We start from the raw sequence: 115343 nt of genomic DNA, 5'->3' as shown, positions 1-115343 counted from the left end.
AAGCTCTGTTAGACAGACGGAAATTGTTGATAATACCGGCATTCCATGTAGCAGAGTTGTTCTTGATAGATTTCCAATCTTCGTCAAATCCATGAACAAATCCTATACCAACATAAGGTATAAAGCTGTAGAAGCGATTTTCGTTATAATGTCCCAAATAGTTAGAAACATTGAACAATAGGTCAACGTTAGCACCTAAATAATGAGGGTGATTCATAACTGTTGCTCCTTGATTAAATGTGTGGTAACCACCACCATTAAATTTCAAACGTGCTCCGAAATAAGGATTATACCATTTACCTACGAAAACAGTTGGAGCTAGGTTAAGGCGGTTAGTGAATTTAGCATCACTTGCGTTATCATTAAGATACATTGTTGCTCCACCACCAATTCCTACGAACCAGTTATCCCAAAAACCGTTACGCGCAAAAGTTGCATTGCGACCAGCTTTAGTACTAAATCCGCTATCTTGAGCAGAAATAGCCATAGCCGCAAAAACTAAAACTAAAAGTAAACTTACTTTTTTCATAATCAATCTTTTAAATTATAATTAAACACTCTTTTTTTTAATTTAATATATTATACTCAGTATACCAAGCATACATCAACCTCAAGCCATCTTCTATTTCAACTTGATGTTGCCAGCCCAAAGAATTAAGTTTTGATACATCTGATAATTTTCTCATCGTTCCATCTGGCTTATCTGTATTAAACCACAAACTTCCGGAGAATTCGACTATTTCTTTTACAAGGTTTGCAACATCTTTTATAGATATTTCAATACCGGTTCCAATATTAATGTGTGTGTTCTTTATCTCCCTTCCATGTATAACATCAACTAAGTCAAAAAAGTTTACAGACTCCATCACAAAAACAGTGGCATCACCCATTTCCTGACTCCACAGGAATTCTCTCATCGGTTTTCCTGAGCCCCAAAGTTCGACCTGAACAACATCTCCAACTTTTTTTATACCATACTTAGCTAGTATTTCTAGTATTTCTGTTTTAGATGAGGTTCCAGATACTCCCTCTATCGGCCTAACATTCAAGTCCTGCTCTATAATATCCCAAGCATTATTTTCTAAGCATTTCCCCAAATGTACTTTTCTTAGAACTGCTGGCAATACATGAGATGTTTCAAGATTAAAATTATCATTCAAACCATATAGGTTTGTTGGCATTACCGCTATAAAATTCGTTCCATACTGTATATTATAGCTCTCACACATTTTCAAACCAGCTATTTTAGCTATTGCATACGGTTCATTTGTGTATTCCAAAGGACCTGTCAACAGTGTATCTTCCGTCATTGGCTGAGGTGCTTCTTTGGGATAAATACAAGAACTACCTAAAAAGACTAATTTTTTAACATTATTCAGATATGATTGATGAATTACATTGTTCTGGATCATCAAATTTTCATAAATGAATTGCCCCCGATATGTATTATTGGCAATAATACCTCCTACTTTAGCCGCCGCTAAAAAAACATATTCAGGCTTTTCCTTTGTAAAAAATTCGGATACAGCTTTTTGATCTGTAAGATCTAATTCTTGATGCGTTCTTAAGACAAAATTTGTGTATCCTTTGCTTACAAGACTTTTAAGAATTGCAGAACCAACCAAGCCTCTATGGCCGGCTACATATATTTTAGCATTCTTTTCTATCATCTATATTTTCTTACTTTTATTCAAAGTAATTCAAAATTCTATATCCTCCATTTTTGAGGTATTCTTCTTTCTTCATCAGCTCAACATCATGAACAACCATATCCTGACATAAAGCTTTAAGATCGTATGTAGGCTCCCAGCCTAATTTAGTCCTGGCCTTTGTATTGTCACCAATAAGAATATCAACTTCTGTCGGACGAAAATAAGCAGGATCGACACCTACAACAGATTGTCCTATTCTCTTAATGAAGCCTTCCAAATATTCGGCTCCAACTATTTTAGAGAATTTATTCTCATCAACACCTATAATATAGCCTTCTTCCTTTTCATCTTCACCTCTAAACTCAACATCTACTCCGACCTCTAAAAATGACATTTTGATAAAGTCACGAATAGTAGTTGTGACGCCTGTAGAGATAACATAATCGTCAGCAGTATCTTGTTGAAGAATAAGATACATAGCCTTTATATAATCTTTGGCATGTCCCCAATCTCGTTTACTGGAAAGATTTCCCATATAAACCTTATCTTGAAGCCCTAAGACTATACGTGCAACTGCACGTGTCACCTTTCTTGTAACAAACGTTTCACCCCTCAATGGAGATTCATGATTAAACAAGATACCATTGCTGGCATGCATACCGTATGCCTCTCTATAATTAACGGTAATCCAATATGCATACATTTTAGCGACGGCATATGGACTTCTCGGATAAAATGGAGTTGTTTCTTTTTGGGGTATCTCTTGCACCAAACCATAAAGCTCGGATGTTGAAGCCTGATATATCCTTGTTTTATTTACCAAATTAAGAAGACGAACAGCCTCTAATATACGAAGAGTACCTATTCCGTCTGCATTTGCTGTATATTCAGGGATATCAAAACTAACCTTAACATGGCTCATTGCCGCAAGATTATATATTTCATCGGGCTTTACGTCGCCGATTAGCCGTGTCAGATTCATACTATCTGTCATATCACCATAATGAAGAATCATATTTCTATCTTCAAGATGAGGATCTTGATATAAATGGTCTATACGATCTGTGTTAAACATGGAAGATCTTCTTTTAAGTCCATGTACTGTATAGCCCTTTTTTATCAAGTATTCTGACAAATAAGCTCCATCTTGTCCTGTAACGCCTGTGATGAGTGCTACTTTACCCATATAGTTTACTTAATAAAAAAATCTTTATTAAGATTTATGTTAATGATCAATTTTATACTTAACCTTTCCCAATTATTGTATCTTTTAACCAATACGAATAATCAGTTCAAGCAACAAAGATATATTTTTTTTAACTAAAACAAATAAAAAAGTCCTTAAATTAGAGATTTCACATTGATTTTCTCTCATTTTTTGACGTATAAGTCTCTAATCCTGAAATTTGCAAAAAGCATTTTTTTAACTATTTTATTTATCATACACTCCAATCCTTCCGATCGGCAGGTATTTCAACAATACTCTTGAGTATAATATAGTTATATAAATTGTATCTTGTATCAACTTTACTATTATAATAATGGAGAGAACAAGCGCATGACAGACTCTTTAAATTTTTCAATCCGTGACCTTTGATCCCATTCTTCCACAAGCAACTGTGTTGAACTCTCCATATCTTTCAAGAATATCTCTTGGGCTTTGCGGCAAGTCTCTTCGCTATATATAAAAGCATCAATTTCGAAATTATGTTCGAAACTACGCATATCCATATTGGCCGAACCTGTTATAGTAAGAGAGTTGTCTACCGTCATTAGCTTGGAGTGAAGAAATCCTGCTTCGAAAAAATAGACACTTACTTTGGCATCCAAAACTTCTTTCAGGAAAGACATGGATGCAATATGCACAAATGTAGTATCGGAATGGCGGGGCAACATCAAGCGCACATCCACACCACGCATCGCCGCCATTTGTATAACCTGCATTAATGAGTCGGTAGGAATAAAATAAGGGGTTTGTATGTAAACACTTTCTTTGGCATTAGAAATGGCTTGCAGAACACCTAAGTGTATATCTTTAAATTGCCCTACGGGTCCACTTGTAACCAGCTGAATCATATTATCTCCCTGACTATCAAGTATAGGATAATAAGTATCTGATGCTAGAAATTCTTTACGAGACGAATACCAGTCGATAAGAAAAGATGTCTGTAATCCTGCCACAGCTTTGCCTTCTATCTTGACATGACTGTCTCGCCAAATTCCACTTCCCACACCTTTGATATATCTATCTGCAACATTCATTCCACCAACAAAACCAACTTTACCATCAATAACTACAATTTTTCTGTGATTCCGATAATTCACTCTACTTGTCAAAAACTTGAATGCCACCTTCAAGAAAGGTTGCACTTCAACGCCTCCAGCTTGCATATCGTTGAAGAAGCTACGCTTTGCTTTCCAAGAGCCAACATCATCATAAATAAGACGCACTTCAACACCATCCGCTGCTTTACGCAGCAATATATCTCGGGTTTTACACCCTATCTCATCATCTAAGAAGATATAGTATTGGATATGTATATGCTTTTCCGCTTTCTCAAGCTCCTCAAACAAAGCCTCAAACTTATCGGGTCCTGAAGAATAAAAAGTAACGCTACTACCGCCATATAAGGGTGTACCTTTCAATCGGTTCAATAAGTTTACTAACCCTTTATATTCTACAGGTGGATTCAGCGTTTCCAATAACTCTCGCCTACCAATAGACCGACGATTGAGCTTCTTGTACATCTTATGGGATATCAGACGCTGCTTACGATTATCTTCGCCGAAGAAATAGTATATGATAAGACCTACCAAAGGAAGCAACAATAGAATAAGCACCCAAGAAATCGTTTTCAAGGGGTTCCTATTCTCCGAGATAATCACAACCATCGTACCCAAAGCCGTAACCACATAAAGTATCTGGAAAAGAAGGATAAGATGATCTGTTGCTTGCGCTGCTACATCCATACGCAAATAATATACATTTTTTTCAAAGTTATAACAAATTTAAACTCAAGCTCTTTTTTTATCAAATAATTCGAAGGACTTATCTCCACTATCTGATATTTTCTTGAAAAAGCTCTTGTATGAATGATTGTAAAGATGTCATTTGTGTTATTATCGAATATCTATTTTTCTTTTCTGTCGATAAGATAACAGATAATAGCTCCAACAGTATAGCATAAAATATCGCCCCAAGAAAATGATGTACCTAAAACAATCCTCATTACTTTATAATCTTGAAGTCCGAGTACTTCTACCATCTTGAAGTATTGCCCGACCTCTACCATATAGGCGAAAAAGAGCACACCCAAAGCTAAATACAAGGGCTTTATCCGGACAAATGACTTTACAAAATAATAGATCAATATAACAACTAAGATATCACCTCCATAAGGACGAATAAAAGCATCATCTAAAAATTTAGCGATAAGGACTTCTACAAAAAAGAGAACAATAGATATCAAGAATGACGATCGATCAAACCTCCACCTCATATCTATTTCCTATATTTTTCTTCAATATCCTCTTGCATCATGCTCATGTATGACTTGTAGCGGCTCTCGCTTATATAGTGATTTTCTACAGCATCACGCACTGCACATCCGGGTTCATTTATATGAATGCAGTTATTGTAACGACAATCTTTAGACGCCTTAAATATCTCTGGAAAGAAGTGAAATATTTCATTCTTCTCCATATCTACAGTACCAAAGCCTTTGATACCAGGAGTATCTATAATAAATCCCCCCTGTGGCAATTCTATCATTTCCGAAAAAGTGGTTGTATGCATTCCTTTGCCATGATAACCGGATATTGCACCCGTCTTTAGGTGAACATCAGGTACAAGCGCGTTGATAAGTGTAGACTTTCCGACGCCCGAGTGACCCGAAAACAAGGTAGTTTTGTCCTTTATTCTCTCTTGTAAAATTTCTAATCCTGTATTATGTAAAGCTGATATCTTGATGCTTGGGTAACCAATATAATCATAAAGACTAATAAGAGCATCCATGTATTCTATCTCCTCTTCTGCGTATAGGTCTGTCTTGTTGAAAATAAGATTTACCGGCACACGATACGCTTCGGCTGCAGCCAAGAAGCGGTCAATAAAAACAGTAGAGGTTACCGGATGATTTACGGTTACAATCAAAAAACACAGATCGATATTAGCGGCCAAAATGTGCGATTGCTTCGATAAATTAGACGAACGGCGTATAATATAATTCTTACGGTCTTCGATCTCCGTTATCAGAGCAGTGCCTTCATTGTTTGGTACAATGGTTACTCTGTCTCCTACAGCAATGGGATTGGTGCTACGTATATCTTTAAGACGAAAGTTTCCTTTTACCTTACATTCAACGTCGCTGCCGTCATCGGTACGAACCAAATACCAACTACCCGTATTTTTTATTACAAGACCATTCATCAATCAATCCTTTAAAATACAAATGTGCCAATGTGCCGATACTGTAAAGCGATCAGCATATTGGCATATTCTATTTTCGGTATATTTCGTTATACAGTTAAAATCTCTTTTTCTTTAAGAGCAAACAGGTCGTCTATCTTTTTGATATACTTATCATGAAGCTTTTGCATTTCGTTTTCGCCATCTTTGGCTACGTCTTCCGCCAAGCCTTCTTTCACTGATTTTTTGATCGTATCAATTGCATCACGACGAGCGTTACGCACACTCACTTTAGCATCCTCGGCTTCCTGCTTCGCTTGTTTTACCAAGAGTTTACGACGCTCTTCTGTCAACGGAGGGATAGAAAGACGTATCACCTCACCGTTATTATCGGGTGTGATACCTACATCAGAGTTCAGGATGGCTTTTTCTACCTCTTTCAACATTTGTTTTTCCCAAGGTTGAACGATGATAGTTCTAGCATCAGGTGTATTGATAGCCGCCACACCACTTAGCGGGGTTATTGATCCGTAATACTCAAGTTTTATACCATCAAGAATATGCGGATTGGCTTTTCCGGCACGAATACGAGATAACGTTTCGTCCAGAAACTCTACAGAGGCCGACATCTTAGCTTCCGCCTTTTGTTCGATTTGTTTTAGGTCTGCTGCCATAAATATATATTTTTTGTTTTCAATATTTTAAGATTAAATAAATCTACTTACACTCTACTCGGCAACTGGGTAAGACCAATAATAAGTTGCCCTATCCCTGCCAAAATAAGTAAAGAAGTAAGCAAGGTATGTGCAGTAATGGTAATAAACGCACCTACAGCACAAACCAAACAGCCCATAAAGATATTTCTTCGTGCTGTTTTCATATGTTCTTTATCTACCTGATGTATAATCTGGTCGAGTAAGATATAAGCGTCTTCTTCGTTAAGCCCTCGTTCGATTAGAAAGATCTTCACCTTTTCGGGATTTTCCCTTTTTCTAATCAAATATACAACCTGATTATACAACTGATCTTCAACTACTACTTTCTCTCTGTTATGCATGTACATATGTACCTATTTTTTCACCTTTAATTAGCTTCTCTAAATTGCCCGGAGTATCCATATCGAAGACAACGATAGGCAAATTATTCTCCTTACACATCACCGTCGCAGTCATATCCATAACCTTCAGTCCGCGTTTGTAAACCTCATCGTAAGAGATGGAATCAAACTTAACGGCTGTAGGGTCTTTTTCGGGATCGGCAGTATAAACTCCGTCTACACGTGTACCTTTGAGCATCACATCGGCTTCTATTTCTATTCCCCTCAGCGAAGAACCGGTATCTGTTGTAAAAAATGGATTGCCTGTTCCGCAAGAAAGGATAACAACTTCACTATTTTCCATAGCCTCTATTGCTTTCCATTTGCTGTAGATTTCTCCTATAGGTTCCATCCTGATGGCTGTAAGTACTCTCGACTTCTGACCTATTGCAGTAAGAGCTGAACTAAGAGCCAGACTGTTTATCACAGTGGCCAACATACCCATCTGGTCTCCTTTTACCCTGTCGAATCCTTCGGAAGCTCCGCTCAGACCTCGAAAAATATTTCCTCCTCCAATAACAATACTTATCTGTACACCCATATCGGCTACAGCCTTTATTTGCGTGGCATATTCATTCAGTCGGTTTACATCTATGCCATATTGCTGTTCTCCCATGAGGGATTCACCGCTCAGTTTTAGGAGGATTCTGTTATATTTTACCATTTCTGCGTTTATATTAGTGCAAATCTAGTATAATTTGTGAAATTATAAAAGTCAAACTTTACGAATTGATTTTTATTATAATTTAAAAGTACTGATATAACAGCATTTAGTTATTTTTACACATCTAAACAAATTTATTATGATCACTCAAAGCTGGCTCTTATTTGTCCTTGCACTATTACTTGGATTCATTACGTTCGTAATCGTATTATGGACTATTATCAAATGGAAACATAGCAAGGATCGGAACATAGGCTGCGGACTAACATTTTTATTCTCTATGTTAACTATAATCTGTACTGTTATAGTAATAGTAAAAGTTGTGGAAACGATTAGGGTAATTGTTCCTAATAAAATTGAAGAAGGGGTTGATATATTCGCCAACAGTTTATCTTCAAGAAATACAGAAACTCCTTTTATGGACAGCCTGAAATCTATGCAACCGACCGACAGTATAATACCGAATAGTTATTTCTCTTACGCGGGACTTCGCGATTATTTCCGTATGCCCGTGATATATCCGTATTCGATAACTGCTATTGATGTTCTCGAAAAAGGGACTTTACAAGACGAAAAAGGGATAAAGTACATAGCTGCAGATCACAATGAAAACGAGCCTATTCTTCATGATATTACTTACTTCACCTTTGACAGAAATATTCTGTTAGCAAAAACGGAATCCTCTTCTTCGCTGAACTCTATCAGATTCTATATTTTTAATCTAAGCACAAGACAATTAGAGGAATTCAATACCGAAAAAGAGATGAAAATACAAGCTGCGAAATTTGGCTTTGATACAATAAAACCAATGATAACCATACAAGAATATTTTGATAATTTCTGAATGTAAGAAACTCTGTGATACTCTTTTTATTCTGTGGTAAAAATAAATACATAAGAGCGAATGTGGCAGTAGTTATTCATTATTTAGAGCCTTATTGTAAAAAGATTCTGAAATATGAATTCGAAGCTTCTATTATTTCAAAATAAGTGCTCAAAAAACATTATCTTTGTCTGACTTCATACAGAAAAATGATATGAGAAATATATGTATCGCCTGTCTAATCTTTTTATTCACCATGTGTAATAATAAACCAAAAGAACCCATAGTCGTTATACAAACAAGCTATGGCAATATAAAAGTTAAGCTCTATAATGAGACTCCGGGGCACAGAGATAATTTTCTGAAATTAGCAGAAGAAGAATTCTATAAGAACCTCACGTTTCACCGTGTTATCAATGATTTTATGATACAGGGTGGAGATCCTCAAACAAGGAATATTGCAGATTCTGCAGCTTTGAAAGAAGAGAAAACGCTCGGTGATACAATCCCTGCCGAAATAAAGTTTCCCCAGCTATACCACAAACGGGGAGTATTGGCGGCTGCACGATGGGGTGATGCCGAAAATCCAACAAAAGCCTCTGATGCATCTCAGTTCTATATAGTGACAGGTGAATTATGCTTCGACGATAAATTATCAGAGATAGAAAAACAACGTTTCGAACGTTTTAAGCAAAAGATATATAAGGAAATACAATCGGCACACCTTGATGATCTGAAAGCATTACTAAAGAGCGGCGATAGTATATCTGCATCTGCAATGCGTGCTGATTGGCTGAAACAAGCGGATGAGCAAGCCAAAGCCCGAAAGTCTGAGGTTTCGTATACAGACGAGCAGCGGGAATACTACAAAACAAGGGGTGGCACTCCTTTTCTGGACAATGAATACACCGTTTTCGGCGAGGTAATAGAAGGAATGGACGTTGTGGATAAAATACAAAGAGTAAGAACCAACGAAAAAGACAAGCCTCTTAAAAATATCTTGATGAACGTAGTGGTTCTGGAGAAATAAAAATTCCAACAACGTATTAACAGCAAAAAAATGAGTGATACAGATAATAAAAAGTGGAAGGTATTAAATAGTGAATATCTTTCGCAAGAGCCTTGGTTTACCGTACGCAAAGATCATGTAGAATTACCGAACGGAAACCAAATTCAAAATTATTATGTATACGAATATCCCGACTGGGTATGCACCATAGCAATAACCAAAGACAAACAGTTTGTGATGGTACGCCAATACAGGCACGGACTGCAATGCACCTCACCGGAGCTATGTGCAGGTGTATGCGAAGAGGAAGACCCTAGCGCAGAAATTTCCGCAAGAAGGGAACTCCTCGAAGAAACGGGCTACGGAAACGGAAAATGGGAGTTATTTATGACTACTTCAGCAAATCCCGGTACACACACCAACACTACTTACTGTTTTCTGGCTATCGATGTAGAAAAAATATCGGAACAGCATTTAGAAGATACCGAAGACATTTCGGTTCATCTGCTATCTATCGACGAATTAGTAGAGCTATTGAAAAAAGATGAGATCAGGCAATCTATGCACGCCGCCGCATTGTGGAAATATCTGGCAACGAATCATCTTATCTAAAATTCGAGCTGATCTTTGTAATTTCGTGAATTTGGATGAGGAACACCAAATACTTTTGATGAAATAGAATCGATCTCTACTTTCCAAATTTTTACGTTATTTACAGCAGGCTTAGAATAAGTGAATGCCCTTGTTGTGTATTTCTTCATCATTATATCCAGAGCTTTCACTTTATTATCGTAATCTTCTTCAAATACGACCTTGCCCCTGCAAATAACACTACTTCCTTTCATACGATAACTACATGCTACCTCTTCATTCTGATAAGTTAATGACGACTCACCACAGAAAGTAATACATACATTCGGGTTTATGTGAAGCGATTCGATACTCTTGCCCTCCTGTGCCGAATGTAGGTAAATAACATCATCTTGATAACCGAAATTCATAGGGATGACGTAAGGAAAACCGCCCTTATCTATCATGCCGACATAGCATATGGTGTTTTTCGAAATTATCTCTTCTATCAAATGACGTTCTTCAATATTAATCGTTATCATAAGGCTGTATATATTCTTTTATTCCTATTAATCAAAAGAGCTGCATTTTGAATACAGCTCTTTTTTATTTTATTTCTTATTTACCTTTGAGCAATCCGTTATACATTTTCTCATTCCGTATAATCTCGTATGCTTTCTTAAAGGTTTCGCTATCTTCGTTGAATACCCTCACCATCGTCTCCGTATCATATACATCACGTGCTATATATGCTTTTATCTGACGCTTGAGTGTTTCTTTCGACTTCTCGTATCCATCCTCATCAAAGTCCACTTTTTCATCTTTTCCTGCTGCTATAAGCTTATTCATAATCTCGTCCGAAACTTGATATTGCTTGTAGAAATCAGTAGCTGTAGGATATTTTTGTAAAATCTCAGTCCTGTGATTATCCACTTCATTATAAGCTATGCGCAGCGTTATGCCTTTGTTCCAAATTTTTCGGTAATATTCAGATGCAAAAGTCGTATCGGCAGGCACGAAATAGTCGGGCATGATACCTCCTCCGCCATATACCGTACGATGATTCAGCAAAGTTGTATATTTCAATGAGTCTGGGAAATGTATACTATCAGCATGCATCATCTCGCCTTTATTATAGCGTTCTATTACATCCAGATTGTATGACATAATATCTCCTTTTGTATACGGTTTTTGTATAGAGCGTCCAGTAGGAGTATAATAACGGGCAACAGTGAGCCTTATCATCGATTCGTCAGGAAGCGGTATTTGTCGTTGAACAAGTCCTTTCCCGAAACTGCGACGACCTACAATCACACCTCTATCCCAATCTTGTACGGCTCCTGACAAGATTTCACTAGCCGAAGCAGAACCTTCATTGATAAGTACTACAAGACGTCCTTTCTCGAATGCGCCTTTAGCTGTGGAAACTTCATCCCTTCTCGGCTGGCGTAAGCCTTCGGTATATACAACCAACTTGCCTGCATCCAGAAAATCATCAGCTATTTCAGTAGCCGGAGCCATGTATCCGCCGCCATTATATTCCAGGTCGAGAATAAGATTCTCCATTCCCTTTTCTTTAAGCTTCTGAAGGGCTTTTCTGAATTCTTCGGTAGTGGTTGCTCCAAATCTTATAATACGTATATATCCGGTCGTTTTATCTACCATGTAAGTGGCATCGATACTATAGATCGGAATTTTGTCGCGAATAATCTTAAAGCTTAGTAAATCAGCTATTCCCTTGCGTTGTACTTTCAGGTTTACAGATGTTCCTTTCGGTCCTTTAAGACGTGACATAACGTCCTTGGTAGACATTTTAACTCCGGCGATAAGCGTATCGTCTACATATAATATCTTATCTCCTGCCCTAAGACCTACCTTCTCGGATGGTCCTCCGGGAAGCGCTTCGATAACATACAGTGTATCTGTAAGCATATTGAAAGAGATGCCTATACCATCGAAATTACCTTCCAGCGGCTCGTTCATATCTTTTACCTCATCGGCACTGATATATGTAGAGTGAGGATCTAGTTTTTCTAACAAAGCTTTCACTGCATCTTCGGCCAATTTGCCGTCGTCTACCTTATCTACATACATATTCTCGATAACGGCGATTGTTGTAGCTACTTTCTTAGATCCTTCGCTCATCTTAAACTGAGCAGAGGCCGCCAAAACAATGACAAAAAAACCGAGAACCGACATTAGAACTCTTTTCATACTAGAATTACATTTTGGATAATCGCGGTTAACGCTGATTAAATCTGATTTTTAACTAATCACTATTCAGTCCAGACTCATACCTTTGGGTATAAACTGACTGACATCGTGTCCGAATCGCAACAGTTCGCGTACAATAGTAGAACTGATATGTGTTAGTTCCGGTTCTGTAAAGAGTACGATTGTTTCTATTCCCGATATATTCCTGTTCATATCGGCAATCGTTTTTTCGTATTCAAAATCATTTACAGAACGGATTCCACGTATTATGAAATTTGATCCTGTTTCTTTGGCATAGTCTACAGTAAGGCTATCATAAGTACCTACCACTATGCGATTGTCGTCTGTATACAAAGAACGGATCATATCGATGCGCTTGTCGAGCGGAAAGTAAGTTTTCTTGGTATCATTCACTCCAATAGCAATAACGATCTCATCTACCAATTCGAGAGATCGTTTCACTAATGAATAATGTCCTATTGTAAAGGGATCGAATGTCCCCGGAAAAATTGCTTTTCTCTTCATTCTTTAGTTAGCCATATCGGAGATAAACTTGATCCTGACAAGGCGTATTTCATCTTCAGAATACTCGCCAAGTTCATTGATCGCAGCTTCCAGATCTTCCGATTCTGCTTCTTGAAAATATTCAAATATATCGTCGAGATGGTCTTCATCTATAACCTCTCTGAGGAAATAATCTATATTTATTTTTGTTCCTGAGAATACGATAGCTTCTACTTCGCTGAGCAATTCAGCAAAATCAATCCCTTTCGATTCGGCCAAGTCGTCTAATGCTACTTTGCGGTCGATAGCCTGTACGATGGCTACTTTTAGTTTCGATTTGTTTGCTACTGTTTTTACACGTAAATCTTCAGGTCGTTCTATTTCATTTTCTTCAACGTGCTTCTTTATTATTTCAAGAAACTCTGTCCCATATCTCTTTGCTTTACCTGCTCCTACCCCCGGAATATTTTGCAATTCCTCCATTGTTATCGGGTAGATTGTAGCCATAGCCTCCAGAGAGGGGTCTTGAAATATCACGTATGGGGGAACATTGTTGTGTTTTGCCATCTTCTTGCGAAGATCTTTCATGATAGAAAACAAAACCGGATCTACTGCCGATCCGCCACCGCCGCCTTTCACCACTACATCATCTATGTTCTCATCATCAGACAAGTCTTCTTCGTCTGCTGTGGTAATCTTGAACGATGCCGGTTTTTTCAAGAAATCTTTTCCTTTTTTGGTTACTCTCAGTAAGCCGTAATTTTCGATATCCTTATCGAAATACCCGGCTATTAATGCCTGACGTATAACGGCGTTCCATGTTTCATCATCGGTATCATCACCTGATCCAAATACATCTAAATCCTGATGCCCGTACGTTTCTATCTCTGAGGTTTCTTTACCTCTCAAGATATTGATAACGTAATCAGTTTTAAACTTTTCTTTTAATGCAATTACAGCTTCAATAGCCGTCAATAATAAATCTTTAGCTTCCACTTGTTTTTTAGGATTTACACAATTGTCACAGTTCCCACAATTTTTCTCTTTATATTCTTCTCCAAAGTAATGAAGAAGTACTTTCTTCCGGCATAATGCAGTTTCGGCGTATGCTGCGGTCTCAAGGAGTAGCTGTTTTCCTATTTCCTGTTCAGCAACGGGCTTACCCTGCATAAATTTCTCCAGTTTCTGTAAGTCTTTGAATGAATAAAACGCTATACATTTTCCTTCACCGCCATCGCGTCCCGCCCTACCGGTTTCCTGGTAGTATCCTTCAAGGCTCTTTGGCATATCGTAGTGAATCACATATCTCACATCGGGCTTATCGATCCCCATACCAAATGCAATGGTAGCAACAATTACATTCACTTTTTCCATCAGAAATGCATCCTGATTGGCAGAGCGTGTACTTGGGTCTAGTCCGGCATGGTACGGCAGTGCATTGATATTATTTGTTTGTAATATTTCGGCAAACTCTTCCACCTTCTTTCTACTCAAACAATATATAATTCCAGACTTTGTGCCTTGCGATTTAATGTATTTTATTATATCCTTATCTACTTTATCCGTTTTTGAACGAACTTCGTAATATAGATTTTCCCTGTTGAATGATGATTTAAACACATCTGCTTCCACCATTCCAAGGTTCTTCTGTATATCCATTTGCACTTTTGGTGTTGCCGTAGCAGTAAGTGCAATGATAGGATGCTTGCCTATTTCGTTTACAATGGGACGTATACGTCTGTATTCAGGACGGAAGTCGTGCCCCCACTCCGAAATACAATGTGCCTCATCGATAGCATAAAACGATATTTTTATCTGACGCAGAAAGTCTATATTCTCTTCTTTTGTAAGAGATTCGGGTGCTACATATAATAGTTTTGTCTTTCCCGAAAGTATATCACCTTTTACTTGTTCTATCGCAGCTTTGTTTAGTGACGAATTCATGAAGTGCGCTACGCCGTCCTCTTCACTAAAATTTCGCATGGCATCCACCTGATTTTTCATCAGGGCTATCAGGGGAGAAATAATTACTGCTGTTCCCTCCATCAAGAGTGCCGGTAGCTGATAGCAGAGGGACTTTCCGCCGCCCGTAGGCATCAACACAAAGGTATCTCTTCCATCCAGCAAGTTTTGTATTATTGCCTTCTGGTTACCTTTAAAATTGTCAAAGCCAAAATGCTTTTTCAATGAACACGTCAATATATCCTCTATATCCGGCATATAAATAGGCTATTAATTATTACGAAGATAAACCCCTAAATTTAATTCTCCAATATAAAATAGGCTATTTTTTGTCAAAAAAACAAACTTTATAATGAATTTCTTAGTTTTACGACTTGTGAGTTCTCCAATTGCTCTACGGCGTACTCTTTAGTAACATGCAGTTGAGCCTGCTTTGTGGAAGGGATATTGAACATAGCATCCATCATAATGGTTTCGACTATGGATCTCAATCCTCTTGCTCCCAATTTATATTCCACTGCCTTATCTACAATGTACTCATATACATCATCTTCGAAGGTAAGATCAACGCCATCCATTTTGAACAATTTGACATACTGCTTAATGATAGAGTTTTTCGGCTCGGTAAGTATCCGGCGAAGAGCACTCCTATCCAGAGCGTCAAGATATGTCAAAATAGGCAGACGTCCTATAATCTCAGGGATCAATCCGAAAGACTTCAAATCCTGAGGTGCTACATATTGCAACAGATTGTTACGGTCTACCTGCGCGTTGCTTTTAGACGAAGCATAACCCACAACCATTGTATTCAACCGTTGCGCTATCTTCCTTTCGATACCGTCGAAAGCTCCGCCACAAACAAACAATATGTTTTTGGTATCTACGGCAATCATCTTTTGGTCAGGATGCTTACGTCCTCCTTGAGGCGGAACGTTTACAATCGAACCTTCCAGCAATTTAAGTAAGCCCTGTTGTACACCCTCACCGCTAACATCACGGGTGATTGATGGATTGTCGCTCTTACGGGCTATTTTGTCTATTTCATCGATAAAAACAATTCCTCTTTCTGCTGCTGCCACATCATAGTCTGAGGCTTGCAACAGTCGGGTAAGAATGCTTTCTATATCTTCGCCTACGTATCCGGCTTCGGTAAGCACGGTTGCGTCTACGATTGCGAAAGGGACATGCAGTAGTTTGGCGATGGTACGTGCCAACAATGTTTTTCCTGTACCTGTAGGGCCAACCATAATGATATTCGACTTTTCTATTTCTATATCATCTTCTTTCCCTTGTAGTATACGTTTGTAGTGGTTATACACAGCCACAGACAGATAGCGCTTGGCATTCTCCTGACCGATAATATATCCGTCAAGGTATTCTTTTATCGTCTTTGGGTCGGGCAATTGTGTTTTATCAATACCCAAAGATGTTTTCTTTGCCTCTACGCTTTCTTTTACAATCTGATATGCTTGTTCAGCACAGCTATCGCAGATGTCAGCCGACATACCGGAGATAAGCATATTTACATCCTTATCGCTTCTGCCACAGAAACTGCAATAGCCGTTAGTATCTTTTTTTGCCATTTATCCTTTTGTGAGTAAATGAATCTGATTTTTGAATTATTGTTTATTTTTCATCAAAACATCATCTACCATTCCATAGTCTTTAGCCTCAGCCGAAGTCATCCAGTAGTCACGGTCCGAATCTAGTGCCACTTTGTCAAATGGTTGTCCCGAGTGGTCTGAAATAATAGTATAAAGTTCTTTTTTCACCTTACCAATCTCACGAGCGGTGATCTCGATATCTGAAGCTTGTCCTTGAGCACCACCCAACGGCTGGTGAATCATAACACGTGAATGCTTCAACGCAAATCGTTTTCCTTTCTCTCCGGCAACAAGCAATACGGCTGCCATAGATGCTGCAATACCTGTACAGATTGTAGACACATCGCTGTTGATAAACTGCATAGTGTCATAAACTCCATATCCTGCATACACCGATCCTCCGGGAGAATTTATATAAATAGATATATCTTTGCCCGAATCGGCAGAATCAAGATATAGCAATTGAGCCTGTATTACATTGGCTGTATAGTCGTCGATCTGAGTTCCCAAAAAGATAATACGATCCATCATCAAACGAGAGAATACATCCATCTGAGCAACATTCAACTGACGTTCTTCGATAATAGTAGGTGATATATAACTGCTTGTTATATCGATATATTTATCAAGAGCTAGCCCATTCAAGCCTAGATGCTTCGTTGCATACTTTCTAAATTCATTGTTCATAACATTTTCTTTTTTTATTAAATAATGTTTTACCATTATTACTATAAACAATTATCATGCCACTCGTACAGGCATAAAAAAGAGGCTAATAGCACAGCCTCATTTCTTATAAACAAAGTTATAAATAAAAAATTGAAAAGCTGGAATAATAATGTATGTATTTTCCTTATTTATAATGTTAAAGACAAACGGACAGAAAGAAAACACTATCCTTCCTGTCCGTTATTTTTATCTTTTTTTCATTTACGCTTCTGTTTCTGCTTCAGCTGCTTCTTCTTTCTCAAAGAACTTGCGAAACTCGTCAAGCGAGATTACAGTTTCTTCGAGCCCTAGTTTTGATTTCAATACGTCGATGATCTTATTTTCCATTGCGCGATCGAGCAGGTTACGTGCATTGTCTTTGTTTTTCAACATATCATTTGCATAGTTCTCAACCATTTCGTCAGGAAGATTCATCATTCCATATTGGGCAAACTGAGCTCTTGCCGCTTGCATAGCAATGATTTTCATATCTTCGTTTTCGATCTTGATATCGTTATCTTTTGCTATTTGCTCTTTTATCAGGTGGAATTTAAGATCTGCTATGATTTTCGGATAATCTGCGTCTACAGATTCAGCAGTTCTTTCTTCGCCCGAAGCAATAAGCCATCTTTTAAGGAATGCATCAGGGAATTGCAAGTCTCCTGTTTTCTTTTCAAGAAGTTCTTTCGCATCCAACAGGAATTTGTAGTCACTATCCGGTGCAAACTGCTCTGCGATAGTTTCTTTTACTTTTGCTTTGAAGTCAGCTTCGGTAGTTACATTGCCTGCACCAAAAACTTTATCGAATAAGTCTTGGTCAAGTTCAGCTTCCTGATAACGAGTGATCTCGGTGATAGCAAACTGAAACTCAGCAGCTATTGTTTCTACCGCATCCTTTTCGATATGAAGCATAGATGCGATTTCTGTTTCGTTACCATTGTAAGCTTTACCCGGATTGAATACAATCACATCTCCGGCTTTTGCACCTACAAATTTAGCTTGCTCTGCTTCGTCTTTCATATACGAAGGCATTACAATGCCTGCTTCTACAAAGATGCCACCTTCTTTTACCTTACCATCTTCCAATTCAGAGATTGTGCCTCTGATAAGGTCTGTTTCTTTTGCACCCTCTTCTATTTTTTCATATTTGCCATAGTTAGCTTTATACGAAGCGATTTGTTTATCAACAAGCTCTTCGTCTACCTCAATAGCATAATATTTTACTTTATCTTTTTTTGTCAGTGATAATTTTATTTCCGGAGCAAGAGCCACGTCGAAATAAAATTCATAGTCACCTTCGAGTGAGAAATCTATTGGTTGTTGCTTTTCTTCGTTCGGAAGAGGCTCACCCAATACATTCAGTTTGTTGTCTTGTATATATTTATATAGATTTTCGCCAACAAGCTTGTTTACTTCTTCTGCCAAAATCGATTTACCATACATTTTTTTCACCATACCCATAGGTACAGTTCCCGGACGGAATCCCGGTATGTTAGCTTTTTTTCGGAATGTCTTAAGTGCGTTATCAAGCTTTTCTTGATAATCTTCTTTCGTTACATTTATTTGTAATATAGCGTTTACACTATCTACATTTGTTAGAGATACATTCATCTTAACGAGTTTATTTAGTTATTGTTACAAATTTCAATCGAAATGCAAATGGAGTAAAAACACCACTCTATTTTTTGGTGGTGCAAAAATAGTCTTATTATTGTAATATTCAAAGTGAAATATAAAAACTTTATTTGTTTAACATACTAAAACATTAGATAGTTTATTAACAAACTAACTTTTACACAATTCATACTTTCTGAATTATTTAGGTATATCAGTGCTAAAAACTTAACAAAACAAGAGAGAGCTTAGCTGTAAATTATAAAATCAGAAGCGTCATTTTTCAAATAACAAATTATCTAATCTTAAAAATATTTACCATCATCAACCGACAGAGAAAAGTAACACTTAAAAAGATTAGAAACCTGTTACTTTTGTTACTTTTTACAGACGAAACATTTTCGCAAGTATAAATCCAAGCAAAAGAAAAACATCAAGCCACCTACTCTACACATTACGTGATATTTGAGTATACAAAAGACCTTTCAAGCACAAAAAAATTATATAAAAAAGAGGGGCATGCGTTAAAAAGATGTTTTGCAACATGTTTTATAATATTTTTTGATTAACTTTGCTTATAACATATTTTACATTATCAGTTTTGAATGATGACAGATAGTAATGCTGTTAGCTTGTCGGAAAGTATTCCTGAAATATGGAATCTGTTGAATGACAAAGAACAAACTATAATTGCCGCTAATGCGAGAATTATGGACTTCAAGAAAAATGAAGTGATATACAGGGAAGAAGAAATTCCAATGGAATTGATGTGCCTGTGTAGAGGGAAAGTGAAAATATACAAAGACGGTGTTGGCGGACGTAGCCAGATTATCAGAATGATAAGACCTACTCAGTATTTTGGATACCGCGCCTTTTTTGCCAACCAACCTTATGTCACGGCTGCTTCGGCTTTCGAACCCTCGACCATCTGTTTCATACCAATGAAACTTATCAACGAGATAGTCGCTTCAAATTCTAAATTAGGCAGTTTCTTTATAAAAGAATTGGCTATAGACCTTGGAATAGCAGACGAGCGGGTTGTAAACCTTACTCAGAAGCATATCCGTGGACGTTTGGCCGAATCGTTGATATTCCTTATCGAGAATTACGGACTTGAAGAAGACGGTGCGACAATAAGCATCTACCTTTCAAGGGAAGACTTGGCTAACTTATCAAATATGACTACATCAAATGCCATCCGCACCCTGTCAACGTTTGTTGACGAACATATCATTACGCTGGATGGTCGCAAAATAAAAATTATAGACGAAGAAAAGCTGCGAAAAATAAGTAAAATCGGATGATTACCCGAATCGCTCACAAGTATCTGGATTACCGATACAAAGAGATTGATAGCTTTATCTACAAACCTATCGAAACGCAAGAGAAGATATTGGAATATCTGCTCCGCAACGGTGAGCAAACATTCTTTGGGCAGCAGTTCAATTTTTCGGCTATAAAAAACAAAGACGATTTCAGAAAACAGGTTCCAATCTTCCACTACGAAGATTTGCGCCCCTATCTGGATCGGATCATTGTAAATAAAGAACAGAATGTACTTTGGAACAAGCCCGTACGTTGGTTTGCCATGTCATCGGGCACTACAGAGGATAAGAGTAAATACATACCCGTAACTCACGAATCACTCACCAAAGGACATTACAAGTGCGGAGAGCAAATGCTTGCTATCTATGCACAAGCCAATAAGGAAGCTAAATTCTTTTTTGGCAAAACACTAGTACTAGGCGGCAGCAAGCAAATAAACAACATAGGTGACGGCATATTCACAGGAGACATCTCTGCTATCCTTATAAAGAATTTATATTTCTGGGCAAAGTTTAGCCGTACACCTGAAAGCATCTCCTTATTACCCGATTGGGAAACGAAGTTACAGGCACTGACCGACTATGCTATAAAAAACGATGTGAGGGCTTTTATGGGCGTACCTTCATGGCTACTCGTCTTATTGAAAAAGATAAAGACAGACACCGGACGCGACCTCACTGATATATGGCCTAATCTGGAAGTTTTCTTTCATGGTGGCGTGAGCTTTACTCCATTCGAAGAGCAATACAAGAAACTGATACAAAAGCCCGATATGTACTATTGGGAAACATATAATGCATCGGAAGGTTTCTTTGGGGTACAGTTCTCCAATAATTCTAAAGAAATGCTGTTAATGTTGAATAGCGGCATCTACTACGAATTTGTTCCGATGAGTGAATGGGACAAGGAAAACCCGAAAACATTAACACTGGATGAAGTAGAAACCGGACAGAATTACGCTATAATTATTTCAACAAACGGAGGGCTTTGGAGATATATGATAGGCGATACAATAGAGTTTTCGTCTACTACTCCATATCTGTTCCACATAACAGGACGCACCAAGAACTTCATCAATGCTTTCGGCGAAGAACTGATAATAGACAATGCCGAAAAAGCTCTGGCAGAAGCATGCAAGATCACAGGCGCACAAATAAGCGAATATACAGCCGCCCCCGTTTACTTCGGGGATAACAACAACGGAGCACATGAATGGCTGATAGAGTTTACCGTAGAACCCAACAGCCTCGAAGATTTCACCCATTTATTAGACAGCGAACTAAAAAAGGTAAACTCCGACTACGAAGCCAAGCGCTCTTATAACCTATCGCTGAATATGCCAATTGTAAGAAGCCTACCGAAAGGAACTTTTAACGAATGGTTAAAGCATCTTGGCAAACTTGGAGGACAGAACAAAATTCCACGATTGTCGAACAACAGAGATTATCTGGAAAAAGTAATCACATTTTGCGACACAATGAATTCATAGCCGGATATAAATCAAAAGAAGAAATATAAGACTATTCAATACGCCATCTCACCCATCTTTAACATATAAAAAAAAGAAGCTACCTCTATGCGAGATAACTTCTTACTATCTATATTTTGATGCTTCGTTTATAACAAACTTGCTGCTTCCTCATCTAAGAACCAATAAAGATATCCTTTCTTCGGATTTACTTTAGCAGCGGGATATTTATCCAGAAACTGCTCTCTGTTTTTGATGATATCCCTTACCTTCTCGGCTTTGTTCTTTCCTGTAGCAAGAAAAACTACATATTGTGCATTATTCACTACCTGACCGCTAAGGCTTACACGTTTCATTTTGCTTTCAGGATGCTCACCTATCACACAGAAGTCTTTACTATCCCACAATGATATCTGATCGGGAAAAATAGAGACAGTATGCCCATCGTCACCCAGACCCAGCATTACGATTTCGAAGCAAGGAGCATTACGGCGCTGCATAACTTTTGTTTCCAAAATTTTGCTATACCATTCAGCCTCTTCTTCAGGTTCATTCTCGCCATGAATACGGAAAATGTTATTATTCGGAATTTTGGGAACTTTGTCAAACAAATGATCCTTTGTCATTCCATAATTATTCATAACATTTTCGGGCGGAACACAGCGTTCGTCACCCCAAAAGAAAAACAGTCGCTGCCAGTCGATCGAATCTTTACAGTTTTCTGCCCAATAGTCAAAAATTACTTTTGGGGTAGTTCCACCTGACAATGCAAGGTTTACACGCGGATATACATCCATTAACTTTTGCAAAAATGCCGTAAAACCCTCACTCAGGGCTTTCGCATCCGAATAAATGTTAATCTCTTCTTTTATCATAATTCACAATATATTCCATCATCAGACAGGTTCTTACAAGGATATCTCCATGTGAGGTTTTTACCCTCAATCAGCTCGTCGGCACAATTTGGCCCCCACGAACCGGAAGGATAGCCATGCAAGGGTGCATCGGGGTTCTTCTCCCAGAAGTCGAGCAACGGTTGTACAAATTTCCATGTAGCCTCTAAAGCATCGCCACGGATATACAGTGTAGAATCACCAACCATACAATCGAGCAAAAGACGTTCGTAAGCCTCAGGCAGATAAGTATCCTGTAGTTGTGAATAATGAAAGTCCATATTCACATTCTTAACCTGATAGCCACTTCCGGGTACTTTCATCTTTGTTTTCAACAAAAGACCTTCATCCGGCTGAATACGTATTACCAATTGATTTTCGTCGTTACTCATATCTGCACTTTCGGGAAATAATTTCTGAGGTGCAGGTTTGAAGTGAATAACAACTTCAGAGACACGAGTCGGCAAACGTTTACCTGTACGTATATAGAAAGGAACTCCACCCCAGCGCCAGTTGTCTATAAAGAGCTTCATAGCCACATAGGTTTCGGTACGGGAGTCGGCATCCACATCCTTTTCCTCACGGTATCCCTTGGCATATTTTCCTTTAACGTTAGCTGCTGTGTATTGCCCACGAATAACATTCTTAAACAAGTCGTCGTTCGACATAGGCCGTAGAGCCTGAAAAACTTTCAATTTCTCGTTGCGAATCGAAACAGAGTCTATAGACATTGGGGGCTCCATAGCCACCAAAGCCAGCAACTGCAATAAGTGGTTTTGCACCATATCACGGAGTGCTCCCGAATGATCGTAATAGCCACCTCTGTTTTCTACGCCGATGCTCTCGGCAGCAGTTATTTCCACATGGCTGATATAGTTTCGGTTCCAAAGAGGCTCGTAAATACCATTCGCAAAACGTGTTACCAACATATTTTGCACAGTCTCTTTCCCTAGATAATGGTCTATACGATATATCTGATCTTCATCATAACTTTCCTGAAGCGAAACATTCAGCTCCACAGCAGATTTAAGATCAATACCAAAAGGCTTTTCGATAATAATCCGTCTAAAATTACCATTCTCCTGATTCAACCCTTGCTCTGCCAAAAACTTAGGTATAAGCGGATAGAGCGAAGGTGGCGTTGACAAGTAAAATATATAATTCCCTGCTGTACCCTCTTCCTTATCGAGAGCTTCGAGCCGTGCCTTCAATTTAGAATATTCTGTCCCGTCATCTGTATTGATTGACAGATAATGCAACTTCTGGCAAAACTGCTCTATTTCTTCATCCAAAGCATCTTTTGCCAATGCAAACTGCTTGATACCATCCTTCATCTTATCGCGGAAGGTATCGTCTGTAAACTGACTACGAGCTACACCAAGCACAGCAAAATTCTTGGGTAGTGAATTTTGTTTATGCAAGTCAAATATAGCCGGTATCAGCTTTCGGTATGTTAAATCACCAGAAGCTCCGAAAATAATCAGAGCTTGGTCTTGTATTGATTTTGATTTCATTAGCCCCTCCATTCTCCCCCAAAAGGGAAGTTTTTAAGTTAGCATTTCGTTATATTCTTTTCAATATTTCCTCGGAGATAGTGCGGGGCTTAGTCTTTTTTGATTTCGTGACCACCAAACTGATTACGCATGGCAGCAAGAAGTTTCATTGCATACGAAGTTTCTTGTCGTGACTCGAAACGAGTGAAAAGCGAAGCTGTAATAACATGAGCAGGAACATCAAAGTCCATTGCTGTTTGTACTGTCCAGCGACCTTCACCACTATCGGCTACATAATCCTTGATTCCTTCAAGGTTTTCGTTACCTTCCAATGCATTACCGATCAGTTCGAGCAACCATGAACGAACGACTGAACCTTCCATCCACACACGCGATACTTTTTCCAAGTCTACCCCGTATGGTGAGTTCTTCATTATCTCAAAGCCTTCGGCATAAGCCTGCATCATACCATATTCGATGCCATTATGCACCATTTTCACCATATGGCCTGCACCACTTTCTCCACAACGCATATATCCGTTTTCGGGAGCTAAACTTTTAAATATAGGCTCTGCAAAATCACAAGCCTCTTTGTCTCCGCCATACATTAGACAGTAGCCATTCTGTAATCCCCATACACCGCCACTGGTACCACAGTCGAGGTAATGAACTCCTTTTTCTTTTATTTTCTTTCCTCTCTCTACAGTTTCTCTCCAGTAGCTGTTTCCTCCGTCTACGATTATATCATTCGGGCTAAGTAGCGTCAATAGTTCTGCAATGTTTTCATCCACAGGTTTTCCTGCCGGAACCATCAGCCACACAAGCTTGCGTCCTTCCAGTTTATTTACTAAATCCTTTATGCTTGTAGCCGGAATAGCACCCTTAGAGGCTGCCTCATCAACTTCTTTCTGAGTAAGGTTATAAACTACGACTTCATGTCCATGATTCAAAAGGCGCTCTACCATTTTGCCGCCCATCTTACCTAATCCAACGAATCCAATTTTCATCTTATTCTTATATTATCGTTTGTTATTTTATATAATTAAACAAGCAAATGCCTGAAAAGTTAATTTTCAAATCCTTGCTAAGTTACAATTTTTATAAATAACATCATAAACAACATGCTATTATAATATTCATAGATATGTATTAATACTATAAATCAATACTTTAAACTCAAATTATACAATATAGAATTCTTCTATATCACAGAAACCATAATATAGTACACCTATTAATATAATATTCTTAAATACAGTAATAATTTGATGTTATAAGAAATAGTGTAGAAATGCAGGTCTAAAATAGTGATAGAAACTATAAAATCTACCGTGAGAAGGCTATACCATAAAACGAAAGAGGCGATTATTTTTAATAACCGCCTCTCTGCTATATATAATTTCGATAATTATTCAGAAACTACTTCGAAAGGTATTTCTACAGAAACTTCTTTGTGAAGTTTAGCGATAGCTTTGTAGCTACCTACTTCTTTCACAGCCTCTTTGATTAGAATAATTTTTCTATCTACATTGTAGCCTAATTTTTCAAGAGCTTCTGCTATTTGAATATTAGTTACAGAACCGAAGATAGTACCTGTAGAACTTGTTTTTGCACCAATAGTAAGTGAAATTCCTTCCAACTTAGCAGCCAAATCCTGAGCATCTTGTTTGATTTTCTCAAGTTTGTGAGCGCGTTGTCTTAGGTTTTCAGCTAATACTTTCTTTGCAGACTCTGATGCTATCACAGCTTTACCTTGGGGAATAAGGTAGTTACGTCCATAACCGTCTTTTACAGTTACGACTTCATCTTTATATCCTAAGTTAAGGATGTCTTCTTTTAATATAACTTGCATTTCTTACTCCTCCTTATTTATTTCATTAAGTCTGTTACGTAAGGAAGCAAAGCCAAATGGCGAGCTCTCTTTACAGCTTGTGCAACACGACGTTGGAATTTCAATGATGTACCTGTAATACGACGAGGAAGAATTTTTCCTTGTTCGTTAAGGAATTTCTTTAAAAACTCAGGGTCTTTGTAGTCGATGTATTTAATACCATTCTTTTTGAAACGGCAATATTTCTTTTTCTTCACATCAACTGAAGGCGGAGTCAAATATCTGATTTCTGATTGTTGTGCCATAGCTTAATTCTCCTTTACTTCTTCTTTTTTAGATGATTTTAAACTTCTTCTCTTCAATGCGTACTCGTGAGAGAACTTGTCTTGACGGAAAGTCAAGAAACGGATCACACGCTCGTCGCGACGGAAGTTAATTTCAAGTTTAGCGATAACAGACGGATCAGCTTCGAACTCTAACATCGCATAAAAACCGGTTGATTTCTTCTGAATTGGATAAGCCAATTTGCGAAGTCCCCAGTTTTCTTCACTTACTATTTTGGCCCCTTCATTGACCAAAAGAGTCTTGAATTTTTCTACCGCTTCCTTCATCTGAACATCAGACAAAACGGGAGTTAAAATGAAAACGGTTTCGTAATTGTTCATAAATTAATTAATTATAAATTAAACATACATTTTTACAAATGAGGTGCAAAGATAGGCTTTTTTATCAAAACAACAAATGCTAAACTGTCAAAAATTGTTGTACTTACCAACTTCTTATCTTATTTTTGTGATGAAAATCAGAAAACGAACATGCATGAAGACCGAGGAAACATTGAACTTAGATCAGGATTTGGACCTGATATTTCCCATTATTAACGGTAAAGTATCGATGGCCATAAACAGGATGATGTACAGGAACTTCAAAAAAGAAGGACTGGATATCACTCCCGAACAATGGACTGTCCTTGCTTTTCTGTGGCGCGAAGACGGGGTTACACAACAGACGTTATGTAATTCAACATTCAAGGATAAGCCTAGTATGACACGCCTGCTAGATAATCTTACAAAACAAAATCTGGTGTATCGCAATGCTTCGGTTAGCGATCGTCGATCCAACCTTATCTATCTCACCGATTTAGGTAAGTCGATCAAGGAAAAAGCCGGAAAAGCTGTTTACACGACCATGGAAGCCGCACTCGACGGAATAGACGAAGAGGGACTAAAACAGGTAAGAGTACTGCTTGCCGCGGTGTTCGGCAACGTAAGTCAAGCCTTGGACGACAAATAGATCAGGGACTGATAAGCAGATCCATATAAATAGGTAAATGATCACTGTATCCACCAAGATATTTGAAGCCTGAGTAGGTCCTGAACGGTTTTTGTCCACCATACTTTTTATTGTCTGCCTCTAACAAGAATTCAGCCGAAAAAACGTGTACGGTTTTATCTTTTACAAATACCTTTCCTCCTTTTTCTAACAGGTTTCCATTGACAACTATTTGATCAATAAAACCCCATTTACCCTTATACTTGTAAGAGCCTGCTCCCTTTTTGTCAATCCTGTCGTAAAGAAGGTTATACAAACCTTTAGCTGAGATATCGGATTCGATTCTTTTTCCTCCGAGCACTTCGGACATACTTACATCATTCGGGTAGTCGTTAAAGTCTCCCATAATGATGATGTTAGCGCCTTTACGAAGGTGCAAGACACTGTCTACTTTATGTTTCAACAGTTGGGCGCACTTTATACGGTGCGGTCTGGTCTTGCGGATACCTTCACGCCGTGATGGAAAGTGACAAATAAAAACATCTAACAACGTGCCATTGATTACCTTACCCGTAACATGCAATATATCTCTGGTAGAGCGTACCGAGTCCCCCAAATCGGGCGTATATGATTTCCGGCTCAGTATCTTTATCTGATCACGTTGATAAAGAAGGGCAACATTTGAACCTCTCAGGTCTTTCGACCGAGTGATCACGTATTCATATTTATGTTTCTGTAATGCGGTTCGCTTTGTAAGATGATAAAGAACAGAGTCGTTCTCTACTTCGCACAACCCCACTATGGCCGGAGGATATCCCTCACCTACCGAAGATATGACTTTGCTTATGTTATGCAACTTCTGCCAATAGCGATAATTAGTCCAATGCAACTGTCCGCCAGGAGTGAATTCATCATCATTTGTAGCCGGATTATCTTTTGTGTCGTACAGGTTTTCAACGTTATAGAACATAACCCGAAACTTTTCCTGCGCCGTCAAAAACAAGACGAAGGCACACAAAAGAACCAAGAACAACAGCCTTTTACTCACCCCGTTCATAGCAACCAATATCAGGATCGGTATCCGCAAGTCTCGAACGTCCTTTTAGATCATAAGGCAGTAGCAACGAGTAAGATCTGTCTGCCTTACCGATAGCAGGTGATGTGGCTTGCAGTTCGAAATTATAAGAGTAATCCTTATTATTGTTTATATTTACAAACAATGGATCTGCGTTCCACACAGTATTTACAAAGTGCTCATTCTTTTGTTCACTGGCTTTAATCAGGCAGTTCTGAAATCTATAGTTGTATCCAACTGTACTAACATCACTTAGCAGCAGTTCACCCGAAGCTGAGCCGGATACAATAGAGTTGATAAAATCGCATTTATCCAAATCATAAGCCTTTCCCTCATACACATTCCCGATAGCCAGACACTCCTTTTGACGCATCGACCATCTATAATAATTAGCCAGCGTGCAATGTAAGAAACTATATTTCCCGCCGATCAACGAAACAGCCGCACCTTTTGAATTGGCAAACAAGCAATTCTGAAAGTTTATATAACAGTTTATCGCCAACAAGCCATACTCTGATGTATTCTGTACAATTGTGTTTGCAAATTCAGCTTTCTTGTATTGGATATCTGCCGCCGAAAATGTTACTCCCCGCACTGCATTTTTTACAATTACATTATTGAGGACATTGCCATAACTCTCGGCATGGAAAGTTATCCCGCTCCATTGTCCGGGAGTATTATCGTATGGTATATTTCCGTCTATATTATCAAAGCGGCTTCCCCTGAAAACAATCGGTTCTTGTACCGTTCCTTGCGCTATGACACTACCATATATATCTACAGAAGCATTGTTCCGCAAGAAGAAAGTTGTTCCTTTTTGTACATCGAGAGTCACACCTTTATTTATTGTAAGCGAATTATATATAAGCAGTGGTTTATCATCTGTTATCACCGAGTCGGTTGTCACCACTTTGTCTTTCCAGATATATACATCTTGCCCCACGGCCTCCAACTGCACATACTGTATGTTGCCATTCACAACCAGACGAATCGAATCCCTTATCAGCAGCGGGTTCTTTGTATTGGTGGGATCTACCGTTACCTCAATAAATCCGTACAGACTGTCTTTTTTCAGTATATCCACATTGGTGAGCTTGGTTCCTTTTTCGCCGTCGATGTTCATACGGAAACCGCTTTTTGAAGCGTTCACCAATTCGATGGATTGTATGGTTAGTGAGTTATTGTTTCTGTTATATATCTTAAACTGTTTTGTAGCCGAGCCCAAGGTTGTAAAAACGGTATCGAAACGAATTGTATCATTAGAGAATGAGAGTGTGAGTTCTTCGCTATCCGAAAAGTCATTACCCTCCTGACAACTATTAAATAACATAAGAAACAAGACTAGCACAACAGAAGCTCCGATGGACTTCATAAATGAAGAAAAGATATTAATCTTGGCTAGCTCTACTACTCTATATTTCATTTGTTACAGTTATTAAGTTTGGTGTTACTTTTTGATTATTTCGTATTCGACTGTTATACAACAACTTTAATTTCACTGATTGTTAAAAAGTAACAAAAGTAACACTTTTTCTATTATTTTTATCTGTCACCTTTTACATTCGGTAACTAAGCCTCTTCTACTAGATAATTATAAATATAAAAAATTGTGCGTTAAACAATTAGCATTATCCGACGACAATATTATACAAAAAGTCTTAGTATCACAAGAAAAGAGGCTGTCTTATAGTTTTTCTCATCAGTGCTTCTTTGTCATTATCTTCACTTTCCTCTCCCGATATCCAATTCAAGATGTTCAAGACATCCAATATGACAAAAAACAGTAAAAACTACCAGACAGCCTCTTTTATATATCAGATCTCTACAAGCTGCATACTCCGTCTATCGAGCACGATTGCCCGCTTATGACTTCTCCTTTTTCGGACGAAACTCCGCTGCCTTCCCACTCGGCATAAGCCTCATTCAGCACTTTGAGATAGTCTTCCACAGGGATAGAGCCTTGCACCACTTGCTTATTATTAAACAAATAGAAAGGAATATATTCCAATCCAAGCTCATTCTCGCTGTATTCTATATCCTTCTTTATCTCCGAAAGATATTTATCACTATCGAGCATAGCCAAGATTTCAGATTCTTGCAGACCGATGCTTGTACCTAACTGTACCAACACAGCAGGGTCGCTTATATTCTGACCTTTGACAAAATAAGCATCAAACAAAACTTCTTCGGCCTCAGTTCCCAAACCAGACTCCTTTGCCAGTTTCACCAATCTCAAAGCATCGGATGTACTAACCACAACGAGATTATCGAAGTCATAGTCCAACCCAACTCCCTTAGCCATCTGCGCCACTTTGGCCTGCGTACGGCGAGCCTCATCTTCGGACATAGCAAACTTCTTGGCAAAATAACTGTAAATGGATTGTGTTCCGGCCTTTTTGGGTAAGCTAGGATCTAATTCATAGCTGTGCCACACAAGTTCTACATTCTTACGATGCGGGAATTGCTCCAAAGCTTTTTCGAGTCTACGCTTTCCAATATAGCAATGCGGACAAGCTATATCCGACCATATATCTATTTTCATTTTATCCATAATTCAATTGATTTAATTAATACGTAAGTAATAAAAACAATATACAACTGGATTTGTTACTTGGCTACTTAAAAAAAGAGAAAAAAAGATATGAGCGTGTGTCAAAAGTAAATCTTTACGATCAAAGTCACTTTTTACACACACCCATACTCGTATTCTTAAAACCGGCTTTCCGCTATTATTTAGCCGGAATATTCTTCAACACTTCCAATAAGAAAGGCCACCATTTGGCAACAGAAGGGATTTCTATCTGTTCTTCGGGAGAGTGCGCGTTACGAATTGTCGGACCACATGAAATCATATCCAAATGCGGATATTTCTCCAAGAACAGACCGCATTCCAATCCGGCATGTATAGCCATTATTTCAGGCTCTTTACCATACAGGCTTTCGTATGCCTTCTTAGCTACTGCCAATACTTTAGAGTCCGGATTTGGCTTCCATCCGGGATATCCTGCCGAATGCACAACCTCAGCTTTAGCCAATGTAAATACTGCATTTACAATATTACCAGCATCATCTTTCAACGAATTGGTAGAGCTTCTTTGGCTTGTTGTTATCACAATTGTATTACCCTCCTTCATTTTTATAGAAGCCAGATTTGTAGAAGTTTCTACCAAATCGGGTATTTCATGACTCATCGCCAATACGCCATGGGGACAAGCATAAATTGCATTCAGCAAATTGCCGGTTGTTTCCTTATCGATCACAAAAGCAGGTGTATCAGTCGAAGACACCGTCATTTTTACATTCGGGTCTACAACCTTCAGTTCGCCCTCAATTTGCGGAACCAATGTATTCAATTCTACGATTACATCTTCCTTCTTGCTGTATGGTACTCCGGCAATAGCGTAAGCCTCGCGGGCAATAGCATTGTGAAGATTTCCTCCGTCGATCTCGGCAAGCACCAAATCTTGTTTTTTATTGAGCTCCCACAAGTAGCGGTTCAATATCTTATTGGCATTACCCAATCCTTTATGGATTTCTGCTCCGGAGTGTCCTCCGTTCAATCCATTTACTTGTACTTTGAACCAGAAATAATTGGCGGGTACTTCTTCTTTCTTATATGTAAATGTAACAGTGGTAATCTTACCTCCGGCACATCCTATATATATTTCACCTTCTTCTTCTGTATCCAGATTGATAAGCACATCTCCGGTAAGGAAATCTTTTCCTAAAGCATACGCCCCTGTCAAACCTGTTTCTTCATCTACAGTAAACAAACATTCGAGCTTGCCATGCTCTATTGTATCCGAAGCCAAGATAGTCAAAGCAGCAGCAACACCCATGCCATTATCAGCACCCAGAGTTGTTCCTTTGGCTTTGAGCCAATCTCCATCTATATAGGTTTCTATCGGATCATTGTCGAAATCGTGCTTGGTTCCGCTATTTTTCTCGCACACCATATCCACATGCCCTTGAAGTATTACGGTCGGAAGATTTTCTTTACCCTTGGTTGCTGGTTTTGTTATCAAAACGTTGCCTGCATCGTCTTTTTTGGCTTGCAGGTTATGTTTTTTTGCGAATTCTAATAGGTAGGCGATTATTTTTTCTTCTTTTTTAGAAGGTCTCGGAATTTGAGTTATTTCGTGGAAATAATTCCATATACCACTCGGTTTTAAATCTTTAATTGTCATATTAATATTTTAATTATTACTTACACTTTCATAATAACATATAAAATTAAAGAGATATACCTTAAAATGCAATTTTTTTACAACTTTTAAAGGTTTAAAATTGATGTTGTTTTAACATAAAGATATATCTTTGCCAAGTCGTTAAAAAACACAGGCATAATTGCGCCTTGTTTTTTGCTACAGGATAAGATTAACTAAATGTTTTTATAAATGAAAAATATCTCTTACATTATTAATGGCGTTTTTGCTGTTGCAATAATCGTCCTTTTCATTTTATTTTTCACATCTAATAAGGGAAACACAGGAACTGAAGACTCATCTCTCACATTCACAAAAGGAGACTCTACCGGCATGCTTCCTATAGCTTATGTAAATGTAGATTCACTTTTGATAAACTACAATTATGCTAAAGATGCGAATGATGCGTTGATGAAAAAGTACAATAGTTCAAATGCTACTCTTACCCAAAAGCAAAGACAACTAGAAGCCGAAGGCGCAGAATTTCAGAGAAAAGTTCAAAACAATGCATTCTTAAGCCAAGAAAGAGCACAACAAGAAGCTGCACGTATCCAAAAATTGGAAAGCGACTTGCATGCAATGGCTCAAAAATTGCAAGAAGATTATCTGAGAGAACAGCAAAAAGTAAATACACAGATGGCCGATTCTGTTCGCCTGATATTGAAGGAGATGAACAAAACAGCCAACTACCAAATGATATTTAGCAATACAGGTTTGGATAATGTTCTGTTAGCCAAAGATGGTTATGATATTACACAGAAGGTGATAACCCTGTTGAATAGCCGCTACAAACCTGAAGCTTCTAAGTAATAGGTAAATGATTTAAAAATAGGGTAACACCAAATTGGAGTTATCCTATTTTTTTGCAGTATAGAGAAAAAATTAGCATTATGGACACGTATGGACTAATCGGATACCCTCTGAAACACTCATTTTCCAAGAAATTCTTTACCGAGAAATTCGAAAAGGAGGGCATTGATGCAGAGTATCTCAATTTTGAGATTGAAGATATCTCTCAATTTACTGATATTATCCGCAACTATCCAAACCTTAAAGGTCTGAATGTAACAATCCCATACAAAGAAAAAATAATACCATACCTCGATGGGCTCGACAAAGGGGCTGAAAGTATCGGGGCTGTAAATGTAGTAAAAGTAATCCGAGACAAAAACAATGCAACAAGATTGATCGGATACAACTCCGACATTATCGGATTTCAGGAGTCTATCAGGCCACTTATCAATATGGCTATCCATAAAAAAGCATTGATATTAGGAACAGGCGGTGCATCCAAGGCGGTAAAAGGAGCGTTAGATGCACTAGGCATAGAGTGGATATATGTATCGAGAACTCCGAGTGAAGGACAATTGTCATACAGCGATATCGACTCACAGGTAATGGAGAAATATACCGTCATCGTCAACACATCGCCACTGGGTACTTTTCCGGACGTAGACAATGCCCCCGATATCCCATATACCCTACTCACAGACAGACACCTACTGTTCGATCTGGTGTATAATCCGGCTGAAACAAAGTTTCTGAGTCTGGGCAAAGAGAATAAGGCTAGCATAAAAAACGGAGCCCAAATGCTCGAGCTGCAAGCCATTGCAGCATGGAAAATATGGAATGAATAAATTCCTTCGTAAGACAAATAGAAATGTGAAAGAAAACTTATACCTTTAAAGTCAAAAATCAAGATGAGAATTATAAATCTTTCAGAGCAAAACACTATCCTCAATCGTTTTGTCAGCGAGTTGCGCGATGTAGACATCCAGAAGGATAGCATGCGTTTCAGACGAAATGTTGAACGCATAGGAGAAACAATGGCTTATGAGATCAGTAAAACACTGAATTACGCGCCGCTCGAAACTCAAACACCTCTGGGTACATCGATCACAAATGTGCCTACCGACCCTATCGTTATCGCTACAATACTTCGTGCAGGACTTGTTTTTCATCATGGATTTCTAGAATGCTTCGACAAAGCGGAGAATGCTTTTGTTTCTGCCTACAGGAAATACAGAGAAAACCATCAAAGTTTTCATATCCACATCGAATACATCGCTTCTCCACAAATAGAGAATAAGGTTTTGATTCTCACCGACCCGATGTTAGCTACAGGCGGCAGTATGGATTTATCGTATCAGGCGCTATTGACCAAAGGTGAGCCAAGCCATGTACATATAGCTACTATAATAGCAAGTAAGCAAGCTATTGATTATTGTGCAAAAAACTTCCCTCAGGAAAAGACTACAATATGGGCTGCGGCTATCGATCCCGAACTGAACGAGTCGGCATATATCGTTCCCGGATTAGGTGATGCCGGAGATTTGGCATACGGAGAAAAAGAATAAATACGATATTTATAAAATCAAAAAAGAGGAAAGACTTATCTTTCCTCTTTTTTTGCTATATATCGCTCTACTAATTAGTTCCTTTTGGAATACAACCAAGCTGTTTCGTATTTTGGATTCTCTTTACGGAATGTGTCCAAAAAGCCTTCGGCTTCAGGCTTATCAGAGAATGAAGCTACATAGATACGGAAACGACCTCCTGCCTCTAAGATATTTACACTTTGAAGACCACCCTTCTTAATCTTATCCAACAAACGTTCTGCTCTGGATTGCGTATCCTCTCCCCCTACAATGATATAGTATGTACGTAAAGATTGAGGCTGAGCTTCAGGCTCTTTGCTATCCACCCTGGTTTCTAGGACTTTAACAGAATCAGCTTCCAACAATGGTTTTACTTGTTCTGCAAGGGAATAGATAAAGCCTGAATGCTGAGGTATGGCACCTTGTAAACCTGTATTATTACTTACATTTGCTGATGGTACAGTGAATAAAAACATTGCAACCAAGGCAGCGGCAACACTTCCGAGCGTATATTTAACCGGAAAGTTTTTTCTCGAAGCAGACTCCCGTCTATTTATATCCGACAGATTACTTAACCCTACAGCGGTAAGACCATAAAGAGATGGAAACACAAAAGATGGATTAGCCTCGAACAAAAGTTTACCTTCCTTATTCATATATAAGCTACCCAATCTTCCACAAGTTAAAGGCTTTTGAGTAGAAAGTTCTTGTTTTAAGCCTTTAACAAAATCTTTTATTTTTTGCAATGCAGCATTATATGTCATTTTCCCGTATCTTATATAATAAGAGACGATTACACCATCATCATGCTTCAGATCAGGGTTGAAAGTTATCATATATCCGGGTACGCACACATTAACATCAACATGATGCAATGGTTCCTCCTGATTGACAATAAACCCACCCAACTCCGGTATAATCACACAGTTATGGATTGGCAAGGCAAATTCTAAATATGTAAAGACTTTGTTTTCCATAGAGGCAAAGATAATTATAAGTTGTAGAAATGAAAAAGATGATGTTCTCTTTTATTTAAAAAGTTACTAACAATTAACCGTGAAAATTGTTAAAAAAAAGTTACTTTTGGGACTAATTAGCTAAAACAGAATATGGAACTTGAACAAATTATTACAGAGCACATCCGAAAGTCTATCTCTGTAAAGGAATCTATACTATCCAATCCTGCTATCATAGCAAGTATCAAAGATGCTGCTACAGCAACAGTGGATGCTTATAAAAGAGGTAAAAAAACACTGATTGCAGGAAATGGAGGAAGTGCTGCAGACGCACAACATATAGCCGGGGAGTTTGTTAGCCGATTTTATTTCGATAGACCCGGAATCCCTTCCATAGCATTATCAACTGATACATCTATTATAACAGCAATAGGAAACGACTACGGATTCGACAGGCTTTTTGAGAGACAAGTGCATGCTCAAGGTGCAGAAGGCGATATTTTTATCGGTCTTACAACATCCGGTAACTCCGAAAACATTGTCAGGGCACTACATGCATGTAAAGAAAAAGGTATAAAATCTATAGTTTTGACGGGTAAATCAGGAGGCAAAGCTTCTGAACTATGTGATATTTGTATAAAAGTTCCGTCGGAGGAAACTCCAAGGATACAGGAATCACATATACTAATAGCTCATATTATTTGCTGTATCGTTGAAGAAGAGTTATTTGGAAATCAAAAGTAGCCTCAATCTTGATTGTATTAAAACCGACTCCGGATACCAATATATAATTATCTAAAATTGTTTTAACTTAAAAATTAGCTACATTTGTAACGTTAAAAATAACAAATATTGTATGATCAAGACACAATATCAAAATGGATCACCCCAGAACCATCTGACAGGCACCTAAATACACGCTGATGGTTATTGCAAAAGGATATTTATAGATTATTGAATTGTGTACTAAAATATAAACCTTCAAGACAAATTAACATAGAAAATCTAGAGTCATTGCTTTAAGCCTTTAATATTTTAAATATATGAAAAGAGTTATTCTTTATTTTTTTATTTCATTAATTTCAGGAAACCTGTTGTTTGCCCAGATGTCCGACTCACAGGTCATAGAATATGTTAAAACAGAGGCAGCCAAAGGAACTTCCCAACAAATGATTGCTACCGAACTTTTGAAGCGGGGAGCAACTCAAGACCAGCTATTAAGGATAAAAAGTCAGGTAAATCAGCAAAATCAGAATACCAGCAATATAAACACCCCTACAAGCAGACCAACACTCAGAAAAGACGTAACGAGTGAAACGTATGCTCTTAGGAATGACTCCATAGCCAGACTGTTGGAATACCAACGAGAATATGGCCTTTTAGAAGATAACAAACCTGTAATTTTCGGTAAAAATATATTCAACCAAAAGAATCTTTCATTTCTACCTAATATGAATATCCCGACGCCCGAAGATTATAAATTAGGACCCGGTGATGAAATAGTCATTGATATCTGGGGGGCATCTCAAGCATCACTGCAACAAATAATTTCTCCGGAGGGGAGTATTGTGGTAGACAGGCTTGGCCCTGTTTACTTAAACGGAATGACAATAAGAGAAGCAAACTCTTATATACAACAAAAGTTTTCGAGTGTTTATTCAGGCATCGGTAATGAAGGAGGGTCTTCCCAAATAAAACTTACTTTAGGCCAAATACGTACTATTCAGATAAACATATTAGGAGAGGTCGCTGTACCGGGTACATATGCTTTATCTTCTCTCTCATCGGTATTTCATGCTTTATACAATGCAGGAGGGATAAATGACATCGGTTCTTTACGTTCTATTCAACTGTATCGTAAAGGTAAGCTCATAAAAACAATAGACATCTATCAGTACCTATTGAATGGGAATGCAAGTGGCGAAACCCGTTTGATGGACGGAGATATTATTATGGTTCCTCCATATATATCTCTTGTAGAGATAGTAGGGAAAATAAAACGCCCTATGTTTTATGAGATGACAGTAACCGAAACCCTTTCAGACCTAATCAAATATTCGGGAGGTTTTACGGGTGATGCATACAAAGAAAAAATAGATATTACCAGAAAGACAGGGAAATACGATAAAGCCTATACTGTTAGTTCAAAAGATTTTGAGAACTTCATATTGGACGATAAAGATAGTATCTTTGTCAGTGCGGGATTAAATCAGTTTGACAATAGAGTTGAAATAAAAGGTGCTGTATTCAGACCCGGTTACTATGAAGTGGGCGAACAGATAAAAACAATAAAGAATCTAATCGAAAAAGCCGGAGGCATTAAAGAAAATGCATTCCTCAACAGAGCGATACTCACAAGGGAAAAGGCTGACTTAACTCGTGAAACAGTTCCCATCAACCTGAAAAATCTTCTAGAAGGCCGTACCGCTGATATCAATCTGAAGAAGAATGATATGCTTCTCGTAGCTTCAGATAGCGTATTAGTTGAATTAGGCAGCTTCACCATTTATGGAGATGTACAGGTTCCCGGTGAATACGACTATGCAGAAGGAACAAGTATCGAAGATTTAATCATCAAAGCAGGAGGACTTCTAAAGTCAGCCTCTTTAGCAAAAGTAGATGTTTCGAGAAGGATTGTTGACCCGTTAAGTATTGAGAGCCCAAATGTGATAGCTGATATTTATACATTTAATATAAAGAATGGATTAGTAGTAGATGGTCCACCCGATTTTGTATTGAATCCATACGATCAAGTTTATGTAAGACGTAGTCCGGGATATATCGAACAAAGAAATATAGAAATTGCGGGCGAAGTTCTATTTCCGGGCAAATATGCTTTGAAGGAAAAAACTGAAAGGCTTTCGGATATTGTAAAAAGAGCTGGTAATTTAACCCCCCACGCATTTTCTGCCGGAGCACGATTGTTAAGAGAAAAAACAATAATGGAAATGACTGAAGAAAGAAAAGCTATGCAAGCCCTATCTAAGGGACTGAAAGACTCTATTTCTACAGATTTATTAAACATTAATCCTTATTACTCAGTAGGTATAGAATTGGACAAAGCCATTGCAAATCCAAAATCAGAATATGACCTTGTTCTTCGTGAGGGAGATCAACTGATTGTACCGGAATATGATAATACAGTAAGAATAAATGGCTCCGTTATGTACCCAAATACTGTTCTATACAAGAAAGGACAGAAAGTATCTTATTACATTAATCAGGCTGGAGGATACAGTGATTTGGCAGAAAAGAAAAGAGCATACATCGTATATATGAATGGAACTGTTGCAAAGGTAAAGGGTTCAAATAGAGATGCAATCCAACCCGGATGTAATATTGTTGTCCCATCGAAAGATCAAAAGGATAAAATGTCATTAGGTCAGATATTAAGCATTGGGACTAGTGTTACATCTATGGCTTCTGTCATTGCTTTATTAATAAATAATTTGAGCAAGTAAAATGAAAGAACAAAGACAAGATAATATATCAGAGGAAAAGGAAATTGACCTGCTAGCATTAGGGAAGAAAATTTGGCTAAAGAAAAAGTTTATACTAAAAGTTGTTGGTATAGGTTTTATTTTCGGATTGGTGGTTGCTTTTAGTATACCGAAAGAATATACGACAACTGTCCTGTTAACTCCAGACTCACAGTCAAGCAATACAGGGACAATGGGATCTTTAGCAGCACTAGCTGGAATAAACATTAATAATACTCCCGAAAAAGACGCATTAGCTTCACCGAACCTATATCCGACTATTCTTAGTTCCACTTCATTTTTAAGAGGATTATTAGATGTAGAAGTAAAAGAGGAGGGAACATCTATGCCTCTCAAGACATATATGCGCGAATACCAAAAACATCCATGGTGGAGTAATGTAACAACTATACCAGCGAAACTATTAAATACCTTATCCTCTATTTCAAATAATGCCGGGGCTCTAAATAGTGATCCTAATACAACCCAGAATAGATATCTCTCTCCAATAGAAATGGCTGTGATAGAATCGCTAAGAGGTAGATTCAATGTCAACTCTGATAAAAAAACAGGAATAACAACAGTAGAGGTTACAATGCAGAATCCTGAGATTTCTGCATTTTTAGCAGACACTCTAACATCCTATTTGCAAACTTATATTATCAAGTACAGAACAGAAAAAGCCAGAAGAGATTTACAATATGCAGAAAAACTATATCAAGAATCAAAAGAGAATTATTATAAAGCTCAAGCTAGCCTTGCTGCTTTTGTAGATGGTAATATAAATGTTGTATCAGCAAGTTATAGAACAACACAGGAAAGATTACAAAATGAGGTTAGCCTAACGTACTCCATTTATAATCAAACAGCTCAACAATTACAAATGGCGAAAATAAAAGTTCAAAACACCACACCTGTATTTACTATTGTACAATCTGCTGTACAACCACTTTTTCCGGTTAAACCTCAAAAGAAGATTATAGTTATAGGATTTGTATTTCTTTCTTTCATAGGATCCTGCATATGGATACTAAAAAAGGATATAAAAACTATAATATTTAATAAGAATTAATGACAACGGTTTCTAATAATAATAAACGCATAGCTAAAAATACATTATTCCTATATTTTCGAATGATGCTAACAATGTTCGTATCATTGTTTACATCCCGAGTTATATTAAATACACTAGGTATAGTAGATTATGGATTAAATAATGTTATTGCAGGAGTTATTACTTTATTTGCATTTCTGAATGGAGCCTTAGGTGCAGCCTCTTCTCGCTTCTTAACATTCGAGTTAGCTGGAGAAAACAAAGAACAAGTGAAAAAAATTTTCAGCACCTCATTTAATATTCACTTTTGCATGGGTATTATTATTGTTTTATTTTGTGAAACAATTGGCCTATGGTTAGTAAATAACATTTTAAATATTCCACCGGAGAGACTATTTGCCTGTAATGTGATTTATCAGTTTGTTATAATTTCAGCTTTCCTAACTACAACACAAGTACCTCTATATGCAATAATTATTTCATATGAACGGATGAATATATATGCTTACTTAGGAATATCTGATGTTATATTGAAGTTATGTATAGCTTATTTTATTACGATCTCAACTTTTGATAAACTTATTACACTAGGAGTTCTTAATCTTATTGTTGTTATTGGAGTTTACATCTTTATCCATATCTATTGCAAACGCAATTTTTCGGAATATACAATAGCTGTTAGTCGAGAAAAACAACTTTATAAGGAGATGATTGGTTATTCAGCATGGAGCCTATTAGGTTCATCGGCAGGAATGCTAAAAAACCAAGGAGTAAACATTCTTATGAATATCTTCTTTGGCCCTGTAGTTAATGCTGCTAATGCCATTGCCTATCAGGTAAATAATGCGCTGATCAACTTCTCCAATAATTTTACAACAGCACTAAATCCGCAGATAATAAAATCGTATGCGAACAAAGATTATGATAGAATGAAAAGTTTAGTATTTCGAGGAGGAAAGTTTTCTTTTTTCCTGTTGATGATACTGTCGATCCCTATTCTGTTAGAAACAAAGATGATACTGCATTTATGGTTAAAGAGTGTCCCTGAATATACTGTTATTCTAACAAGGTTAGTTGTTTTACTAACATTAGTTGAATCATTTACATACACATTGGGAGTTGTTATTCAAGCCACCGGGAAGATAAGAAATTATCAAATCCTTGTTTCAGGCCTTATCTTGTTAAATTTTCCGTTATCCTATCTTTTTTATAAATTAGGAGGAGAACCGAGTTCAGCTCTCATAACATCTATAACTTTATCCGTTATTGCTGTTTTTATAAGGATTTTTATTGTAAAAAGAATCATTAAAATGACTGTCAAGGAATATATCAAGGAGGTACTATTCACTTCCATCATTACTTTGATAACAAGCATCCTAATTCCATTAGTATGCCATTTAAAAATGCATGAAAGTATCGAAAGACTCATATTAATTCTAATTTCTTCAACAATAAGCTCTCTCGTTTTTATTTATCTATTGGGTATGAATAAAGAGGAAAGAATATATATTATTTCCTTGATAAAAAAGATAATATAATTTTGTAATGAAAAGATTTTTTGAATGCCTAGTTCCTACAACTGCATGCAATATAAAATGTAGCTATTGCTACATCATTCAGGAAAATCGCAGAAAGAATGAAAAGGCTCATTTTTTATATACCCCTCAACATATTGGGAAGGCTTTATCTCTTGAAAGACTAGGTGGTGTTAGTCTCATAAGTATGACTGCTGCTGGCGAAACCCTACTTCCAGTAGAAATTCCAGATATTACTCATGAAATATTAAAACAAGGTCACTTTGTAAATATTACTACAAATGGAACTATATCCAAACGTTTTGACGAAATATTGAATTTTGATAAGGATTCCCTATCAAAACTGCATTTTTCTTTTAGTTTCCATTATTTGGAGTTATTGAGGACAAACAAAATAACAGCTTTTTTTGAGAATATAAGAAAAGTTAGAAGAGCTGGATGTTCTTTTATCTTACAAATAAATTTATGTGATGAATATATACCCTATTGGGAAGATATAAAGCAAATATCTTTAAACGAAACGGGAGCATTGCCTCAAGTCGCTTTAACAAGAGATGAAAGCTATGTTGGCTCTGGAGGAGAATTTAGGATACTGACTGAAAATATAGAGAATTATAAGAAAATTGGCAATGAAATGAATTCTCCATTATTTGATTTTACATGTAAGAATTTTATGGTAAAACGAAAAGAATTCTGTTATGCTGGAGAATGGTCAGCAAAACTAAATTTAGGTACCGGTGAAATGACTGGTTGTTATGGCAATGGCATACATCAAAATATTTTTGAGGACCTAACCAAACCTATAATATTCAGAGCTATAGGGAATAACTGTTGTTTCCAGTATTGTTTTAACTCTTCGCACTTTATGGCATTGGGGGTCATTCCAGAATTACATATTCCCTCATATTGTGATTTGAGAAACAGGAGAGAAGCTAGCTGGTATTCTAAAGAGATGGCACAGTTCCTATCAGAAAAACTTTATGAAGATAATATTGAATACACATTCTGGAAAAAAGAAAAGATTAATTTAGAGACGAAATTTCGACACCTAGCAATAAGAATAAAAAAGAGACTAATAAAATGAACTCTCAGCAAAAAATATTAGAATTAAGAAATATCATACAGGGGCAACTGACCCCATTAATAACAAACGACTATATTTTCTTAGACTTACCTTATTTCCCCAACATTGGTGACACATTAATTTGGCAAGGCACCATTGATTTCCTTAAAACATTACCATATAAATGTTTATATTCATCTTCTATTGAGAATTACAAGAAACCCAAGATAAATAAAGAAACTATAATTTTATTAATGGGTGGCGGTAACTTCACTGATTTATGGTATAGGCATCAAATATTCAGAAAAGAAATATTACAGTCTTTTCCTCTCAATAAAATTGTCCAGTTACCCCAGAGTATATATTTTAAAGATGAAAATATTCTAAAAGAAGATGCTAAAATATTTGCACAACACACCAATGTAACATTGTGCTTGCGAGACAACAAATCATTAGATATTGCTAATCAATACTTTCCAAATTCTAAAAACATACTTATTCCTGATATGGCATTTTATATAGATTTGTCAAAATGGTTAAAATATATCAAACCTATCAAAAATAAGATATTATTCTTAGACAGAAAAGACTCTGAAAAGAATTATAATCAATCTTATAAGATTATACCAAAAGAAGCTGAAGTTCGAGATTGGCCTACTATGGAAAAAATTTCGCAAGTATTAACTGTATTTTCACAGTTTCAACAAAAACTAACTAGAGTTGACAATATATGCTCAAGTAATCTAAATAATTTTTTTACGAATATTATGTATCAAAAATATTTCCGTAAACATTTTATTAGAAGTGGAATTTCTTTTTTATCTAGTTATTCGTATATTTATACCACCCGTCTACATGTTGGAATTTTATCTGTTTTATTAAATAAAGAATTTTCTTTTTTTGATAACTCATATGGAAAAAATAAAAGCTTCTATGATGCTTGGCTTCATGATGTTAATATTATAAAGTTTATTAAGTGATGATAAAGGTTTCTATCATTGTTCCTATATATAATGTATCAAAATATGTTATTCGTTGCATTGATTCAATCATCAATCAAACATACACTAATATAGAATGTATCTTGGTTGACGATTGTTCTCCAGATAATAGCATGATTTTATTAGAACAAAGACTAAAACTATACCAAGGCAACATTGATTTCAAAATTATTCACCATAAGCAAAATAAAGGACTTTCTGAAGCAAGAAATACTGGAACTTATGAATCAACTGGGGATTACTTGTTTTATCTGGACAGTGATGATGAGATACAACCTAATTGCATTAAAACTTTGACTACATTAGCTGAAAAATATACTGAAGTTGAAATAGTTCAGGGAAACACACAATCACTTCCATGCCCTATTCAAAAATCTGATTGGAGAAATTTACATTATAAAAAATTTCAAGAATATGTAAATGATAATAAATGGGTTTTGAAACATTTCTATAATGTAAAAGAGGAGCATATCCCTGTAAATGCCTGGAATAAATTAATCAAGCGAAACTTTATTTTTGATTATAATCTATTTTTTAAAAAAGGAATAATTCATGAAGACGAATTGTGGATGTTTTTACTTGTAAAAAAATTAAATTCCATAGCATTCACAGGCGAGTACACATATGTGCATTATACTACGGACGGTTCAATAATGCAATCTGGGAGTAATTATAAAAGTATTGAATGCTGGCTTATTATATTAAAGGAAATTTTAACAAATCCTAACGATTCTTTTTTTGAGTATTTTAAGGAGAAATATGCTAGAATATTGTATTTTAAGATGTGTTTAATAAATTTAAACACAAATGAATTGCAATTATATTATTTATATAAGACCTTAGTAAAAGATATTATCAAGAATCTCTTAAAAGAGAAAAAAATAGTTTTTACATTACCATTATTTATATTATTGATGCCTCAGTCTTTTTATAAATCATTTGCTGGAGTTAAAATATTCAATTTATTCATAAAATTAAATCGAAAATGAATAAAGGTCCTTTATTTTCAATATTAATTGCCCAATATAACAATGGCAGGTATCTTCAAGAAGCTATAGATAGTGTAAAGGCTCAAACATATACGAATTGGGAAATCATTCTTGTAGATGATGGGTCTACTGACAACTCTAAAGAGTTATACAAACAGTATAGTGATGATAACCGTATAAAAATCTTTTTCAACGGAGAAAACAAAGGGTGCGGATATACCAAAAGACGTTGTATGGAATTGGCTACGGGTCAGATCTGTGCTTTTTTGGATCCCGATGACCTACTTATATCTAACGCTTTAGAAATAATGGTAAGCCTACATGGACAAAATGAACAAGCATCTCTAATATATTCCAATTATATCCAAGCTGACGAAAATCTCAGAAAAAAAAAGAAATTAAAACCCCATCCTCTTGAATCGGATTTTTTGACATCTCGTTCAGGATACATATCTCATTTTGCAACTTTTAAACGAAATTTATATCTCAAGACTGAAGGAATAAACGCAAAATTCAAACGTTCTATTGACCTGGACTTATATTATAAGCTGGAAGAAGTAGGTTCCGTAATATATGATAATAGTTATTTATACATATATAGAGTACATGCTGGTGGTATTTCTGTTTATAAAAATGAACTTGCAGCTTTATCATGGCGTCTAATCGCTATAGTAAATGCCTGTGAAAGGCGCAACATCGATTTCGAAAATATTATCTCCAACCTTCTATATTATTCATTCATATATAATAGTAGAAATGAAATAAAAATTGGTAAAATTATATTATCGCCCATTCGTAAATTAAAGAAATTATTAAATCTAACTTGACTTATCTATGAGAAGCTTATCAATTATTCTATTAATGCTAATATTTTTTACAGCATGTTCGAAAGAAGAGAATATCTATGCATTACCAACATGGGATCCAATAGATAAAGGATACGAATTAATTTGGGAAGAAAACTTTGATGGAAAAATTATTGATAAAACCAAATGGGATTATAGGATGGTCGGAAGAACTCGTTGGAAAGCTATTGTGGATACAAGTACAGTTTATTTAGATGGAGAAGGACACTTAATAATCGAACTTTCTGAAAAAAATGGAACTTTTTATGTCGGTCAATTAACAACTCAGCATAAACATTTATTTAAATATGGCTATTTTGAATGTAATGTATATCTTAATCAACAACGTGGTATGCATTCAGCTTTTTGGTTGCAAAGTCCCCAAATCGGCATGGGGGAAGATCCTGCTATTTATGGTACAGAGGTTGATATATTTGAATACTTAGCAATAGAACCCTATAATGTTTATACGACCGTATGGTGGGATTATAAAAATATGAAATCAACACAGAAAATAACATCCGTACCTCATATCGGTAATGGATTTCATAAGTTTGGACTTGAATGGACTCCTAAAGAATATGTCTTTTATATAGATAATAGAGAAGTGTGGAGAACTTCAAAAGCTGTATCTCAGATAGAGCAGTATATAATACTTTCTACAGAATATAGCGGATGGGGAGGAACTCCTGACCCTAGATTACTTCCAGATAAAGTTATTTTTGATTATATAAAAGTTTACTCAAAAAAAGAATATAATGAATGAACCTCCTTTGGTTTCTCTGATTATACCAATATATAATGTTGAATTGTATATTGAGAAATGTTTGTTGTCTGTACTAAATCAGACTTATCAAAATATTGAAATAATTTTGGTTGATGATTGTGGGCAAGACAATAGCTTGGCTATAGCTAAACAAACAGCAAAAAACCATCCAAATGGATATAAAGTTACAATATTAGAGCAGGAGTATAACCAAGGCCCTTCTGTAGCTAGAAATAGGGGAACAGAATATGCGAGTGGAAAATATATTTATTTTTTAGATAGCGATGATGAAATTACAATAGATTGTATAGAAATATTAATATCATCTTGTGATAGTGATGAAATAGTTATAGGTAGTTTCTCTTCAGAAGGGAAAGAAAATCAACCGAATGAAAAAAAGCGATATCTAGGAAAAGACATATTGGATGCCTTTTTCCAGGAAAAAATAAACCTATATGCTTGTAATAAATTATTATTAAAGAATTTTATTATTTCAAATAATTTATATTTTCCTAAAATGTTACATGAGGATTTTATCTGGACTTATCGGATAATAGCACATGCTTCAAGCATCAATCTTATACCTGATATAACCTATAAATATACTCTAAGAAATGATAGTCGAACTGGTGCAATGTCTTCAAAAAATATATATGCGTTAATAGAAAGCATAGATTATATAGAAAAAGATATTAGTAAGAAAGGCATTAATAATCATGCTATAATGTACATAATAAATACTTGGTGGAGCATAAAATCTCAAGCATCAAAAGTGTTAGCATATACAGATTTTAAAGAATTACAGTTTAAGAATGAAAAACTCTCAGGAAAAAAGATAAGCCGTAATAGTCGAATTAAGTATTATATATTAAAGAGTTCTGCTAAGATTCAATATATTCTACTTCGGCTTTATTATGAATTAAAAAAGGGTTAATTAAAACAGCCTCGAATCATCTCCATTTATTTTGTGAAACATAATCAATGAGTAAAATTAAAGTATCAATAGTAACTGTAGTATATAATACTGTATCAAATATAGAAAAAACAATTCTATCAGTTATTAACCAAACATATCCTCAAATTGAGTATATAATCATTGATGGAGGAAGCACTGACGGAACCGTTGATATCATCAAAAAATATGAGGATAGAATAACATATTGGATAAGCGAGCGTGACAATGGCATTTATGATGCGATGAATAAAGGTATAAAAAAGGCCACGGGAGAATGGATAAACTTCATGAACGCAGGAGACACATTTTATACAACCAATATAATTGAAGAATTAATAAATAAAGATATTTTTGACAATAGTGAGGGTGGAATTATATATGGAAACCGCGAGGTTGATAATAATGGAATCATCAAAAAGCAACTTAGTAAACTTGATACAATAAAATATTCGATGGAGATATTTCATCAGTCTTCTTTTATATATACGTCCTTACATAAAAAATATTTATTCGACACTTCCTATAAAATAGCTGGAGACTACGATTTCTTTTATAAAATGATTAATAAAAAAGTACAATTTGTAAAAATAGATACAAATATTTGCATGTTTTTGGACGGTGGAATTTCATGCAATAACATAATACAATTAAAAGAAGTACTTCGAGTAATAAGTAATAATAATTCTAACAAAATATATGCTACTTATTTTTCGATACTATGTATATTTAGAAAATATTCTATATCCATCCTTCTACAACAATATTTTCCATATTTACATAAAACCATTAGAAATATTTACTTAAAATTAAAATGAAGGCTCCTCTTATATCTATTATTACAGTCGTTTACAATTGTGTATCGAGCATAGAAGAAACGATCTTATCTGTTATAAATCAGACATATTCCAACCTTGAATATATTATCATTGATGGAGGAAGTACTGATGGAACTATTGATATAATAAAAAAATATAAACATGCAATTACTCTTTGGGTAAGTGAACCGGACAAAGGTGTTTATGACGCGATGAATAAAGGAATTGATAGAGCAAATGGAGAATGGATTAATTTTATGAATGCAGGAGATAACTTTTTTAATAATAATGTACTCTTCGATATTTTCTCCCAAGATATTTCCTACAAAACTTCTATTATTTATGGAGATACCCTACAATGCTTTTCATGCGGTAGATTTATGACTAAACCAGAAGAATTAGTACATCTAAATAAACATATGATATTTTGCCATCAATCAGCTTTTGTTCGCCGATCTTTATTGCAACAATACTATTTTGACACTACATACAGAATTTGTGCTGATTACAATTTATTTTATAATTTGTATAAAGATGGGCTTAAATTCCAGTATATCCCCTTGTGTATTGCAATTTATGACGCAAGTGATGGTATATCATCAATTAACAGGCTAGAAGTACTTAAAGAAGAGAGTAAGATTAATAGCATATCCTCTATCGAATATTTTAATTCCTATATAAAAAACAGGACTCGAGCTTGTCTCTCGAAAATACTCCCCAGAAAAATATTTAATATAATATTAGGCAAATGGTCTGTTAGTAAAAAACATCTCTATATTGAATAAATTATATATTCATAAATTTTATGCAGAGAATACAGAAATTAATATTGTTACTATTTATTCTTACTCCGATTTTCAGTATTACAGAAATATTCGAATATCTTGGAATAGGTGTAGTTCTCCCAATTGATATGTTTTATATAAAGCTACCTAAAGATATTCTGATGATAGTCGTACTATTCTTAAGCTTGACTTATTCTTTAAGGTATAAGCATCCTATAAATTATCATATATGTTTATTTTTACTATCCGCTTTCACTTTTATCTGCTTTTTTTTCTCTTACTCGGTAAATGGAATACAAATAGCACTAGCTGGTATCCGTTGGGCTATCCCACTTTTTCTCATAATTCTTTTATACGATATATCAAATCATGATTTATTAGAAAAAACAACAAAAATATTATTCGCATTATTATTATTACACATTACTGCACAAATATTGGAAATGATATTTATGCCTCCGATATGGGGTTTAAATGCTTTGGGCTTATCGGGAAGACTTCCCGGAATTTTTGTACATCCTAGTGCTAGTGGTACATTTGCTGCTTTTTGTTTTTTTTGTTTTAAATATTTCTTATCACAGAAAAAGAAAATGATAGGCTCTATTTTAGCTATTATTTCTGTATTTTTATCAATGTCCTCTACAGGAGTAATATTACTATCTATCCTATTGTTTATGCCGATATACTTAAAAAGTAAATATAAATTAATTTTATCTTCAGTTGTCATTTTATTCCTATTTCTGATTATAAGCAATCTGGACCTATTAACTGGACGAGCAGTAGGAGATTCTGAACTTTCTGGAACAACAAGAATAGAAATATTACAGGGGATAGTTGATTCTATGGAATTTATATCTACGAATTTCGGAATTGCAACAAATACTGCTATGAATTTATTAATAACATTAGGTATGCAATCCAACGCTTTTATCGCGGACTCATTATACACATCATTTTTAACCAACTACGGAGCCATATTCTTTATATTATTCATCGGAGCCATATTGTATTTACTAATATATCTATTCATAAAGAAGAAGAAAGATATTCCTTTTATCATATTCATATTAATAACTTTACTATCAGGGATATCTATAATTATAATAGAACTTTTCCCTGTAAATCTTATTATTTCACTATATTTTTCTTATTTTCTCAAAAAACACTTATTTTTATCTGATACATTGTTTATAAAAAAGGGAAAGGATAATAATCAGAATTAATATCAATGAAAATACAGTTTATTTGCCATAATAGTCAACTATACGGAGCAAATCGGATATTACTTCCTTTGCTCGATAATCTTCAACAGAAGGGACATAGCATCTTTGTATTACTATCATCTAAAGGCGGAATGGCAGAGGAATTAGAAAAAAGGAATATCCATTACAGGGTTATTCCATATTATTCTCCGTTCCTATATATAAAAAAAACTATAAAATTTATTGCATACCCTTTGCTTCTGTTACTTAATTTAGTAACTTTTCCTATAATACTTTTGCAAATCAATAAATTTAATCCAGATATTATTTATTCTAATACTTCTGCTGAAAACTTAGGTTATTTTGTAGCTAAATTCTTAAAGAAAAAGCACATCACTCATGTCCATGAGTTTATGTCAAAGAATCATGGAGCTATTTTCATTGGAGGTAACAAAAATAAAAGAAAATTTTTAGATAAGAGCACAGCTACTATCTTTGTTACAAAATCAGTTGCAGAGGATATTATGGGAAATAATTTTAATCCAAATAAACATATAATCATCTATAATGGGCTGCCACAACCTATTGTAAAACCATCTAGAGAAAGAACCCCAATCCCTCTCAATTATGGAATAGTAGGTATTCTTTCTCCTGGTAAAAGACAGGATGTTGCTATTAAATACTTCAAGAAAATTATCGAAACATATCCATCATCAAAACTTCATATATTTGGAGACAAGAAGGGTTCTTATAAGAGATATTTATTTCATTTAGTTAACAAACTAGGTTTAGAATCCAATGTTATTTTTCATGGATTTGTCCAAGATACAGAAAAGATATACGAAGAAATAGATATACTTTTAGTCTTTTCTAAATTGGAAGGCTTTGGCTTAGTTACAGCAGAGGCAATGCATAGAGGTATACCTGTTATTGGTTATGATGATGCTGGAACTTCAGAATTAATAGAAGATAACCAATCCGGATATTTATTTACTGATGAAGATTCATTCCGTCAAGCAATAAAATCATTGCATTCTGCAGAGAATTATGAAAGAATAAAAGAGAATGCATATCAAAGGGCAATATCTCTGTTTTCTGAGAAAATTTATTGTTTAAGTATCGAGAGTTTCTTAAAAGAGATAATAAAAGAATAGTATTTTCGGTTATAAGAATATAGCCTTAATTTTCAGGAGATAAATTATCACAGACACCAGAATTCATATCTTGTAAAAAAACAAATAATCACAAACCAATGAAGCATCCTATAATATCTATAGTAACAGTTGGAATGAATCATCATAAATATATTAGGGATTTATATAAATCGCTTTATGATGAGGCAAAGCCGTCTATTTCTTTCGAAGCAATTTATATAGATAACTGTTCCTCCGATGGAAGTGTTGAATACATTAGAAGTAATTTTCCTGAAGTCATCATTATTCAAAATGAAAAAATTAAAGGATTTGGGGAAAATAATAATTTAGGTGTTTCTTATGCTAAAGGAAAGTATATAGCAATCATTAACCCTGATATTATCTTTCAGAAAGATAGTCTTGATATTTTATATAATTACATGGTTAATCAGTCAGTATCACCAGGAATTGTTGTACCTCAATTGCTTAATACCGATCACTCAATCCAGTATTCAGTCCGATCGTTTATTACATTAAGGAAAATAACATTCCGCTTTATTTCTAGAGGAAAAGATAGTTCCCAGAATAAGCATATAAGGAATTATTTGCAAAAGGATATTGACACCTCAAGGATTCAAACTGTCGACTGGGCTATAGGAGCTGCAATGTTTATTGAAAAGGATTTTTTTCTACAATTAAAGGGATTTGATCCTGATTACTTTTTATATATGGAAGACGAAGATATTTGTTTTCGCTCTTGGAAACAAGGCAGACCGGTCATTTATCTTCCCCAATCGAAAATAATGCATAATCATTTAAGGGGAAGTTCTACTATTGGGAAAAAAACAATATTACATATCAAAAGCCTACTTATTTTTTTTAAAAAACATGGATGGAATGTAACTAGACCTACAATAAGTCCTGAATCCTAACCCAATTATTTTAATGCCAGAATCACTTAATATTTCCAAAAACTCTTCCAAAGAAGAAAAATACCTCACTCTCCTACCTCAGCTAAAAGGCTTGCTTGAAGGGGAGACAGACGCTATTGCCAACATGGCAAATATATCTGCTGCCTTGAAAATGACGTTTGGATTTTTCTGGGTAGGATTCTATATCGTAAAAAGAGAAGAACTTGTGCTCGGCCCGTTCCAAGGAACAATAGCCTGCACCCGTATCAAATACGGCAAAGGCGTTTGCGGCACAGCATGGAAAGAAAAGCGAACAGTTATAGTAGAAAATGTTAACGAATTCCCCGGACATATAGCTTGTGATGCCGCTTCGCAGTCCGAAATTGTAGTGCCTCTATTCAACCAGAACGACGTAATCGCTGTTTTGGATGTAGATAGTGAACACCTCAATCATTTCGACAAAACGGACGCTCTCTACCTCGAGCAGATAGTGAAGCTGCTTGAAGATAAAATCAATTAAATCGTTTTAGAAAGGAAATAATAAAGGAAGAGCCAGTATCATAATTATTCCCATAATCACTTGCAAAGGCAAGCCGACCTTCATATAATCCATAAAGGTATAACGTCCGGCAGTCATCACCAATGCATTGGGCGGTGTAGAAAACGGAGAAGCAAAACACATACTGGCCGCAACTGCTACGGCAAACAAGAACGGATAAGGACTTATGCCCATCCCCTCAGCAGCCTTTAAGGCTATAGGCGTAAACAGCACCGCTGTGGCAGTATTACTTATAAACATAGTGAGCAAAGACGTACAAAAGTAAATCCCCGCAAGCAACGCATAAGGGCCCACATCTCCTAAATGATTAACCAAAGAACCTGAAATAAGAGTATCTACTCCTGTATTCTGAAAAGCAGTAGCCATCGGCAACATTGCACCAATCAGTACTACACTTTCCCAGTTTATACTATTATACGCTTCTTCCATATTACGAAGACAGCCTGTTACCACCATCAGCACAGCAGCTAACATAATAGCAATTACCGAAGGGAGAATCTCTAACACCATTGCCAATACCATCAATATCATTATACCGGCTGCAATGGGAGCATTCTGATCCAATGTTACTTTAGCTGCCTCTTTCAGTGGTTGACCTACAAGCACCAGATCATCCTGCCTGTTGTCTAAATTCGCCAAATCTTTCCAAGTACCCTGTATCAGAAGAGCATCCCCCGAATGCAACTTAGTATCTTTAATATCCCGCATCTTATATTCATTCTGACGCTGAATGCCCAACACATTTACGTTATATTCCTCCCTGAAACTAATTTCAGAAATTGTACGATTTATCAATCTGGAATTAGGCATAATAAATATCTCTGCAATACCCGACTCCTGAAATCCTGCGAATGGAGTTTCATCGGTTTTTTTCTCCAAATGGAGATCATTATCAGAAACAAATCTTTCTATATTTTCTATATCTCCCAGACAGTATAATACATCATCTTTCAATATTACCGACTTGGGGCCTGCAACCTCCTCTATAAACTTTTTTCTGAATCTCGAATTACCATTCTTACGTATAATTTTACTGATACTTATATCGTAGGCTGAAGCAATCTTTAGTTCGGCAAGCGTTTTGTTCAACAAAGGCGAATCAGACTTTACCTCTACCTTGTACGATTGTTGTTGCAGTTGGTATTCCTGAGCCAATTCAACCAAAGATTTTCCTTCTTTCTTCTTGCCCGAAGATGAATCACTCTTTGAAACAAGCAGCTTGCTCAAGAAGAAGAGAACGACAACACCAATACCCAACGCAATGAAACCGATAGGCGCAAACGAGAAAAAGGATAAAGCCTCATATCCTGCATCAACAAGCGCATTCTGAATCACAAGATTGGGAGGTGTACTAATCAATGTAAACATACCCATACTACTGGCAAAAGCCAAAGGCATAAGGTAACGACGTGGACTTATATTGGCACTCGCAGCCATACTCACAATGATAGGCATCATCACGGCCACAGTGCCCGTATTACTCACAAAAGCCCCGATAGAGGCCGTAACCAACATGACCAGAATAAAGAGTTTATTCTCATTCTGTCCTGCAGTCTGAAGTATTTTACTACTGATCATCTTTGCCAGCCCTGTGCGGAAAATACCTGCCCCTACAACAAAGAGACCAATCATCATAATGACAACCGAATTGGAAAAACCGGCTAATGCTTCGGTAGGAGTCAACACTCCGGTTAATGCCAATATGAGCAAAGCACATACAGCCACAAGGTCTGAGCGAACCTTTCCCCGCATGAAGAAAAAAGAAGCGACCAACAAAGTTGCTAATGTTATATTGATAGGAGATAGTAAAGACGAAAGTTCCATTTGCGTAATTGTTTATAATTCCTTTCCAGTTTGTAAACAATGCAAAGATAAAAAATACTGATTCATCCAGCTACTTGTTTCTAACAACAACAATAAAAAGATAAGAATTGTTTGTATTTTTTCACTTTCGTTGAGTACGAAGTCTTTTTATAGAAAAAGGGATATTATACGAAGGATTCTCTTACGGATTGCTAAGGAGAGGAATTTAGTTGTCTCCGAACAGAATGAAGCGCCTAAGGCTTAACAGTCTACAAGCAAGACTCCGTTCTGTTCAGAAAACAACAACATACAAACACGCTTCTGTGTACAAAGATACTTATATGTGAAAAAGGAATATCTTTCTATAAATTATACTCTAAAACACTACAAAAACAAGAATGTTCACACATTATGTTATACGCTAATATTTTTTAAATGTTACACGAATGTCAAAAATATATTTTTAATCAATAATACCTCCGATAATACTTCTGATACTTATCCCTGTAAAACAATCATCTTGGCAACCCTTCTCATTATAACCACACAAGGAAATCATTCCATCATTTTTTGTTTCAAAGTAAGTTTCTGTCCCTTTCCTTTTTTTCAACCAGTCTTGTTCCGCCCTTTGATAAACTTCATCAAGAGTTAAAACATCCGATGCCGGCGTATCTTTATGACTACCTAGTTCCAATCCTGTTTCAGTCCACTCCAATTCAAGATTAGGACTTACTTCACTCGGATAGCCGGTATATTTAAAGCTTCGCTGATTTACCTTGCCATTATAAACAGTGATAGTCGTTTGCCACGAATAACCAACCCATGTAGCTCCGGTTGTTGTATATTCGTATGTATTATTAGTTTGTTTCTTAAAACGATTCCAAACTTCCTGACTATCCTTGAATTTATCTTCATATTCAAAATCGCCTTTATCACAAGATGTAAAAGCAAAACCAACGAACAATAGTATAAGTAGCATTTTATGTTTCATAGTCTATACACTTTGGGGGTCTTTATTAGCAATATATTATTTTTTCAAACTAGATCTTTTTATTTTAGCAACACTTTCTGAATAGAAATAAGCAAGTTCATCTCCTATAATATTATGATGCAATACGAGTCTTTTTCGTTGCATTTATTTTTTATATATCTCAAAAAAATAAAACTTGACAATTTAAGGATATATCAATCCGTTCAGCACAACAAAGATACTCTATATATTCTTTGAAGTACAATCGATATTTTATTGAGAATTGAGACTCCATCAGAATTTTGGCAAGCCTTTTGCTATATACTTATCAACATCAATTTGGATACAATAAATTACGCTTGTTAATTTGTTGACAATATCTTTGTTATTAGCTGAAAATAAAATAAATATAAAATATGAAAGAGGATATTTCTGATAAAGATCTTGAAAGAGATGAATTTGTAGAAACAGACAATCTGACAAATAATCAGACAGAAGAAAATGTAGGAGACGAAGCAAGTGACAATGTGACCGATTGGGAAGCAAAATACAATGAGCTCAACAACTCTTACCTGCGCCTTAATGCTGAATTCGACAACTATCGCAAACGTACATTGAAAGAAAAAGCCGAGCTGCTTAAATCAGGTAGCGAAAGAGTGTTGCTTGACATCATAGCGGTAGTTGATGACTTTGAGAGAGCATTAGACAACATCTCAAAAACGGAAGACATAGATGCTGTAAAAGAAGGTATAGATCTTATATACAGCAAGTTTTCAAACTTCCTCACCAAGCACGGAGTAAAAGAGATAGAAACCATCGGTCATGCATTCGACACCGATAAGCATGAGGCAGTAACTACTATTCCGGCTCAGAGCGAAGAAGACAAAGACAAAATCATAGACAGTATACAGAAAGGATATACACTCGATGATAAAATCATCAGATATCCTAAAGTAATTGTTGCAAAATAAAACAAGAATATTTCGATGGCAACAAAGAGAGACTACTACGAAGTGCTGGAGGTAACCAAGACCGCAACATCTGAGGAAATAAAAAAAGCATATCGCAAAAAAGCAATTCAGTATCACCCCGACAAAAATCCGGGAAACAGTGAGGCAGAAGAAAAATTTAAGGAAGCTGCCGAAGCCTACGAAATACTGAGCGACGAGCAGAAACGTGCCAAATATGACAGATACGGACACGAAGCTCCGGGCGGATTTGGCGGCGCAGGAGGATTCTCGATGGATGACATATTCTCTCAGTTTGGCGATATATTCGGCGGGCACTTTGGAGGAGGATTTGGCGGATTTGGCGGGCAACGTGGCCCTAGAACAAACAGAGGTTCAGACCTTCGTGTAAAAGTCAAATTATCTCTGAAAGATATCGCATCGGGTGTAGAGAAAAAAATAAAAGTAAACAAATTTGTTTCTTGTACGCACTGTAAAGGTACAGGAGCAGACAAAGGCACAGCCTACGAAACATGTTCGACCTGTAAAGGCTCGGGTGTTGTTACTCGTGTGATGAACACCATTTTGGGGCAAATGCAGACACAGTCTACTTGCCCGACATGTAACGGTGAAGGAAAGACCATTACAAAAAAATGTGCTCACTGTGCCGGAGAAGGTATCACCCGCGAAGAAGAAGTGATAACCATCAACATTCCTGCCGGAGTAGCAGAAGGCATGCAACTATCGATGAGTGGTAAGGGAAATGCAGCCCGTCATGGTGGTATAAATGGCGACTTGCTTATCTTGGTAGAAGAAGAACCGCATCCTGAGCTGTTCAGAGACGATAATGATATAGTTTACAACCTACTGTTAAGTGTTTCTACAGCCGCACTGGGTGGTAATGTCGTTGTACCTACTATAGACGGAAAGGTAAAGGTAACGATAGAACCGGGAACACAACCGGGTAAGGTTTTGCGACTCAAAAATAAAGGTCTGCCAAGCATCAACAGATACGGCACGGGAGACTTGTTGATAAACATCAGTGTGTATATTCCCGAAAACCTGAGCGACAGCGAGAAAGAGATCCTCACCGGATTGGAAAACTCTCCTAACTTTCAGCCTAGCAAATCGGTAAAAGAGAAGATATTCACTCATTTCAGAAAAATGTTCGATTAATCTCAATATTATTTAGATAAATAAAAAGCAATTCTTCCTTCTATAAGGGAGAGTTGCTTTTTTATTTCTCCTGACCTATATAAATGATGTAATATTTCATTTTCTATTATATCTTTGTTATAACCTAACGTTTATACAAATACAGCGAGCGATGAAGATTAAAGATATTCTGCATGTCATAGAACAGATTGCCCCTATTCCTTTGCAGGAAGGATTTGATAATAGTGGAGTGCAAATAGGAGATATACATCAGGAAGCCAAAGGCGCAATTGTTTGTATAGACGTCACCGAGGCTGTAATCGACGAAGCGATAGCCTTAGGCTGCAATCTGATCATATCGCACCATCCTCTGGCGTTCCGCAGCTTCAAATCTCTCACAGGCAAAAATTATATCGAACGCTGCATGATAAAGGCATGTAAGCACGACATCGTTGTATATGCCGCACACACGAATCTGGATAATGCCTCGGAAGGAATTAATCAGTATCTGGCTGATATGCTAAACCTGCAACATGTAAGGATTCTTGATCCGCAAAAGGACAAACTACTTAAGCTTGTAACCTTTGTTCCATATTCACATGCCGAGCTTTTGCGCAACACATTGTTCAATGCAGGAGCCGGATCGATAGGCAACTACGACTCGTGCAGCTACAATATTACAGGAGAAGGAACATTCAGAGCAGGTGATGAAGCCAAGCCCTACTGCGGCGAAATAGGCGAATTGCACACCGAACCCGAGACCCGCATCGAAATGGTATTGCCTGTATACAAGCGATCGGAAGTTTTGCGCGCACTCATTTCCGTACATCCTTACGAAGAACCTGCATACGATTTCTACGCTCTACAAAACGAGTGGAGTAAAGCCGGAAGCGGTATCGTGGGTACGCTGCCCGAAGAGATGGACGAAGAAGATTTCTTATACTTGCTCAAAGACACATTCCACCTCAATATGCTGCAACACTCGCCTTTGCGTGGCACACCCATACGCGATGTGGCTATATGCAGCGGCAGCGGGGCATTTCTTATTCCGAAAGCAGTTTCTTACAGTGCTGATATTTTCATCACGGGAGAGGCTAAGTATAACGACTTCTATGACGTAGAAGATAAAATATTGCTTGCAGTGATAGGACATTACGAGTCTGAAATTTTCACAAAGAATATTTTTTTCGATATTATTTCAAAAAAATATCCTACCTTTGCAGTATATATGTCAGGGTTTGACGTAAATCCTGTAAAATATTTGTAATCAGGCGGTGACGTACTCCCGCTTATTACGGATGATGTAGTAAGAAGATAGTTGAAACTATTCGATTACTGCATTTTTTTATGATAGAAATTCAATAAACAAAAATATCTTATGGCAAAAAAATCTACAGAAAAAGAAGTAACGGTAGAAGAAAAGCTACATACGCTTTATCATCTACAGCTGAAACTATCTGAAATAGATAATATCAAAATCCTACGTGGAGAACTTCCTCTTGAAGTAGCCGACCTTGAAGATGAAATCATCGGATTGGAAACTCGTATCAAAAAACACGAGGCTGAATTAAAAGAAGCTGATACTGCAATTTCGCATCAAAAGCAAAAAGCAAAAGACAGCGAGCTCAAAATTGCAAAATATAAAGAACAGCTTGATAATGTTCGCAACAACCGTGAGTTTGATCACCTCAGCAAAGAGATAGAGTTCGAAACATTGGAAATTGAGCTTTCAGAAAAACGTATCCGCGAATTTAGCCAGGATTCTAAAAGCCTTGCTGAGCAAATAGAAAAGAGCAAAGCTTTTCTTAGCGAACGTGCTGCCGACCTTGCTCAAAAGAAAGAAGAACTGGATGGCATTGTATCTGAAACAAAGCAACAAGAAGAACAACTTCGCGACGAAGTGAAAGATATCGAGGCCGAAGTAGAACCTCGTTTATTACAAGCCTTCAAGAGAATTCGCAAAAGTGCACGCAACGGTTTGGCTGTTGTATGTATAGAGCGTGGTGCTTGCGGGGGGTGCTTCAACAAAATTCCACCACAAAAACAAATGGATATCAAAATCGGTAAGAAAATTATCGTTTGCGAATATTGTGGTCGTATCATGATTGATCCGGAACTGATAGCAGCAGAGTAACTTATCAGAAAATAACATATTTTACAAATAATCGGAAAGGTTAAAAAGATCTTTCTGATTATTTTTTTTGCTTTTTTCTTAAACATTATCTTCCACATCTTGTTCTATTTACTATACAGTGAAAAACAAAATGGAAAACTTTTCTCCAATATAGAATTTATACACATCTAATTTTCAGATAATTAAATCTTAAAACGGAAAACTTTTTACTTTGTTAATAAATATATATTACAAAATTTGTTTCATCATCACATAATCTGTAATATTGCATTAACAAAAAAAATCAAGAGAAACAGACGAAATAATTTATATAAAAAAAACATAAACAAATGGCACAGAAGGTTTACACTTTTGACGAGGCGTATAAAGCCGCACTTGATTACTTTAACGGTGATGAGCTAGCTGCTAAAGTATGGGTTAACAAATACGCCCTAAAAGATGCGACAGGCAATATCTACGAACAATCGCCCGAAGATATGCATTGGAGATTGGCGAACGAAATAGGCCGTATAGAATCAAAATATAAAAATGGACTCACTACCCAAGAGCTATACGACTTGTTTGACCAATTTAAATATATTGTGCCACAAGGAAGCCCAATGACAGGAATAGGCAATGACTATCAAATAGCATCATTGTCGAACTGTTTTGTTATCGGCATGGATGGATCATCGGATTCGTACGGAGCTATTATCCGCGTCGACGAAGAACAAGTACAACTAATGAAACGCCGTGGAGGTGTTGGACACGATTTATCACACATACGTCCTAAAGGATCACCGGTAAAGAACTCAGCTCTTACATCTACCGGACTTGTCCCTTTTATGGAAAGATATTCCAACTCTACACGTGAAGTCGCTCAAGATGGACGTCGCGGAGCCCTTATGCTTAGCGTATCTATCAAGCACCCTGACTCGGAATCGTTCATTGATGCCAAAATGATAGAAGGGAAGGTTACGGGCGCCAATGTTTCGGTGAGGATAGACGATGCCTTTATGCAAGCAGTAGTAGACGGAACACCGTATACACAGCAATACCCGATAGACTCGAACAATCCGAGTACAGTAAGAGACACTAACGCTACCGACCTGTGGAAAAAGATAGTTCACAATGCATGGAAATCGGCCGAACCGGGAGTATTGTTTTGGGATACCATCATCAGAGAATCTGTGCCGGACTGCTATGCAGACCTTGGATTCAAGACTATATCCACAAATCCATGTGGCGAGATTCCTCTTTGTCCTTATGACAGCTGCCGTCTATTGGCTATCAATTTATATTCATACGTAGTGAATCCATTCAAAGAAGATGCATATTTCGACTTCGAACTATTCAAAAAACACGTAGGACTGGCACAACGAATTATGGACGATATTATCGATCTTGAAACCGAGAAGATAGATAAGATCCTGAACAAAATAGAAATTGACCCTGAAAACGAGGAAGTAAAATGGCCTGAAAGACATCTATGGGAAAAAATCCGTAAGAAAACACTACAAGGCCGCCGTACAGGAGTAGGTATCACAGCCGAGGGCGACATGATTGCCGCTATGGGCTTGCGCTACGGAACAGAAGAGGCTACAACTTTTGCCGAAGAAGTACACCGCACATTAGCTATTGCTGCATACCGTGCTTCTGTGGAACTGGCGAAGGAACGTGGAGCATTCGAAATATTCGACATCGAACGTGAAAGAAACAATCCTTTCATCAATCGTTTGGCTGAAGTTGATCCGAAACTATACAAAGACATGGAAAAATACGGACGTCGCAACATAGCATGTCTTACAGTAGCACCTACAGGAACAACAAGCTTGATGACACAGTCGACATCAGGTATCGAGCCGGTATTCCTCCCGGTGTATAAACGCCGCCGCAAAGTGAATCCGAACGACAAGGAAGTACGTGTAGACTTTGTTGACGAAAACGGAGACTCTTGGGAAGAATATGTCGTATTCCACCATAAGTTTGTAACATGGATGGAAAGCAAAGGATATCCTGCTGCCAAACGATATACAAATGAAGAAATAGACAAGATGGTTGCCGAATCGCCTTACTACAAGGCTACTTCAAACGATGTAGACTGGCTACAGAAAGTAAAAATGCAGGGACGCATCCAAAAGTGGGTAGACCACTCTATCAGTGTAACCATCAATCTGCCATCAGATGTTTCGGAAGACCTCGTGAACCAACTTTATATAGAAGCATGGAAAAGCGGATGTAAAGGATGTACTGTATACCGTGACGGATCACGTGCCGGAGTTCTTATTGCTAACGACAACAAAAAGGAAGAAGAAGACTGCGGAGACTGCTACGAACGCCCCCAGATAGTAATGGAACGCCCTCGCGAACTGGCTGCGGATGTCATCAAATTCCAAAACAACAAGGAAAAATGGATTGCTTTCATCGGCTTATTAGACGGACGCCCTTACGAGATCTTTACCGGATTGTCGGACGACGACGAAGGCCTTGTGCTTCCGAAGAATATCAATCAAGGTGTGATTATCAAAACAATGAACGACGAAGGTCAACGTTCATACGACTTCCAGTTTAAGAATAAGAGAGGTTATAAAACAACAATCGAAGGATTGAACGGCAAATTCAATCCGGAGTTTTGGAACTACGCCAAACTGATATCGGGAGTATTGCGTTACGGAATGCCTATCGATCAGGTTGTAAAACTTGTTCAGGGACTTGAACTCAACAGCGAAACTATCAACACATGGAAGAATGGTGTTGAACGTGCACTGAAGAAATACCTACCGAACGAAACAGAAGCCAAAGGTCAAAAATGTCCTGTCTGTGGATTAGAGACATTGGTATATCAAGAAGGTTGTATGAAATGTACGAACTGTGGTGCATCGAAATGCGGATAAAGCATTTTTCAATAATAATAACAAAGCAGCAAGACAATTTGTCTTGCTGCTTTTGTTTTTTATTGTATTTTTGTAGCAAACTTACAATAACTTCATGTACGCCCAGAACAACAGTTTCGACCATGGAGTATCTCTTTTTCGAAAAATATATAGCAAGACGGAGAGACTCTTATATTCTATCAGCAACACCAAAACAAAGATAAGGGCGTGTTGGATAGTTGTGATACTAATCTGTTTCACAGCTCTATATTCACTAAACAGATTGACTCCTATTATATCCGATGACTTTGCATATCTCTTTATCTACGGAGAAGAAGGTCGTATTACTTCGATCAAGGACATTATACATTCTCAAGTCAACCATTACTACATGTGGGGAGGACGCTCCGTTGTTCATTTTATCGCACAAATACTGCTAATGCTCCCTACCGATGTAGCAGATCTACTAAATACACTAGTTTATTTAAGCTATATATTCTTAATCTACCTGCACATCAAAGGAAGAACAAAAAATAGCATCTTCTTATTCTTAACTGTCAATCTTGGAGTATGGTTTTCACAACCCGTAATTGGCGATACCATCTTTTGGCTAACGGGCTCTGCCAACTACCTTTGGGGAACATGGCTGATTTTACTATTCCTTTTGCCCTTCAGGCTGTATACAGGAAGAGTATCAAGGCCTATATTACAAGCTTTTTACTCTATGTGTATTTTCATACCGGGAATACTAGCCGGATGGACAAACGAAAATACAGCGGCTGCAATGTTAGTGATTGTTATAGGCTTTTTCATATATTACCGTTCGCACAAGTGGTCTATTCCTGTTTGGGCTATTGCGGGATTTGCCGGAGCTATTATAGGCTTTATCATCATGATAGCTGCTCCGGGAAACTTTGTAAGAGCTGGAGAATCTACATCATTCAACCTATACAACTTAAGTTACCGCCTATTTATGTGGACGCTTACATTTTTTTATTATAGCGGACCTCTTTTTCTTATTACTCTCATTTCCGTTATCACTTTCAGTCGTTTCTCGAGAGGAGATAAAAAAGACAAAATGAAGCTTGTGCTTATATATGCAGTAGCTGCTATTGCAGCAGTATACGCCATGCTGGCTTCACCTACATTCCCCCGCAGAGCACTTTTCGGCGTTGTCACCTTCCTTATTATTACCATAGGCATCTGCTTTTATAACCTGGATTATAAAAACGTATTTTTGAGGCAAATAAGACTTATCGTAGTATCAGTATCGCTGATAGCCTTTTTATTTACCTTTTATCTGGGCTGGAAAGAAATTAATTCATACAGCAAGATAGTAGCACAACGGGAAGTTGCTATAAAACAAGCGAAAGAAAAAGGTTTAGATTATTGTGAATTTACACGATACAACGGAAGTTCGTACATACACGGAGAAGACCCATATTCAGAGGAGCTAATGTCTCGCTATTATGGGATAACGATCAAACTAAAAGATTGAAACGGCATTAAGCTAGAAGATATCTATTCCCATCAGCGTACCAGTAATAATACCGGCTACACCGAGACCTACCAATAATACCCCTATGATCTTATTAAATATCTGAAGCCCTCTGGGATTGAAGCGGGATCGCAGTTTATTAACAAAATAAGTGACCAGCAACCACCACAGCATAGCTCCGATACCAATAAAAGATATGGTAAGAAGATCGTACCCGAAAGGCTTATCTGCATCAATCACATTGAAGCGAGCAAACAGGGCTATATAAAGAAATAACGTAGCGATATTGGAAACGGTAAGTCCTAGCGAAGATGCAAAGACCTTCCAGAAAGACATGGCATTTTCTTTTAGTTTAGTAAGGCTTTTCGACGGGTTTTTATTAAAAACTACATACCCGAAAGCAATGAGGACGACACTACCCACAATCTTAAGAGGGCCTTCGTGTTGTTGAATAAATTCGGTGCTGAACCCTAGACCTAAAGCTGCAATAATAGCAAGCAATGCTATCAGCATATCACCCACAGCGGCTCCGAGTCCGGTTATCAACCCTTGCTTCTTTCCTTCATTCAGAGTACGCTGAATACACAGCATACCAACAGGTCCCATAGGAGCAGAAGATAAAAAACCAATAAATAATCCTTTTATAATGATATATACCATTAACTATATATTAGTGGAACACCCTGTCTGTCAACAGGGAAAAACTATAAGGTTTCATTTTTTTATAGTTAAGAGTCCCTCTCAGCTTCACAAAGATAGTATCAAAATCTTAGAATATGACACAAATGCGGTAAAACCGAGTTTGAGATTAAGGATTTTTAATCTAATCGAATCATCATCGGTGGTTTAAAAATATCAATTTATATTTTCTTTTATCTTGTTAAATAAAAAATTGAAAAGTGGAGAATAAAAAAGGAAATTTGAAGAAGAAGGTGCCCCAAGAGTCTTAGGGCACTCTTGAGACACCTTCTTTTTTATATAGAACTTATCTTAAGACCAATAAAGAATGTACGAGGCAATGATGGTCCATAAATATACTCAGAATCCCTGTTAGGGCCTTTGTCGTAATCTTTCTGTATCTGGTTGAATATATTCTGTATTCCGCCATTAATCTCCACTTTGTTAGTAGCATTCAGATTGAAGAAATAAGACAACTTCACGGTCATATCCACAAAGCTGCGTGTTTTTACAGTCACATCTTTATCAACACCCTCTGCACCGGCAAAGTGGGGAGCCAACATAGAGCCTGTATACACACCCGACAAGGAAACGGCATAGCTTTTCTTAGGCGTAGCGGTTGCCGAAAAGAATCCGTACGTATCAGGTGATCGGAGCATCTTCTTCACAGGTTCTACATACGACTCTGACGACCAGCTTACAGGCTCTGTATAGCGGCTTCTCTGCCAAGTAAATCCACCTTGCAGCTCAAGCCAGTCGATAGGCTGTATTGTCGTTTCCATATTTAACCCATATACGTATGCACCATCTCCATTCTTGCGGGTCATTATAATATTACCCATAGCGTCGGTTCCTGTTTCTTCTACTATAAACACCCTGTTTATCTTATTGTAAAATCCTTCGACTAGAAAATAGGAATAAAACTTATTATTAAACAAAGTATAATCAAATCCTCCATTGATAGCATTCGAATATTCACGTTTCAGGTTTTCACCAAGAACAGTAATCGTAGCCTTTCCTCCGATAACAGGTACGTCCAGATCAGAAGCAATTATTTCGGGAGCTCTGTATCCCATCGAATATGCCGCACGTAAATTAACTTTCTCCCCCACCCTGTATCTGATGCTTGACCGGGGAATGATATTTACATTACTCAGCTTATTATGCTTGTCACCTCTTATTCCTACAATGAAAGTCAGCTTGTCGTCACGCCATTCATTCTGCGCATAGAGGCTGCTTACATTCAAAATTTGCTTTATATTCCGGCTATGAATCGTATCATGAAGGTTTGTATACTCTTGTGTAAAACCTACAGTAAATTTAGCAGGCATAAACAGCAGTTTATCGGTGTTCACCTCGTAGCGAACAGTACCTGTAGCTGCCAGTTCGGATGTATTACCGTACCCATTCAGATCACGACCACCACCATAGTAACTATCTCTACCCGTTTTTTGAATAGAGCCATTCACCGTCAGCTTACGCTTGTTATCGTCACTCGAATGCATATACCCCACGCTCCCGGCATGTATACTATAATCTGTAGTCTCGGCTATCTCCGCTTCATGGGGTGGGCGATTGAGATTATCTCCTCCTCTTCTGTACTCGGAGATATAGTGATATTCGAGCGTGAGCTTATCATTTAAAGTAGGCTTTGTAAAACTGCGGAAACCAATAGATGTCGCCTTATTTTTTCCAATTTCGGAGAAACCATCATCATTGGCATCCCATGCATTACGATGGCGCATATTAGCAAATAATGAAATACCCGAAGTCTTCGTCCTGTCTACAAATGAAGAGTTGAGAGACAGGATATTATCCGCCGATTTTCCGTCTATCAAAGACATATTGTATTTTGCCTGATAAGAATTCTTCTCCGGCTCTTTTGTTATCACATTAATAACTCCACCAATTGCATTTGCTCCATAAAGTACAGAACCGCCACCTCTGATTACTTCTACTTGTTCTATCATATTAGTCGGCATCTGTTCTAATCCATACATTTTAGATAGGGATGTAAATACAGCTTGTCCGTCAATAAGCATTTGCGAGTACTGCCCCTCCAAACCATTGATGCGGACTTCTTGTGTACCGCAATTCTGGCAATTGGTTTCTACACGCAAGCCCGGCATATAATTCAAGCCTTGCGAGAGCGATACGGAGTTGGTAGCCTCAAATGTTTTTGTTGTAAGCTCGTTCACCACCACAGGCGAAATCTTCCGATTGAGAGCCCTCAAAGATGCAGTTACTGCAATTTCGCCGAGCTGCTGATTCTCAGGTTCTATGTACATGGTTACATTTCGGGTAACACCCTGCCCTATAGTTACCTCTTGCCTTATTGGAGCATATCCGATATACTGAGTTACCAGAATATATGTCCCTGCGGGCAATTTATCGATATAGAAATGTCCAGTTTCGTCTGTTACGGCAGCATGCTTGGTTTTATCGATATAAACAGTTACACCCGGAAGGTGCTCTTCGGTTTGACCATCGAGGACATGCCCTTTGATTGATGAAGTTTTCGATTGCGCTATAGAACTTATAGCATATAGTATATAGAATGATAAAAGTATAATCTTTTTCATATTGATTAAATATATAGTAATGGTACAATAACAATGCAGTAATGCACCATTTTGTATGATGTATTGGCAACACAAATCTCGTCGAAGAAATTTGCATTACACTTTTTTGGGAATAAGTTAAATGAATAAAGATTGAAGCATGAACACTTCAATCATAAGGAGGAAATCAATTCCTCATAATTAGACTTTATATTGTCTCAGGATAGGAACGAAGGGGGTGCTCTATAGTTGGCAGAATACAGAACAGGAGGAATTACATCCTTTAGTATTACCTGCTTGTATGTAAAGATTATCTCGGGAATATATATATCACCGATATGGGAAGATACAGCCTCAAAAGAAGCTAGATTGGATACCTGATTGAAAGTAAAGAAACCGGCTGAGGTATGATGATGAGTTTCGAATGGCAGTTGCCTGTTATCGTCACCACCTTTTGCCAGTTTTTTGTATGGGTGGGAATGTACATACACCACTCCATTGTAGACGTGGCTATGTACAAAATAAGATACACAGCCCAGATATCCTATATACAATAGGAATAATACTCTGGCTGTGTATCTTATTTTATTTCTCGACACTATATCTTTTTAGCTAATCATTTCGAGGTGCTGTTATAGTTACTGAATATAAGCCCCATCTTCATATTATTAACATCTGTTCTGAATATAGCTGAAGCAGGAGTCATTAAGTTGTAAACATTTGTGTACATAGTAACACTCGACCCTGAAGACGTTGTAGACGATTGAGTCTTAGTCGAAACAGGTATAACCAAATATTTAAGATCAGGAATATTGTCTTTTCCTTTATAATAATCCATATAGTGATTAATCAGGTTAGCGATATTATTCACTGTACTACTCGCTATATTTCCATAGACGAAGTTATAAATATTAGTCGTCGATGACCGCTCCATGACAAAACTGGTTTTAGCATCCGGTCTATTCTTATTCCTATCTGAGAAGAAATTAGTCAAAGAATCTTTATTTATAAACAAAAGAGTTGATGGTCTTCCCAAATTGGTTTTTTCTTCCTCTTCGGTGAATCCTTTAATCTTAAAGTTAGCAGCGTTCAATTTATTATTTTTCTTGCCCGTCTCTTCGGCTTTTTTCATTATTTCAGCCAAAGGTATTGTCAATTCGGTACATACTCCCGCCGGGCTTTTCATGTATGTACGTGTATCATTGTTAGTAAACAAGTAATCAGGATTTTTGTTCTGAATGTGGTTCAACTGTATCACTTCGGGCGTAAATGCCATTCTGAACACCCCTACTCGAACAGAGTCTTCAGTATCAGCTACATTTCTGCCATTATATTTAAGATATACCTTAAATATTGTAGTACTCGCGCTAATCATTGTTCCCGAACCAAAGGTAGATGTAAGATACATACCTTTAAAGAATTTACGGAAAGAATCAGAGTTTTTGAATGTTGCACCTTTCGAGTTCACCCATTCATCATAAAACTCTTGCCCCATATCCTTTTTGAGGCGAAGTGAATACGTCCTTTGACCTCTATTGTTCGGAGCAGAAGTCACTGTAAATATACCTTGTCCCAGAGGTTGCGACATATCACAATATTTCTTCGGATCTATATTCGTAAAGAAATTAGCGGTAAGAGGTTGTGTTGCTTTGTATGCAGCTATACCAAACGGAGCGATACTATCGCCCAGATACTGATCTGAAATCACCTCAAGAAAAGTAGAATCGATAGAAAGCGTCTTTGGTGGAAACTCAGTATTTTCAGGACAATATAGTTCCGATAAATAGTCAGACTTTATGTTCCCGAATACAGGATCCACATAATTTCCTAATAACCCCATTTGAGATTTGGCATATACCGAATCTTCGAGCGATACGGTTCTTGCTGTTATGGCAACAGTATCAACATATACAAATATATCGTCTCCTTCGGGCAGTATAGAATTTCCTATCTTGTTCAAATCGTCATCACAAGAAATAAAAACAACCATCAGGATTGTAATTATCAGACTCAGTAAAGCTTTACTCTTCATTCAAAATTAAGGGTTAAATTAAATTGGTTTCAAATATCCAAAAAAATGCTGTTCTCATGAAATAAAACAGCATTTTTCTATTTTTATTTTAGATACTTTAAAGATTCTCGTAAAAATTATTGATTGCATCAACAGAATTTTCCAGATCTCCTTGATAAGGAAGGAAGTTTTTACCTGATTTGCTTGCGTAATCGAGTACATCTTTATTGATCAAATCTTCACTTTGTATTACTCCGTCTGCATTTTTAATCGCAAATTTAGCCAGAGTTTCGAAATCAACAACACCTTTTAGGTCTGTGATTTCCTTATCTTTTATTCCGTCGAACTTTAATTTGTCGATAAACTTATTGCTGAACGGCTTCTTAAAGTCATCATTATAGAGAGAGTAAACAACCTTTGAGTTTTTGAAACAAGGGTCGTCAGCATACGCTGTCTTAATATAAAGACCTGTAAGTGCTGTCATCCAACCATGACAATCGATTACATCAGGTATCCAACGAAGTTTTTTTATTGTTTCCAATACACCCCTCACATAGAATATGCTTCGTTCGTCATTGTCGTCAAACTCCACTCCGTGATCATCCGCCACAGTATATTTACGTTTGAAGTAATCATCATTATCTATAAAGTAGATCTGCATGCGGGCAGCCTGTATCGATGCCACTTTTATTATCAGAGGATGGTCTGTATCATCTATTATAAGATTCATTCCCGATAGGCGTATAACTTCATGCAACTGATTACGCCGTTCGTTTATACTGCCAAACTTCGGCATAAACGTTCTTATTTCCTGTCCTTTTTCTTGTATTGCTTGAGGTAAGTATCTACAATTAGTTGCTATTGGTGAATCCGGCAAGTAAGGAGTGATCTCCTGCGTGATGTATAAAATCTTTTTAGTACCCATTTAATTATAATCCTCTTCTGTTTCTTGAATTGAAAGTACAAAGATAATAAAAAAAAATCTTGTTTTTTGCAAATTTTACAAGACAAAATCCTGCAACCCTTTAATTTAAGGTCTTTCTTCCTTGTTTTGGTGAAGATTTATTCGTTAAAATTGAAACAAAAAAGCCTGATTGTTTCGTCGTTACACAAATATTTAGTTGCTTTGTATCCGCTTTTGATTTTTGAAAAAGATGAGATTATTAAATACTGTAAAAGAGGTACAAGATGTTGTTGCACCATTGCGCCTGAAAGACAAAAAAATAGGATTCGTACCCACCATGGGTGCACTGCATAACGGTCATATTTCTCTTGTAAAACAATGTATCGCAGACAATGACATCTCTATTGTCAGCGTATTTGTAAACCCGACACAGTTTAACAACAAAGAAGATCTTGTAAAATATCCGCGCAACCTGGAACAAGATTGCCTATTTCTGGAAAAAGCAGGCGTAGACTTCGTCTTTGCTCCTTCCGAAAAAGAAATATACCCCGAGCCGGATACAAGAGAGTTCGATTTTGGACAGATTGACAAAGTGATGGAAGGCGTGCATCGCCCCGGACACTTCAACGGTGTAGCACAAGTTGTAAGCCGTTTGTTCGACATTGTAAAACCTGACAAAGCTTATTTTGGCGAAAAAGATTTCCAACAATTGGCTGTAATCAGGGCTATGGTCAAACAACTGGAGCTGCCGGTACAGATTGTACCAATGCCGATAGTACGGGAACCCAGCGGACTGGCACTAAGCAGTCGGAACGAAAGACTGAACGCAGCTCAAAAACAGGTGGCTGTAAATATATCTAAAACCTTATTCGAAAGTAAGGAATGGATGCAATCCCAAACCGTAAAAGAGGTAATAGACAGAGTTACCAATCAGCTCAATTCAGATGAAGAGTTGGATGTGGAATACTACGAAATAGTAGACGGCGATTCTTTACAGTCGGTAAACAACTGGCAAGAATCTGATTATATAGTAGGATGCATCGCAGTATTTTGTGGCGATGTACGTTTGATAGATAATATTGTATACAAAGCGAAAGCTTAATTATAAAGATAAAAAATGATCATAGAAGTTGTAAAATCGAAGTTACACCGTGTTACTGTAACCGAAGCCAACTTGAATTATATCGGAAGTATCACGATAGATGAAGATTTGATGGACGCGGCAAACCTGATAGAAGGCGAAAAAGTCCAGATCGTCAACAACAACAATGGCGAACGCCTCGAAACATACGTCATCAGAGGTGAACGTGGATCGGGTGCTATTTGCCTAAATGGAGCTGCCGCCCGCAAAGTACAACCGGGAGACATTGTTATTATAATGTCTTATGCCCAAATGGAGTTTGAAGAAGCTAAGTCTTTCAAGCCATGGGTTGTATTTCCTGACACTAAGACTAACAAGATTATCAAATAAGACCTATTTTTAGGAATTTGTATTAACTCTGCTATTGGCAAATAGCAAACAGCTAAACTTATGCATTCATATACATATAAAGATATATGGAAGGTAAGTATTCCTATTATGTTAGGATTACTTGCCCAGAATATTATACAACTCACAGGTACTTTTTTCCTCGGACATGTTGTCAACCCCGATCACCCCGGTTTGGCGGGTATATACCAAAGTGCTTCGGGACTTGCGGGAATATATTATGTAGCCATTTTTACGCTTTGCTTCGGTTTCAGTATCGGTGGGCAGATTATGATCAGCCGCCGCAATGGTGAAAAAAATTACGATAAGATAGGTACTATCGTGATACAGGGGCTTATGTTTTTACAGGTATTTGCTCTTATTCTGTTTTTCATGTCACAGCTACTGATCGATCAGGTGCTGTCTACATTCCTCAAATCGCCAGACGTATTCGACGCTATCGACAGATATTTATCTATACGCATCTACGGATTCTTCTTTGCGGCATTCAATGTAATGTTCCGTGCATTCTATGTCGGAGTCGCCCGCACAAAGGTACTGACATTCAATGCAATCACAATGGCTGTTGTAAATATCATAGCCGACTATGCTCTGATATTCGGAAACTTCGGTTGCCCCGAAATGGGAATTGAAGGTGCTGCCATCGCTGCTGTATTGTCAGAGATAGCCTCTGTGCTATTTTTTACCATATATACATTTGCAACCGTCGACTTCAAGAAATATGGTTTTGCAAAGATGAAATTCAAGCTATCCATTATCCGAAGCATCCTGAATATATCATCCTTTACGATGGTGCAGTATTTTATATCCATGTCTACATGGTTTATCTTCTTCGTTGCCATAGAACAACACTCCGAAGATGCGCTTAAAATAACAAACCTCGTCCGAAGTTTCTATATGGTTTACTTTATTCCGATGAATGCTTTGGCCACCACCGCCAACACACTGGTGGGTAATACGATGGGCGCAGGGAATATAAAAGGAGTTATCCCCCTTGTGAAGAAAATATGCTTGTTAAACCTCGGAATAATCGTTCTCATGATGGGAATAACATTTATTTCTCCAGAGTTTTGGATATCAATCATAGCTCCTATCGACCAGAAAACGCTTATTGGAGAAACGGTAATGCCTCTCATCGTATTACTTTTCTCGCTACCGATATCAGCATTAAGTATTGTAGTATTCAACTCCATATCTGGAACAGGAAACACCAAAGCCGCACTTATACTGGAAATGATAACAATGGTAATATACATTGTGGCTATGTCGTGGATAGTAATATATAAGGAAATGTCTGTAGCGTGGTGTTGGACTGTAGAATACTTTTATTGGGGACCTCTATTAATATTCTCAATCATATATCTCACACGAGCCCGATGGCAAAATAAAGTAGTGTAGGAAAACAGTTATAGCGAAACGTATAATCCGAAAAGTCAATTTACATTTTCAGATAAAAATCTTTCAATAAAGCAGTAAATTCATCTGAATATACATGTCTTGCTTTTTCTATGATCAAATCATTTTCGATTGGTGTTGCTTCTTCTTTCGACAGTTCTATCAGAATACGTTTTGGTACAGAATCTGAGGTAGGAAACACATTGGTAATACGTGACACTGATAGTTTATATTTTTCGGCAAGTTTTATAAGCTCTGCTTTGTAATCAAAAGGATAGATAAAAGACATCCGCCCCCTTTGAGACAAAAGTGAAGCAGACAAGCCGATCAAGTCTGCGACAGGCAAACTATCGGTATGCCTTGCCAAAGAACGTTCTTTGTTTGGCGACTTTAAGGATTGTACAAAAAAAGGAGGGTTGGAAACAATCACATCATATCGTTTCTCAACTTTTGAGCTAAACTCTTGCAAAGAAGCATTCCAAGAATTGATACGGTTACTAAATGGAGAATTTCCAATATTATCCTTTGCCTGACTTACAGCATCGCTATCAATGTCTATTGCGTCTATTACAGCTTTTTCGTTGCGCTGAGCCATCATTAACGAAATGAGTCCCGTACCTGTACCTATATCCAGAATATTATCGCCTGAAACATTGACCCATGCACCAAGCAAAACACCGTCTGTACCTACCTTCATGGCACAACGATCGTGATAAACTGTAAACTTTTTGAACCTGAAATAAGGATTCGGCATATTTATATAAATAACATTTTTATAGTAAAATCAATGTATAATTTCTTATTACATGTGTTATACTATCACTCATTCAAAAAATCTATAACCATTTATGGCATAAATTTTGTTATATATGTAAGCAAAGTTAGTTATTATTCCATATTTTTATCTGCATCTTGTAAAAAGGAGCATAAAAACAAAAACAAGGATTATAAATATGTTTAGTAAAAAGAAAGATTTTCTCAGTCTCGAAGAAAACAATGGACCGGTTATATCGATCATAGCTAATGACTTCGATGATGGAGATTGCTATATAAATGAAAACGACCTGAAAGAAGAAATCGCGATTCTTCCGCTAAGAAACACGATTATTTTTCCGGGGACGAGCATGCCGATATCCGTTGCACGAAAAAAATCGTTGAAGCTGATAAAAAGTGTAAGCCGTCTGAAAGGGAAATACGTGGGACTTGTCTGCCAAAAAGACGCAGACAACGAAGAACCCGAAATCAACGACCTGTATTCAATAGGCGTTATTGGCGAAATTATACGTGTAATCGAGCTTCCAGACGATGAGAACGTGACTGTCATCTTTCAAGGAAAAAAACGTTTTCGCCTGACAGAACTGACACAAACCGAACCGTTCCTTAAAGGAAGATACGAAATTAAGGAAAGTGTTCCTGTTCTCAAGACAGACACAGAATACAAAGCACTGTTAGATTCTATTCGCGACCAGATGATACTCATGCTGCGTATGTATGGCGAACCACCAAAGGAATTCATACAGCGAATAAAGTCGGATAGTGTATCTTCGGTATTGGTAAATTACTGTTGTGCAAATCTGCCTGTTTCGGGATCGGAGAAGCAAGCTCTGTTGGAAATAGACGACGAAAAAGAACGTGCTTACCGCCTGTTGGTTATCCTCAATCGTGAAACACAGATGATGGAGATGAAGCTCAACATCCAAATGAAAACACGTGAAGAGCTCAACCAACAACAAAAAGAATACTTCCTTCAACAACAGATAAAAACAATTCAGGACGAATTGGGCGGAAGCCCACAACAAGCCGACCTCGAAGAGTTTAAACAGAGAGCAGCAAAGAAGAAGTGGGGTAAAGATGTAGCCGCTATTTTCGAAAAAGAAATAACAAAGCTCGAACGCCTGCATCCGCAGTCGCCCGACTACTCTACTCAATATACATATATAGAAACCATACTCGACTTGCCTTGGGGTGAGTACACGAAAGACAATTTCAATCTGAAAAATGCTCAGAAGGTGCTCGATCAAGATCACTTTGGTTTGGAGAAAGTAAAAGAGCGTATTATTGAGCATCTTGCCGTACTGAAACTGAAAGGTGACCTCAAATCGCCGATCATTTGTCTTTATGGCCCTCCGGGAGTGGGGAAAACATCCTTAGGTAAATCTGTAGCAAAAGCACTCAACCGCAACTATGTGAGAGTGTCTTTGGGAGGATTGCACGACGAGTCGGAAATACGAGGACACCGCCGTACATATATAGGAGCGATGCCGGGGCGTATTATTCAGAATATACTGAAAGCCGGTTCTTCAAATCCTGTATTCGTGCTGGATGAGATCGATAAAATAGGAAGTGATTTTAAAGGTGATCCGTCTTCTGCCCTATTGGAAGTACTTGACCCTGAACAAAATTCAACATTCCATGACAATTACCTGAATATCGATTACGATTTATCGAAAGTAATGTTCCTTGCTACTGCAAACAACCTATCGACTATCTCTCAGCCATTGCTCGACCGTATGGAACTGATAGACGTGAGCGGGTACATTATAGAAGAGAAAATAGAAATAGCTCGCCGTCACCTGATACCTAAACAATTGGAAAATCACGGACTAACAAAAGACGCTATCGATATTCCTAAAAAGACAATAGAAAAAATTGTAGAAAACTATACCCGCGAATCGGGAGTGCGTGAACTGGATAAGAAGATTGCCAAGATTATGCGTAAACTCGCTCGTAAGGTAGCTTCTGACGATGAATACAAGAAAGTGATCGATCCGGATGATTTGCAAGAGTATCTGGGAGCAGTAGAATATACCCGTGATCAATATCAGGGCAACGAATATGCGGGAGTCGTTACAGGCTTGGCTTGGACTTCGGTAGGTGGAGAAATTCTGTTTATAGAAACTTCCCTAAACAAAGGCAAGGGTGGCAAACTAACCCTTACAGGAAATCTGGGGGATGTGATGAAAGAATCGGCCATACTTGCACTCCAATACTTACAGTCGCACGGACAGCAATTGCTCGGTATTGACGAAAAGGTATTCGACAACTGGAATGTACATGTACACGTTCCCGAAGGAGCTATTCCGAAAGATGGCCCATCGGCAGGTATAACAATGGTTACATCGCTGGCTTCAGCTTTCACCCAACGCAAGGTTAGACCAAATCTGGCAATGACCGGAGAAATAACCCTGCGTGGAAAAGTTCTTCCTGTGGGTGGCATCCGTGAGAAAATACTGGCTGCAAAACGTGCCGGAATAAAAGAGATTATCCTTTGTAAAGAAAACAAAAAGAATATAGACGAAATCAAACCTCTATATCTCAAAGGATTGACTTTCCACTATGTAAATGACATAAAGGAGGTTCTCGATATAGCTTTGCTAAAAGAGAAGGTGAAACACCCTTTAGACTTAACCATAAAAGAAGAAAAAGAGAACAAAGGGAACTAATAGGTAAAGAAATTTCTGAATACATAAAGAGGCTATCTAATTTTTAGGATAGCCTCTTTCTATAATACACTACCCTCTTACTTATTTCTTGGTAATTGTTTATGGGTCTGCTTTATAGAATCTGATAATTTTCTTACATTTGTATCACTTATGGCAAAAAATCAACGTTTAGGCGAAAGCTTCTCTATAATCAACAGATATGCTATGTTTTATGGTCTGTTGCTCGGATTATTCTGGGTTATCAGATACATATTTCTAATTGTAGCAGGCATAGGTGTATCAGACAGGTTTGCATTCATCTTTTATCTGCTCAACATTGTCACATTGCTGGTAGTATATATTTTCTATTACAGGTTTAAGACTTCCGACCCCGACAATCCGCAAAGCGCATGGCATTGCATCGCCTTTACGGTATTGATGTGCTTTTACGCCTCTTTTCTGGAAGGTGTAATCATGTTTGCTCACTATCAGTTTATCGACCCGGCATTCTTTAGCCGCATGATAGAGCCTGTGATGAAAAGCATAGAAGTTGCCCCTATAATAAAAGTACCTGAGGCAGACTACGAACGGGCAAAAGACATTATGAGAGTAATATTTTCCAACAAACTGACATATATCGTAATGGAATTTATAAAGAACATATTCTTAGGATTTTTCCTTAGCTTTGTTCTCAACTTTGTAGTCAAAATAAAAAAGAATAACTAAGGCATCTATGGATATATCTGTTGTTATACCTTTATATAATGAAGAAGAATCGCTAAGCGAGCTCCATGCGTGGATAAAAAGGGTTATGAATGAGAACGGCTTCTCGTACGAGATCATTTTTGTTGACGATGGCAGCAAAGACCGTTCCTGGGAAATAATATCTGATTTGAAAAAATCGGACGAAAATGTAAAAGCAATCCGATTCAGACGCAACTATGGCAAATCTCCTGCCCTGCATTGCGCCTTCGGACGTACAACCGGCGATGTTGTGATCACGATGGATGCCGACTTGCAAGACAGTCCGGACGAAATACCGGAACTCTACAAGATGATAAAGGAAGACAAGTATGATCTTGTTTCGGGATGGAAAAAGAAACGTTACGATCCACTGTCGAAAACATTGCCTACAAAGCTATTTAATGCCACAGCCAGAAAAGTTTCGGGAGTGAAGCTCCACGACTTCAACTGCGGGCTGAAAGCCTATCGCAAAGATGTGGTGAAAAGCATAGAGATATATAACGATATGCACCGTTATATACCATACCTTGCAAAAATAGCAGGGTTTACAAAAATTACAGAAAAAGAAGTACACCACCAAGCCCGTAAATATGGTAAAAGTAAATTTGCCGGATTCAGCCGTTTTGTAAACGGTTATCTCGATTTGCTAACCCTTTGGTTCTTATCGGTATTTGGACGAAAACCAATGCACTTTTTTGGACTATGGGGTACTGTCATGTTCTTTATCGGATTCATAGCTGCTGTTATTTTAGGTTGCAGCAAATTGTATGCTATGAGCAAAGGGATAGCGCACCCGTTGGTGACTAGTTCGCCGTACTTCTTCATTGCTATGACAATGATGATACTGGGAACCCAGCTTTTTCTTGCGGGATTTCTGGGAGAGATTATCTCACGCAATTCGAGCGAAAGGAACAATTATAAAGTAGAAGAAGAATTATAAGTAAGTCTGAATATCAGCCTATAGCTGTATCCTTTTCATTACATTAAGAATAAAAGGATATCAGTTAAGACTACTACATAAAGCTAATGCGACTAAAAAATCTTATCGAAAACCGCTATTCGGTTAGGGCTTACATGCCTCAACCCATAGAAGCTGAAAAAGTGAATTACATTCTTGATTGTGCACGCCTGGCGCCATCAGCTTGTAACTATCAGCCTTGGGTATTTTATGTTGTTACCGACAAGGATGCAATAGAAAAAATACAAGAATCGTACAACAGAGAGTGGTTCAAATCGGCACCTATGCATATTATCGTGTGCAAAGACTCTGAGCAATCGTGGAAAAGAAAAAATACTGACAATAAAGACTTTGGTGATGTAGACGCAGCCATTGCTGCCGAGCATATATGCCTCGCAGCGGCTGAAACAGGCTTAGGAACGTGCTGGGTTTGTAACTTCGACCCTCATATTCTGCGTAAGGCTCTCGATATACCGGCTCATCTGGAAGCCGTAGCCATATTCCCCCTCGGATATATTGACGAAGAAAAAAGTATTAGACCAAACAAAAACCGCAAGAGACTGAACGAGATTACCAAATGGATATGATCCAGATTATTATATTAGCAATAGGCCTGTCGATGGACAGCCTCGTTATAGCGCTTACCAGTGGGGCTATAATAAAAAATCACGACACGATCAACATTCTGAAAATAGCGGGTATGCTGGCATTCATGCAAATGAGCCTCACTGTTTTCGGATGGTTTATAGGCTCTACATTTGCTGAATATATCGACGAGTACGATCATTGGCTGGCATTTATCATTCTCTTCTTCTTAGGCACAAGAGTAATATACTCGAGTATCAAAAACGAAGGAGAGAGTAAACCATTCAATCCGCTTAATTTCAAAACCATGTTTAGTCTGGGCGTTGCAACCAGTATCGATGCCACAGCCGTAGGACTATCCATGTCGCTGATCAATATAAATATATTCTTTCCGGCAATAGTCATCGGTGTAGTCACAATGCTTGTAGCTTCGTTTGGCGTGATATCGGGAAGCAAAGTAGGACAACGGTACAACCTTAGAATAAATATTATAGGAGGTATTATCCTCATCATTATCGGATGCAGTATACTTATGCAGCATACAGTTTTTCACCACGAAGGGCTGGCTATTATCTGATATTGTTTACAATGCTAAAGTCTTGTTAAATAAATAAAACTATTACATCTAAAGGCTTATATACGTGTTATCTTTAGTAAGGCAAATATTATATTTGCTTTGGTTATAATTTATAAAACTAAAAACAAATGACACTTATATTCTTTCTGATATTTTCCATTGCTATTTTAGGGATAATGTTTGTCTTTTCTCTGATCAGGGGAGTAACGTCTTTTATATTCGGAAGACCATCGTCTTCTCCTTTTTCGGGACAAAGGGCAAATAATACTTATTCATCGAATAATAACGAGCAATACAATCACTCATCAAAAAACGATCAGCGCAAAGTCTTTTCGAAGAACGAAGGCGAATATGTAAAGTTTGAAGAGATAAAAGAATAGGAAAAAGTAAACATAAAAAAAAAGCAGAAAGTCTAACGGTTTTCTGCTTTATTTGTTTATACATTAAATGTCTACATTATCGCATTACCATTTATATTCAATTTAAAGCTGAACCCGAAATAATCTGTCGCCTTACGGCATAGGAGCATACGCTCTATAAAGATCTCAAAATATTCCATCACAGCACTTATCTTCGTATCAATTGTAAGACAAAGAGTTATAGTTTTATTCTCTGTATCGAGTTTTAAATCCGCTTTCTCTACCGCATAGTTTACTCTATCATGTATATCGGTATGTATAGTTCTTTTGCGGCGTACCCTGCTGCGACGTACATCTGTCTTATCGGCAATAATGAGTGCTGCCGCTACAGCATTGACAGGGAAGGCTGTTTTTTCATCATGGTTTCCTATAGCAGTGATAATCGTTGCAATATCTTCGGCTGGCATACCCATTTTTTCTAATAACCTAAAAGCCATCACTGCTCCGCTTTGCGCATGGTCGGCACGATTTATTACATTCCCTATATCGTGCATATAAGCAGCTATCTTTGCCAATTCTATATCCCGATCGTCATAGCCCAGATCTTTTAGTAATTGTCCTGCAACTTCGGCGCATTTGGTTGTATGGGCAAAGCTATGTTCGGTGTATCCCATCACAGCCAATGATGCGTCGGCCTGCTTGATATATGTTTTTATTTCCTGAGACTTCTTTACGTCTGCAAATGTTATTTTAATACTCATATTCAGTATTTGTAGGGTGTGGGGCTACAAATATATTATTTTTTAAGTAATACAAAGAACTAACTCTTCGAAATAAAAAGAGCAGCAAAACATTTTGCTGCTCTTCCATATACTTGATTGCCTGATTTAAAACTCGGCATTGTTTGGTGTACGAGGGAAAGGAATCACATCACGGATATTCGCCATACCTGTAATAAAGAGGATAAGACGTTCAAATCCTAATCCGAAACCGGCATGAGGAGCTGTTCCGAATTTACGTGTTTCGAGGTACCACCAGATAGGGTCTGTATTCATTCCCAGCTCCTTAGTACGAGTAACAAGTTTTTCATAATCAGCTTCACGCTCCGAACCTCCGATAATTTCTCCGATCTTAGGGAAAAGTACATCCATTCCACGAACAGTTTTGCCATCTTCGTTCTGTTTCATATAGAAAGACTTGATCTCCTTTGGATAGTCGGTCAGGATAACAGGACGTTTGAAGTGCTTTTCTACCAAATAACGTTCGTGTTCCGATTGCAAATCAGCTCCCCAATAAACAGGGAATTCAAACTTGTGTCCGCTCTTCTCGAGTATTTCTACCCCTTCGGTATATGTAAGACGTACAAAGTCGTTAGCTGTAACAAAGTTCAGACGGTCTATCAATTCTTTATCAAAATGCTCGCTCAGGAATTCAAGATCATCCTTACAGTTTTCCAATGCATAACGTATCAGATATTTTAGGAAGTCTTCCGCCAAGTCCATATTGTCGTGGATATCATAGAACGCTACTTCGGGCTCTATCATCCAAAATTCGGCAAGATGTCGTGGAGTATTTGAATTCTCGGCACGGAATGTCGGGCCAAATGTATAAATAGCACCAAGAGCCATTGCACCAAGCTCTCCTTCGAGCTGTCCCGATACGGTAAGGTTGGTCTGGCGTCCGAAGAAATCTTCGGCATAGTCTACCTGTCCTTTATCGTTGCGTGGAACATTATTAAAGTCGAGTGTAGTTACCTGAAACATAGATCCTGCACCTTCTGCATCCGAAGCTGTTACAATAGGTGTATGGAAATAGAAAAATCCATTATCATTGAAATATTTATGAATGGCATAAGCCATATGGTGACGTATACGGAATATTGCACCGAAAGTATTTGTACGAGGGCGCAGATAAGCAATCTCTCTCAAAAACTCGAGTGAATGCCCTTTCTTTTGCAAGGGATAAGTTTCAGGGTCTGCTGTTCCGTAGATCTCTACAGAATCTGCCTGAATTTCCATTGTTTGTCCCTTACCCTGCGATTCTACCAACTTTCCGATAACATGGATACATGCTCCGGTAGTTACAGGTTTGAAGAACGTCTCTCCAAATTTTTCCACATCGGCTACGATCTGAAGATTATGAATTGTAGAGCCATCGTTCAGGTGAATAAAATTCACATATTTATTACCACGAATAGTTCTTACCCATCCTTTTACGGCGACTGTAGCTCCAAATTCTTTCTCTTTTCGGAGCAGATCTACAATTTTTGTTCTACGAATACTTTCCATTTTTGTAATGTGTATTAAATCTTCAATTTGTCTATTTTGAACAAACTTGGCATAATGCCTTTTTCAGGTTATGCCAAGTCTTCATTTAATATAATTATTTTATTCAAAAGCTCCCATACGAAGCATGTTCACTTCTTTTTCGGTCAGATAACGCCATTTGCTTCTCGGTATGTTTTTCTTTGTCAATCCGGCAAAGTATACACGGTCGAGTTTCACCACCTGATAACCTAATTTTTCGAATATACGACGAACAATTCGGTTACGTCCCGAGTGTATTTCAATACCCACTACATTCAGTACATCTTCTGCCTGATATGCAATTGAGTCGGCATGTATCTCTCCATCATCCAGCTCTACTCCGTCGGCTATAGCTTGCATATCTTCGATAGCTACGTCACGGTCGAGAGTAACCTGATAGATTTTCTTTTTCTTAAACTTAGGATGCATCAGTTTAGACGCAAGGTCTCCGTCGTTTGTCAACAATAAAACACCTGTTGTGTTTCTATCGAGACGACCAACCGGATAGATACGTTCAGGGCAGGCATTTTTCACCAAGTCCATCACAGTAAGACGGTTTTGCGGATCATCTGATGTTGTCACACAATTTTTCGGTTTGTTGAGCAATACATATACTTTACTTTCCAAGCGTACCGGTTGGTCGTGGAATGTAACCAAGTCACCACGTGTAACTTTTGCTCCCAACTGATCTACTACCTCACCGTTTACCTTCACTACACCCGATGTGATAAACGCATCAGCTTCGCGACGAGAACATACTCCGGCATTAGCCAGATATTTGTTCAAACGTAAAGGTGTACTTGGATCTATATTTTCTTTGTACTTTACAGGCTTAACAAGTCTTTTAACTCCTTCGGCTGCTTTATTATAGCCACCGCCACCACGGTTAGCGCCACCATAACTGCTACCGCCGCTGCGATTACCGCCGCCATAGCTACCGCCACCGCCACGATTGCCACCGCCATAGCTACCACCTCCGGTACGATTTCCGCCGCCATAACTGCTGCCTCCGGTACGATTACCACCACCATAGCTGCTGCCTCCGGTGCGATTACCACCACCATAGCTACCGCCGCCACTGCTGTAGTTGCCACCGCTACGGTTACCGCTATTATAATTACCGCCACGATTGCCCGAGTCGTAGTTACCGCCACGGTTGCCACCGCTGCTATAGTTACCGCCGCTACGGTTACCGCTATTGTAATTACCTCCGCGATTACCAGAATCGTAGTTACCGCCACGACTACCTGAATAGCCACCGCCGTCTCTATCTCTATTATCGGAATAACCGCCACCGCTATATGATCGACGTTCTTCGTTTCCTCTATCGTAAGAAGAGCCTTGTCTGTCGCCACCAGCCTTATACGGATTTCTTTCTTTTCCACGGTCAGGGCTATCGTAAGATTGTTTGCGTAGATCGCCTACACGAGCTCGCTTCTTCTTTACAGGATCATTTCCATTTGATTTGTTTTCTGATGAAGAGTAACCATCCCGGCCGTCTCTATCATTTCCATTTTCTGTCACCATTTGATTTTTTTCTTGTTTAATTATAATACATTCATTTTTTTCAAAACAACCTCACGGTTATTATACAACGTAAAAATTTATACACCAGTGTAAGTATGAGGTGTAATTTTTCTCAGTTCATCTTTCACAGCATCACTGACATTCAGCTCATCGATGAATTCTGCAATTGATTCTGCTGTAATTGCATTGTTCGTACGAGTCAGAGCCTTCAGTGCTTCATAAGGTTTCGGATATCCTTCACGACGAAGAATCGTTTGAATTCCTTCTGCTACAACTGCCCAGCAATTGTCCAGATCTCTATATAATGCTTCTTTATTCAATAATAATTTATCCAACCCTTTCAATGTGCTTTGAATAGCAATCACGATATGCCCCATCGGTATACCGATATTACGCAATACGGTAGAGTCTGTCAAGTCTCTTTGCAGGCGCGAAACAGGCAGCTTATCCGCCAAGTGCTCCAATATTGCATTTGCTATACCCAGGTTACCTTCTGCATTTTCAAAATCAATAGGGTTTACTTTGTGCGGCATTGCCGATGATCCTATTTCTCCTTCTTTGATCTTTTGCTTAAAATATTCCATCGAAATATATTGCCAAAAATCTCTGTTGAGGTCTATCATTATCGTATCGATGCGTTTCAAAGCATCAAACACGGCTGCCAAGTTGTCATAATTGGATATCTGTGTGGTCCACTCTTCTCTCACCAAGCCCAACTTTTCGGATACAAACTTGTTTCCAAAAGCTTTCCAATCATATTCGGGATAGGCTACCGTGTGTGCGTTATAGTTTCCTGTAGCTCCTCCAAATTTAGCCGACAAAGGCACCGATCGGAGCAATTGCAACTGAGCCTGAAGGCGGCTGGCAAAAACCATAATCTCCTTACCCAAGCGTGTTGGCGATGCCGGTTGTCCGTGCGTTTTAGCCAGCATAGCTACGTCAGCCCAAGCCTCAGCCTGAGATGTGAGCTTCACGATCAACTCATCGAGCAAAGGATAATACACGTCTGTCAAAGCATCTTTCAAAGATAATGGTACAGATGTATTATTTATATCCTGTGAGGTAAGTCCAAAGTGAATAAACTCTTTGTATTGTTCAAGCCCAAGCTCATCGAATTTTTCTTTTATAAAATATTCGACAGCTTTTACATCATGATTTGTTACTTTTTCAGTCTCTTTTACACGTGAAGCATCTTCTTCCGAAAAATTATCAACGATAGACTGCAGTTTAGGAAAAACTTCTTTATCTATATTTTTCAATTGAGGTAGCGGCAATTCGCATAGAGCTATAAAGTATTCTACTTCTACTCGCACGCGATACTTTACAAGGGCATACTCTGAAAAATAATCGGCTAGTTTCTCTGTCTTATTGCGATAACGACCATCTATTGGCGAAATGGCAGTTAAGGGAGTTAGTCTCATTTTATGTTATAAGTACTTATGTGTTTTTAATTAGTCTTTTCTTAAAAAATCTCTCTTTCAATATCACTACTTACTTTGAACTACAAATATACAACAAAATATAGTTCTAAAAGGTTTTTATAGACTGTAAATCATCGTTTTTTTTATCTTTTTAAGACAAAACAAAACAGCCTTGAAGTTCTTTACCTGAAGAGCATTTATAAAAACATTGTACCGCATTTCTTCGGAAATAAAAAATTCACTTCGAATTTCTCTATTTGCGTTTACAATTTTCTTTAAAACACGAGAGAAGCGAACACCACACACAGAGGATAAAAACGTAATAATCAAAGAATATCAAAAGCTATTTAAGGTATCAACGATCTTTATCAATTCATCTTCTCGCAAAGACGGATAAAGCGGAAGGCTCAACACCTCATCTTGCAGCAGTTCAGAAACAGGAAAATGCAAATGATTTAGTTCAGCATAAGCCGGCTGTTTGTGTATGGCATAAGGGTAATGTATTTGAGCCTGAATGGAGTTTTGCGATAAATACTGTTGGAGTTCTTCACGATCTTTGCAACGCAACACAAACAAATGAAACACATGGCTATCCCAATCTCTTATTTCAGGCAAAATGAACCTGTCATTTTTTATGTTATCCAAGTAAAACTTTGCAATCTCCCGACGGTGTGAATTATCCACGTCCAAATATTTTAATTTGACTGAGAGTATTGCAGCTTGTATTTCATCAAGGCGGGAGTTCAGTCCCTTGTAGTTGTGTATATATTTTTCATCTGAACCGTAATTCGATAAACTATTCACCACCTCTGCCAATTCTGCATCGTCCGTCGTTACAGCTCCTGCATCGCCTAACGAGCCAAGATTCTTTACAGGATAAAAGCTAAATGCTGCCGCATCGCCAATACTGCCCGCTTTTTTGCCTCTATAAACGGCACCATGTGCTTGTGCAGCATCTTCGATAAGCAGAAGGTTATATTTGAGAGCTAATTGCTTGAGCTTATCCATATCTGCGACTTGCCCATATAGATGAACGGCAATTATAGCACGGCTTTTGTTTGTTATCTTTTCTTCTGCTGAAGCAGGATCGATATTGTATGTTACAAGGTCGCAATCTGCCAAAACAGGAACAAGCCCGGATTGCGAAACGGCTAAGGCCGTAGCGATAAATGTATTTGCAGGAAGAATTACCTCATCACCCTCCTTTATACGCCCCATCACCATATATCCCATCAGAATGAGACGCAAGGCATCAAGACCGTTGCCCACACCCACACAGTGAGAGACACCACAGTAAGAAGTAAATTGAGACTGAAAGGATTCATTCGCCGCTCCTCGTATATACCAGCCTGAGTGTATAATACGAGCAGTTGCTTCTTTCAGTTCAGTTGCATAGCGTTCGTTTTCTCGTTTTAAGTTAAGGAATAAAATTTCGTTCATGCTGTTTAGACTTTTTTGCCCAACATTACTTTCGCATTTTGTATAGCCGCCTCTGTTACCGTAGAACCACTCAACATACGGGCTATTTCCGTTAAACGTTCTTCATCGGACAAGCGCACCAAGTTTGTAGTTGTAGTATGTTCGTCATCCGATTTATAAACCTTGTAATGCGCTTTCCCTTTGGCGGCAATCTGCGGCAAGTGTGTTATTGCCAGCACTTGCATATTCTTGCCAAACTCACGCATCACCTCTCCCATTTTGTCTGCTATTTCGCCCGAAACACCTGTATCTATTTCATCGAATATAATAGTAGGCAATGCGGTTGCACCTGCAATCATGGATTTAAGGCAGAGCATCAGACGGGAAATTTCACCACCCGAAGCTATCTCTGCAACAGGCTGTAGAGGTACATTTTTGTTTGCAGAAAACTGAAATAGCACACTGTCTAACCCATATATATTGGGATGTTTCTCTGTTATAATTTCACTTCTGAAACGAATGTTAGGCATACCCAGATAAGCAACCCGATCGGTGAGATCTTTCTCGAAACTATCGGTTATCGACGTACGACTATCGGTCAACTGCTTAGCTAGAGCGAATACCTTTTCCGACTTTTCGTGAACTTCCTTTTCAAGAGCTTCGACTTGCTGATCGGATGATTCTATATTTTCTATCTTTTGTTTAAATTCTTCATACAAAGCCAACAACTCGGATACAGCATTTACATGATATTTCTTCTGCAATGTATAGATCAGATCGAGCCGTGATTCGATAAAAGCCAAACGCTCAGGGTTGAATTCCACGTCGTTTGCGAGCTTATCCATTTCGGAGGCAAGGTCTTTAAGATCGATATACGCTGTTTGCAGACGCTCGGATATTTCTTCCGAACGGGCATATACCTTTGCCAACTGTTGAGACGTATTGAGTCCTTCTTTGAGACCCAGCACGATTCCTTTATCATCGTCAGACAACAAAGAATGTATCTTGAATAATGCCGACTTTATATCTTCGGCGTGAGTAAGTGTCTCCAACTCGTTTTCCAGTTCTTCCTGCTCCCCTTCCTGAAGAGCGGCTTCTGTCAAGGATTCGATCTGAAAACGAAGATAGTCTTCTTCCTCTTTACTTTTCCTCACTACTTCACGAAGCTCTGCCAATGCCTTTTCCGATTGCTTGTATTGATGGAAAGCTTGTTGGTATCTGCTCAGCAACTCTTTGTTGCCCGCCAAAGCATCTACCACCTGCATTTGGAAACGGGTGTCGGATAGCAACAAGTTCTGATGCTGCGAGTGTATATCGATCAACTGACCACCCAATTCTTTCAGATCAGTGAGTGAGACAGGCGAATCGTTGATAAATGCTCTTGATTTTCCGGTAGAGAGTATTTCCCTGCGCAGGATATAACTATCGGGATCGTACTCTATGCCTTTCTCTTCGCAGAAAGCTCTGAGATCGTATGCCGAAACATCGAACGATCCTTCGATAACACATTTACTCTCCCCCTGCTTGATAGCCTTGATATCGGCACGCTGCCCAAGTATAAGAGACAGTGCCCCCAGAATAATAGACTTTCCGGCTCCTGTTTCTCCGGTAATAACAGAAAAGCCAGGCTCGAAGTCAATTTCGAGACTGTCTATCAAAGCATAATTTTTTATGTATAGCGATCTTAGCATGGCTAATATATCATTTACTAAAGTTGACATTGAGAACTACAATCTCCGACACTGTGCCAATCCTGTATTGAGGTCCCGCCAACCCAAGTCCGGAGGACACATATACATGCGTATCTCCTTTTTTCTTATATCCGTAGGGAATCTCATACATAAATCTCATTTTGGAAGAAATGCTCTCCGGCAATATCCCCGAATTGTATATCATGGACGAAGCAGCCATAATCACATTGTTTGGAAAAAACTGACCATTGTGCGTATGACCATACAGAGCGATATCTGCACCGGCCTCAACCTCTTCCTGCAAGCGATGCGGCTCGTGATTCATCACAATGACAGGATATTGCCTGTCTACCCCTTGCATTATTTCGGGTAATTGTTTACGGTTTTTACACATATCATCTTCTCTGCCTACAAGATAGAAAGAATCTGCGATCATAACAGTAGTATCACGCAAAACATTTATTCCGGCCTTTTGGCTCAACCACAAGATTTTTTCGTCCTTAGGCTCGTCCAGCTCTATATACTCATGATTTCCTGTAGACGCATACACCCCATAAGGAGCTTTGAGCCGATGAAACTCTGTTTCCATTTGCTGCTCGTATAGCGATTTGGCATCATAATCGACAATATCACCCACCAACAATATCAGCTCGGGTTTCTGCTCCATTATCTTATCCACATACATGGAAATAATTTTCTTGTCGATCAGATATCCCGCATGTATATCTGTAGCCACCACTATGCACAAGTTTTTCACATTGGGCGAATGCTTCTCTATCGTGAGGTTCTTCTCCGTTATCACAGGATGCCAGAATCGGTAGTTCCCATTCCACATCACAGCCACTACCAAAAGCAATGCTGTACAAAAATAAACAAGTCGGGGCTTTTTTGCTGCAAAATCGAGCGAAAATGTTTTTTTCTTTTTATTTATATATTTCACTAAATCATACAATAAGAGCAAAGACGTCATATAGATAGTGAACAACATCCACGTTGTACCCGTCCAGGCGAATGTATGAAGCGCATCGAACGATAAGTGTTTTGAGGTAAAGAATCCGATAAAGTATATTATCAGCTCTGCAACATATATGGCAGTGTAGGGAATCTTAATATACTTCTTATCGGGCAATGCCTGCCATCCTCTCCAGTAGATGTATGCACTGAAGAATATCTGAATCATTATGGCATTGAAAAAGACTCTCATTTCTTTTTATTCACATCTATTACAACATACTCGGATTGTGTACCTATACGGAATTTCCCTCCCCAGAGACCAATACCCGAACTTACGTATATATTTGCATTCCCTTTTTTCACAAAACCATGATCTCTCTCATATAGTTTTTTGGTAATCATCGATATAGGCCACACCTGTCCTTGGTGGGTATGTCCCGAAATCTGTATATCGATACCGTTGGCTTCTGCCTCTTCGAGGTGATAAGGCTGATGATCGAGCATTATGATTGGCTTGGTATGATCGAGCCCCGCGACAAGCTCCTCCAATGATTTGCGATTCGGGTTAGACTTATCGTCTCTCCCAACCACGTAAAAACAACTATCTACCTCGGCTACAGAATCACGCAAGAGATGTACCCCTGCTTTTGTAATAAAATCGAAGCTCTCTTTTGCTCCGCTTATATACTCGTGATTTCCGGGGCAAGCATAAATACCCATCGGTGCTTTTATCTTATGAAAGACTTCTGCAAAATGCCCTTCTTTGAGCGGACGCACACTATTGTCGATAATATCTCCGGCAATGAGTACAATGTCAGGATTTTCGGCATTTATTAGGTCTACCCATTTTTCAAACTCCTTTTCACCGATGCCATACCCCAAATGCAGGTCGGTAATGGCAACAATGCGCAACGAGCGTGGCGAAATGGTATCACCAAAGGTTTTATATATCTGAACAGGAAGATCGACTCTTACTTTCCACTGATATTTAAGATAGCCGCAGGTCATCAGCAGTGCAACAAAGCCCACCATCAGCCCCAGACCAACCCAGTTGTCTCTCGTATAACGGGTGATGGAATCGCTCGGCATAAAGTGCAGCAACTTATTACTAAGCCCCAGCAAATCCTTTGCAGCAATTATCATAAGGAAATAAAGAAGGATGAAAAACCATGCTGTGCCCACTTTATATAGCAACGAAGTAAGTCCTACCGGCAAGGAGTCCCCGATCAAGAAGGATATGAAAAATGAAGTAACCGCTATAACCGCAAACGACAAAAGTGCTATACGCCCCACATTACTCGGAGGCATCGCAATCCAAAAGTGCCTGAATACATAAAAATTAGCTAAGAGGTATACTGTAAATACTATAATAAAAAACATCGATTTCATTTATACGTTTATTGTGTGTATGTATATACAGATGCAAAAGATGCATAGGTAAAAAGTACGGGCTATTAACCTTTCGGTTTATGTGAAAAAAGAGCAGTCGCCAATGACCACTCTTTCGAATATCTTTCTATCGTATAGACGATTAGCTACGTCTGCCACTCATGGCTATCATGATGTAATATATAAGCGTAGCCAATGAGCCGATGGCTGCTATCACATAGGTATAAGCTGCCCATTTGAGAGCATCCTTTGCCATATCATGATTGTTTACATTTGTCACTCCGGCAGTATTAAGCCATGCCAAAGCGCGGCTACTGGCATTCACCTCTACAGGGAGTGTAACAAAACTGAATATTGTTGTCATTGCAAAAAGAGCAATACCAATCCATATCAAGGCAGGAAATATATTAATCGTAAATATTCCGGCAAGAATAACCCACATCACAATGCTTGATGAAAAGCTTACAACAGGTACGAGTGCCGAACGCATTTTCAACGGTCCGTACTCGTGAGCATGCTGTACCGCATGACCACATTCGTGAGCAGCTACAGCTGCAGCAGCAACACTGTTGCTGGCATATACACCTTCGCTCAGATTGACTGTCTTATTGGCAGGGTTGTAGTGATCCGAAAGCATACCGCTTGTAGATACAACTTTCACATCATAAATTCCATTGTCATGAAGCATCTTTTCGGCTACATCACGACCTGTCATTCCGCTACTCAACGGAACTTTAGAGTACTTATTAAACTTGCTTTTCAGCATCTGCTGAACTGCAAAACTGGCTATTGCTATTAGTCCAAATAATATCCAACCTATAGGCATAGTCTATTTCTTTTTAAAATGATTTTTTCTACTAATTTACTTGTTAGTAACTAAACAAAAAATGTGCCACCTGAGTTTTTGTCATATAATGTATTTGAATGACAATCACATTTCTTAATTAAATTTGACTTATTTTTCGTTTCAGTCGTTTCTATTAAAAACCTAATGTCATGCAGAATGAAACAAAATCGTCTTTTTCTATCTTCAAGACGCCTTACTCTCATTCAGCATGACAAAGAGGTTGATTTATTTCTTATCAGAAATTATTTACGAATAATGGTCTGCGCTCTGTCCGGTCCGAGCGAAACAATACGAATAGGCACACCTAGTTCTTTTTCGAGGAATGCAATATAATCGCTGAATTCTTTCGGGAACTGGTCTTCCTTCTGCATTTTTGTCATATCGGTTTTCCAGCCCTTCATTTCCTGATATATAGGTTTGATACTATCATCTATCTCGAAAGGGAATTCGGTTACTCTCTCTCCGTTTACTTCATAAGCCACACAGGCTTTTATAGTTTCGAATGTATCGAGCACGTCGCTCTTCATCATTATCAGCTGGCTCACACCATCTATCATTATAGCATAGCGCAATGCAACCAGATCTATCCATCCGCAACGACGCGGACGACCTGTTACCGAACCAAACTCAAATCCGAATTCACGCAACTTATCTCCCGTAGCATCATGCAGCTCGGTAGGAAACGGCCCACTACCCACGCGTGTACAATATGCCTTGAAGATACCATACACCTCACCGATGTTTCGAGGGGCAACACCCAGCCCTGTAGAAGCTCCGGCTGTAATTGTATTGGAAGAAGTAACAAACGGATACGATCCGAAATCGATATCCAGCATTGTACCTTGTGCTCCTTCTGCCAATATTTTTTTGCCCGACTTGGTAGCATTATTTATAAAGTGCTCGCTGTCGATAAAAGTAAATTCTTTGAGCTTCTTCACTCCTTCAAACCACTCCTTTTCGATATCAGCCAGCGCATTTGTATCGTAATTATATTGATTGAGAATTCTCAGATGTTTTGCTTTGGCAGCATTGTATTTTTCTTCAAAGTTGTGAAGAATATCGCCCACACGCAAACCGTTGCGGCTAACCTTGTCGGTATATGTAGGTCCAATACCCTTACCTGTGGTTCCTATCTTAGAGTCTCCCTTCGATGCTTCGTAGCATGCGTCGAGCAAACGGTGTGTAGGAAGGATAAGGTGAGCCTTCTTTGAGATATATAGTCTCGATTTGAGATCATGTCCCGATTTTTCCAATGCTTCTATTTCTCCTTTGAATAAAGCAGGATCGAGCACAACACCGTTGCCGATAACATTCAGTTTATTTCCCTGAAATATACCGGATGGCACTGAACGGAGAACATACTTTTTGCCTTCAAACTCAAGTGTATGCCCTGCATTTGGGCCACCTTGAAAACGGGCTACGATTTCATAATCAGGCGTTAGAACATCTACTATCTTTCCTTTACCTTCGTCGCCCCATTGCAGGCCGAGCAATACATCTACTTTCATTTTTTCTTATTAATACGAGTATTCTTACTTTCTGTTACTTTATTCTTTTTTTCTTCTGTCTTCTTAGCCCGCATACATTTGTTGCATATACCATAAATATACATGCTGTAATAGCTAACCTTGAAGCGTTGTAGTTTTTTCTGTTGTGCAGGAGTGAACAGGTTGCCATTTTTGTGCTCTTTCACCTCGCCGCAACTAAGACAGATCAGATGGTCATGGTTCTCATTTCCATAAGCGCGTTCGTACTGAGACACATTTGCTCCAAACTGATGCTTGACTACCAGATTACAATCCAGCAACAGCTCTATAGTATTGTACAATGTGGCTCGGCTAACCCTAAAACACGACTGCTTCATAGAATTGTAAAGGGAATCCATATCGAAATGCCCTTTAGTAGAATAGATGTGATCCAGTATTGCGTATCTTTCGGGAGTTTTACGATGCTTGTTTAAATTCAGATAATCTGTGAATTCGTTCTTAACTTGGTCTTTTAGTTTAATGTTATCCATTTAAAAAAATCTGATCTGAACAAAAATACATCTTTTTAAAGAATAAACAGTGGTATAACCTCAGAAAAAAAAGAAAGTGTTCATAAAAATCAGTATCTCAAAGACTTTATAGCAGAAAAAAGAAAAAGAGAACTCTCACGAGCTCTCTTTTTCGAAAGGAAATCAAAAAGAATATTAATAAATATTCAGGTTAGTTGTTTTACTGTCGTCGCTTGGTATGTCTTTAGATTGAGCCTCAACCGCACCATACTTGTATTCAATCGTATCTGTCTTGGTTTTCCCACCAAAGTCCATCCATGTTATTTCAAATGTTACTTTATCTCGTCCTGCTATCAAATATGGCGCTAGATCGAAAGATACATAGCCACTCACAGGATAATGCTCCGGATCTTGTCGTTGGTTGTGTCTGAATTCCAGCTTCACCACATCACCTGACACCGACAAGTCGGGCTGTGCTGACACAAGATTGAGCATGTGGGCTGTGGTTCCGCCACTGTTATATCCAAAATAGATATTCAGATAGCCTCCGCTTGCCCATGCAGAATGAACCTTAATAGGATTGTGACCGATGCTGTCTTGCTTTGCCTGATCGTCGGACGGAATGTATACTACGCCCTTTGTCAACACTTCTTTGTAGCCGTTGAGTTTGATCGCATGATCATATCCTTGATATTGGTCGGATAAAATTGTGTAGTTTATAATAGCTCTGTTATATTTTGGTTTCAGATTTAACCCAACAGGAGCTGCAATCCACAGTTTTTTTCCATTGTCGAGCGTAAAATCATACGTATTTTCTCCCACTTTGTTTACGGTTACCATAGACACCCAGTATTTATCGAGTGAGTAACCATCATCGTCCGAACAAGAAGAAAATCCTGCTGTTAAAACAAAGCCGAGAATTGATGCTAAAAATAGTTTTACAGTTTTCTTCATAACTCTTTAATTTTTTAATGTATAGTTTAAAATACTTTTGCCTTACAATATAATAGACAATATTTCGTCCCTCATGTTGCATGAGAAAAATATAAATTAATGTTAAACAATTAGTTATTATCTATAATACAGAAAGTTAACTACCTCTTCTGTTTGAAAAATTCTTTCATCAAAGAAGCGCATTCGTCTTCCATGACACCGGAAACAACTTCAGTTTTGGGGTGTAATATGGATGGGGAAAATACAGAGTAGCCTTTTTTTTCATCTTTTGCCCCATATACAATTTTAGATATTTGAGACCAGAGTAAACCTCCGGCACACATCGGGCATGGCTCTATGGTAACATACAGAATACAATCGGTAAGATATTTACCACCAAGTACATTGGCGGCTGACGTAATCGCCTGCATCTCTGCATGGGCTGTGACATCGGTGAGCGTTTCGGTGAGATTGTGTCCACGTGCAATGATACGCCCCTTGCAAACAACTATTGCCCCTATAGGCACTTCTCCCTTGTCGAATGCCTGACGGGCTTCGTTAAGAGCCTGACGCATATAGTACTCGTCGTTGAGAATACTGGTTGTCATCGGCGCATTTCGTTTTCGCCAAAGAGCGTAGGATAATCCTGTTCAAGGCTTTTGAGCACATGGGTAATAATTGTTTCCCTGCACCATCGAGAACGGTTGGCTATCTTGTATTTTTTGATGTACGAAGATATAAGGGCATACTCTTCTTCGTTGAGCGAGAAAAGCAAATGCTTCGTGCGGTTACTATGTGCCCCTTTCTTCTTTGGTTTCATTGCTGCAAAAGTAAGTACTTATCTGAATATCTGAAAGGATTTTCAGAAGAATATACATTTAGTCTAACCTTTAGCCTCATCTTCTTCAAAATTGATGCGCAACTGAACAGCATCGTACCAACCCATTTCATCATCGCTATTCTTTACCCCCAAACCAATAAGGCGAACTTTAGGAGATAGATCAACGAGCTTAAGCAACTCAAATCCTGCTTTGTAAAACGATTCGTAGTCTTCCACAGCATCTGCGAATGTACGGCTTCGGGTTATTATCTTAAAGTCAGCATATTTGATTTTCAGCGTTACGGTTCGTCCCTTAAACTTCTTCTTCTCTAAGTAATCGAACGTATCACGCGCCACGGCATCCAACTCCACCGCCAATTCGTCAAGCGAGTCGATATCCCTGTCGAAGGTTGTTTCGGAGCTGATGGACTTTCTGATGCGTTGCGACTCTACAGGACGATAATCGATGGCTCGTGCATTCTGATAATAAATATGTCCTGCTTTACCAAAAACAGATACAAGTTCATTCTCCGAACGTTGCTTCAAGTCCCACCCCGTCTTGATACCCATTTGATGCATTACTTTGGCGGTGACCTTCCCTACCCCAAAGAATTGCTCAATAGCTAGTGATTCTACAAACTGCTCAGCTACTTTAGGCTTTACAACAAACAGCCCGTTTGGTTTATCCTGATCGGAGGCAATCTTTGCTAAAAATTTATTAAACGAAACTCCCGCCGAGGCCGTTAGGTTTGTAGCATCTCGTATTTTTTGCTTTATCTCCTGTGCTATCTGAGTGGCTGAAGCTATATTCATATTATTCTCGGTAACATCGAGGAACGCCTCGTCCAGCGAGAGGGGTTCTACCAAATCGGTATATTCGTGGAATATCTCCATTATTTGTTTCGAAACAGACTTGTAGACATCGAAGCGTGCAGGAACGAATATTAGATGCGGACATTTACGCAAAGCCGTTTTGGAAGCCATAGCCGAACGTACCCCGTAGCGACGTGCCTCGTAACTGGCTGCCGCCACTACTCCCCGAGGTCCCGCATAACCCACAGCAAGAGGCTTACCCCTGTATTCGGGATAGTCGCGTTGCTCGATAGATGCATAGAAAGCATCCATATCTATGTGGATTATTTTTCGCATATTCTTTCTTACTCCAACTAAAAAGTAACAAAAGTGTACATAAAAATCTTATTGCAATAATTATTTTAAGACTTTCATAATATTACCGGGAGGACGTTGTGCTTGCAGCTCTTTTTTCATGAAGTCCATATAGGGGGCTATATGTTCGAAGAACTTGTAATAGCCATTACATAGATAATTTATTTCTTCGCCCGATTGAGTTTTTGAAATTCGGTTTTTAGGGCATTCGCCACGACAAGCAAACAAATACTTACATTGCTTACACTTAGATGACAAGGAAGCCGACTTTGCTAACCCAAATTCGGTTTGTTGCGTCGAATACATCATCTCTATCAATGTCTTGTCGTTTATATTACCCAACTTATATTGAGGATATACAAAGTGATCGCAAGAATACACATCACCATTAAATTCCATAACTCCGGCATGTCCGCAATTCTTAGCAAAGATACAAATTCCGGGGTCGACACCAACCCAATTGGCCAGTGCAGAATCGAAGTATTGAACAAAATAGATTCCGACATCTTTCCTTACCCACTCGTTGAATATAGCAATGAGAAAATCGCCCCATTTTTCGGGTGTAACACTCCATTGAGTTACGTTCCCATTGCTGTCTCTTTCCACAGCCGGAGAGAATTGGATGTAATGAGAATCGATATCTTTAAAAAACTGATAAAACTCTAGCGGATAGTTGATATTAAAGTCATTTACAACTCCCATTATATTGTATTCTACTCCATGCTTCTTTAGAAGATTGATACCCCGCAAAACATGATCGAACGTCGGACGCAGATCTTTTGTTGTTCTGTATTTGTCATGAAAGGGCTTGGCCCCATCAATGGAAATGCCGATCAGGAAGTTGTTTTCTCTAAAAAATTCACACCATTCATCGTTCAACAGCGTGCCGTTGGTTTGCAGAGTATTCGATATCTGTTTCCCTTTAGCATATTTACGTTGCAATTCCAGTGCTTTCTTATAAAACGAGATGTCACGCATCAAAGGTTCGCCTCCATGCCATGTAAACAGTATCGGCTGCATGGTTTGTGCCTCGATGTATTGAGAGACAAACCGTTCCAGAAGATCGTCACTCATTATTGTCTTATTACCCTTGTCGGGATACAGCTCCTTCTTCTCCAGATAATAACAATAAGTGCACCCTAGATTACAAACAGCACCTATTGGCTTGAGCATCACATACAGAGGCTTTGCAAAAGGAGCATACGTTTTCGAAGACATCCGGTCTGGTTTTAGATTGTGATATTATTTCTAGTTGATAATAGAAGGACGGAAAAAGTTTTTCACTCACTTAAAACTCATCTACCTTGAGTTTCTTTCTATAATTATCGAGAGTAGTCTGCAACTCCTTCGTTATTTCTTCATACCCTTCTTTTCCGTAGAGATTATGTAATTCAGTCGGATCATTTTGCAAGTCAAACAACTCGTTACAATTGATATCTTCATCATTGCCTATTTCTCCTTTACCGTAAAAATGAATCAGCTTATACCTTTCTGTCCTCACACCATCATGGCGGCGTACATTGTGAATCGCAGGATAGTCATAATAGTGATAATATAAATCTTTTCTCCAATTTTCAGGAGTCTTGCCGTCAAACAATCCTTCAAGAGAAACTCCGCTCATTTCTGTCGGTTTCCCTATTCCGGCTAATGACAAGTAAGTAGGAGCAAAGTCTATATTCTGCACCAAAGCATCGGTTTTCGTCCCTAACTTTATGGCTTTGGGATAACGTATTATCAGCGGTGTTCTGAACGATTCTTCGTACATAAAACGCTTATCGAACCACCCATGTTCTCCCATATAAAAACCTTGATCGGAGGTGTACACAATAATTGTATTATCCATCAAGCCTTCTTTCTCGAGATAATCAATCAAACGTCCGACTTCATCGTCAATCGATTTTATACAGCGAAGATAATCTCTCATATAACGTTGAAATTTCCAATCGAGCAGCGCATCGCCGGACAGGTTACTATTAATGAATTCCATATTCTTAGGATGATAGGCCTTCTCCCAAGCTTCACGCTGAGCGGGAGTCATTTGATCCATCGCTTGTTGCAATCCACCGTCACTCCATTCCTTATTATAGGGTGGTGTATTCTTGAATTCATTTAGCTTCAGATCATAAATAAATGTCATGGTCTTATCGATAGTCATATCCTGAGTGCGGGCAGCAGAGCAACGGCTTTCGTAATCGTCATAGAATGTTTCCGGTTTTGGGAATTCTACATCCTCGTACAAGTCATAGTACTTCGCTTCGGGCATCCAGTTTCTGTGTGGAGCTTTATGATGTACCAACAGGGCAAAAGGTTTGCTCTCATCTCTGTTTTTAAGAAAATCTATCGAATGAGTTGTAATCAGGTTGGTTGCATACCCCTCTTCGCGTATGTATTTGCCGTGAGAGTCTTTCGTTTTGAAGCTCGGATTATAATAATCTCCCTGATCGTTAAGCACGCAATAATAATCAAAACCTTTTGGTTCGCATTGCATATGCCATTTACCTACAACTCCTGTTTGATATCCTGCCTGCGTAAGTAATTCAGAAAAAAAGATTTTGGTTGTATCTATACCTGCACCGAGCTGACGTTGCCCATTCTGATGGCTATACAAGCCTGTCATAAGACATGCACGGCTAGGGGTAGACAGTGAGTTTTCGACAAAAGCTTGCTTAAATAACATGCCTTCGTTCGCTAATCGGTCTATGTTGGGTGTAGGTGCTAACTTGGAGATAGGATGCCCGTATGCACTGATTGTCTGAAACGAATGATCGTCCGTCATTATATGAATAATATTGGGACGAGATTGAGGTGCATCACTCTGTTTATTTTGGCTATAACTATATGGGCTGAGTATTGACGCAGGAATAATTACTAAAGTAAACCTCTTTAAATCTATCATGGAATATCAGGTGTTTGGGTTAAAACAATACTCTAAAATTAATAAAAATAAATTGAATGATAAAACAAAAGTAACACGCCTCAGGCTGTTACTTTTATATTCCTTTCCTAACATCTAATGTTATACTTACTGAAAGATAGAAAATTGCTGGTTCGAGAAGCGAAAAAAGAATCATCACTTATTACTGATACCCATATTCTAGAAGCAATGTTTCTATTTTTTTCCACAGTTGCCCATTTTCGTTAATCTCAATAACGTGGCTATGCGACTTGTCGAAACGTGAAGTTAAAATGAATTCGTCATCCTCTCCCGCCAGATCAGCCATAAAACTATGAGTCAATGCCATTTTAGGATAGTTGTCGCGAAACAGCATTTTTGTTTTGCGATGAGAATGATTTAAATAAACTCCCAAAATAAACTCGACACGCTGATTGAGGCTCAAGGGATATGTTCCCAATGATGGTTTGTAAAGCGTATTGAAGAGTATCTTCTCATCTTCATATTTTAAAGACTGCAAGCAGTTGCAAATATTGTTGGAAGAAAAAGTGATTGTAGTCTCTTTACTTTCATCGTCAGTTTCTGTTTTTACATCTAAGTCTTCTTTTACATTCACCTCTCTGAACAAGCTCTGACATAATTTCTTGAAGTTATCAATTCTTATTTGTTCGGGTAAATCATCAGGTTTTAATGTAAATATCTGAACAATATTTTTATTGTAGTTAAAACTTCCGGGTTGTTTGCTAAACACAAATCCAAAGATACGATAAGCACTTGGAGGATATTTTGAGAAATTCCACTGTTCCTGATATTCTTTCGAAAGGTAGCTCATTCTGTTTGTTTATTTTTACTGAAATGCTCTAAATGATGTATATTTATATAATATACAATAGGGGGTTTTTACTTCTTTATTTCCTTTTTGTAAAATCCATGCCAATTAATAAAAACAAATATAATTGTTTTTTAGCAGACCGAAAAATAAGGGATTTTTAATCGAGTGTAATGTGCTTTACTTCTATCTCTTTGTTCAGAAAAATAGTTGCCGCACCTGAAAACTTTTCGGAAGATTCGGTTGTAAAATAATGCGTCTCTCCGTTTTTGGTACATGCCTCATCCATCTCGGGATGCCGTCGCAGATAATCTTTGAGGCTATGGGCAATGTATTCTCCCTGAGGCAAGGCGGTTACCTCCCGGGGTAGGACTTTCTTTATCTTATTCAGCAACAACGGGTAATGCGTGCAGCCAAGAATAAGTGTATCTATATCGGGATCTTTAGCTAAAATATTATCGAGATTTTTTTTCACAAAGTAATCTGCTCCTTCACTTTCGTATTCGTTATTTTCTACCAAAGGAACCCACATAGGGCAAGCCTCACCGGTTACTTTTATATCGGGAAACAGTTTGTTTATCTCTATCGGGTACGACTGCGACTGTATAGTGCCCACTGTACCCAAGACTCCTACATGCCTGCTGCGTGTTATCTGTCCGATAATCTCGGCTGTAGGGCGTATAATACCCAACACCCTCTTATCGGGATTCATATTTGGCAGATCTTTTTGCTGAATGGTACGCAAAGCTTTTGCCGATGCTGTATTACAGGCAAGAATAACAAGATTACACCCCATATCGAACAATGCCGTTACGGCCTGTTTGGTAAACTCATAGACTACCTCAAACGACCGAGCGCCATAAGGTGCACGCGAGTTATCGCCAAGGTAGCAATAATCGTATTCGGGCATAAGGGCTTGTATCTCCGATAGTATCGTGAGACCTCCATATCCTGAATCAAATACACCAATAGGTCCGGGTTTAAGCATCATCTTTTTGTTTCTGCAAAGATAAATACAATATTGAAGTTATTTGATTAATCTTGATATTAAAAATTAATATGTTCTTGTGTTGAGCTTTCGGATTACAAATAGCAATCAACGGAGTGTAACGTAGTTAAATCCGAAAGGACGAGCAATCTTTCGTTCTTGTGGATTTGAAATCCGCAAGTTAGGTTTCGTTACAGGGGATTTGTAATCACCTGCCATCTACTATAAGGATTTTACAATCTGAAAGAAACTAAACAATAATAACATTTAGCAGACCATTCCCCCCTGCATAATCTATAGCAGAACTATACTTATACTCCTCCGGCTTATTAACAATTTCGGCTACCACTGGATTTTGGTGGATATAATTCAATTTTTGTACTAAATAATCATACATATAAATAGGTTGCATATCGTTCCCATCTTGCCAAAAATGATAATTCTTAATCTTCTTATCGTTTCGTGCAGCGTACTCAAAACGGTTTAACATCCATTCGCAACGCGACTCCTGAATGTCGCTCTCTAACGAATGCATAATTTGCTTATTTGTATGTTTCTTGAAATCACGCAGAATGTCACTCATCGTATTTTCTCCTTCTGCACTTACAATCATATGCAAATGATTACTCATTAATACCCACGCATATATTAATAAACCCTTGTTTTGTTGACAGTATTGCAATGACTCTATTATGATATGTTTATATCGTGAACGAGTAAAGATATCAACCCAATCGACAACTGTAGTTGTTGTAAAATATATATCTTGTGCTATTCGGTTTTGTATATTTATCATGATTCTATTGCGGATTGCAAATCCTGCTAATATATACTTTCGGATTGCAAATCCGAAAGGACGATCGGACAGTAAAATTGGAGAGGAACAAATCTTCTCTTTACTTTTTAATCTTTATCGGGATATAGATATCCTCTTCAGATTCAGGATCATTATTTTTATATTTCTCACCCAACACTTCAAAATGAGGTCTGTTATTATCTAAGAGATATTCAGATTGGGGTAGCCACTCATTAAAAATATATCCAAAGACACGTGTATCTGTACTCAACCCCTTATAATGAATCAGGGCATAAAGTCCTCCTTGTATAGTATAACTTTCCATATTCTGAGGAATATCTTCAACCAGTGAAACCTCTACAGCAGCCCACTTTCTAAAATTTATATTTGGAGAAAAATCAAAAGAAACTGGATAAATTTGCATAGAGATTAAATCAGAATTTATTATACGTTTAATTTCATGCTTTCGAGGCATAAAACTTCTCCACAAATTTGCGGTCAAGTTATTAGCATAAGACATTTCTAAAGATAATCCTACTAATTTTCGTTCGTTTAACTCTATTATTTTAACATTCAAATTTTTCATTATATTTCTATCTTTATCGAATGTAATTAATACTTTCGTTGCAGGGGATTTGTAATCACCTGCGTTCTACTATAAGGATTTGCAATCCGAAAGATTAAGTCATGAGGGATTTGCAATCACCTATTCTAATACTATGCCAGCTCGCTCAACTCCAGCCAACGCATTGTCTTTTCTTCTATCGCCTCTATCAGTTGACTGATACGATTTGATTTCTGTAACAACTCATCGGTAGATAATGTACCGCTGGATAATTCATTTTCAAGGTTCGCTTTTTCTTCTTCGAGTTGCGGTATCAGAGCGTCGAGTTCTTCAAACTCACGCTTTTCTTTGAAAGAAAGCTTTTTCTTTTCTTCATTCTTAGGCTGCGCCTGTTGCACCTTTTCTTCTTTAGGCTTCGCAGCCTGTTCCTTTTCTTTTTCAAGAAGCTCCTGCACCTCTTTCCACTCTCGGTATTGAGTATAGTTGCCGGGAAAATCTTTTATACGTGCGCTTCCCTGAAAAGCAAGTAAGTGATCTACCACCTTATCCATAAAATAACGGTCGTGCGATACCACAATCACACAGCCTTTGAACTGTTGAAGGTATTCTTCGAGAATATTGAGCGTAACGATATCCAAATCGTTGGTAGGCTCATCCAATACCAAGAAGTTAGGGTTGGTTATCAAGACTGTACAGAGATACAGACGACGTTTTTCTCCTCCCGAAAGTTTATAGACAAAATTGTGCTGTTTTTCGGGTGGAAAGAGAAAATGTTGTAGAAATTGTGATGCTGTCAGCCTGCTGCCATTGCCCAAATCTATCACCTCAGCTATATTCTGAACCACGTCAATAACCTTCATCTGTTCGTCAAACTTCAGTCCGTCCTGACTGTAGTAACCGAATTTTACAGTTTCGCCAATATCGAACCCTCCTTTGTCGGGAGCAACCTCCCCCATCAGCATTTTGATGAAAGTAGATTTCCCCGTACCGTTATTTCCTACAATACCCAGTTTTTCGTATCGGGCAAACACATAATTAAAATCTTCGAGTATCTTAATATCTCCAAAGGATTTGTAAACATGCTGTGCTTCGAAAATCTTATTGCCGATATATGTACCTTTCATCTGTAATTGCACATTTCCAGCATCACGCACCTGCTGGGCTTTCTTTTCCAAGTCGTAGAATGCATCGATCCTCGACTTTGCCTTCGTAGCCCGGGCTTGCGGTTGACGACGCATCCACTCCAGCTCTTTACGCAAAATATTGTTTGCACGATCCAACTCGGCATTCTGGGCAGAAATACGCTCGTCACGCTTTTCGAGATAGTACGAAAAGTTTCCTTTATACTGATACAACTGTTGTTGATCTATCTCTATGATTTCGTTACATACACGATCGAGAAAATAACGGTCGTGCGTTACCATCAACAGACTCAAACGTGAACGTTGAAGGTATTCTTCGAGCCACTCCACCATATCGAGGTCGAGGTGATTGGTAGGCTCATCGAGAATAATAAGATCGGGTTCGGTAATCAGCACATTGGCAAGTGCCACACGTTTGAGCTGTCCTCCCGACAGCTGCGATATTTTTTGTTCGAAATCGGTAATTTTCAGTTGTCCCAAAATCTGCTTTGCACGATGCTCGTAGTCCCATGCCTGCAAAACATCCATCTTCTGCAAGATAGCATCAAGCCCCGAATGATCTTTCGAGTTGATTACCCTTTCGTATTCGGCAATGAGGTCTGTAACATCATTCCCCGAATGGAAACACGCTTCTAGCACCGTCAGATTTTCGGGATAGGCAGGATCTTGTTCAAGATACGCAACACGCAAGTCGCGGCGAAAAACAACAGCTCCGCTATCGTAAGGTTCTTTTCCTGTGAGTATATTCAACAAGGTGGTCTTGCCCGACCCATTTTTTGCGATCAGCCCGATGCGTTCGCCTTCGGCTATACCGAATGATATATCACGAAACAAAACCAAATCACCAAAGCTTTTTGTAAGTCCTTCAACTTGCAGGAAAGAAGCCATATATATTTTGAGTTATAAATTGAAAACTATTTTTCTAAACCGAGATTGTATTTCTAATCATCGCAAAGGTAACCAAAAAAAGAACTGCCTGATATTATAAGTAACCTAAAACGTTATCTCTACATATCACGTACACTCAGTCATACTGACGACAGGGAGTATCTTTTGTCTTTAACAAGTAAAATAAGACAATAATATTTTCAAATCCCCGGTATAAAAAAAGTGATTTTTCCTTTAGGGTTTTTCTTTTTTCAACGATCATATTATGTATACGGTCATTTTAGTCTATCACTTTAAAGTATCGACAATCATCATGAAGACACAATTTCTTAGCAGCTTCGTTGCTCTGTTTATTTTTGGAGTCATTCACCTGAATGCTCAATGCGATCACCAACATCATGGGCATATCTGTACAAAAGCTTATGCTGCAACAGACCCCTCCGCTCCTCTTACCCCTTACGAATTTGAACGCAGAAATCTCAACGATGATGACATACTGATAGAGATACTGTATTCGGGTATCTGCCACTCAGATATACATACCGTTAAAGGCGACTGGGGGCAAGTAGCCTATCCGCTTGTTCCGGGACATGAGATTGTGGGCAAGGTAGTGAAAGCAGGCAAGAATGTTACTAAGTTCAAAGTCGGAGATTATGCAGGCGTGGGTTGTATGGTCAACTCGTGCGGAGAATGTTACTACTGCAAAGCAGGTGAAGAACAATATTGCACCAAAGGGGCTACTTATACCTACAGCAGCAAGGAAGGTGACGGATATACGCAAGGCGGATACTCAAATAACATCGTTGTCAGAGAAGCTTTTGCGATAACCATACCGAAAGGTGCTCCTCTCGAAAAAATAGCTCCTCTCCTATGTGCAGGCATTACTACCTATTCGCCGTTGAAATATAATAAGGTGAAGGCGGGCGATAAGGTTGCCGTTGCGGGTTTTGGTGGATTGGGACATATGGCTGTGCAATATGCTGTAAAGATGGGAGCCGAAGTTACTATTTTCGACATTACCGAAGATAAACGTGAGGCTGCCGCCAAACTGGGTGCGGTAAGATATGTAAACACAAAAAATGCAGACGAATCGAAAGGTCTGGAAGGAACATTCGATCTCATTTTGAGCACGATCCCCGTTTCGTTCAGCGTAGAATCGTATCTGTCGATGCTGAAAGTTGATGGTACAATGGTTCTGATTGGTGTTCCGGCTATCAAAGACATGCCATCTGTGCAAACGTGGGCTCTGCAAGGACGCAAGAAAATATATGGAACGTTGATTGGCGGCATACGCGAGACACAGGAAATGATGGATTACTCGGTCGCTAACAACATTTACCCGATGGTAGAGATTATACCGATACAACAGGTAAATGAAGCATACAAAAATGTACTCGCCGGAAAAGTTCAATTCCGTTACGTTATAGACATATCATCTTTGAGATAAGAGTTTTGCTGAATTCAATAAGCTTTTTATGCTTGGAGGCTGATAAGGATTTTTCATCCTATCGGCCTTTTTCTATAATGAAGCAAACAGCTGGTGCAATATAGGTATCAGCAATGCAGTCATTACCCCCATCAAGCCGATGGCAAGCCCGCTCAATGCGCCCTCTATCATCCCCATTTCCATTGCTTTGGCTGTACCTACTCCGTGTGAAGAAGCTCCCATAGCCAAGCCTCTGGCAACACTGCTTTTGATACCCAGCAAACGTAATATAGGTGGTCCGATAATACTTCCGAATATACCGCAGAAAAGCACAATCACCGCCGTAAGCGATACATTACCGCCCGACTGTTCGGCAATACTCATCGCAATGGGTGTAGTCACCGATTTGGGTTCGAGAGAATGGATAAGCATCTGATCGGCTCCTGTTATTCTCGCTAATAGTACCACACTGAGTATCCCCACAATGCTACCCATAAAGATAGAAGTAAGGATGGATATTACATTGCCCTTAAGGTATGCCAACTGCTCGTATAGTATATAGCCTAACGCCACAACGGAAGGCCCGAGCATGAAGCTAACAAACCGGCTACTCTCTTCAAAAGTCCGGTAATCGATACCTGTCACCTTTAAGAATGCTATAATAATAGCAATGGCAACAATCATAGGATGCAACAAAGCGATGCGTGTCTTCTTAAAAACCCATTGTCCGAACAGGTAACTGCCAAAAACAAGGAGAAGCGTAAATTCTGTGGATTCAAATAGTGCTCTCATTTTCTTCTTTGTTCCATTTGCTGTTGAACAATAGCGACAACCACAATAACCAATACCGTACTCACCGAACAAACGATGAGTATAGACATCCAGAATTTACTGATCACACCATACGCACCCAATAAGCCTGCTCCGGCAGGAATAAAGAATATTGCCATGTTGCGGGTAAACACATTTGCTACGTCTTTTACATTGTCGGGAGAGATAGCCTTGAAGTAAAGACTGAGGAATAATAAAATCATTCCGATGATATTCCCGGGAACGAATCCTTGAATAAGATAACTGATTCCTTGTCCCAAGAAATAAAACAGGAGAATGATAAAGATACCTTTTATCATTTTCATAACGATAACCTTCTAATTAACTCGGGTACAAAGTTAGATGTTTTTTATTGATAAGCTATCAGACCTCACTTTAATTTTTCAGACAGAGTAAACTCCCTAAGTATTATTTAACTATGTAGATTTTAAAGTCATTTCAGAAGCTGTAAATATTTATCAAAAACGCTTTTATTTAGAAAAAACAAACCTAAAAGCACAAATATTTGTGAACTTTATATTATGTTTGTGCGTTTGTTTGTTAAAAGGGATTTAAAAAGGACACAATAATAACATTAAATAAAAAATTAAAACCAGAACAAATTTTTTAACCGTAGCACATTACAATCTGAAAAAATAATCAAATCTTAATTTTAAATATTTAAAGTATATTTTATTGTATAATAATTTATTAAATAATTGTATATGAAAAAAGTATTATTCGTTTTTATGTTTGCCTTATTGGCAATCGGAGTGCAAGCACAACAAGGTGAAAAATCAGGCGTTCTTCAAGCCGGTTATCAATCAGACCCGGGTCGTTTGATGATTGGTGCTGAAGGCAGATACAACATCACTAACAATATTCGTATTGCACCGGATGTAATGTTCTTATTTCCTAAGAATAAAGTTACAGGGCTTGATATCAACGTAAATGCACATTATGTATTTCCATTAGAAGGTAATGTAAGCGTATTCCCTTTAGCTGGTTTGGCAATGTTGAACAATCGCTATTCTGGTAGTAATGGTAGTGGCAGTAATGGCTTCACAAACTGGGGATTCAATCTTGGTGGAGGCTTGGAGTATAATCTGAGCAGCAATACTTTCTTAAACCTCGAAATGAAGTATACATTCAGCGATGCTGACCATTTCACTGTAGGATTTGGATATGGTGTTAAGTTCTAAATATCTATAAATAATAAAAAAGGGAGAATAAAGATTCTCCCTTTTTTTGTGTCTATTATTTAACCGTCTACTCTTCAAACATCTCTAACGAAAAGTTCTCACCATCGTATACGCCATAAGAGAAAAACTTAATCCAATCGCCCAATATCACGACCCTGCCGGTAGCAGAAATCATCAGATCGAGCATTATATGCCGATGTCCGAAGATGAAGAAGTTGATATTCGGAGCCAGTTTCAAATGATTTTTGGCATAGACCACCAAGTGCTCTTTATCTTCACCAAAATAGTCCGGCATCTCGTCGTTCTCACGATTGTGGTTCGACCACCATTGCGCAAAGCCTACCGTCCAACGGGGATGAATAGCGGCATAAGCTTTTCTGCATATTTTGCTATGGAAAACAGACCGCAGGATTTTAAATGATGCAGAATCATCACCTAAGCCATCTCCATGTGCCAGAAAAAACTTTTTGCCGAATATTTCTTTCACCAAAGGCTGAACATGAACAATCATACCACACTCTTTCTGTAAGTAGTCGGTCACCCAAATATCGTGATTGCCGATAAAGAAATGCACCTCTATACCCATATCTGTAAGCTCGGCTACTTTGCCCAAGAAACGGACAAATCCACGCGGAACCACATTCCGGTACTCGAACCAGTAGTCGAAAATATCACCCAACAGATAAACAGCCTGTGCATCTTGCTTTACCATGTCAAGCCAACGACACAGCTTGCGCTCCACCTCATGTTGTGGGAAATAACTTTCTTTGATTTTTACAGATGGCAATGTCATCATCTGTTGCTTATCCATTCTTTTCTTATGAAAAGCAGAACCCAAATGGGTATCGGATAAAAAATAAACTTTCTTTCCCACCGCCTGTGTTTTATAAAAATCCTAACTCAAGTTTTGCCTCTTCGCTAAGCATATCTTTGTTCCACTCGGGCTCGAAAGTAAGATCTACGATCACATTATTGACTCCCGCAACCGACTGTACTTTATATCTTACATCTTCGAGTATAAAATCGGCTGCCGGACAGTTTGGAGCTGTCAGCGTCATTGTGATGGTTACATTTTTATCATCGTCTATATCCACTTCGTAGATTAGTCCGAGATCGTAAACGTTGACTGGTATTTCCGGATCGTAAACAGTCTTCAACATGTTTACTATTTTGCTTTCTAATTGTAATAAATCACTCATAATTCATTTTTTGTATGTGAGTTATAAACATTCTTTGGCATATAATGTTTACAATCACCCTCTGTTAGAGGTACAAAAATAATGAAAAAAGATGATTATACGAACATCGCCCGGTTCAAGTCGTATGCAAAATTAGCAACCCAAGAGCCAAAAGATGGTGCTTGCCTGAATCGACCGGTATCGTCGTGCCATATACGAATTATCTGACCCCGCGATCCCCTGTTTGCAGGAGCCATATCCAAGCACAAGTGATTACCCAAACCGTCGTCGGTAAAAGGTATCCACGAGCGACTATGCCACACTTCTTGTACGCCATCGTCTGCATTTGCCATCGCATCATCAAAGGCTCCGGCAGTAGCCAGACGTTGCCAAATAACCCACTCTTCTACAATACGCTCAAGACTCATCAACTCTTCACCGTTGACGATGCCATACGCATTAGGTATCTGCCCGTTATGTATTTTATAAAATTCGAGAAAATCGATGGGTAACTTTACACCAAGCACAGACTCGGCCCAGCCTATCTGTTCTTGCGTTGCCCCGGGTAGTAATACTGCATCAGGTCTCACGCCTCGTTTCAATAAATAGCTCTCTATACGAGGCCAACTTTGCTCTACAATTGAGTTTTGTGTAATAGCGGTTTTCATCTTAATACTTATTTTGCTCTTCTATAATCTCCCAGTATCCATATAGCTGTAGTATGAGTTGTCACAAACAATAATATGATCGAGCAGGCGGATATCCATAATATGTCCTGCTTCTTTGAGCCGCTTTGTAATCTGATCATCATCGTCGCTCGGTTGAGTGTTTCCCGAGGGATGATTATGACACAGTACCATAGCCGAGGCTAAGGATTGGATACCTTCTTTCATTATCAGACGGATATCCACTACTGTTGCGGTCAAACCACCTTTACTTATCTGTATATTTTTCACCACTTTATTAGCCCGGTTAAGGAACAAAACCCATACTTCTTCATGCTTTAGGTCTGCTAATATCGGATGAAATATATCATACACATCTTTACTGGACGTAATTTGCGGACTGACAAGGGCTTCAGACAATTTCCTTCTTTTTCCCAATTCCAGTGCCGCCACTATTGTTATTGCTTTCGCTTCTCCTATTCCTTTAAAATCCTTTATAAGGTCTTTTATTTCCAATTTACCCAGAGTGTTCAGGTTATTGGAAACGCTATGTAAAATCCGTTGGGACAGCTCAACCGCTGTTTCGCTTTTATTGCCCGAACCGATCAGTATACCTAGCAATTCAGCATCAGAAAGTGCCGATACCCCTTTTAACAACATCTTTTCGCGGGGTCGGTCTTCTTCAGCCCAATCCTTAATGTTTAGTTTCGTATTAAGTTTCATGTAGGTTATTTGTCTCCTAGATCCATTCAACTTCAAAAATATACATAAAATTTGAATATAAAATATTTTTCATAAAAAAAATAAGGCCAGTTTTGAAAACTGACCTTATCCTCTATAAAAGTAATAATTACTATGCTTTTACTCTTTCTACATACGAGCCGTCGGCTGTATTAATTTTAATTTTGTCTCCTTCGTTAATAAAGAGTGGAACACGCACCTCAGCCCCTGTTTCTACAGTAGCCGGCTTTAACGTATTGGTTGCAGTATCACCTTTCAGTCCGGGTTCGGTATACGTTACCAAAAGTACAACGTTCTGAGGCATTTCGGCTGTCAATACAGTTTCTGTTTCGGCATGCACCTGTATCTCTACCATATCTCCTTCTTTAAGAAAAGCCACCCCGGCTATCATATCCCCTGCAAGAGATATTTGTTCGAAAGTTTCGGTATTCATAAAGTTATACCCCATATCGTCCTGATAAAGGAATTGATACGGACGTCTTTCGATACGCACTTCATCCAGCTTCACTCCGGCATTGAATGTTCTTTCAAGAACACGTCCGGTAGTTACACTTCTCATTTTTGTACGTACAAATGCGGCGCCTTTACCCGGTTTCACATGAAGGAATTCGATTATTACATAATATTGTCCATCGATATCGATGCACATACCGTTTCTTATATCTGCAGTAGTTGCCATTGATTGTATTTTATTGTTATTATTTTTTTCGAGTTGCAAAGATAATAAATTACATTTATCAGCCAACAGTTATCAGTTAACAAACAACTTAGAACTTATTACTTTACAAATCCCCTGTTCTTCAACAGATAAATCGGATTAGGTTCTGCGCCCCTGAACTTTTTGTACAATACCATTGGCTCTTCCGATCCGCCTTTCGACAATACGTTTTCACGGAACGATTTTGCAGTTTCCTGATCAAAAATATTTCCTTTTTCTACAAAAGCCTGGAATGCGTCAGAGTCCAAAACTTCAGACCACAAGTAGCTGTAATATCCCGAAGAATAGCCTCCGCTGAATACATGTTGGAAATACGTGCTTCTGTATCGAGGTATTATTTCGGAGATCAAGCCGATTTCTTTCATTGCATCTGCCTCAAATTTATCTACGTTCAGTTTTTCAAGACCTTCGCCATGTTTAGGGTCAAAGTTTGGAGAAGAAGCGGTCAGCGTATGCCATTTCATATCCAGAATTGCAGCAGCCACAAGCTCTGTGGTAGCAAATCCCTGATTGAAGTAACCCGCATTCTGAATCTTTTGTATCAGTTCGGCAGGAATAGTTTCGCCTGTTTCATAATGCTTTGCATACATCTTCAATACTTCCGGCTCAAATGCCCAGTGCTCCATGATCTGAGAAGGCAGCTCTACAAAGTCGCGAACAACCGATGTACCCGACACGCCGTTGTAAGTACATTTAGATAACAATCCGTGCAATCCGTGTCCGAATTCGTGGAACATAGTTTCCACCTGATCGAGTGTCAACAGTGCCGGCTTGCCATCTGTTGGAGGGTTGTAGTTACCCACATTGTAGATCAATGGATAAACAAACTCACCTTTATATACTTCCTGTTTGCGGAAGCTGCTCATCCATGCTCCCGGACGCTTACCCTGACGTGCAAAATCATCGAAATAAATGATTCCTATAAATGAACCGTCAGCATCACTTACCTCGTATGCTTTTACGTCTTGCTGATATACAGGTATATCTGTTTTCGGCTTGAATGTAATGCCATATAGTTTGTTTGCGACAGCAAATACACCTTCACGCACATTATCTGCTTTGAAGTAAGGTTTCAAAGCCTCTTCATCCAATGCGTATTTTTCTTTACGAAGCTTTTCGGCATAGTACCACCAGTCCCACGATTCTATTTTTATATCATGTCCTTCTTTTTTAGCAATAGCTTGAAGTTCGGCAGCCTCTTTTTGAGCTTGCGGCAGAGCATACTTCCATATATTGTTTAGCAGCCCCATCACATTTTCAGGAGTCTTAGCCATTGTTTCTTCGAGTACATAGTCGGCGTGCGATTTATAGCCAAGCATATTTGCTTTTTCAAGTCTGAGACTTACTATCTTCTTTATGTTTTCTTTGTTGTCGAATTCATTTCCGTTATCACAACGCATATACATCGCCTTATATAGTTTTTCGCGAAGCGCGCGATTGTCGGCATATTGCAAAAACGGCTCCCAGCTTGGTTTGCTCAGACCAAACACCCATTTACCTTCCAGCCCTTTGTCTTTTGCTGTTTTAGCAGCAGCGGCAATCACATCCTCAGGAAGTCCCGAGAGGTCTTCTTTTTTGTCTATTACCAATTGGTAGCTATCTGTCTCTTTCAACAGGTTCTGATTAAAACTAAGCGATGCGTTGCTCAGCTCTTTGTTGATCTCACGCAAACGTGCTTGCTTCGAACCATCGAGCAGGATACCCGAACGGACAAAGCCTTTGTATGTTTTATCCAACAACATCTTTTGCTCTGTTGTCAGGGTCTTTACTTGCAGGCTATCATCGTACACGGTTTTGATGCGAGCAAAAAGCTTTTCGTTGAAGTTGATATTATCATAGTGCTCGGTACGTAAAGGCGTAATCTCCTTTTCTATATTCTGATACACAGAATCGGACATTGTGCCTGTCATTACAGAAAATACAGAACCTACCCGATCAAGCATCCGGCCCGACTCGTCCAAAGCCACTACTGTATTTTGGAAAGTAGGTGCTTCGGGGTTATTGATGATAGAATCAATCTCGGCATTATGACGCTTCATTGCTTCTTCGAAAGCAGGCATAAAATGTTCTGCTTTTATTTTATCAAAAGGAGGAACCCCTTCCGGAGTGTCGAATTCGGAAAAGAAAGGATTATCTTTCCCATCCTTATTGCTTGTAGTGTTACAAGAATAAACCATAATTAGAATACTAAGAATAAATAAGATTTTCTTCATACAAATAAGTTAATCGTGTGAATGATTAGATTTTATGACAAAAGTAAGTAAAAATAACGTTAAGGAGAAACATTTAATCGGCTTCCACAATAAAAAACAGCGGAATTAACAGATAATCCGATTAATTTTCTTAAACTTGTATGGTTTATAAAATTTAAGAATCCATGAACAAACTTCTAAGTAGCCGAAACCTCATTTGCACATTTCTGCTAATTAGCATTTTTTCATTCACCCGGTGTGCAGGCAGTATCGAAAGCAAGTTGCAGGCAATAGCTGCCGAGACAAACAAAGATTGCCCTAAGACATTGGATCAGTGGACTCGCCTAGATAAGTGCGTTGCTGTAGGCAGTAGTAATTTTGAGTATCATCTTACCATACTACAAGTGGTGATAAGTGATACCACCACTTTCAAAACACAATTGAAGCCGCAGCTTTTGGAGGTATTGAAAACAAATCCCGACTTAAAAATATTCAGGGATAACGATATTACCGTAAAGTATATATACAACGACCAAAATGGAAAGTATATATTTTCTACAATCATAACACCTCAAGAATATAAGCAATAAAAAGGATTACAAAATAAAATATGGAAGACAAACAACGCATGTTTCAAAATCCATTTTCTGCAAAAGGACGTATCCGCAGATTAGAATATGGACTTAGTTATCTTATTTATGTAGCATACTATTATACGATTGCCCTCATTCTTGCCTTGTCTGGAATACTTGAGGATGTAAACTGGAGTTTTCTTATCATTTTCCTTCTTTTGATACCAGCCTATTGGTTTTTGATTGCACAAGGAGCGAAAAGATGCCACGACAGAGGTAATAGCGGATGGTTTCAACTCGTCCCTTTTTATGCTTTTTGGATGCTTTTTGCAGGAAGTGATTATGGCGAAAATGAATATGGGTTTAATCCCAAAGGCGAAGGCAACGAAAGTGTAGAAGATATGATAGACAATATAGGAGTACCCGAACAGGAGTAAAAGAAGATAAAAAAATGATATTAGACAAATTAGAAAACTCAGGAAAATACGAACATCTACACCCGCTGTTTAAAGAGGCATTCGACTATCTGAAATCAATTGATTTCTCGAAAGCCGAACCGACTAAAACAGAGCTGAAAGGTAAAGACCTTTTTGTAATGGTAAGCGACAGCGACCTGAGAGCAGCCGACAATGCGAAGCCGGAGGCACATAACAAATATATAGATATACAACTGCCAATAAGCAGGCCTGAAACCTTCGGGTGGAAAGCTCACCAAGACCTGACGCATCCTATTGGCAACTTTGATGAAGAAAAAGACATTCAGTTCTTTGACGACAAAACTGAAACACAGATAACAGTCTTACCCGGCAACTTTCTTATATTCTTCCCAGAAGATGGGCATGCCCCTTGTATAGGCGAAGGACAGGTAAGAAAAGTAGTGGTAAAAATAAAAATATAAGTTCCTCCCCCACTTTGGGAGACGAACTGTAATTAACAATTGACAGACATGCTTAAACTCATTAAAAACGACCCTTGGTTAGAACCTTATGCAGCAGCGATAGAAGGCCGTTATGAATATATCCAGAAAAGAGAGGCCGACCTTACCTGCAACGGAAAGGTCACTCTTTCTGAATTTGCCTCAGGACACCTGTATTTTGGGCTTCACAAAACAGAAAAGTCGTGGATATTCAGAGAATGGGCCCCGAATGCAACCGCTATCTATATGATAGGCGATTTCAACGGCTGGCAAAAAACTGAAGAGTTCAGACTGCAACCAAACGGTAACGGTGAGTGGCAAATAGAACTGCCTCTGGACAAAATAAAACACCACGACCTATACAAACTTATTGTATGTTGGAATGGTGGAGAGGGCGAACGTATCCCCGCATGGACAACCAGAGTAGTACAAGACCATCATACACATATATTCAGCGCACAGGTGTGGGATCCGTTGCTACCTTATGAGTTTC

Annotated in this window: 110 protein-coding genes and 1 pseudogene (1 of these 111 running past the window's edge); 45 read left to right on the top strand and 66 right to left on the bottom strand. The window is 38.1% G+C overall.

The window, feature by feature from the left end; translation table 11 throughout:
• The 9 genes from BGO84_RS08180 to pyrH form a co-directional block, all read right to left on the bottom strand.
• On the bottom strand, positions 1-529 hold the 5' end (the start) of the coding sequence (locus BGO84_RS08180; protein WP_283685897.1) for an OmpA family protein. It extends 617 nt beyond the left edge of the window; only the first 529 of its 1146 coding nucleotides appear in the window; it begins with the start codon at positions 527-529; its stop codon lies beyond the left edge, outside the window.
• Between the two features lie 37 nt (positions 530-566).
• Positions 567-1667, bottom strand: a complete 1101-nt coding sequence (locus BGO84_RS08175) for a GDP-L-fucose synthase (RefSeq protein WP_291028909.1) — start codon at positions 1665-1667, stop codon at positions 567-569.
• Positions 1668-1686: 19 nt separating this feature from the next.
• Positions 1687-2838 carry a GDP-mannose 4,6-dehydratase gene (gene gmd / locus BGO84_RS08170; protein ID WP_291028749.1) on the bottom strand — a complete coding sequence of 384 codons (1152 nt, stop codon included), beginning with the start codon at positions 2836-2838 and terminating at the stop codon, positions 1687-1689.
• Positions 2839-3185: 347 nt separating this feature from the next.
• A complete protein-coding gene (cls, locus tag BGO84_RS08165) occupies positions 3186-4622 on the bottom strand; it encodes a cardiolipin synthase (protein ID WP_291028748.1) in 1437 nt (478 codons plus the stop codon).
• Positions 4623-4783: 161 nt separating this feature from the next.
• Positions 4784-5152 carry a DUF2809 domain-containing protein gene (locus tag BGO84_RS08160; protein ID WP_291028747.1) on the bottom strand — a complete coding sequence of 123 codons (369 nt, stop codon included), beginning with the start codon at positions 5150-5152 and terminating at the stop codon, positions 4784-4786.
• 2 nt (positions 5153-5154) lie between these two features.
• A complete protein-coding gene (rsgA, locus tag BGO84_RS08155; protein WP_135104829.1) occupies positions 5155-6081 on the bottom strand; it encodes a ribosome small subunit-dependent GTPase A in 927 nt (308 codons plus the stop codon).
• Between the two features lie 89 nt (positions 6082-6170).
• Positions 6171-6734, bottom strand: coding sequence for a ribosome recycling factor (gene frr / locus BGO84_RS08150; protein ID WP_135104828.1), 564 nt, complete (start codon positions 6732-6734; stop codon positions 6171-6173).
• A 47-nt stretch (positions 6735-6781) separates the two neighbouring features.
• Positions 6782-7123, bottom strand: a complete 342-nt coding sequence (locus BGO84_RS08145) for a hypothetical protein (RefSeq protein ID WP_291028746.1) — start codon at positions 7121-7123, stop codon at positions 6782-6784.
• Complete coding sequence (gene pyrH / locus BGO84_RS08140; RefSeq protein WP_135104827.1) at positions 7110-7820, bottom strand: UMP kinase; 711 nt, start codon at positions 7818-7820, stop codon at positions 7110-7112. The genes BGO84_RS08145 and pyrH overlap by 14 nt, the downstream gene beginning before the upstream one ends.
• 139 nt (positions 7821-7959) lie before the next feature.
• Between pyrH and BGO84_RS08135 the strand changes: the two genes are divergently transcribed.
• From BGO84_RS08135 to BGO84_RS08125, 3 genes are all read left to right on the top strand, one after another.
• Positions 7960-8664 carry a hypothetical protein gene (locus BGO84_RS08135; RefSeq protein WP_291028745.1) on the top strand — a complete coding sequence of 235 codons (705 nt, stop codon included), beginning with the start codon at positions 7960-7962 and terminating at the stop codon, positions 8662-8664.
• A gap of 193 nt (positions 8665-8857) precedes the next feature.
• Positions 8858-9673, top strand: a complete 816-nt coding sequence (locus BGO84_RS08130) for a peptidylprolyl isomerase (RefSeq protein ID WP_291028744.1) — start codon at positions 8858-8860, stop codon at positions 9671-9673.
• A gap of 30 nt (positions 9674-9703) precedes the next feature.
• The gene (locus tag BGO84_RS08125; protein ID WP_291028743.1) at positions 9704-10264 is read left to right on the top strand and encodes an NUDIX hydrolase; all 561 of its coding nucleotides are present in this window, start codon (positions 9704-9706) and stop codon (positions 10262-10264) included.
• On the opposite strand, the gene BGO84_RS08120 is transcribed toward BGO84_RS08125, so the two are convergent.
• The 7 genes from BGO84_RS08120 to tig all read right to left on the bottom strand — a co-directional run bounded on the left by BGO84_RS08120 (position 10261) and on the right by tig (position 18825).
• Complete coding sequence (locus tag BGO84_RS08120; RefSeq protein WP_135104824.1) at positions 10261-10764, bottom strand: pyridoxamine 5'-phosphate oxidase family protein; 504 nt, start codon at positions 10762-10764, stop codon at positions 10261-10263. The two genes, BGO84_RS08125 and BGO84_RS08120, sit on opposite strands and share 4 nt — an antisense overlap.
• A 76-nt stretch (positions 10765-10840) precedes the next feature.
• Positions 10841-12436, bottom strand: a complete 1596-nt coding sequence (locus BGO84_RS08115) for a S41 family peptidase (protein ID WP_135104823.1) — start codon at positions 12434-12436, stop codon at positions 10841-10843.
• A 66-nt stretch (positions 12437-12502) separates the two neighbouring features.
• Positions 12503-12961, bottom strand: coding sequence for a pantetheine-phosphate adenylyltransferase (gene coaD / locus BGO84_RS08110; protein ID WP_291028742.1), 459 nt, complete (start codon positions 12959-12961; stop codon positions 12503-12505).
• A 3-nt stretch (positions 12962-12964) separates the two neighbouring features.
• Complete coding sequence (gene recQ, locus BGO84_RS08105) at positions 12965-15160, bottom strand: DNA helicase RecQ (protein ID WP_135104821.1); 2196 nt, start codon at positions 15158-15160, stop codon at positions 12965-12967.
• A gap of 89 nt (positions 15161-15249) precedes the next feature.
• Positions 15250-16485 (bottom strand): ATP-dependent Clp protease ATP-binding subunit ClpX, encoded by a 1236-nt coding sequence (gene clpX, locus BGO84_RS08100; protein WP_135104820.1) that lies wholly within the window; start codon positions 16483-16485, stop codon positions 15250-15252.
• Between the two features lie 36 nt (positions 16486-16521).
• Positions 16522-17193: an ATP-dependent Clp endopeptidase proteolytic subunit ClpP gene (gene clpP, locus BGO84_RS08095; RefSeq protein WP_006843285.1), complete on the bottom strand. Its 672-nt coding sequence runs from the start codon at positions 17191-17193 to the stop codon at positions 16522-16524.
• Positions 17194-17436: 243 nt separating this feature from the next.
• On the bottom strand, positions 17437-18825 hold the full coding sequence (gene tig / locus BGO84_RS08090) for a trigger factor (RefSeq protein ID WP_283685888.1): 1389 nt from the start codon (positions 18823-18825) through the stop codon (positions 17437-17439).
• A 611-nt stretch (positions 18826-19436) separates the two neighbouring features.
• Here tig and BGO84_RS08085 point away from each other — a divergent pair.
• A complete protein-coding gene (locus BGO84_RS08085; protein WP_135105280.1) occupies positions 19437-20132 on the top strand; it encodes a Crp/Fnr family transcriptional regulator in 696 nt (231 codons plus the stop codon).
• A complete protein-coding gene (locus BGO84_RS08080) occupies positions 20129-21643 on the top strand; it encodes a GH3 auxin-responsive promoter family protein (RefSeq protein ID WP_291028741.1) in 1515 nt (504 codons plus the stop codon). The genes BGO84_RS08085 and BGO84_RS08080 overlap by 4 nt, the downstream gene beginning before the upstream one ends.
• Before the next feature lie 128 nt (positions 21644-21771).
• Here the strand turns inward: BGO84_RS08080 and pgl are convergent, their stop codons facing one another.
• The 6 genes from pgl to rpsF form a co-directional block, all read right to left on the bottom strand.
• Positions 21772-22497, bottom strand: a complete 726-nt coding sequence (gene pgl / locus BGO84_RS08075) for a 6-phosphogluconolactonase (RefSeq protein ID WP_283685886.1) — start codon at positions 22495-22497, stop codon at positions 21772-21774.
• Entirely contained in the window at positions 22494-24029 is a 1536-nt protein-coding gene (zwf, locus tag BGO84_RS08070; protein WP_283685885.1) for a glucose-6-phosphate dehydrogenase, read from the bottom strand. The genes pgl and zwf overlap by 4 nt, the downstream gene beginning before the upstream one ends.
• Before the next feature lie 89 nt (positions 24030-24118).
• Positions 24119-25015, bottom strand: a complete 897-nt coding sequence (gene gnd, locus BGO84_RS08065; protein WP_135104815.1) for a phosphogluconate dehydrogenase (NAD(+)-dependent, decarboxylating) — start codon at positions 25013-25015, stop codon at positions 24119-24121.
• Between the two features lie 401 nt (positions 25016-25416).
• Positions 25417-25860, bottom strand: coding sequence for a 50S ribosomal protein L9 (rplI, locus tag BGO84_RS08060; RefSeq protein WP_135104814.1), 444 nt, complete (start codon positions 25858-25860; stop codon positions 25417-25419).
• Positions 25861-25877: 17 nt separating this feature from the next.
• Complete coding sequence (gene rpsR, locus BGO84_RS08055; protein WP_006798740.1) at positions 25878-26144, bottom strand: 30S ribosomal protein S18; 267 nt, start codon at positions 26142-26144, stop codon at positions 25878-25880.
• 3 nt (positions 26145-26147) lie between these two features.
• On the bottom strand, positions 26148-26504 hold the full coding sequence (rpsF, locus tag BGO84_RS08050) for a 30S ribosomal protein S6 (RefSeq protein ID WP_006843294.1): 357 nt from the start codon (positions 26502-26504) through the stop codon (positions 26148-26150).
• Positions 26505-26658: 154 nt separating this feature from the next.
• Between rpsF and BGO84_RS08045 the strand changes: the two genes are divergently transcribed.
• Positions 26659-27132: a MarR family transcriptional regulator gene (locus BGO84_RS08045; RefSeq protein WP_135104813.1), complete on the top strand. Its 474-nt coding sequence runs from the start codon at positions 26659-26661 to the stop codon at positions 27130-27132.
• Position 27133: 1 nt separating this feature from the next.
• On the opposite strand, the gene BGO84_RS08040 is transcribed toward BGO84_RS08045, so the two are convergent.
• The 4 genes from BGO84_RS08040 to BGO84_RS08025 form a co-directional block, all read right to left on the bottom strand.
• Entirely contained in the window at positions 27134-28081 is a 948-nt protein-coding gene (locus BGO84_RS08040; protein ID WP_291028740.1) for a hypothetical protein, read from the bottom strand.
• A 70-nt stretch (positions 28082-28151) separates the two neighbouring features.
• Positions 28152-29609, bottom strand: coding sequence for a choice-of-anchor Q domain-containing protein (locus BGO84_RS08035; protein ID WP_291028739.1), 1458 nt, complete (start codon positions 29607-29609; stop codon positions 28152-28154).
• 399 nt (positions 29610-30008) lie between these two features.
• The gene (locus BGO84_RS08030) at positions 30009-30737 is read right to left on the bottom strand and encodes a DsbA family oxidoreductase (protein WP_291028738.1); all 729 of its coding nucleotides are present in this window, start codon (positions 30735-30737) and stop codon (positions 30009-30011) included.
• A 178-nt stretch (positions 30738-30915) separates the two neighbouring features.
• Positions 30916-32373, bottom strand: a complete 1458-nt coding sequence (locus BGO84_RS08025) for an aminoacyl-histidine dipeptidase (protein ID WP_291028737.1) — start codon at positions 32371-32373, stop codon at positions 30916-30918.
• A 210-nt stretch (positions 32374-32583) separates the two neighbouring features.
• Between BGO84_RS08025 and BGO84_RS08020 the strand changes: the two genes are divergently transcribed.
• The 3 genes from BGO84_RS08020 to upp all read left to right on the top strand — a co-directional run bounded on the left by BGO84_RS08020 (position 32584) and on the right by upp (position 34748).
• A complete protein-coding gene (locus BGO84_RS08020) occupies positions 32584-33201 on the top strand; it encodes an OmpH family outer membrane protein (protein ID WP_135104808.1) in 618 nt (205 codons plus the stop codon).
• 80 nt (positions 33202-33281) lie between these two features.
• Positions 33282-34028, top strand: coding sequence for a shikimate dehydrogenase (locus tag BGO84_RS08015; protein WP_291028736.1), 747 nt, complete (start codon positions 33282-33284; stop codon positions 34026-34028).
• Between the two features lie 63 nt (positions 34029-34091).
• The gene (gene upp, locus BGO84_RS08010) at positions 34092-34748 is read left to right on the top strand and encodes a uracil phosphoribosyltransferase (RefSeq protein WP_135104806.1); all 657 of its coding nucleotides are present in this window, start codon (positions 34092-34094) and stop codon (positions 34746-34748) included.
• Between the two features lie 74 nt (positions 34749-34822).
• Here upp and BGO84_RS08005 read toward each other — a convergent pair whose 3' ends face one another.
• Entirely contained in the window at positions 34823-35746 is a 924-nt protein-coding gene (locus BGO84_RS08005) for an SPOR domain-containing protein (protein WP_291028735.1), read from the bottom strand.
• A gap of 132 nt (positions 35747-35878) precedes the next feature.
• Between BGO84_RS08005 and BGO84_RS08000 the strand changes: the two genes are divergently transcribed.
• From BGO84_RS08000 to BGO84_RS07945, 12 genes are all read left to right on the top strand, one after another.
• Positions 35879-36469: a D-sedoheptulose 7-phosphate isomerase gene (locus BGO84_RS08000; protein WP_291028734.1), complete on the top strand. Its 591-nt coding sequence runs from the start codon at positions 35879-35881 to the stop codon at positions 36467-36469.
• A gap of 299 nt (positions 36470-36768) precedes the next feature.
• Entirely contained in the window at positions 36769-39186 is a 2418-nt protein-coding gene (locus tag BGO84_RS07995; RefSeq protein ID WP_291028733.1) for an SLBB domain-containing protein, read from the top strand.
• Between the two features lies 1 nt (position 39187).
• Positions 39188-40276, top strand: a complete 1089-nt coding sequence (locus BGO84_RS07990) for a Wzz/FepE/Etk N-terminal domain-containing protein (RefSeq protein WP_291028732.1) — start codon at positions 39188-39190, stop codon at positions 40274-40276.
• The gene (locus BGO84_RS07985; protein WP_291028731.1) at positions 40276-41796 is read left to right on the top strand and encodes a hypothetical protein; all 1521 of its coding nucleotides are present in this window, start codon (positions 40276-40278) and stop codon (positions 41794-41796) included. The genes BGO84_RS07990 and BGO84_RS07985 overlap by 1 nt, the downstream gene beginning before the upstream one ends.
• Positions 41797-41803: 7 nt before the next feature.
• On the top strand, positions 41804-42877 hold the full coding sequence (locus BGO84_RS07980; RefSeq protein WP_291028730.1) for a radical SAM protein: 1074 nt from the start codon (positions 41804-41806) through the stop codon (positions 42875-42877).
• On the top strand, positions 42874-43836 hold the full coding sequence (locus BGO84_RS07975; RefSeq protein WP_291028729.1) for a polysaccharide pyruvyl transferase family protein: 963 nt from the start codon (positions 42874-42876) through the stop codon (positions 43834-43836). The genes BGO84_RS07980 and BGO84_RS07975 overlap by 4 nt, the downstream gene beginning before the upstream one ends.
• Positions 43836-44846, top strand: a complete 1011-nt coding sequence (locus tag BGO84_RS07970) for a glycosyltransferase family 2 protein (RefSeq protein WP_291028728.1) — start codon at positions 43836-43838, stop codon at positions 44844-44846. The genes BGO84_RS07975 and BGO84_RS07970 overlap by 1 nt, the downstream gene beginning before the upstream one ends.
• Entirely contained in the window at positions 44843-45673 is an 831-nt protein-coding gene (locus tag BGO84_RS07965) for a glycosyltransferase (protein WP_291028727.1), read from the top strand. The genes BGO84_RS07970 and BGO84_RS07965 overlap by 4 nt, the downstream gene beginning before the upstream one ends.
• Before the next feature lie 7 nt (positions 45674-45680).
• Positions 45681-46457: a glycoside hydrolase family 16 protein gene (locus BGO84_RS07960; RefSeq protein WP_291028726.1), complete on the top strand. Its 777-nt coding sequence runs from the start codon at positions 45681-45683 to the stop codon at positions 46455-46457.
• Positions 46450-47391 carry a glycosyltransferase gene (locus BGO84_RS07955; protein ID WP_291028725.1) on the top strand — a complete coding sequence of 314 codons (942 nt, stop codon included), beginning with the start codon at positions 46450-46452 and terminating at the stop codon, positions 47389-47391. Before BGO84_RS07960 ends, BGO84_RS07955 begins: the two co-directional genes overlap by 8 nt.
• Positions 47392-47438: 47 nt before the next feature.
• Complete coding sequence (locus tag BGO84_RS07950; protein WP_291028724.1) at positions 47439-48227, top strand: glycosyltransferase family 2 protein; 789 nt, start codon at positions 47439-47441, stop codon at positions 48225-48227.
• Positions 48224-49012: a glycosyltransferase family 2 protein gene (locus BGO84_RS07945; RefSeq protein WP_291028723.1), complete on the top strand. Its 789-nt coding sequence runs from the start codon at positions 48224-48226 to the stop codon at positions 49010-49012. Before BGO84_RS07950 ends, BGO84_RS07945 begins: the two co-directional genes overlap by 4 nt.
• Positions 49013-49379: 367 nt before the next feature.
• Here the strand turns inward: BGO84_RS07945 and BGO84_RS07940 are convergent, their stop codons facing one another.
• Entirely contained in the window at positions 49380-49739 is a 360-nt protein-coding gene (locus tag BGO84_RS07940) for a hypothetical protein (RefSeq protein ID WP_291028722.1), read from the bottom strand.
• 501 nt (positions 49740-50240) lie between these two features.
• Between BGO84_RS07940 and BGO84_RS07935 the strand changes: the two genes are divergently transcribed.
• From BGO84_RS07935 to BGO84_RS07925, 3 genes are all read left to right on the top strand, one after another.
• Positions 50241-51368: a glycosyltransferase family 4 protein gene (locus BGO84_RS07935; protein ID WP_291028721.1), complete on the top strand. Its 1128-nt coding sequence runs from the start codon at positions 50241-50243 to the stop codon at positions 51366-51368.
• Between the two features lie 98 nt (positions 51369-51466).
• Entirely contained in the window at positions 51467-52279 is an 813-nt protein-coding gene (locus BGO84_RS07930) for a glycosyltransferase family 2 protein (RefSeq protein ID WP_291028720.1), read from the top strand.
• 13 nt (positions 52280-52292) lie between these two features.
• Complete coding sequence (locus BGO84_RS07925) at positions 52293-52778, top strand: GAF domain-containing protein (protein WP_291028719.1); 486 nt, start codon at positions 52293-52295, stop codon at positions 52776-52778.
• Between the two features lie 6 nt (positions 52779-52784).
• Here BGO84_RS07925 and BGO84_RS07920 read toward each other — a convergent pair whose 3' ends face one another.
• Positions 52785-54614: an SLC13 family permease gene (locus BGO84_RS07920; RefSeq protein ID WP_291028908.1), complete on the bottom strand. Its 1830-nt coding sequence runs from the start codon at positions 54612-54614 to the stop codon at positions 52785-52787.
• A 469-nt stretch (positions 54615-55083) separates the two neighbouring features.
• Entirely contained in the window at positions 55084-55611 is a 528-nt protein-coding gene (locus BGO84_RS07915) for a hypothetical protein (protein ID WP_291028718.1), read from the bottom strand.
• 395 nt (positions 55612-56006) lie between these two features.
• On the opposite strand from BGO84_RS07915, the gene BGO84_RS07910 reads away from it, so the two are divergent.
• The 6 genes from BGO84_RS07910 (at position 56007) to BGO84_RS07885 (ending at position 64176) form a co-directional block, all read left to right on the top strand.
• Positions 56007-56561, top strand: a complete 555-nt coding sequence (locus BGO84_RS07910; RefSeq protein WP_291028717.1) for a nucleotide exchange factor GrpE — start codon at positions 56007-56009, stop codon at positions 56559-56561.
• A gap of 15 nt (positions 56562-56576) precedes the next feature.
• Positions 56577-57713 carry a molecular chaperone DnaJ gene (gene dnaJ, locus BGO84_RS07905; protein WP_291028716.1) on the top strand — a complete coding sequence of 379 codons (1137 nt, stop codon included), beginning with the start codon at positions 56577-56579 and terminating at the stop codon, positions 57711-57713.
• 151 nt (positions 57714-57864) lie between these two features.
• Positions 57865-58959: a Nif3-like dinuclear metal center hexameric protein gene (locus tag BGO84_RS07900; RefSeq protein WP_291028715.1), complete on the top strand. Its 1095-nt coding sequence runs from the start codon at positions 57865-57867 to the stop codon at positions 58957-58959.
• 111 nt (positions 58960-59070) lie between these two features.
• Positions 59071-59826: a C4-type zinc ribbon domain-containing protein gene (locus BGO84_RS07895; RefSeq protein WP_135104781.1), complete on the top strand. Its 756-nt coding sequence runs from the start codon at positions 59071-59073 to the stop codon at positions 59824-59826.
• 329 nt (positions 59827-60155) lie between these two features.
• A complete protein-coding gene (locus BGO84_RS07890; protein ID WP_291028714.1) occupies positions 60156-62699 on the top strand; it encodes an adenosylcobalamin-dependent ribonucleoside-diphosphate reductase in 2544 nt (847 codons plus the stop codon).
• A gap of 94 nt (positions 62700-62793) precedes the next feature.
• Entirely contained in the window at positions 62794-64176 is a 1383-nt protein-coding gene (locus tag BGO84_RS07885; protein ID WP_291028713.1) for a DUF6056 family protein, read from the top strand.
• Between the two features lie 12 nt (positions 64177-64188).
• On the opposite strand, the gene BGO84_RS07880 is transcribed toward BGO84_RS07885, so the two are convergent.
• The 5 genes from BGO84_RS07880 to BGO84_RS07860 form a co-directional block, all read right to left on the bottom strand.
• Positions 64189-64836, bottom strand: coding sequence for a LysE family transporter (locus tag BGO84_RS07880; RefSeq protein ID WP_135104778.1), 648 nt, complete (start codon positions 64834-64836; stop codon positions 64189-64191).
• A gap of 314 nt (positions 64837-65150) precedes the next feature.
• Positions 65151-67436, bottom strand: a complete 2286-nt coding sequence (locus tag BGO84_RS07875) for a TonB-dependent receptor (RefSeq protein ID WP_291028712.1) — start codon at positions 67434-67436, stop codon at positions 65151-65153.
• A 197-nt stretch (positions 67437-67633) separates the two neighbouring features.
• Entirely contained in the window at positions 67634-68014 is a 381-nt protein-coding gene (locus BGO84_RS07870; protein ID WP_291028711.1) for a hypothetical protein, read from the bottom strand.
• 17 nt (positions 68015-68031) lie between these two features.
• The gene (locus BGO84_RS07865) at positions 68032-69447 is read right to left on the bottom strand and encodes a DUF4270 domain-containing protein (RefSeq protein ID WP_291028710.1); all 1416 of its coding nucleotides are present in this window, start codon (positions 69445-69447) and stop codon (positions 68032-68034) included.
• Between the two features lie 97 nt (positions 69448-69544).
• Entirely contained in the window at positions 69545-70351 is an 807-nt protein-coding gene (locus BGO84_RS07860) for a glycogen/starch synthase (RefSeq protein WP_135104774.1), read from the bottom strand.
• 229 nt (positions 70352-70580) lie between these two features.
• On the opposite strand from BGO84_RS07860, the gene panC reads away from it, so the two are divergent.
• The 3 genes from panC to BGO84_RS07845 are packed head-to-tail and all read left to right on the top strand — an operon-like array spanning position 70581 to position 73217.
• The gene (gene panC, locus BGO84_RS07855; protein WP_291028709.1) at positions 70581-71432 is read left to right on the top strand and encodes a pantoate--beta-alanine ligase; all 852 of its coding nucleotides are present in this window, start codon (positions 70581-70583) and stop codon (positions 71430-71432) included.
• 15 nt (positions 71433-71447) lie between these two features.
• Positions 71448-71801, top strand: a complete 354-nt coding sequence (gene panD / locus BGO84_RS07850) for an aspartate 1-decarboxylase (protein ID WP_006843338.1) — start codon at positions 71448-71450, stop codon at positions 71799-71801.
• A gap of 60 nt (positions 71802-71861) precedes the next feature.
• On the top strand, positions 71862-73217 hold the full coding sequence (locus BGO84_RS07845; RefSeq protein WP_291028708.1) for an MATE family efflux transporter: 1356 nt from the start codon (positions 71862-71864) through the stop codon (positions 73215-73217).
• A 40-nt stretch (positions 73218-73257) separates the two neighbouring features.
• On the opposite strand, the gene BGO84_RS07840 is transcribed toward BGO84_RS07845, so the two are convergent.
• On the bottom strand, positions 73258-73968 hold the full coding sequence (locus BGO84_RS07840) for a methyltransferase (RefSeq protein ID WP_291028707.1): 711 nt from the start codon (positions 73966-73968) through the stop codon (positions 73258-73260).
• Between the two features lie 199 nt (positions 73969-74167).
• Here BGO84_RS07840 and lon point away from each other — a divergent pair, with 199 nt between their 5' ends.
• From lon to BGO84_RS07810, 6 genes are all read left to right on the top strand, one after another.
• Positions 74168-76657, top strand: a complete 2490-nt coding sequence (gene lon / locus BGO84_RS07835) for an endopeptidase La (protein WP_291028706.1) — start codon at positions 74168-74170, stop codon at positions 76655-76657.
• A 150-nt stretch (positions 76658-76807) separates the two neighbouring features.
• Positions 76808-77362, top strand: a complete 555-nt coding sequence (locus tag BGO84_RS07830; protein WP_135104769.1) for a DUF4199 domain-containing protein — start codon at positions 76808-76810, stop codon at positions 77360-77362.
• 7 nt (positions 77363-77369) lie between these two features.
• A complete protein-coding gene (locus BGO84_RS07825) occupies positions 77370-78320 on the top strand; it encodes a glycosyltransferase family 2 protein (protein WP_291028705.1) in 951 nt (316 codons plus the stop codon).
• Between the two features lie 86 nt (positions 78321-78406).
• Positions 78407-78925: a nitroreductase family protein gene (locus tag BGO84_RS07820; RefSeq protein ID WP_291028704.1), complete on the top strand. Its 519-nt coding sequence runs from the start codon at positions 78407-78409 to the stop codon at positions 78923-78925.
• Complete coding sequence (locus BGO84_RS07815; protein ID WP_291028703.1) at positions 78922-79500, top strand: manganese efflux pump MntP family protein; 579 nt, start codon at positions 78922-78924, stop codon at positions 79498-79500. Before BGO84_RS07820 ends, BGO84_RS07815 begins: the two co-directional genes overlap by 4 nt.
• A gap of 128 nt (positions 79501-79628) precedes the next feature.
• The gene (locus BGO84_RS07810) at positions 79629-79880 is read left to right on the top strand and encodes a DUF4834 family protein (protein WP_291028702.1); all 252 of its coding nucleotides are present in this window, start codon (positions 79629-79631) and stop codon (positions 79878-79880) included.
• A gap of 71 nt (positions 79881-79951) precedes the next feature.
• Here the strand turns inward: BGO84_RS07810 and BGO84_RS07805 are convergent, their stop codons facing one another.
• From BGO84_RS07805 to BGO84_RS07700, 22 genes are all read right to left on the bottom strand, one after another.
• Positions 79952-80620 carry an HD domain-containing protein gene (locus tag BGO84_RS07805; protein ID WP_283685850.1) on the bottom strand — a complete coding sequence of 223 codons (669 nt, stop codon included), beginning with the start codon at positions 80618-80620 and terminating at the stop codon, positions 79952-79954.
• 126 nt (positions 80621-80746) lie between these two features.
• A complete protein-coding gene (asnS, locus tag BGO84_RS07800) occupies positions 80747-82147 on the bottom strand; it encodes an asparagine--tRNA ligase (RefSeq protein ID WP_135104764.1) in 1401 nt (466 codons plus the stop codon).
• A gap of 99 nt (positions 82148-82246) precedes the next feature.
• Entirely contained in the window at positions 82247-83692 is a 1446-nt protein-coding gene (locus BGO84_RS07795) for a pseudouridine synthase (RefSeq protein WP_291028701.1), read from the bottom strand.
• A 77-nt stretch (positions 83693-83769) separates the two neighbouring features.
• Positions 83770-85113, bottom strand: a complete 1344-nt coding sequence (gene purB, locus BGO84_RS07790) for an adenylosuccinate lyase (protein WP_291028700.1) — start codon at positions 85111-85113, stop codon at positions 83770-83772.
• Between the two features lie 336 nt (positions 85114-85449).
• A complete protein-coding gene (locus tag BGO84_RS07785) occupies positions 85450-86553 on the bottom strand; it encodes a DegT/DnrJ/EryC1/StrS family aminotransferase (RefSeq protein ID WP_291028699.1) in 1104 nt (367 codons plus the stop codon).
• Between the two features lie 5 nt (positions 86554-86558).
• A complete protein-coding gene (recN, locus tag BGO84_RS07780) occupies positions 86559-88223 on the bottom strand; it encodes a DNA repair protein RecN (protein WP_291028698.1) in 1665 nt (554 codons plus the stop codon).
• A 10-nt stretch (positions 88224-88233) separates the two neighbouring features.
• Complete coding sequence (locus BGO84_RS07775; protein ID WP_291028697.1) at positions 88234-89427, bottom strand: metallophosphoesterase; 1194 nt, start codon at positions 89425-89427, stop codon at positions 88234-88236.
• Positions 89424-90557, bottom strand: coding sequence for a metallophosphoesterase (locus BGO84_RS07770; RefSeq protein WP_291028696.1), 1134 nt, complete (start codon positions 90555-90557; stop codon positions 89424-89426). Before BGO84_RS07770 ends, BGO84_RS07775 begins: the two co-directional genes overlap by 4 nt.
• Before the next feature lie 151 nt (positions 90558-90708).
• Entirely contained in the window at positions 90709-91392 is a 684-nt protein-coding gene (locus BGO84_RS07765; RefSeq protein WP_135104757.1) for a zinc metallopeptidase, read from the bottom strand.
• Positions 91393-91655: 263 nt separating this feature from the next.
• Entirely contained in the window at positions 91656-92921 is a 1266-nt protein-coding gene (locus BGO84_RS07760; protein WP_291028695.1) for an adenylosuccinate synthase, read from the bottom strand.
• Positions 92918-93430: a transcriptional repressor gene (locus tag BGO84_RS07755; protein WP_283685844.1), complete on the bottom strand. Its 513-nt coding sequence runs from the start codon at positions 93428-93430 to the stop codon at positions 92918-92920. Before BGO84_RS07755 ends, BGO84_RS07760 begins: the two co-directional genes overlap by 4 nt.
• A 174-nt stretch (positions 93431-93604) precedes the next feature.
• Positions 93605-94363 (bottom strand): NigD-like protein, encoded by a 759-nt coding sequence (locus tag BGO84_RS07750; RefSeq protein ID WP_135104754.1) that lies wholly within the window; start codon positions 94361-94363, stop codon positions 93605-93607.
• A gap of 140 nt (positions 94364-94503) precedes the next feature.
• Positions 94504-94950, bottom strand: a complete 447-nt coding sequence (locus BGO84_RS07745; protein WP_291028694.1) for a nucleoside deaminase — start codon at positions 94948-94950, stop codon at positions 94504-94506.
• Positions 94947-95162, bottom strand: a complete 216-nt coding sequence (locus tag BGO84_RS07740) for a hypothetical protein (protein ID WP_018074919.1) — start codon at positions 95160-95162, stop codon at positions 94947-94949. The genes BGO84_RS07745 and BGO84_RS07740 overlap by 4 nt, the downstream gene beginning before the upstream one ends.
• 63 nt (positions 95163-95225) lie before the next feature.
• A complete protein-coding gene (dinB, locus tag BGO84_RS07735) occupies positions 95226-96311 on the bottom strand; it encodes a DNA polymerase IV (protein WP_291028693.1) in 1086 nt (361 codons plus the stop codon).
• Between the two features lie 60 nt (positions 96312-96371).
• Positions 96372-97547, bottom strand: a complete 1176-nt coding sequence (locus BGO84_RS07730; RefSeq protein ID WP_291028692.1) for an anaerobic sulfatase-maturation protein — start codon at positions 97545-97547, stop codon at positions 96372-96374.
• A 70-nt stretch (positions 97548-97617) separates the two neighbouring features.
• On the bottom strand, positions 97618-99225 hold the full coding sequence (locus BGO84_RS07725; protein WP_291028691.1) for a sulfatase: 1608 nt from the start codon (positions 99223-99225) through the stop codon (positions 97618-97620).
• A 181-nt stretch (positions 99226-99406) separates the two neighbouring features.
• Entirely contained in the window at positions 99407-100054 is a 648-nt protein-coding gene (locus BGO84_RS07720; RefSeq protein ID WP_291028690.1) for a hypothetical protein, read from the bottom strand.
• 157 nt (positions 100055-100211) lie between these two features.
• Positions 100212-101039 carry a glutamate racemase gene (murI, locus tag BGO84_RS07715; protein ID WP_291028907.1) on the bottom strand — a complete coding sequence of 276 codons (828 nt, stop codon included), beginning with the start codon at positions 101037-101039 and terminating at the stop codon, positions 100212-100214.
• 250 nt (positions 101040-101289) lie between these two features.
• Positions 101290-101835, bottom strand: coding sequence for a transposase (locus BGO84_RS07710; RefSeq protein WP_291028689.1), 546 nt, complete (start codon positions 101833-101835; stop codon positions 101290-101292).
• Positions 101836-101935: 100 nt separating this feature from the next.
• Positions 101936-102421: a GyrI-like domain-containing protein gene (locus tag BGO84_RS07705; RefSeq protein WP_135104749.1), complete on the bottom strand. Its 486-nt coding sequence runs from the start codon at positions 102419-102421 to the stop codon at positions 101936-101938.
• A 131-nt stretch (positions 102422-102552) separates the two neighbouring features.
• On the bottom strand, positions 102553-104430 hold the full coding sequence (locus tag BGO84_RS07700) for an ABC-F family ATP-binding cassette domain-containing protein (RefSeq protein WP_291028688.1): 1878 nt from the start codon (positions 104428-104430) through the stop codon (positions 102553-102555).
• 313 nt (positions 104431-104743) lie between these two features.
• Here BGO84_RS07700 and BGO84_RS07695 point away from each other — a divergent pair, with 313 nt between their 5' ends.
• Positions 104744-105877, top strand: a complete 1134-nt coding sequence (locus BGO84_RS07695; protein ID WP_291028687.1) for an NAD(P)-dependent alcohol dehydrogenase — start codon at positions 104744-104746, stop codon at positions 105875-105877.
• A gap of 72 nt (positions 105878-105949) precedes the next feature.
• On the opposite strand, the gene BGO84_RS07690 is transcribed toward BGO84_RS07695, so the two are convergent.
• Positions 105950-106648: an LrgB family protein gene (locus BGO84_RS07690; RefSeq protein WP_006843368.1), complete on the bottom strand. Its 699-nt coding sequence runs from the start codon at positions 106646-106648 to the stop codon at positions 105950-105952.
• Positions 106645-106992, bottom strand: a complete 348-nt coding sequence (locus tag BGO84_RS07685; RefSeq protein ID WP_135104745.1) for a CidA/LrgA family protein — start codon at positions 106990-106992, stop codon at positions 106645-106647. The genes BGO84_RS07690 and BGO84_RS07685 overlap by 4 nt, the downstream gene beginning before the upstream one ends.
• A gap of 399 nt (positions 106993-107391) precedes the next feature.
• Between BGO84_RS07685 and BGO84_RS07680 the strand changes: the two genes are divergently transcribed.
• Positions 107392-107868, top strand: a complete 477-nt coding sequence (locus tag BGO84_RS07680; protein WP_291028686.1) for an outer membrane beta-barrel protein — start codon at positions 107392-107394, stop codon at positions 107866-107868.
• 67 nt (positions 107869-107935) lie between these two features.
• Here BGO84_RS07680 and BGO84_RS07675 read toward each other — a convergent pair whose 3' ends face one another.
• The 6 genes from BGO84_RS07675 to BGO84_RS07650 all read right to left on the bottom strand — a co-directional run bounded on the left by BGO84_RS07675 (position 107936) and on the right by BGO84_RS07650 (position 113383).
• Complete coding sequence (locus tag BGO84_RS07675) at positions 107936-108664, bottom strand: UDP-2,3-diacylglucosamine diphosphatase (RefSeq protein WP_366246698.1); 729 nt, start codon at positions 108662-108664, stop codon at positions 107936-107938.
• Between the two features lie 88 nt (positions 108665-108752).
• Positions 108753-109070 (bottom strand): iron-sulfur cluster assembly protein, encoded by a 318-nt coding sequence (locus BGO84_RS07670; protein ID WP_026177074.1) that lies wholly within the window; start codon positions 109068-109070, stop codon positions 108753-108755.
• Between the two features lie 92 nt (positions 109071-109162).
• Positions 109163-109714 (bottom strand): SMI1/KNR4 family protein, encoded by a 552-nt coding sequence (locus tag BGO84_RS07665; protein WP_291028684.1) that lies wholly within the window; start codon positions 109712-109714, stop codon positions 109163-109165.
• 21 nt (positions 109715-109735) lie between these two features.
• Positions 109736-110434: a DNA repair protein RadC gene (radC, locus tag BGO84_RS07660; RefSeq protein ID WP_135104741.1), complete on the bottom strand. Its 699-nt coding sequence runs from the start codon at positions 110432-110434 to the stop codon at positions 109736-109738.
• Positions 110435-110564: 130 nt separating this feature from the next.
• A complete protein-coding gene (gene efp / locus BGO84_RS07655; protein ID WP_135104740.1) occupies positions 110565-111131 on the bottom strand; it encodes an elongation factor P in 567 nt (188 codons plus the stop codon).
• Positions 111132-111229: 98 nt separating this feature from the next.
• Positions 111230-113383: a M3 family metallopeptidase gene (locus BGO84_RS07650; RefSeq protein WP_291028683.1), complete on the bottom strand. Its 2154-nt coding sequence runs from the start codon at positions 113381-113383 to the stop codon at positions 111230-111232.
• 164 nt (positions 113384-113547) lie between these two features.
• On the opposite strand from BGO84_RS07650, the gene BGO84_RS07645 reads away from it, so the two are divergent.
• The 4 genes and pseudogenes from BGO84_RS07645 to BGO84_RS07630 all read left to right on the top strand — a co-directional run.
• A complete protein-coding gene (locus BGO84_RS07645; RefSeq protein WP_291028682.1) occupies positions 113548-113952 on the top strand; it encodes a hypothetical protein in 405 nt (134 codons plus the stop codon).
• A gap of 20 nt (positions 113953-113972) precedes the next feature.
• The gene (locus tag BGO84_RS07640) at positions 113973-114371 is read left to right on the top strand and encodes a DUF805 domain-containing protein (RefSeq protein ID WP_291028681.1); all 399 of its coding nucleotides are present in this window, start codon (positions 113973-113975) and stop codon (positions 114369-114371) included.
• Positions 114372-114385: 14 nt separating this feature from the next.
• Positions 114386-114832, top strand: a complete 447-nt coding sequence (locus tag BGO84_RS07635) for a YhcH/YjgK/YiaL family protein (protein ID WP_291028680.1) — start codon at positions 114386-114388, stop codon at positions 114830-114832.
• A gap of 48 nt (positions 114833-114880) precedes the next feature.
• A pseudogene (locus BGO84_RS07630) lies at positions 114881-115343 on the top strand (1,4-alpha-glucan-branching enzyme); the annotation flags it as partial.

Source organism: Dysgonomonas sp. 37-18 (assembly GCF_001899125.1).
In the GTDB taxonomy this organism is placed as follows: Bacteria; Bacteroidota; Bacteroidia; order Bacteroidales; family Dysgonomonadaceae; genus Dysgonomonas.
This window is presented reverse-complemented; position numbering and strand designations above follow the sequence as displayed.

Coding starts and splice junctions, on each gene's coding strand:
- gmd (WP_291028749.1), bottom strand. CDS start 2,838: ATGGGTAAAGTAGCACTCATCACAGGCGTTACAGGACAAGATGGAGCT.
- cls (WP_291028748.1), bottom strand. CDS start 4,622: ATGGATGTAGCAGCGCAAGCAACAGATCATCTTATCCTTCTTTTCCAG.
- BGO84_RS08160 (WP_291028747.1), bottom strand. CDS start 5,152: ATGAGGTGGAGGTTTGATCGATCGTCATTCTTGATATCTATTGTTCTC.
- rsgA (WP_135104829.1), bottom strand. CDS start 6,081: ATGAATGGTCTTGTAATAAAAAATACGGGTAGTTGGTATTTGGTTCGT.
- frr (WP_135104828.1), bottom strand. CDS start 6,734: ATGGCAGCAGACCTAAAACAAATCGAACAAAAGGCGGAAGCTAAGATG.
- BGO84_RS08145 (WP_291028746.1), bottom strand. CDS start 7,123: ATGTACATGCATAACAGAGAGAAAGTAGTAGTTGAAGATCAGTTGTAT.
- pyrH (WP_135104827.1), bottom strand. CDS start 7,820: ATGGTAAAATATAACAGAATCCTCCTAAAACTGAGCGGTGAATCCCTC.
- BGO84_RS08135 (WP_291028745.1), top strand. CDS start 7,960: ATGATCACTCAAAGCTGGCTCTTATTTGTCCTTGCACTATTACTTGGA.
- BGO84_RS08130 (WP_291028744.1), top strand. CDS start 8,858: ATGAGAAATATATGTATCGCCTGTCTAATCTTTTTATTCACCATGTGT.
- BGO84_RS08125 (WP_291028743.1), top strand. CDS start 9,704: ATGAGTGATACAGATAATAAAAAGTGGAAGGTATTAAATAGTGAATAT.
- BGO84_RS08120 (WP_135104824.1), bottom strand. CDS start 10,764: ATGATAACGATTAATATTGAAGAACGTCATTTGATAGAAGAGATAATT.
- BGO84_RS08115 (WP_135104823.1), bottom strand. CDS start 12,436: ATGAAAAGAGTTCTAATGTCGGTTCTCGGTTTTTTTGTCATTGTTTTG.
- coaD (WP_291028742.1), bottom strand. CDS start 12,961: ATGAAGAGAAAAGCAATTTTTCCGGGGACATTCGATCCCTTTACAATA.
- recQ (WP_135104821.1), bottom strand. CDS start 15,160: ATGCCGGATATAGAGGATATATTGACGTGTTCATTGAAAAAGCATTTT.
- clpX (WP_135104820.1), bottom strand. CDS start 16,485: ATGGCAAAAAAAGATACTAACGGCTATTGCAGTTTCTGTGGCAGAAGC.
- clpP (WP_006843285.1), bottom strand. CDS start 17,193: ATGAACAATGAATTTAGAAAGTATGCAACGAAGCATCTAGGCTTGAAT.
- tig (WP_283685888.1), bottom strand. CDS start 18,825: ATGAATGTATCTCTAACAAATGTAGATAGTGTAAACGCTATATTACAA.
- BGO84_RS08085 (WP_135105280.1), top strand. CDS start 19,437: ATGACAGATAGTAATGCTGTTAGCTTGTCGGAAAGTATTCCTGAAATA.
- BGO84_RS08080 (WP_291028741.1), top strand. CDS start 20,129: ATGATTACCCGAATCGCTCACAAGTATCTGGATTACCGATACAAAGAG.
- pgl (WP_283685886.1), bottom strand. CDS start 22,497: ATGATAAAAGAAGAGATTAACATTTATTCGGATGCGAAAGCCCTGAGT.
- zwf (WP_283685885.1), bottom strand. CDS start 24,029: ATGAAATCAAAATCAATACAAGACCAAGCTCTGATTATTTTCGGAGCT.
- gnd (WP_135104815.1), bottom strand. CDS start 25,015: ATGAAAATTGGATTCGTTGGATTAGGTAAGATGGGCGGCAAAATGGTA.
- rplI (WP_135104814.1), bottom strand. CDS start 25,860: ATGCAAGTTATATTAAAAGAAGACATCCTTAACTTAGGATATAAAGAT.
- rpsR (WP_006798740.1), bottom strand. CDS start 26,144: ATGGCACAACAATCAGAAATCAGATATTTGACTCCGCCTTCAGTTGAT.
- rpsF (WP_006843294.1), bottom strand. CDS start 26,504: ATGAACAATTACGAAACCGTTTTCATTTTAACTCCCGTTTTGTCTGAT.
- BGO84_RS08045 (WP_135104813.1), top strand. CDS start 26,659: ATGAAGACCGAGGAAACATTGAACTTAGATCAGGATTTGGACCTGATA.
- BGO84_RS08040 (WP_291028740.1), bottom strand. CDS start 28,081: ATGTTCTATAACGTTGAAAACCTGTACGACACAAAAGATAATCCGGCT.
- BGO84_RS08035 (WP_291028739.1), bottom strand. CDS start 29,609: ATGAAATATAGAGTAGTAGAGCTAGCCAAGATTAATATCTTTTCTTCA.
- BGO84_RS08030 (WP_291028738.1), bottom strand. CDS start 30,737: ATGGATAAAATGAAAATAGATATATGGTCGGATATAGCTTGTCCGCAT.
- BGO84_RS08025 (WP_291028737.1), bottom strand. CDS start 32,373: ATGACAATTAAAGATTTAAAACCGAGTGGTATATGGAATTATTTCCAC.
- BGO84_RS08020 (WP_135104808.1), top strand. CDS start 32,584: ATGAAAAATATCTCTTACATTATTAATGGCGTTTTTGCTGTTGCAATA.
- BGO84_RS08015 (WP_291028736.1), top strand. CDS start 33,282: ATGGACACGTATGGACTAATCGGATACCCTCTGAAACACTCATTTTCC.
- upp (WP_135104806.1), top strand. CDS start 34,092: ATGAGAATTATAAATCTTTCAGAGCAAAACACTATCCTCAATCGTTTT.
- BGO84_RS08005 (WP_291028735.1), bottom strand. CDS start 35,746: ATGGAAAACAAAGTCTTTACATATTTAGAATTTGCCTTGCCAATCCAT.
- BGO84_RS08000 (WP_291028734.1), top strand. CDS start 35,879: ATGGAACTTGAACAAATTATTACAGAGCACATCCGAAAGTCTATCTCT.
- BGO84_RS07995 (WP_291028733.1), top strand. CDS start 36,769: ATGAAAAGAGTTATTCTTTATTTTTTTATTTCATTAATTTCAGGAAAC.
- BGO84_RS07990 (WP_291028732.1), top strand. CDS start 39,188: ATGAAAGAACAAAGACAAGATAATATATCAGAGGAAAAGGAAATTGAC.
- BGO84_RS07985 (WP_291028731.1), top strand. CDS start 40,276: ATGACAACGGTTTCTAATAATAATAAACGCATAGCTAAAAATACATTA.
- BGO84_RS07980 (WP_291028730.1), top strand. CDS start 41,804: ATGAAAAGATTTTTTGAATGCCTAGTTCCTACAACTGCATGCAATATA.
- BGO84_RS07975 (WP_291028729.1), top strand. CDS start 42,874: ATGAACTCTCAGCAAAAAATATTAGAATTAAGAAATATCATACAGGGG.
- BGO84_RS07970 (WP_291028728.1), top strand. CDS start 43,836: ATGATAAAGGTTTCTATCATTGTTCCTATATATAATGTATCAAAATAT.
- BGO84_RS07965 (WP_291028727.1), top strand. CDS start 44,843: ATGAATAAAGGTCCTTTATTTTCAATATTAATTGCCCAATATAACAAT.
- BGO84_RS07960 (WP_291028726.1), top strand. CDS start 45,681: ATGAGAAGCTTATCAATTATTCTATTAATGCTAATATTTTTTACAGCA.
- BGO84_RS07955 (WP_291028725.1), top strand. CDS start 46,450: ATGAATGAACCTCCTTTGGTTTCTCTGATTATACCAATATATAATGTT.
- BGO84_RS07950 (WP_291028724.1), top strand. CDS start 47,439: ATGAGTAAAATTAAAGTATCAATAGTAACTGTAGTATATAATACTGTA.
- BGO84_RS07945 (WP_291028723.1), top strand. CDS start 48,224: ATGAAGGCTCCTCTTATATCTATTATTACAGTCGTTTACAATTGTGTA.
- BGO84_RS07940 (WP_291028722.1), bottom strand. CDS start 49,739: ATGACAACTGAAGATAAAATTAATTTATATTTACTTTTTAAGTATATC.
- BGO84_RS07935 (WP_291028721.1), top strand. CDS start 50,241: ATGAAAATACAGTTTATTTGCCATAATAGTCAACTATACGGAGCAAAT.
- BGO84_RS07930 (WP_291028720.1), top strand. CDS start 51,467: ATGAAGCATCCTATAATATCTATAGTAACAGTTGGAATGAATCATCAT.
- BGO84_RS07925 (WP_291028719.1), top strand. CDS start 52,293: ATGCCAGAATCACTTAATATTTCCAAAAACTCTTCCAAAGAAGAAAAA.
- BGO84_RS07915 (WP_291028718.1), bottom strand. CDS start 55,611: ATGAAACATAAAATGCTACTTATACTATTGTTCGTTGGTTTTGCTTTT.
- BGO84_RS07910 (WP_291028717.1), top strand. CDS start 56,007: ATGAAAGAGGATATTTCTGATAAAGATCTTGAAAGAGATGAATTTGTA.
- dnaJ (WP_291028716.1), top strand. CDS start 56,577: ATGGCAACAAAGAGAGACTACTACGAAGTGCTGGAGGTAACCAAGACC.
- BGO84_RS07900 (WP_291028715.1), top strand. CDS start 57,865: ATGAAGATTAAAGATATTCTGCATGTCATAGAACAGATTGCCCCTATT.
- BGO84_RS07895 (WP_135104781.1), top strand. CDS start 59,071: ATGGCAAAAAAATCTACAGAAAAAGAAGTAACGGTAGAAGAAAAGCTA.
- BGO84_RS07890 (WP_291028714.1), top strand. CDS start 60,156: ATGGCACAGAAGGTTTACACTTTTGACGAGGCGTATAAAGCCGCACTT.
- BGO84_RS07885 (WP_291028713.1), top strand. CDS start 62,794: ATGTACGCCCAGAACAACAGTTTCGACCATGGAGTATCTCTTTTTCGA.
- BGO84_RS07880 (WP_135104778.1), bottom strand. CDS start 64,836: ATGGTATATATCATTATAAAAGGATTATTTATTGGTTTTTTATCTTCT.
- BGO84_RS07875 (WP_291028712.1), bottom strand. CDS start 67,436: ATGAAAAAGATTATACTTTTATCATTCTATATACTATATGCTATAAGT.
- BGO84_RS07865 (WP_291028710.1), bottom strand. CDS start 69,447: ATGAAGAGTAAAGCTTTACTGAGTCTGATAATTACAATCCTGATGGTT.
- BGO84_RS07860 (WP_135104774.1), bottom strand. CDS start 70,351: ATGGGTACTAAAAAGATTTTATACATCACGCAGGAGATCACTCCTTAC.
- panC (WP_291028709.1), top strand. CDS start 70,581: ATGAGATTATTAAATACTGTAAAAGAGGTACAAGATGTTGTTGCACCA.
- panD (WP_006843338.1), top strand. CDS start 71,448: ATGATCATAGAAGTTGTAAAATCGAAGTTACACCGTGTTACTGTAACC.
- BGO84_RS07845 (WP_291028708.1), top strand. CDS start 71,862: ATGCATTCATATACATATAAAGATATATGGAAGGTAAGTATTCCTATT.
- BGO84_RS07840 (WP_291028707.1), bottom strand. CDS start 73,968: ATGCCGAATCCTTATTTCAGGTTCAAAAAGTTTACAGTTTATCACGAT.
- lon (WP_291028706.1), top strand. CDS start 74,168: ATGTTTAGTAAAAAGAAAGATTTTCTCAGTCTCGAAGAAAACAATGGA.
- BGO84_RS07830 (WP_135104769.1), top strand. CDS start 76,808: ATGGCAAAAAATCAACGTTTAGGCGAAAGCTTCTCTATAATCAACAGA.
- BGO84_RS07825 (WP_291028705.1), top strand. CDS start 77,370: ATGGATATATCTGTTGTTATACCTTTATATAATGAAGAAGAATCGCTA.
- BGO84_RS07820 (WP_291028704.1), top strand. CDS start 78,407: ATGCGACTAAAAAATCTTATCGAAAACCGCTATTCGGTTAGGGCTTAC.
- BGO84_RS07815 (WP_291028703.1), top strand. CDS start 78,922: ATGATCCAGATTATTATATTAGCAATAGGCCTGTCGATGGACAGCCTC.
- BGO84_RS07810 (WP_291028702.1), top strand. CDS start 79,629: ATGACACTTATATTCTTTCTGATATTTTCCATTGCTATTTTAGGGATA.
- BGO84_RS07805 (WP_283685850.1), bottom strand. CDS start 80,620: ATGAGTATTAAAATAACATTTGCAGACGTAAAGAAGTCTCAGGAAATA.
- asnS (WP_135104764.1), bottom strand. CDS start 82,147: ATGGAAAGTATTCGTAGAACAAAAATTGTAGATCTGCTCCGAAAAGAG.
- BGO84_RS07795 (WP_291028701.1), bottom strand. CDS start 83,692: ATGGTGACAGAAAATGGAAATGATAGAGACGGCCGGGATGGTTACTCT.
- purB (WP_291028700.1), bottom strand. CDS start 85,113: ATGAGACTAACTCCCTTAACTGCCATTTCGCCAATAGATGGTCGTTAT.
- BGO84_RS07785 (WP_291028699.1), bottom strand. CDS start 86,553: ATGAACGAAATTTTATTCCTTAACTTAAAACGAGAAAACGAACGCTAT.
- recN (WP_291028698.1), bottom strand. CDS start 88,223: ATGCTAAGATCGCTATACATAAAAAATTATGCTTTGATAGACAGTCTC.
- BGO84_RS07775 (WP_291028697.1), bottom strand. CDS start 89,427: ATGAGAGTCTTTTTCAATGCCATAATGATTCAGATATTCTTCAGTGCA.
- BGO84_RS07770 (WP_291028696.1), bottom strand. CDS start 90,557: ATGTTTTTTATTATAGTATTTACAGTATACCTCTTAGCTAATTTTTAT.
- BGO84_RS07765 (WP_135104757.1), bottom strand. CDS start 91,392: ATGCCTATAGGTTGGATATTATTTGGACTAATAGCAATAGCCAGTTTT.
- BGO84_RS07760 (WP_291028695.1), bottom strand. CDS start 92,921: ATGAAAGTAGATGTATTGCTCGGCCTGCAATGGGGCGACGAAGGTAAA.
- BGO84_RS07755 (WP_283685844.1), bottom strand. CDS start 93,430: ATGGATAACATTAAACTAAAAGACCAAGTTAAGAACGAATTCACAGAT.
- BGO84_RS07750 (WP_135104754.1), bottom strand. CDS start 94,363: ATGAAGAAAACTGTAAAACTATTTTTAGCATCAATTCTCGGCTTTGTT.
- BGO84_RS07745 (WP_291028694.1), bottom strand. CDS start 94,950: ATGACAACCAGTATTCTCAACGACGAGTACTATATGCGTCAGGCTCTT.
- BGO84_RS07740 (WP_018074919.1), bottom strand. CDS start 95,162: ATGAAACCAAAGAAGAAAGGGGCACATAGTAACCGCACGAAGCATTTG.
- dinB (WP_291028693.1), bottom strand. CDS start 96,311: ATGCGAAAAATAATCCACATAGATATGGATGCTTTCTATGCATCTATC.
- BGO84_RS07730 (WP_291028692.1), bottom strand. CDS start 97,547: ATGTCTTCGAAAACGTATGCTCCTTTTGCAAAGCCTCTGTATGTGATG.
- BGO84_RS07725 (WP_291028691.1), bottom strand. CDS start 99,225: ATGATAGATTTAAAGAGGTTTACTTTAGTAATTATTCCTGCGTCAATA.
- BGO84_RS07720 (WP_291028690.1), bottom strand. CDS start 100,054: ATGAGCTACCTTTCGAAAGAATATCAGGAACAGTGGAATTTCTCAAAA.
- murI (WP_291028907.1), bottom strand. CDS start 101,039: ATGCTTAAACCCGGACCTATTGGTGTATTTGATTCAGGATATGGAGGT.
- BGO84_RS07710 (WP_291028689.1), bottom strand. CDS start 101,835: ATGATAAATATACAAAACCGAATAGCACAAGATATATATTTTACAACA.
- BGO84_RS07705 (WP_135104749.1), bottom strand. CDS start 102,421: ATGAAAAATTTGAATGTTAAAATAATAGAGTTAAACGAACGAAAATTA.
- BGO84_RS07700 (WP_291028688.1), bottom strand. CDS start 104,430: ATGGCTTCTTTCCTGCAAGTTGAAGGACTTACAAAAAGCTTTGGTGAT.
- BGO84_RS07695 (WP_291028687.1), top strand. CDS start 104,744: ATGAAGACACAATTTCTTAGCAGCTTCGTTGCTCTGTTTATTTTTGGA.
- BGO84_RS07690 (WP_006843368.1), bottom strand. CDS start 106,648: ATGAGAGCACTATTTGAATCCACAGAATTTACGCTTCTCCTTGTTTTT.
- BGO84_RS07685 (WP_135104745.1), bottom strand. CDS start 106,992: ATGAAAATGATAAAAGGTATCTTTATCATTCTCCTGTTTTATTTCTTG.
- BGO84_RS07680 (WP_291028686.1), top strand. CDS start 107,392: ATGAAAAAAGTATTATTCGTTTTTATGTTTGCCTTATTGGCAATCGGA.
- BGO84_RS07675 (WP_366246698.1), bottom strand. CDS start 108,664: ATGATGACATTGCCATCTGTAAAAATCAAAGAAAGTTATTTCCCACAA.
- BGO84_RS07665 (WP_291028684.1), bottom strand. CDS start 109,714: ATGAAAACCGCTATTACACAAAACTCAATTGTAGAGCAAAGTTGGCCT.
- radC (WP_135104741.1), bottom strand. CDS start 110,434: ATGAAACTTAATACGAAACTAAACATTAAGGATTGGGCTGAAGAAGAC.
- efp (WP_135104740.1), bottom strand. CDS start 111,131: ATGGCAACTACTGCAGATATAAGAAACGGTATGTGCATCGATATCGAT.
- BGO84_RS07650 (WP_291028683.1), bottom strand. CDS start 113,383: ATGAAGAAAATCTTATTTATTCTTAGTATTCTAATTATGGTTTATTCT.
- BGO84_RS07645 (WP_291028682.1), top strand. CDS start 113,548: ATGAACAAACTTCTAAGTAGCCGAAACCTCATTTGCACATTTCTGCTA.
- BGO84_RS07640 (WP_291028681.1), top strand. CDS start 113,973: ATGGAAGACAAACAACGCATGTTTCAAAATCCATTTTCTGCAAAAGGA.
- BGO84_RS07635 (WP_291028680.1), top strand. CDS start 114,386: ATGATATTAGACAAATTAGAAAACTCAGGAAAATACGAACATCTACAC.